Origin of the sequence: Inquilinus sp. 2KB_23 (assembly GCF_052115705.1) — a bacterium.
Taxonomy (GTDB): Bacteria; Pseudomonadota; Alphaproteobacteria; order DSM-16000; family Inquilinaceae; genus Inquilinus; species Inquilinus ginsengisoli_A.
The window spans coordinates 1-114451 of sequence record NZ_JBFRHF010000008.1 but is presented as its reverse complement, the minus strand read 5'-3'; the positions used below and the strand labels follow the sequence as shown (position 1 = coordinate 114451).

The following is a 114451-nucleotide window of genomic DNA, read 5'->3' as shown; positions in this document are numbered from 1 at the left end:
CCCCGAGCCGCCCCAGCGCCGCCTCGAACACCTGGCGGGTGCCCGAGCCGCGTTCGCGCAGCACCCAGGCGCTCTCGGCGAAGCGCGCCGGGGCGATCATCCGCTCCTGCGCCCAGGGATGGCCGGCGCCGACCACCAGTACCAGCCGGTCGCCTGGCACGCTGGAATGCTCGAAGCCCTCAAGGTCGAGGTCGAGGTCGCCCTCGGCAAAGCCGAGATCGGCCCGGCCCTCGGTCACCGCCTCCGCCACCTGGGTGGTGTTGCCGATGGTGAGGTCGAGCAGCACCCCGGGATGCTGCGTCCGGAATCGGTGCATCAACGGCGGCAGCCAGTAGTTGGCGATGGTCTGGCTGGCGTGCAGCGCCAGGGAGCCGCGGCGCAGCGCCGACAGGTCGTTCAGCGCCCGCTCGGCCAGGTCGGCCCGGGCCAGCACCGCCCGCGCCTCCGGCAGGAAGGCGGTGCCGGCATCGGTCAGGGCGATGCCGCGGCCGACCCTGTGGAACAGCTTGGTGGCGTGGCGCGCCTCCAGCGCCTGGATCGCGGCGCTGGCGGCGGATTGGGTCAGGTTCAGCGCCTGCGCCGCACGGGTGACGTGCATGTGCTCGGCCACCGCGACGAAGATGCGAAGCTGCTCCAGGGTCATGGCCCGACCCCGGGGCCGGCAGCCGGGCAGTCCCCGGCGGCGACCGGAGGCCTGGGGACCGGACCGGGCGGGAGAACGAATCGGTGGCCGAAGCCGGTCGTGAGGGCGAGAGCCATGGGCACCTCCGCCTACAACCTTCGGCGGATCCTGTCGATCGATCAAGCCACTGATAATTGGGCTATCGATCGATTTTCCCGATTTTGCGCGGAAATATGTGCCGCCCGGCCCGAGTCGGTCCAAAAGCCGCATCGCCTTTAGGGCGAAGCGGGCATACCCTGTTACGAGTGACGCGCGCGCATCGGCCTCAGGCAGGATGCGCCAAGACCTCGATTGGCGAGGCTTCGGGTCCAAATTATATTTAATCCAGTAGTATTATCCGCGTGCTTCGGTCCTATATTGATATCCAGAGCGAGCGGTGGAGAAGGGGCAGTGTCGACTACTGAACCTTGCCGAATTCCGGATTGCGCAGGCCCGATCGGGTCTACGGGCAAGGCTGCACCCGGCCAACCACCCGAATCTCGCCGCAAATGCCGGTGCACGATCGGCCATAAAAAGACGCCCAGACGCTGCACACGGTGAGTCCTGGTTCTCCAACCTAGGCGGGTGGCAATGGCATCGACCGACGATCTCTTCACCAGCTACACGAAATCCTACGAGGCCCGCCGCGCGGCGGAGATGACGCTCGAGGACTATCTCAAGGGCTGTCGCAGCGATCCGATGATGTACGCCAGCGCGGCCGAAAGGCTGCTCGCGGCCATCGGCGAGCCGGAGATCGTGGACACGGCCCGCGACGCGCGGCTGGGGCGGATCTTCATGAACCGCACCATCCGGACCTATCCGGCCTTCTCGGAATTCTACGGCATGGAGGAGACGATCGAGCGGATCGTCAGCTTCCTGCTGCACGCCGCCCAGGGGCTGGAGGAGCGCAAGCAGATCCTCTACCTCCTCGGCCCGGTCGGCGGCGGCAAGTCGTCGCTGGCCGAGCGGCTGAAGGCGCTGATGGAGGTCCACCCGATCTACGCGCTGAAGGCGGGCGAGGACATCAGCCCGATCTTCGAGAGCCCGCTGGGCCTGTTCAACCCCGAGCTGATGGGCGCCGAGATCGAGGAGCGCTACGGCATCCCGCGGCGGCGCCTGACCGGGCTGGTCAGCCCGTGGTGCCTGAAGCGGCTGGACGAGTTCGGCGGCGACATCTCGAAATTCAAGGTGGTGCGGCTGCAGCCGTCGCGGCTGCGCCAGATCGCCATCGCCAAGACCGAGCCGGGCGACGAGAACAACCAGGACATCTCGTCCCTGGTCGGCAAGGTCGATATCCGCAGCCTGGAGATGCTGGCCCAGCACGACCCCGACGCCTACAGCTACTCCGGCGGCCTGAACCGGGCCAACCAGGGCATGCTCGAATTCGTCGAGATGTTCAAGGCGCCGATCAAGATGCTGCACCCGCTGCTGACGGCGACGCAGGAGGGCAACTACGTCGGCACCGAGAACATCGGCGCCCTGCCCTTCACCGGCATCATCATGGCCCATTCCAACGAATCGGAGTGGCAGGGCTTCAAGAACAACAAGAACAACGAAGCCTTCATCGACCGGATCTACGTGATCAAGGTGCCCTACTGCTTGCGGGCGACCGAGGAGCAGAAGATCTACGACAAGCTGATCCGCGGGTCGAAGCTGGCCGACGCGCCCCGCGCGCCGGGCACGCTGGAGATGCTGGCGCGGTTCTCGGTGCTGTCGCGGCTGCATGAGCACGAGAACTCCAACCTGTTCTCCAAGATGCGGGTGTATGACGGCGAGAGCCTGCGCGAGGTCGACCCGCGGGCGCGCAGCCTGCAGGAGTACAAGGACGCCGCCGGGGTCGACGAGGGCATGGACGGGATCTCGACCCGCTTCGCCTTCAAGGCGCTGGCCGCCACCTACAACCACGACACCATCGAGGTCGCGGCCGACCCCGTGCACCTGATGTACGTGATCGAGCAGGCGGTGCGGCGCGAGCAGCTGCCGGCCGAGACCGAGAAGCGCTACCTCGAGGCCCTGAAGGCCGAGCTGGCGCCGCGCTACGCCGAATTCATCGGCCACGAGATCCAGAAGGCCTATCTGGAATCGTACCACGACTATGGCCAGAACCTGTTCGACCGCTATGTCGACTACGCCGACGCCTGGATCGAGGACCAGGACTTCAAGGACTCCGACACCGGCCAGCTGTTCAACCGCGACCTGCTGAACCAGGAGCTGACCAAGATCGAGAAGCCGGCCGGCATCGCCAACCCCAAGGACTTCCGCAACGAGGTGGTCAAGTTCGCCCTGCGCTCCCGCGCCGGCAACGAGGGCAAGAACCCGTCCTGGACCAGCTACGAGAAGATCCGCGACGTGATCGAGCGGCGGATGTTCAGCCAGGTCGAGGAGCTGCTGCCGGTGATCAGCTTCGGCTCGAAGAAGGACGGCGACACCGAGAAGAAGCACGAGGAGTTCGTCGAGCGCATGGCGTCCCGCGGCTACACCGAGCGGCAGGTCCGCCGCCTGGTCGAATGGTACATGAGGGTCAAGCAGGCAGGTTGAAGGAGGTCGGAAGCAACGCGCAATGCCCATGCACATCATCGACCGGCGGCTCAATCCGGGGGGAAAGAGCCTCGTCAACCGCCAGCGCTTCCTGCGCCGGGCCAAGGCCCTGGTCCAGCGCGCGGTCCGCGACAGTTCGCGGGAACGCAGCATCAAGGAGCTGGAGCAGGGCGGCGAGGTCGTGATCCCGGTCACCGGGGTGAACGAGCCGCGGCTGCACCGTTCCAACGCCGGCGGCACGCGGGACCACGTGCTGCCCGGCAACAAGGAGTTCGTCGAGGGCGACACCATCCCGCGGCCGAAGCGCGGCGGCGGCGGATCAGGCAGCGAGGGCGCCCCCGACGGCGACGGGCAGGACGAGTTCCGCTTCGTGCTGTCGCAGGAGGAGTATCTCGAGCTGTTCCTCGACGACCTCGAACTGCCCGACCTGGCCAAGCGCAAGCTGGTCGCCGCCGAAAGCGTGGGCTGGCGGCGCGCCGGCTATTCCACCACAGGCGGCCCGTCCAGCCTGGCGGTGACCCGCACCATGCAGCGCGCCATGTCCCGCCGGATCGCGCTGCGCCGCCCCAAATCGGGCGAGATCCGCGACGTCGAGGCCGAGATCGCGGCCCTGGAGGCCGAAGCCGAGGCCGACCCCGACAAGATCGAGCAGCTGCAGGAGCATCTCGACCTGCTGCTGCAGCGCAGCCGGCGCATCCCCTATATCGACCCGGTCGACCTGCGCTATCGCCGGCTGGAGGCGGTGCCGAGGCCGGTGGCGCAGGCGGTGATGTTCTGCCTGATGGACGTCTCCGGCTCGATGACCGAGCACATGAAGGATCTGGCGAAGCGCTTCTTCGCCCTGCTGCACCTGTTCCTCAAGCGCCGCTACAAGCACGTCGAGATCGTCTTCATCCGCCACACCCACCAGGCCGAGGAGGTCGACGAGGAGACGTTCTTCTACTCGACCGAAAGCGGCGGCACCGTGGTGTCGACGGCGCTGGAAGAGATGGCGACCATCGTCGCCCAGCGCTACCGGCCGGAGGATTGGAACATCTACGCCGCCCAGGCCTCGGACGGCGACAACCTGTCGAGCGACAGCGCCAAATCGGCGACGCTGCTGAGCGACGCGATCCTGCCGCTGTGCCAGTACTTCGCCTATCTCGAGGTCGGCCGCGACGAGGACCCGATGTCGTCGGGCGTCGTGCCGCGGCAGACCGACCTGTGGCAGACCTATGACCGTGTCCGCAAGGCGGACGCGCCCTTTGCCATGCGCAAGGTCTGGCACCGCCGCGACATCTACCCGGTGTTCCGCGAGCTGTTCCAGCGCCGCGACGTCAGCGCGGGAGCCGAATGATGAGCGACACGGCACTGCTGTACCCCGGCACCGACTGGGATTTCGGCACCATCCAGCGGATCTACGATCGGGTCGAGCGGGTGGCGAAGGAGCTGAAGCTCGACACCTATCCCAACCAGATCGAGGTCATCACCGCCGAGCAGATGCTCGACGCCTACTCCTCGATCGGCATGCCGCTGTTCTACAAGCACTGGTCCTTCGGCAAGCAGTTCGCCCAGAACGAGGTGATGTATCGCAAGGGGCTGCGCGGCCTGGCCTATGAGCTGGTGATCAATTCCAGCCCCTGCATCAGCTACATCATGGAGGAGAACACCGCGACGCTGCAGACGCTGGTGATCGCCCATGCCGCCTTCGGCCACAACACCTTCTTCAAGACCAACTACCTGTTCAAGCAGTGGACGGATGCCGAGGGCATCCTCGACTATCTCGACTTCGCCAAGACCTACATCGCCCAGTGCGAAGAGCGTTATGGCCAGCAGCAGGTCGAGCAGCTGCTGGACGCCGCCCATGCGCTGATGAGCCATGGCGTGCACCGCTATCCCCGGCCGCGCCGGCCGGACCTGAAGACCGAGGAGCGCCGGGCCCGGGACCGGCTGGAGCACCAGGAGCACAGCTACAACGACCTGTGGCGGACCTTGCCCACGGCGCCGGCCAAGATACAGGCCAGCCTGAGCGACGAGCGCCGCAAGGCCCTGCTGGAGCTGCCGCAGGAGAACTTGCTGTACTTCCTGGAGAAGTCGGCGCCGCGGCTGCAGCCCTGGCAGCGTGAGCTGCTGCGCATCGTCCGGCTGGTGGCCCAATACTTCTATCCGCAGTCGCAGACCAAGGTGATGAACGAGGGCTGCGCCTGCTGGGTGCACTACAAGATCATGAACACCCTGCACCAGCAGGGCGCGCTGAACGACGGCGCCTTCCTGGAGTTCCTGCAGTCGCACACCAACGTGGTGTACCAGCCGGAGTTCAACGACCCTCACTACAACGGCATCAACCCCTATGCGCTCGGCCTGGGCATGATGCAGGACATCGAGCGGATCGTGGTCGACCCGACCGACGAGGACCGCGAGTGGTTCCCCGACATCGCCGGCAAGGGCGACGCCACCGCGGTGCTGCAGGACATCTGGGCGAACTACCGCGATGAGAGCTTCGTCTCCCAGTTCCTCAGCCCACGGCTGATCCGGCAGTGGCGTATGTTCCACCTGTACGACGACGCCGGCGCCTCCGAGCTGAAGGTCGAGGCCATCCATGACGAGCACGGCTATCGCCGGATCCGCAAGGCGCTGTCCCGGCAGTACGACGTGGCCTGGCTGGACCCCGACATCCAGGTGGTCGATGTCGACCTGGCCGGCGACCGCCGCCTGATCGTGCACCACAGCGTGCTGAACGGCATCCTGCTGGCCGAGAACGACACCCGCCAGGTGCTGCAGCACCTCTCCGACCTGTGGGGCTACGACGTGCTGCTGAAGGAGATCGACCCGGCCACCGGCGCGGTCTTGAAGGAACACGCCGCCAGCGCCCGGGCGACGTTCTTCTGAGGCGGGGCTCTCCCCACCCGTCATTGCGAGAAGGCGAAGCCGACGAAGCAATCCATGGCGCCGCATGAACGGCCCGATGGATTGCTTCGCTGCGCTCGCAATGACGGTGTTGGGCGGCGCGGAGGCTGCCCCCTACCCCGGCGCCGGCGGCTTGGCCAAGTCCAGCGCATGCTGGGCCACCGCCGCCGTCGCCGTGCCGCCGCCGGCCACCGTCACGGTGGGGAAGGCGAAGGCGATGCCGTTGGCGTCGAACGCCTTCTTGATCATCGCCAGGGCCTTGCGCCGGATCACGAACTGCTCGCCCGGCTTGGTCATCATCTTCAGCCGGATCTGGATGGCGAAGTCGCCGAGCTGGTCGACGCCCTGCATCTTCAGCGTCTCCAGGATGTGCGGCGCGAACAGCGGGTCGGCCTGCAGGGCCTGGCCGATCTCCTTCACGATCGGCTTGATCTTGTCGAGATCGGTGTCGTAGGTGACGCTGATCGTCATCTTGTCGATCACCCAGTCGCGCGAATAGTTGGTGATCTTGTCCAGCGCGCCGAACGGGATGGTGTGCAGCGCGCCGCGCTGGTGGCGCAGCTTGAGCGAGCGCAGCGAGAACCCCTCCACCGTGCCGCGGATGCTGCCGCTTTCGATGTATTCGCCGATGCGGAAGGCGTCGTCGAACAGGAAGAACATGCCGGAGATGATGTCCTTGACCAGGGTCTGGGCGCCGAAGCCGACGGCGAGACCGACCACACCGGCGCCGGCGATCAGCGGCCCGATCTCGACCCCCAGCGCCGCCAGCGCGATCAGCCCGGCCATCACCGCCAGCACCACGAACAGCACGTTCTTCAGGATCGGCAGCAGCGTCCGCAGCCGGGCGTGGCGGCGGATCTGGTCGCTGCTGGTGGCATCGGTGCCGCCATGCCCTTCGACATTGGCCGTGGCGATGCGCTGGTCGATCCAGGCGCGCAGCAGGTGCCAGGCGAAATTCGCCACCAGGAACACGATGGCGGCGTTGATGGCGCCGCGCAGCAGCCGGGTCGACAGCGTGTCGCGCATGGTCAGCGAGGACAGGTCGACGCCGCTGACCGAGGCGATCAGCAGCGCCGCGCCGATCACCAGCAGCGCCCGGAATCCGCGCTCCAGCGTGACCGCCAGCAGCGAGGGCACCGGCTCCGCCGCCTCCGCCCCCGCCGGCCGCAGCACATGGGAGACGGCGAGGTGGACGCCGCGCAGCGCGATCGGCAGCAGCAGCAGGATGACGCCGACATAGAACGGCGCCACCGACCCGCTGAACAGCAGCAGCCAGACCACGACGAGGTACAGCGTCAGCAGCCAGGTGCCGACCCGGTGGCCATGGCCCACCCGGTCCCGGCCGTCGAAGGTCGGGGCGCGCCACACCGCGGCCAGGGTCAGGCCCAGCATCACCACGCTGCTGGCCAGGCCGACCAGGTACCAGGCCTCGCGCCGCAGCCCCAGCGTCTCCAGGTTGTCGAGCGTGGCCTGGATGAAGAAGAACCAGCCGACCAGCACCGCCGCCCACACGAACCAGTAATGCGCGGTCGGCGTCGCCATCGGCACCAGCCGGAAGCGCTCCGCCCCCGGCGCCAGGATGATGCGCCCCAGCACCAGCGTGACCCGGACGATCAGCACCAGCAGCAGGTAGGACAGCACGATCTGCTGCAGCAGCGGCGGCCATTCGAACAGCAGGAAGGCGCCGATGCTGCCGACGCCGAAGACGAAGACCAGGCCCAGGCCGTAGAGCGAGCGCAGCCACACCGCCTGCAGCCGGCCGTGCAGCGTTTCGAGATGGGTGTCGATCAGCCGGCGGCGGAAGCGGGCGGAGAGCCGCCAGTACAGCTTCTCGGCGCCGAAGCCGAGGCCGACGAACAGCAGCAGCGAGACCGCCGTCCAGATCAGCCCCTGCCCCTCCAGGTCCAGGACCAGGACATGCCAGGCCTGGCCCAGCTCCGCCGGCAGGGTCGGCGCGGCCGCGACCAGCGAGCGCAGGAAGGCCCGGGTGGTGTCGATGCCGATCGACATGCTCTGMTTCATGCTGCCGGCATCTGCTGGGGCCGGCGCGGCGGCGGCCGTCGCCTGGGCGGCCGGTCCGGCGGCGACCTGGCTCTGCAGCCAGCCGCGGACCTCCGGGTCCTGCAGCAGCTCAGCGAGGGTGCGCAGCTTGTCGGGCGCCGGCGCGGGGGCCGGCGCCTGGGCCGAGACCGGGCCGGCCACCGCCAGCCCGAGCAGCACGGCGAACAGAAGCAACAGGCGATGCATCGTGAACAGGCCCCTCAACCGATCTCGGCCGATGATAGGCCCGCCTCCTGCCCGCGCCGAAGCGACAACCGCTCCCACACCGCGACCAGGACCAGAATCAGCATCACGGCGACGCCGAGCAGTAGCGGCGACAGCACCACCGTCCCCGGCACCAGCCCGGCCAGCAGGATGAGGCCGGCGAGATGCGACAGCGGCACCCGCCCCGCGGTCGTCCATTTGAACAGGGTGTTGCCGATCAGGTACAGCGCCGGCCCGCCCAGCAGCGCCGCGGCAGTCCCGGCCTCGAGGTGGCCGTCGGGATGGGCCAGCACCAGCTCGTCCGCCACCGCGCCGACGATGATCCCGGCGACGATCAGCAGGTGGATGTAGGTGTAGGCGACGCGCGCCAGCCGCCCGGGATCGTCGGACCGGGCGATGGTGTGGCTGCCGCGTTCGGCGCCGATGTCGAAATAGATCCACCACATCGCCACGCTGCCGATGAAGGAGGTGACGAAGGCGGCGATGGTGCTGAGGCCGGGCTCCAGCTCGGCGAAGGTGGCGCCGGTGACCAGGATCGATTCGCCGAGCGCGATGATGACGAACAGGCCGCAGCGTTCCGCCATGTGCCCGCCCTCGACATCCCAATCCGCCGTGGTCGAACGGCCGAGGCCCGGCGTCCAGAAGCCGAGCGACGGCGAGACATACTCGATGGCGAGCGCTGCGGCCCATAGCGCCAGCCGGGCCTCCGCCTCGGCGAAGGCGCCGGCAATCCAGAACAGGGCGGAGAGGACCAGCCAGGCGGTGATGCGCTGGAAATTGCGGAAGTTGCCGGCGCTGTGCCGCCGCACCGCCACCGCCATGAACAGGCTGCGCCCGACCTGCATGAAGACATAGGCACCGGCGAAGGCCAGCCCCTTCTCGGCGAAGGCCTCCGGCAGCGAGGTCGACAGGATCAGCCCGGCCAGCATCAGAACCAGCAGCAGCAGGCGCACCGGCGTGCGTTCCGGGTCGAGCCAGTTGGTGACCCAGGACGTGTAGATCCACACCCACCAGACGGCCAGGAACAGCAGCCCGGTGTGCACCGCGCCGAGAAGGGTGAGGTCCTTCAGCAGGGCGTGGGACAGCTGGGTGATGGCGAAGACGAAGACCAGGTCGAAGAACAGTTCGACGAAGGTGACCTTGCCGTGTTCGTGCCCCTGGCGCTGACGGAGCAGGTTGCGATGTCCGGCGGCTTGGTTCATGAGCGGCGTCCCCCTAATCCCGACGATTCCGGGATCCTATGCCGAGGGGCCGGTCCGCGCGAGGTGGCGCGCGATCAGTGCGGACGCTCGAGCTCCATGATGTCGAAATGGGATTCGAAGCGCGGCGACGGATACTCCAGCCGCAGCCGGTCGCGCCCGACCCGGACGAGGTAGCCGACCTGGTCGCGCTCGGCATCGGCGCCGTAGCGCACCGGCTTGCCCTCATGGCCGTAGTACAGCGCACCGAGGAAGACCAGGCGCCCGGCATCCGCGTCATCGTAGAAGGCGCCGCTGGTGCGCTGCGACCCCGAGACCTTGTCCAGCCGAAGCCCGGCGCTGTCGTCGGTGATGCGGCAGCGGAACCAGTCATAGACCGTCAGCGGCAGGAGGCCGCCGAGCTTCGCCACCCGGCAGCGCCAGGTCCCGGCGAGGTCGGTGGCGCCGCGGATCGGCTGCGGCGTCCCGGCCAGCATCTGGTCCAGCACGGCGACCGCGGCCTTGTCGTCGCTCGCCCGCGCCTCGCCGATCGCCTGCGCCCGCACGGTGTCGAACGCCTCCAGCCGCGCCTTGTCGGCATCGGTCATCCGCGAGGCCAGCGTGCCGTCGGCAAACGCCGGAACGGCCGCGGCCACAAGCAGGACCAGCGAAAGCCAGAGATGTCGCATCATTCCCTCGATTTTGCCCGAAAGCCGGATCAGCCGGCGTCGATCCGCTCGATGAACCAGCGGCAGACCCGGCGCCACAGCTCGTCCTTGGCGACCAGGTCCTCGCAGCCATGGTCGAGATTGGGGTTGTCGTTGATCTCGATCACGAACACCCCCTTCTCGGTCTGCTTCAGGTCGACGCCGTACAGCCCGTCGCCGATCAGCCGCGCCGCCCGCACCGCGACATCCAGCACCTCGGGCGCCACCTCGTCGAGGGCGAAGGTCTTGAAGTTGCCCCAGCCGACCTTGCCGTCGGGGGAATGGCGGACGATCTGCCAGTGCTTCTTCGCCATCATGTACTGGCAGACGAACAGCGGCTCGCCATCCAGCACGCCGACCCGCCAGTCATGGTCGGTCGGCATGAACTCCTGGGCCAGGATGACGTCGGAATCGTCCAAGAGCTGCTCGGCCATCTGCTCCAGCTCGCGCCGGTCGTTGGCCTTGAACACGCCGCGGCTGAACGACCCGTCCGGGATCTTCAGCACGATCGGGTAGGCGAACTCCTCCTCCACCCGCTCGACATGCTTCAGGCTGTCGATCACCACCGTCTTCGGCGTCGGGATCTTGTTCGCGGTCAAGAGCTCGTAGAGATAGACCTTGTTGCCGCAGCGCAGGATCGAGGTCGAATCGTCGATCACCGGCATGCCCTCCTGCTCGGCCCTGCGGGCGAAGCGGAAGGTGTGGTTGTCGATCGCCGTGGTCTCGCGGATGAACAGGGCGTCGTATTCGGCCAGGCGCAGCAGGTCCTTCTTCTCGATGATCTCCACTTCCATATCCATGGTCTCGGCCACGCGGGCGAGCTTCAGGATCGAGCGGTGGGTCGAGGGCGCGAACTCCTCCTTCGGGTTGAACAGCACGGCGAGGGTGTATTTCGCCGGCTTGTTCTCCTTCGGGTTGCGCCAGCCCTGTCGGGTGTAGAGATCGAGCGTCTCGTAGAAGAAGGCGTCGGTCTCGCCTTCGATGTCGGAGATCGACAATTCGCCGACCGAGGCGATGCGGAATTTGTCGGTGAAGCGGACCTTGACCTCGAGGATCGGCGCCCGGAACCAATCGAAGACGCGGCGGCCGAAATCCTGGAACCGGTCGTCATCGGCGCGGCCGAAGCAGATGATCAGCTTGAACGGCCCCCCCGGTGGCACCGACAGCCGCTTGATCCGCCGGTTGAGGTCGTCCTCCAGATCCGGCAGCGCGATCTTGTAGAGCGTCTTCTGGCCGAGATCGAGAATGGTCTCGACCATCGGGATCACCCGGTGGGCGCGGGCCTCGGCGAGCAGGGAGACATAGTAGCCGCGCGTCATGTAGGCGGTGGAGCGGGTCAGGTTGATGACCTTCGCGTCCCCGCCCTTCAGCAGCTGCGGCCGGGAGATGTAGTCCCGGGCGGTGACGAGCTGGCGGCCATCCGGGTCGCCCTTGAAGTCGCCGATACGGTCGACGACGATGATCCAACCGCTCATGAGGCCTTCCTGCTGAGCACGACCGCGGCCCGGAGCTGGGTGCGGCCGTAACGGGCCATACGCTCGAATTCCTGCCGCGGGATCGGGAGATTGGCCTTGGCCGAAGCGCTCTCCATCTCCGTCTCCGCGACCCAGGGGTCGTGCACGTAGATGAAACGCTCGTCGAAGCCGTTCGCCACCACCCAATGCGGATTTTTTTCGCCGTAGCCCCGGAAGAGGCTGATCAACACGATCGGTATCGCCCCCTCCGCGATCAAGGCACTCATTTCGGGCAAAGTGAGGGCGCGGTGCACCACCTCGATGCGCCGGCGGGCACAGCGGGCGCGGAAATCCTCCTGCACCACCGTCATCACCGCCTTCTTGTCCGGGCTGCGCACCCCGTCGAGGAACAGGAGCGCGTCGTCGCTGACGAAGATCCGGGCCCGCACGCCGCGGTCATGCGCGGCCAGCGCCATGCCGTAGGGGTCGCAGCCGCCATGGCCGGAGGTCATGTAGATCGTCGTCGCCTCGCGCCACAGCCGCAGCTCGCGCGCCCGGCTCAGCTCGATCGACGGGTCCAGCGCCTTCAGCGCCATCAGCAGCGCCGCGGCGCCGCAGGTGAAGTTGGTGGTCTGGGCGTAGTACGGGACGTGCAGGTCGGTCTGCGGCTGGTCGTCGGCGCCGAGCCGCTTCTCGAAGCGCAGCGCGTCGGCATGGTCCTCGTAGAAGTCGAGGTAGCGGCCGAAATGGAGGTAGCCGCGCGACTGGTAGAGGGCGATCGCCGGCGCGTTGTCCGGCCGGACCTCGAGCCGCAGGAACAGCGCCGCCTCATCATGGGCCGCCCGCTCCGCCGCCTCGAGCAGCCGGGCGCCCAGCCCCCGGCCCCGCGCCTCCGGATCGACCGCCAGCGAGTACAGCCGCGCCAGCGCCGTGGTCCGGCGCAGCAGCACCAGGGCGTAGCCGAGCAGCCGGCCGCCCTCCTCCGCTACGACGCAGACCGCGTGGCCCCGGGTCAGGAGATGGAGGAAGCTGCGCCGGCTCAGCCGGTCATGGTCGAAGGCCCGCGACTCGATCTCCAGCAGCCTCGGCACGTCGTCGGACGTGGCGAGCCGCAGCGTCTCGGAGATCGGGGCGGCGTGTCGGTCGTCGGGCATCACTCTAATCAAATCCCGGGATGGTTATCGCGCCGAAGCCGCCCCCGCACCAGGGGGTAATCCGAGATGACGAGGATTTCATCCACGGCCCAGGGAAGTCGTGGCATGGTCCCGCCGCCATGCCCCCGACAGACCCCGCCCCGCCTCGATTCCGCACCAGGATGACGCCGATGTTCGGTGCCCTTCGCCTCGTCCTCGCACTGCTCTGGCTGGTGCTGCTGCTGGGCGTCCCGTCCGACCCCGACGGCTGGCAGTTCTACGGCCTGACTTCGGTGCCGGTCGAGCTGGCGATTCTGGTCGCCGCCCTGGCCGTGGCGCCGCCGCTGCGCCGGTCGCGCGCCTTCGCCGCCGCGCTGGGCTGCCTGGGCCTGTTGGTCGCGGCGATCAAACTGGCCAACCTGGCCACCGAGCTGTCCTTCGGCCGGCCGGTCAGCCTGTATGTCGACCGGCTGCTGCTGATCGACGGCATGCACCTGGCGAACGGCGTCATCGGCGCCCTCGGCCTGATCGCCACCACTTTGGGGGTGATCCTGGCCGCCTGGTGCATCTGGTGGGCCACCGCCCGGTCGGTGCGCGTGCTGCAGCGGGCCCTGTCCACGCCCCCGCGCCGCGGTGTCGCAGGCGCGCTGGGGCTGGTCGCCATCGTGGTCTTCGTCGTCGCCCAGACGGTGCCGGATGTCTACGGCCCGGCCCGGCCGGTGAACGACATCGCCAGCCACATGGTCGTGGACCAGGTCAACCGCCTGATCCCGGCGCTGGCGATGGAAGGCCGGTTCCGCGCCGAGGAGTCGGTCGACCCGCTGCGCGGCCTGCTGCCAGGCAAGCCGCTGGCCGGCCTGGACGGCGCCGATGTCACCATCGTCTTCCTCGAATCCTACGGCCGCAGCGCGCTGGAGGATCCCCGCTTCGACGCCGGGCCGAAGGCGGCGCTGGCCGAGATGGCGCCGAAGCTGACCGCCGCCGGCGTCTACACCGCGAGCGGCTGGCTCGCCTCCCCCACCCGCGGCGGCCAGTCCTGGCTGGCCCATGCGACCCTGACCAGCGGCCTGCAGATCGACGACCAGCTGCGCTACGACCTGCTGATGACCGGCAAGCGCCTGACCCTGACCCATCTGTTCAAGGAGGCCGGCTACCACACCGCGCTGATCGCCCCGGCGATCACCGGGGGCGAGCCGGAGGCGACCCATTTCTACGGCTTCGACCAGGCGATCTTCGCCGACGATCTGGGCTATGCCGGCCCGCCCTTCGGCTGGGTCACCATGCCGGACCAGTACACCCTGGCCGCCTATGAGCGCTGGCGGAAGGGCCAGCCGAAGCCGCTGTTCACCGAGGTCGTGCTGGTCTCCAGCCACGCGCCATGGACCCCGGTTCCGACCCTGGTCGAGGATTGGAGCCGGATCGGCGACGGCAGCCTGTACCGCACCCTGCCGGCCACGGGCGACACGCCGGAGGCGGTGTGGAGCGACCCCGACCGGGTGCGCGCCCAGTACGGCCAGTCGATGACCTATTCGCTGCGGTCGCTGCTGGACTACACCGCGAAATTCCTCGACGACCATTCGCTGATGGTGGTGCTGGGCGACCACCAGCCGGCGCCGATCGTGACCGGCCCGGGCACGCCCCGCGACGTCCCGGTGCATGTGTTCAGCCGCGACCGGGCGCTGGTCGACCGCTTCCTCGACTGGGGCTTCGTCGAGGGCCTCAACCCGCCGGCGACCACCGCCGTCCCGTCGATGTCGATCTTCCGCGACGCCTTTGCCCGGTCCTTCTCGCCGTAAAAGCGAGCTGATTTCCCCTGTCAATCTGTGAAAAGTGCAGCCCAGCACCTGCCGTCGCGCTTGGGTTCGCCGGCTTCTGCCGTGTTCGCGGACCGGGTAATTTGGCGTCGGAACAAATCTGGAAAGGTTGCGTTGATCGGTCGGTCCCGGCGCTGCGGCAACGAAATTATGGGGGTATGTCGCAGTGAATCGGGGCTGGCGGATGTGGGTTGACCGTGCGCGTCACAGCCCGGTGCCGCGCGCGGTTATGTTTGTCCAGGAACCGCCACAATCACGGTCGATGTTTCGTGTTATGTTGCATTGCACAAAATACTTGGTGGTGACGTGGGGCTGACCAGACGCCAGATCTTGATGGGGACCACCGCGCTGGCGGCGCTCCCTCTATTCGGCGCTGCCCGCCCTGCCCTGGCCGCGCCCAGCCTGGGCGACACCACGCCGTTCAGCATGACTTGGCTGGTCGACCGGGCGAAGACCGTGTCCCAGGCCCCGTTCGTGCCACCGGACGAAAGCCTGCCGGCCGAGATCACCCAGCTGACCTACGACCAGCAGCGGGCCATCCGCTTCTTGCCGGAACAGGCACTGTGGCGGCCGGAGAAGCTGCCGTTCCAGATGCAGTTCTTCCATCTCGGCGCCCTGTTCGACAAGCCGGTCCACATTTTCCAGGTCGACGGCTACCAGGCCAAGGAGATCCTGTACCGACAGGACCTGTTCGACCTCGGCGGCAACAAGTTCCCGGACAACCCATCGGACCATCTCGGCTTCGCCGGCTTCCGCCTGCACTACGCGATCAACCGGCCGGAGTTCCTGGACGAGATCGCGGTTTTCCTGGCCGCCAGCTATTTCCGCTGCCTCGGCCGCAAGAACATATATGGTTTGTCGGCGCGCGGCCTGGCGATCGACACCGGCTCGACCCGCGGCGAAGAGTTCCCGGTTTTCCGTCAGTTCTGGGTCGAGACCCCGGCCCCGGACGCGACCCAGATCAGGGTCTACGCCCTGCTCGACAGCCCGGGCGTCAGCGGAGCCTACAGCTTCCTGATCAAGCCGGGCGAGACCACCACGGTCGATATCGAGGCCACGCTCTACCCCCGCCACACCATCGACAAGTTCGGCATCGCGCCGCTGACCAGCATGTTCCTGTTCGGGCCGCAGGATCACCGGTCGTTCGACGACTTCCGGCCCGAGGTGCATGACAGCGACGGGCTGTCGATGTGGAGCGGCGCCGGCGAATGGCTGTGGCGGCCGCTGCGCAACCCCGCCCGCCTGCTGATCAGCTCGTTCATGGACGAGAACCCGCGCGGCTTCGGCCTGATGCAGCGGCAGCGGTCCTACAGCAGCTACCAGGACCTGGAGGCGCTGTACGAGCGCCGGCCGAGCCTGTGGGTGGAGCCGCTGAGCGGCTGGGGCCCGGGCGTGGTGCAGCTGGTCGAGATTCCGACCGACCGCGAGATCCACGACAACATCGTCGCCTTCTGGGTGCCGAAGACCCCGGTCGATGGCGGCCAGGAGTGGAAACTGTCCTACCGCCTGCATTGGGGCATGAATCCGCCGGTCACCGGCGACCGCGGTATTGTGGTTTCCACCCGCACCGGGGCCGGCGGCGTGTCCGGTAGCGACAGCAAGACCAGCGACACCCGCAAATTCGTGATCGATTTCAAGGGCGGCGCCCTTGACTCTCTGCCGGAAGACGCTTCACTGGAGGCAGTGGTCACGGCATCGGCGGGCGAGATCCAATTCCCTGTGGCGCAGCGGAATCCGGAGCTCGGCGGCTGGCGTGCTTTTTTCGATCTGAAGCCCGCCGGCGACGACCCCGCCGAGCTTCGCTGTTACCTCCGGCAGGGCGGCAACGCGCTGACCGAAACATGGAGTTTCCAATGGACGCCTTGACGACGCATCGGAATCGACCCATGTCCCAGATCGGGCTCCGCACCCCGGTCAACATCAACATGCCAGACTCCGTCCTCGGCTTCTTCCAGGCCCTCGGCTTCACCGACCCGGCCGCGCTGTCCGGCGCGATCGAGACGGCATTCTGCGACGTCGACCCGGCCGCGATGCCGGCGCCGGCGCTGCTGGACCATGCCCGCCGCCGCGCGGCCGACTGGTTCGCCGTGGTGCTGAACCGCAGTGAGCGCAACGACGACGCGATCCTGACCATCGGCCGGGCCGCCTACCTGCTGACCGACGCCGCCCGCCGCTGGCCCGAACACTTCCTGTCCGAGGACCCGCTGCCCCAGGCGATGGAGCAGGCGCTGCGCCGGGTGTCGCCGGTGCCGGTGCCGCGCGCCCAGCCGACCCCGATGGTCGACCAGCCGCTGGACCCGGTCTGGGCCGGCGAGCCGCTGAAGCGCATCTTCGGCCGCTGGTCGCCCGAGGCGGCTGAGCGGCGTCCGGCCTGACGGAAAGGCGCCCGACCTCACCAATGAGCGGACTCGAAGCGGCGTCCTACGCCTCCGCGGCCCGTTGGCGCCGCCTTGCCGTCTTCGGGGCGACGGCTTTGTCCACCCTGGCCGGGGCCTTCGCCCTGTATCGTTTCCTGTCGGTCGGCGGCGTCACCGGGCTCGAACTGGCCCTGGTGGTGATGTTCGCCATCAACTTCTCCTGGATCTCGCTGTCCTTCTGGACCGCCCTGCCCGGCTTCCTGACGCTGCTGCTGCGCTGGGGCCAGCCGGGGCTGCTGTGGCCGCAGGGCGCCGACACGGTGGCGCCGCTGCGCAGCCGCACCGCCGTGCTGATGCCGATCTACAACGAGGACACCACCGGCATCTACGCCAACCTCCAGGCGATCCATGACAGCCTGGCGCGGACCGGCCATCTCGGCGCCTTCGACATCTTCATCCTCAGCGACACCACCAACCCCGACGTCTGGGTGGCCGAGGAGATCGGCTGGAGCGCGCTGTGCCGCCGCACCGACGGCAGCGGGCGGATCTTCTACCGCAAGCGCCGCCACAACGTGGCGAAGAAGGCCGGCAACATCGCCGATTTCTGCACCCGCTGGGGCGCCCGCTACGACTTCATGGTGGTCTTGGACGCCGACAGCCTGATGGCCGGCGACACCCTGGTCACCATGGCCCGGCTGATGCAGGCCAACCCGCGCGCCGGCATCATCCAGGCGCCGCCGCTGGTGGTGAACCGCAACACCCTGTGGGCCCGGATGCAGCAGTTCGCCGGCAGCCTGTACGGCCCGATCGTCGGCGCCGGCCTGGCCTTCTGGCAGCTGGGCGACGGCAATTACTGGGGCCACAACGCGATCATCCGCACCCGCGCCTTCATCGAGAGCTGCGGCCTGCCGATCCTGTCGGGCCGGCCGCCCTTCGGCGGCCATATCCTGTCGCATGATTTCGTCGAGGCGGCGCTGATCCGGCGCAACGGCTGGACCGCCTGGCTGGTGCCGGAGCTCGGCGGCAGCTACGAGGAATGCCCGCCGACGATGATCGACCACGCCAAGCGCGACCGGCGCTGGTGCCAGGGCAACATGCAGCATCTGCGCATCATGGTGGCGCGCGGCCTGCACCCGCTGTCGCGCCAGCACATGGCGATGGGCGTGATGAGCTACGTCTCCTCGCCGCTATGGCTGATCTTCATCTGCGTCGGCATGATGACGGCGCTGGAGCACAAGCTCGAGATCCCGGTCTACTTCCCCCAGGGCGAGACGCTGTTCCCGGTCTGGCCGGTGCAGGACCAGACGCTGGCGGTGCGCCTGCTGGTGATCTCGTTCCTGATGCTGATGGCGCCGAAGATCTTCGGCTGGACCCTGCTGCTGTTCAACCCGCGGCTGGCCGCCGGCTATGGCGGCCCCTTCCGGGCCCTGCTGAGCCTGCTGTTCGAGACCTTCTTCTCGATCTTCCAGGCACCGGTGATGATGCTGTTCCACTCCAACTTCGTGCTGCAGACCTTCCTCGGCCGCGACAGCGGTTGGGGCACCCAGTCGCGCGACGACCGCGGCACGCCCTGGTCCGACGCGGTGCAGATGCATCGCGGCCACACCATCTTCGGCGTGGTGCTGGGCATCCTGGCGCTGTGGATCTCACCCTCGATGCTGGCCTGGCTGTCGCCGCTGGTGATCGGCCTGTTGCTGTCGATCCCGCTGTCGGTGATCACCTCGCGCCAGTCGACCGGCCTGTGGGCCCGTCGGCTGGGCCTGCTGGTAACGCCGGAGGAGACCAAGCGCCCGCAGATCGTGATCGAGGCGGCGGCGCTGGGCGAAAGGCTGAACGCCACCACCACGCCGGTCACCGACGGCCTGGCCCATGTGATCCGCGACCCGCTGGCCAACGCCATCCACATGACGCTGCTGACCGGCGCGCCCGAGGCCGGCCACGAGGACCCCCGCGTGGTCGACGCGGCGCGGCGCAAGCTGACCGCCGGCGGCCCGGGCACGATGAGCACCGGCGCGCTGAGCCGCGACGAGAAGGTGGCGCTGCTGTTCGACCCGCGCTCTCTGGGCGAGCTGCATTTGGCCGCCCTGGCCGGTGGCCGGCTGCAGGTCGCGCCGAGAGGCTGAGCCTCGTAGGTTGGGTTCGCCGCGGCGAACCCAACCTACCCCTCCCCGCGTCAGCCCCAGTCGGCGACCGGCCGCTGGCGGATCTCCAGCCCATCCGGGATCGCCAGCCAGCCCAGGACGGTGACGTCCCAGCCGGCGGCCTCCGCGATCGCCCGCACCGCCTCGGCCGAGGGCAGCGGCATCGACAGCTGGTCGAGGCCGTAGGACGGCCGCGCCGCCGTGACCAGCAGGGTCTCGCCGGCGCCGATGCGGCCGGCCAGGGCCGGCACCGAGGCCTGTGGGAACAGCAGATGGGTGTTCGGGGCGACATCCGCCTCGACCGCACGCCGCAGCCCGCCGAGATCGGCGAGGCTGGAGCCATGCCCGTCGGCCACCGCGATGGTCAGCCCCACCAGGCCAGGCCCCTTTGCATCGAGCGCCTGCAGCAGCTTGCCGCGCGTCCGGCTGTGCGCCGGCACCGCGTGGCCGGTCTCGATCACCGCCAGCGGCGTGTCGGCGGCGATGCGGTGCAGCCGCACCTCCCAATCCCCGGCGAAGGATTGCAACGTCGTCACCGTGACCCCGGCCAGCGGCTGCCATACGGTCTCGATCCAGCCCTCCCCGACCCGGGAGGCGGTCAGCGCCCCGCGGCTGCGGAACTCGCGGCCGTCACGGCTGACGGCCAGGATATTGTCGCCACAGAAGCCGACCGGCAGCCAGCGATCGCCCTCCACTGCCATCCCGAAGCGCGTGGAATAGGCCAGCTTGCCGTATTTGTCGGTCGATCCGCGCATCTCGGTGCGGACCGGCCCGGCCGGCAGCGCCACCACGTCGCCACGGCTGCGGCGGACCACCATCGAGGCGCCGCGCAGCGTCGATGTGCCGTCCGGCGCGTCCAGCGCCTCCTCCCGCGCCGTCCAGAACGGGTGGCTATCCGGCAAGGCCAGCGGCAGGAAGGCCTTGAACGCCCAGTAGGGCGAGCCGGGCGAGTTGTACTCCTCGCTCATCAGGTAGTTCGGCCAGCGGTAGCCGACCGGCAGGCGGCCCGCGGCGTCGAAGATCGGCTGCTGCATCCACCAGCGCAACTGGCGGGCCCACAGGCCGCGGATCTGGCCCCAGGGCAGCGCCTCGACCCCGGCATAGGCCAGGGCGCCCCAGAAGCCGGCCATGGCGAAGCGGTAGGTCAGCGACCGGCCGATCGCCAACGCCGCCCCGTCGGCCCCGAACCAGTGGCGGAAGCCCTGGGCGAAGGCGGTGGCGCGGTCGCGATAGGCCTGGGCCCGCGCCGGGTCGCGATCGCCGGCATGGGCGGCGTAGATCAGCCCGTAGAACTGCAGCGCGAAGCCGTTGTAGTGGTCGATCCAGCCGCCGTCGCCATCGCCATACCAGCCTTCGGCGCCGATGAAGTCGTCGATCCGGGCCAGATGGCGGTCGCGCGACGCGGTGTCGATGTCGACGCCCACCCGCTCCAGCCCCAGCCCGGCCATGACCGGGAAGAAATGCCAGTTGTTGTCGGCCATCTGCACCGACTGGATGCCGCCGAGCCAGGTCGCCGCGCGTTGCTTCGCCGCCTCGGGCAGCGGGTCCCACAGCCGGTCGGGCGCCAGCGCCAGGGCGAAGCCCAGCGCCGCCATCTCGACCGCGCGCTGGTCGGTGTCAGTCACCGCCTCCCAGTACTCCGGATGGTCCGGGTCGGTGCCGTTGGCCAGGCCTTCGCGGAACTTGTCCCAGAAGTCGAAGCCGGCGCCTCCGGCATGCAGCGGCGCCAGGCCCCACAGCGGCCTTGCATAGCCTTCGAACCACTGCGCCTTGCGGTTGAAATGCGCGGAATCGAGGCCGAGGCGGATCTGCGCCCGGCCCGGGCTGAAGCCGGATTCCAGCGGCGCGGAAAGGTCGCGCAGCAGGCGCTGCACGTCGGAGCGGGTCGCCAGCGGGTTGGTGCGGGCGCGATCGGCGGTGGTGTCGGTCATTTCGATGCCCAGAGCAGGCCCCGGCGCAGGATCTCGCGCATCTCAGGGTGTTCGAACTCACGCACCACATGGCCCAGCGCGGTGTAGAACACCCGCCCGGCGCCGTAGCGCTTCTTGTACACCACCGGCATGGTCACGCCGTCGATCCAGGCGGCGTGGTCGCCCGAGAAGGTGGTGGTGGCCAGCACCTCCACCGCCGGGTCGACATGCAGGTAGTACTGTTCCGACAGGTAGTCGAAATCCCCGATCCCGGCCATCACGGGGTCGTCCGGCCGGGTCACGTTCACCCGGAACGGGATGATGTTGCCGGGATGGGCCACCCATTGGCAGCCGGCCATGAAGTGGAAGGCCACCGCCTCGCGGAACGACCCGGCCAGGCAGCCGTGATAGCCGGCGATCCCGGCCCCGCCCTCGACCGCGGCCAGCAGGTTGTCCAGCGGCTCCTTGGTGATCGCGGAGCGGGTGAACATCGGCACGATCAGGTCCATCCCGCGCAGCGCCGGGTCGGCGAAGGCGTCGACGTCGCCCTCCACCCGGACGTCGAAGCCCTCCTGCCGCAGCATCGCGGCGACATAGGCGGCGCCCTGTTCCGGCTCATGGCCTTCCCAGCCGCCCCAGACGATCATCGCGCGTTTCATCATGGTCCTCTTCAGGCCCGGGAGACCCAGCCTTCGTAACGGGAATGGCCGGGGCCGATCGGCAGATCGATCACCGTGCCGGTTTCGGCGGCGTGGAACAGCGCCGTGATCAGCTCCAGCGAGCGCCGGGCGTCGTCCAGCGTCACCGGGAAGGGCGCGCCGGTGGCCAGCGCGTCGTGGAACAGCTCGAACTGCCGGGCGAAGTTGGCTTTCCCGGGCGGCAGCTCGGCCATGGCCTTGGCGATGCGCTCGCCCGCCTCGGGGCTGGCCGGGATCACGGTCCACTCCAGCTCCGCCGGCCGGCCGGCGTCGTCGCCGTCGCCCTGCACCTCGAAGGCGACATGCTCGAAGCAGAACCGCATCCGGGTGATCTGCTTGGCCGAGCCCAGCGTCGCGGTCAGCGAGGCCAGCGACCCGTCGGCCATGCGCAGGCTGCCAACCGCGCAATCCTCGACCTCGACCGGGTTGACCCGGGTGGTCTTGAAGCCGGCGACCGTGGCGGCCGGCCCCATCAGGAAGAACAGCAGGTCGTGCATGTGGATCGCCTGGGTCAGCAGCACGCCGCCCAGCTCCGACGCCAGCTTGCCGCGCCACGGCACTTGGTAGTAGTCCGGGCCGCGGCGCCACGCGGTCTCGACCGCCGAGACATAGGCCTTGCCGGCCAGGCCGCTGTCGACCACGTGCTTGACCCGCGCCAGCCCGTCGCCGAAGCGGTACTGGAAGATCGGCATCGCCCGGCGGCCGGACTCCGCCTCGGCCCGGCGCACCGCCTCCAGCTGCGCCAGCGACGCGACGAAGGGCTTCTCGCAGATCACATGCTTACCGGCGGCCAGCGCCGCGGTGACCCCGCCGAAATGCAGGTTCGGCGGAGTGCAGATCGACACCACGTCGACATCGGGCATGGCCAGCACGACGTCGAGGCTTGCAGCCATGCGCGGGATGCCGTGGCGGGCGGCGAAGGCCTCGGCCCGGGACGGGTCGAGATCCGCGGCCACCGCCACCTCGAACTGCTCCGGCAAGACCGCGAAGCCACGCTCGACCTGGGATCCGGCGACCCAGCCGCAGCCGATCATCGCCACCTTGAGACGGGTCATGCTGTCCTCAACGCTTCCGGATCAGGTCGGCCGGGTCACTTCGGCCAAGTCACTTCGGCTGGATCAGCGCATTGCCCTGTTCGACCAGCTGGTGCGCCGCCTGGTCGAGCGTGAGGTTTCCGAAGGCCAGCTCGTCGGAGGTGCGGCGCACGACGTTGCGGTCGAACTCCTGCGACCCCTTCGGCACCGGCGGCGGATAGGCGCTGACCTTGTCGGCCAGGAAGTTGACGTACTCCACCGACGCCCGCTCGGTCTCGTTCAACTGCGGCAGGATCGCCTCGCGCACCTTGGGCGACATCGGCACGCCGCGCTCGACCCCCAGGATCTTGCCGGCCTCGATATCGTTGACGAAGAAGTTGATGAAGGCCGCCGCCGCCTCGCCGTTCTTGCTGGTGGCGCCGATGCTCCAGATCAGCGCCGGCCGGTAGTAGTGCCCCGAGGGAGCGCCGCCGCCGGCAGAGGGCACCATGGTGATGCCGAGCTTGTTCGGCATCACCGCCTGATAGCCGACCAGCTGGTTCGAATAGGTGAAGCCCATCGCCGAGCTGCCGCGGCTGAGCGGGTTGGTCTCGATGATGTTCTGCTCCTGGGTCTGCACATCCGCCGTGACGGTGCCGTTGCGGCCGCGCAGATCCTCCCAGTAGGCGTACCATTCCTTGGCGTCCTCGACCCCGAAGCCGAGCGGCCCTTCCTCGGTGAACAGGGCCTTGCCGCGCTGGCGCAGCCAGACGTCCAGCACCGAGGCGTAGCGGGCGCCGTAGGGGGCGCCCCAGAACTGGTCCTTGCCCACCGCCTTGGTCAGCTCGACCGACAGGTCGGCGAACTGGGCCCAGGTGGTCTCCGGCGTCGGCGCCGGCAGGCCGGCCTTGGCGAAGACTGCGGTGTCGTAGAACATCGAGAACGAGTTGAGGCCTAGGCCGATGCCCTGGATCTTGCCGTCGACCTTGCACAGGTCCAGCACCTTGGTGCCGAAGGCCTCGACGTCCAGCGGCTTGGGGATGAACTGGTCCAGCGCCATGGTGGCGCCGCGGCGGGAATAGTCGGAGATGGTGCCCGGCTCGAGCTGGAAGATATCGGAGATGTTTCGCCCGGCCATCTGGGTCGACAGCTTGGTCCAGTAGGCGTCGCCGGTGACCGCCTCGCCGACGATGGCGACGTCGGGCATCTTCTGCTTGTACAGCTCGGCGACACCCAGGGTGCGCTTGGCCCTGTCCTGCGACCCCCACCACGCCATGCGCAGCCGGGCCTCCTCGGCCCGGGCGGCGCCGGTCCCGAGGGACAGCGCCGCGGTCGCGGCGATCGAGGTCTGCAGGAACGAACGGCGGTTCAAAGCCTTCATCGACTTGCCTCCCCTAGGCGCGGCAGACGCTTGAGCGCCGCCTCTGTTATAACCGTTTGGTTACTTATTATTGATCGCCCCGCCGCGATGTCAAATGCTGAATGACACCCCAGGCGCCGCTTGGTCCGGCAGTTGGATGTAACCAATTGGATATATCTGAGGAAAGCCCAGAGTCCGACTCAGCGGACCGACACGCCCTTGCCGAAGCGCTTCTCGATCCGGGCCTGCACCAGCTCGAACACCGCGGACATCGCCCAGTAGATCAGCGCCGCGACGATCAGCATCTCCATGTATTTGAACTCGGCGCGGCCATGGGTCCGGGCCAGGAACATGATCTCCCAGACCCCCATCACCGAGACCAGCGACGAATCCTTCAGCATGGCGATGAACTGGTTGCCGGTCGGCGGGATGATCAGCCGCATCGCCTGCGGCAGCACCACCAGCCAGGTCACCTCCCCCGACTTCAGGCCGAGCGACCGCGCCGCCTCCGACTGCCCGCGCGGGACCGACAGGATGCCGGCGCGGAAGATCTCGGCCATGTAGGCGCCGTAGCACAGCGACAGGGCGATGATGCCGGCCGGGATGGCGTCGATGACCAGGCCGAGCTGCGGCAGGCCGAGATAGATCAGCATGGTCTGAAGCAGCAGCGGCGTGCCGCGGAAGAACGAGGTGTAGAAGGTGGCGAGGCCGTAGGCCGGGCCGCTGTCGGACAGGCGCGCCAGGGCCGCCGCCAGGGCGATCACGGTCGAGAGCGTGATCGAGACCAGGCAGATGAACAGGGTCAGCGCCGCGCCTTGGATGAAGCCGTCATGCAGCTGCAGCCCGAGCAGGATCGGCGCCCGCTGGAGCATGAAGCCGTAGCTGAGCCGGAAGCTCCAGCAGAAGGCCAGGAACAGGCCCATCAGCTCGATCCAGACGATCACCGCCTGGAGGCGGAACGGCAGGTGGGACAGCAGCCAGAAATTCACCACCACCAGGGCGGCGAGCCCGGCGATGACGAGCCAGGGCCCCACCCCCTGCCCCGTAGGCGAGGCCAACGCCGGCACGATCTCGGCCAGCCGGGCGACGACGCCGCCATAGTCGAAGCCCGCCAGCAGCCCGGCGGCGACGAGGAACAGCAAGGCACGCAGCACCAGCGGCCGCGCCAGGGCCTCGAAGAGGCGGATCATCCGCCTGCGGTCAGGACGCCGGCTTGGTCAGGTCCACCCCGTACCATTTCATCGAGAGGCTGGTCAGGGTGCCGTCATCCTGCATCGCCTTGACGATCTCGGCGAGCTTGGCCTTCAGCTCCGGGTCGCCCTTCTCGATCGCGACCGCCAGCGGCTCGTAGTACAGCGGCGCACCGACCACCCTGAGGGGATAGCCGTTCTTGATCGCGGCCTGGATCGTCGGCAGCGCCGTCATCGCCGCGTCGAGCCGGGTGCCATCGCCCAGCTTGAGGTCGTCCAGCGCCGGGACGTCGGTGTCGTAGGACTGGATCTTGGCGTCCTTGATCACGAACTCGAATGGCGGGGCACCCTCGGCCTCGATCGCCAGGTCGCCATGCAGGTAGTTCTCATAGGTGGTGGCCGCGCCGACGCCGATGCGCTTGCCCGAGGCGTCGGCCGGGGTCTTGATCGTGGTGTTGGCCGTGTTCACCGCCAGGGCGGCCGGCGTGTAGTAGTAGATCGCCGGGAAGTCCAGCACCTCGGCCCGCGGCTTGGTCGGGGTCATCGACCCGACCGAGACGTCCCAGCGCCCTGCCCATTTGCCGGAGACGATGGTCTCCCAGCCCGGGGTGACGAATTCGATCGAGACGCCGAGGCGCTTGGCGATCTCGGTGCCGACATCGATGTCGAAGCCCTCGAACTGGTTGCTGGCGTTCAGCGAGGATTGCGGCGGGTATTCCGGATCCGTCGACATCACCAGCTTCTTGGCCTGCGTGATCCGGTCGAGCACGGCGCCGGCGAAGGCGGGGCCAGAGGACAGGAGGCCGATGGCGGCGGCGGCCAGAACGATGCTGCGCAGACGCATGTCACTCTATCTCCCTGATGCGGCTTCGACGACGCCTCTTCCCGGGCGCTCCCGTCTCCGCGAAGCCTAGTCCCGCGCAGCCACGCCCGACAATCGGGAACGCGCCCCGGCCAGGCGGCCCGGATCAGCGGGCGTCGAGCGGCACCGTGGTCGCAGCCGCAGGGCCGCGGCCGGGCACCGCCGACACCGCCGCCCGACGATGCGCCCCCAGCCGGGATTCGAGCCAGCCGAAGCCGCGGGCGATGATCCAGGTCAGCACCAGATACATCAGGGCCGCGGTCAGCAGCGGCTCGTAGGTGCGGAAGGTCTGGGCGCGGACAATGTTGGCCTCGCCCATCAGGTCGCGCACCGTGATGGTGAAGACGATGGCGCTGGCCTTGAGCAGCAGCACCGTCTCGTTGGCGAAGATCGGCAGGCTCTGGCGCAGCGCGATCGGCAGCACGATGCGGCGCATCATCAGGCCCTGCCGCATGCCGACCGAGCGCGCGGCCTCGACCTCGCCGCGCGGCACCGCCTGGATGGCGCCGCGCAGCACTTCGCCGGAATAGGCCGCGGTGTTGATGCTGAGCGAGATGAAGGCGCACCAGACGGGATCGCGCAGGATCGGCCACAGGACGCTGTGGCGCACCCCCGGGAACTGCGCCAGGCCGTAATAGATCATGTACATCTGCACGATCAGCGGCGTGCCGCGCATGAACAGGATGTAGAGGAAGGCCGGCGCCTTCAGCCACCAGTGCCGCGACACCCGGGCCAGCGCCACCGGCACCGCCAGGGCGTTGCCACAGATCATCGTGGTGACGACCAGGAAGATTGTCACCAGCACGCCGTTGAAGAGGTTGCCCAGGATGCGCTGGATGAAATCGAAATCCATGGCTCAGGACCGCCGGTAGCCGCGGCCGTAGACCCGTTCGGCGAGCTGAAACAGCCCGACCGAGACGATGGTCAGCGCCAGGAAGATCAGGGCCACCACGGCATAGAAGGTGAAGGGCTGGCGGGTGGTCGCCGCCGCGGTCGCGGCGATGCCCAGCAGGTCGCGCATCCCGACCACGCTGATCAGGGCGCTGTCCTTCAGCACCACCACCCACAGGTTGCCCAGCGCCGGCAGGGCGAAGCGGATGGCCTGGGGCAGCACCACCTTGAAGAACATCACCGCGGGCCGCAGGGCCAGCGACTTCGCCGCCTCGATCTGGCCCGGCGGCACCGCCAGGATGCTGCCGCGGAACAGTTCGGTGGCATAGGCGCCGGCGACGAAGCCGAGCGAGGCGACCGCCGCGACGAAGGCGTCGATCTCGACCTCGACCCCCGGCACCACCAGGCCGATCAGCGCCCGCAGGCCCGAGGTGCCGCCATAGTAGACGAACAGGATGATCAGGATGTCGGGCACGCCGCGGACGATGGTGGTGTAGGCGTTGCCGAGCGCCCGGACCGGCCGGGGCCCGGCCAGCTTGGCCCAGGCCCCGAGCAGGCCGAGCAGCAGCCCGACGACATAGGAGGCGACGGCGATCTCGACCGTGACCACCGTCCCGGCCAGCAGCTGGCCGCCCCACCCCTTCTCCCCGAAGCCCAGCAGGGCGGCGAGATCCTCCATCCCCCGGCCTCAGCCGTAGATGTCGAAGCTGAAGTACTTGTCGTTGATCTTCTTGTAGACGCCGTTGGCGCGGATCGCCTTGATCGCGGCGGAGAACTTGTCGCGCAGGGCCGTGTCCTCCTTGCGGACGGCGACGCCGACGCCGTCGCCCATGATCGGATCGATGAAGGGCTTGCCCTTGACGTCGAAATCCGCGCCATCGGCCGACTTCAGGAAGGAATCCAGCGCCACCCCATCGGCCAGCAGCAGGTCGACCCGGCCCGCGATCAGGTCGAGATTGGCGTTCTCCTGCGTGTCGTAGGTCTTGATCGTGACGATGTCCTTGTACTTCGCCTCGATGTAGGCGGCATGAACGGTCGAGATCTGGACGCCGACCGTCTTGCCCTTCAGGCCTTCCGGCGAGATGTCGACTTTCTCGCTCTTGGGGCCGATGAACTCGGCCGGGGAGTTATAGTATTTGTCGCTGAAGTCGACGACCTGCTTGCGCTCGGCGGTGACCGACATCGAGGCGATGATGGCGTCGAACTTCTTTTCCTGCAGCGCCGGGATGATGCCGTCCCAGCTCTGGATCACCCATTCGCACTTGACCTTCATCTCGACGCACAGCGCGTCGCCAAGCTCGATCTCGAAGCCGTTCAGCTTGCCCTGGGCGTCGACCCAGCTGTAGGGCGGGTAGGATTCCGGCGTGGTGCCGATGCGCACCACATCCTGCGCCATGGCCGGGCCGGCAAAGACGGCCGCGGCCATCACCAGGCAGGCGGAGAGGGTCAGACGGTTCATTCGATCAGCGCTCCCTGTTTCTTGATTGGACGAAGACCGGCCCCTCAGGCTTCGAGGGGTCCCGGCCGCGCGGTCGCACTGCGCGAACCGCAAACCAGCTTCATCATGTCCTCGCCCGGCTTGGCCCGGCCGTGGTCGCGGCGGCTCATCACCAGCCCGGCCTGGGGGGCGCGCACGGGCACCGCCCCGCCCTCCTCGCCCGGCCGCACCAGGATGGTGGCGAGCAGGTCCCCGGCCTCGACATGGTCGCCCGGAACGCGGACGAAGCAGACCGCGCCGCCGACCGGGGCACGGATCATCTCGATGTGATCGAGCTCGGCCACCGGACCGGACCAGCGCCGCTGCGGCGGGTCGCCGGCGATGACGCCGCGCCCGGCCAGGAAGCGGAACAGCCCCTCGGCGTCCCGCTCGGCCAGCTCGGCATCGATGTCGGCCCGGCCGCGCAATTCGACCGTCGACACCACCTTGCCGGAAAGGTCGGCCCCGCTGCGCAGCCAGGGCGTGAGGCAGGCCTCGTCGAAGGCGCTGCCGGCTTCGCCGCCCCAGGCCAGCACAGCACCCGGGTCCATCGCGTCGGCCAGGTCCTGCATCCCCGGCCACAACGCCGACGGGATGTAGAGATACAGCAGCGAGACCTCGTCGCAATGCAGGTCGAGGATGATCTCCGACGGCAGGGCCAGGGTCAGCAGCTTGATCTTCAGCCGGGCGCCGGCCGACATCACCGCGTCGGGTCCCGCCAGCAGCGCCGGGTCGGGGCGGTCGATCAGCGGGAAGTCGCGGTTGAAATTGACCCGGGTGTCGAGGTCGTAGCGCCCCTGCCAGGCGCCGTGCAGCTGCTGCTGCAGCCCGATCGGGTTGGCCCAGGGCACGATGGTGATGTCGCCCTTGATGTCGCCCGCCGCCTCGGCCCGGCGCAGCCGGGCGCACAGGGCGTCGATGGTGATCACGCCCGGCAGTTCGTCGGCGTGCAGCGCCGCCTGCAGATAGGCCGGCGGTCCGTCGGCATTGCCCTTGAAGCGCAGCACCGGAATCCGCCATTCCGCGCCCGGCATGTCGCCGGGAATCAGTTCCCAGGATCGGTCCATTGCCTGCCTGCTCCCGTTCCCTGCTTTGCCGGCATCATGCCGCGCGCTTCAGCCGACGTCGCTTGAAATCGGCCAGGATTTCCCGTGCGGCATTGTGGCCCGGCGCCCCGGTGACGCCGCCGCCGGGATGGGTTCCCGATCCGCACATGTAGAGCCCTGGCACCGGCGCGCGGTAGTCGCCATGCCCCAGCACCGGCCGGGCCGAGAACATCTGGTCCAGCGACAGCGCGCCATGGAAGATGTCGCCGCCGATCAGCCCGAAGGTGCGTTCGAGATCGAGCGGGCTGTTGATCTGCCGGCCCAGCACCGAGGCCTTGAAGTTCGGCGCCCAGGCATTGACCGTGTCGATGACCAGGTCGGCCGCGGTCTCGCGATGGTCGTCCCAGCTGGCGCCGTCCGGCAGCTTCGGGTCGAAATGCTGGCAGAACAGGCTGGCGACGTGCTGGCCCGGCGGCGCCAGCGTGTCGTCCAGCGTCGACGGGATCAGCATCTCGACGATCGGCGTCTTCGACCAGCCGCCGGCCTTGGCGTCGAGATAGGCCTTGTCCATGTAGTCCAGGCTGGGCCCGAAGATGATGCCGCTGGTGTGGTGGTCGGCCAGGGTCTTGCCCGGCAGGCAGGTGAAGTCCGGCAGCTCCGACAGCGCGACGTTCATGCGGAAGGTGGCGGAGCCGCATTTGAAGCGCTCCATCCGTTCGCGGAAATCCTGCGGCAGCGCCGCCGGGTCGACCAGCCTGCCGTAGAGCAGCTTGGGGTTGAGGTTGGAGACGATGCAGCCGGCGCGGACGATGTCGCCGGCCTCGGTCACCACGCCGACGGCGCGGCCGCCTTCGACGATCACCTCGCGCACCCCGGCATCGGTGCGGATCACCGCGCCACGCGACGCCGCCGACTTGGCCATCGCCTGGGTGATCGCGCCCATGCCGCCGATGGCATGGCCCCACACGCCCTTCTTGCCGTTCACCTCGCCGAACACATGATGCAGCAGGACATAGCCGGTGCCGGCATGGCTGGGGCTGGCGTAGTTGCCGACGATGCTGTCGAAGCCGAACAGCGCCTGCACCACCGGCGTCTCGAACCAGCCTTCCAGGATGTCGGTCGCCGATTTGGTGAAGAGGTCGAGCAGGTCGCGCCGCATCACCATGTCGAGCTTGCGCAGCCGGTTGCCGAGCGAGCCGGCCTTGATCAGCTCCGGCAGCGCGCCGGACCAGCCGCCGGAGGCGACGTTGGGCGGGGTGCGCAGCACGATGTCGCGCAGCACGTCGGCGATGACGTCGAGGCGGTCGCCATAGGCGTCGTAGCGCTCGGCATCGCGGGCCGAGAACCGGGCGATCTCGGCCTTGGTCCGGCCCGGGCCGGACAGCAGGTAGCGGCTCTCATCCACCGGCAGGAAATTGGCCAGGCGCCGTTCGACCACCTTGAGGCCATGGCCGGGCAGGTCGAGGTCGCGGATCACCTTCGGGTTCAGCAGGCTGACCGTGTAGGCGGCGACGGAGTTGCGGAAGCCGGGATGGAACTCCTCGGTCACCGCGGCGCCGCCGACCACCTTGCGGCGCTCCAGCACCGTCACCTTCAGCCCGGCGGCGGCGAGATAGGCGGCGCAGACCAGCCCGTTGTGGCCCCCGCCGATGATCGCGACGTCGAAAACCTGTGTGTTCGCCATGTAGTCCCGCCGCACCGTTCTTTCGTATCGTCATCCCCGCGAAAGCGGGGATCTCTTCGTGACCTTACCCGTCGAGATCCCCGCTTTCGCGGGGATGACGGCGAAGGGTCCTTGGGTCACTCCGCCGCGAAGGCGGGCGCCTCGGACGGGGTGCGGCGCAGGCTCCAGCCCGGCGGCGGCGGCCGGTGCAGCCGGCTTTCCGGGATCAGCCGGCGCATCGCCCGGGCGAAGCTGCGCAGGCAGACCTCGGTGGTGCCGAGCGGGCCGACGGTGTAGCTGGACGACCCCATGCCGGCCTGGACCCGGTCGATCAGCGTCTTGTCCTCGAGGCTGACCGAGCGGTTGATCCGCCAGTTGAGGTAGCGCGCGGCCTTCATCTCGGGCCGGTGGTCCGGATGGACATAGGCGATCTCGCGGATCATCGTCTCGGTCGGCGAGACCGGGATGAACTGCATGAAGTCGATCTGGTCGGGATAGATGTCGATCGCGACGTTGGGCCAGAGCTTGAAGTAGGTCCACAGCCGCTGCCGCTCCGGCGGCAGATGCGGCACCTCCGGCAGGAAGTGCTGATAGGCCCGCTCCGACAGCACGGCCGACGGCCGGTCCTGCAGCTGGCCCCACATCTTGTCGACCCAGGGCCGGGCCTCGACCCCATAGCCGCGGCCGAACAGCCGGGTCAGGCCGGGATGGGCGACGGTGATGTGCAGCCCGTCGGAATAGTTGTCGGCGACGTTCTTCCAGTTCACCGAGCGCGGCCGCATCGTGACCCGGCCCAGCGGTACCATGTCCTCGATCCGGTACGCCGCCAGTTCCTCGCCATAGGGGCCCATCATCTCGGCGACGCTGGGCGTGCCCGGGGCGAGGCGGATGAAGACGAAGCCGGCGAAGACCTCGTGGTCGACCGGGACCAGCCCGTGGCTGCCGAAGTCGAAATCGCCGTAGCTGCCGCGCTGCGGCATGCCGATCAGACGGCCGTCATGCTCATAGGTCCAGGCGTGGTAGGGGCAGACGATGCGGCTGCCGCAATTGCCCTTCGGCCCGTCCAGCAGGCGCGCGGCGCGGTGGCGGCAGACATTGTGGAAGGCCCGCACCTGCCCGTCCCGCCCACGGACCACCATGATGGTCTCGCCGAGGAACTCGAAGGTGTGGAAGTCGCCGGCCAGTGGGATGTCGTTGAGATGGCAGACGATCTGCCAGGACGAGCGGAAGATCGCCTCCTGCTCGACCGCGTAGAATTCGGGGTCGCGATAGATCCAGGCCGGCAGGCTGACATCGTCATCCGGCTGCGGAATATCCTGGGTCGGCGCATCCCCGCGCCGCGGCATCGCTTCGATCATCGCTGGCCTCCCTCGGCCTTGCCGGCCGCCTTGTTATACGACCGTATAATAGGTGCGGGAGGCGGTCAATCATCCCCGTGCAAAAATCGCGCGGCGGCCGATCGGGCCTGCCGGCCGAGGCTTACAGCTGTTTCATGCCGGCTGGGACGTCGGCACCAAGGATTGAGTGGCTGCCCTCAGCGCGACCGGGCCGCGCCCTCGGGCCGGCGGTCGATCAGCCGCTCGATCTCCGCCATCACCTCCTCCGGCAGCGGCCCCTTCTCCAGCGCGCCGGCATTCTCCCGCACCTGCGCCGCCGACCGGAAGCCGGGGATCGGCAGGGTGCGGGGCGACTTCGCCCACAGCCAGGCGATCGCCCCCTGGGCCAGGGTGCGGCCGTCGGCGGTCAGGAGATGGCGGATCCGGGCCAGCCGGTCGGCGAAGTCCGGCACCACGCGGCCGTCCTTGAAATAGTCCATCCATTCGAAGGTGTTGGCCCGCACGTCATTCTCAGGCAGCGCCTGGCCGGCCACGAACTTGCCGGTCAGCAGCCCCATGGCGAGCGGCGAGCGGTTGATCGACAGCAGGCCATTGGCCACGATCACCGGCAGCATCCGCGCGGCATCGAAGAACAGGTTCATACCGTGCTGGACCGCGACGAAGCCGTCCCGCCCGGCATGGGCAGCTGCCCGGTCCGGGAAATCCGTGCTCCAGCCATAGGCGCCGATGGTGCCGGCGGCGCGCAGCTCGTCCAGCGTATCGAACACCTCGCCCGCCCGCTCGATCGCCTGTTCGTTGAGGTGAAGCTGCACCAGGTCGAGGCGGTCGCGGCGCAGCCGACGGCGCGATGCATCCACGGCGCTGCGGGTCTCGCGCGCCAGGTCGCCGTCGTCGATGCTGCCGGTCATCTGCTTCGTCGCCGGGTCGAAGCGGTTGCCCAGCTTGGTCGCGACCACGACGTCGTCGCGGCCGGCAATGGCCTGCCCCAGCACTGCCTCGGAATGGCCGGCGCCATAGACGTCGGCGGTGTCGAAGAAGCGAATGCCGAGTTCGAGGGCGCAGTGGATCGCCGCGGTCGATTCCGCATCGTCGACGGTGCCGTAGCCCAATGGCGTGTCGCCGGCAAAGAACGGGCCGCCGATCGCCCAGCAACCCAGGCCGAGACGCGGGATCTCGCGCCCATCCCACAGACGGATCATGGCGGCCGGATGCGGCTTGGGCTGATGGGTCATGGCAATTCCTTTTCACGGACGAAAGGTTCAGAGATCGTGATAACGGAGGCTATCGGCTATGATCCAGCCGAGAAACCCGCAGCTCTGCAATGATCGTTGCAAGAATGAAAAGCGCGCTCGACTGGGAAGACATCCGCCTGTTCCTGGCCGTCGCCCGCGGCGAGGGGCTCAGCGGCGCGGCCCGCCAGGCGGGGCCGAGCCCGGCGACGTTGGGGCGCCGCATGACGGCGCTGGAGCAGGGCCTGGGCCAGCGCCTGTTCATCCGCGAGCGCCTGGGCTACCGCCTGACCGAGGAGGGGCGCCAGTTCCTGGCCCAGGCGGAGGAGATGGAGGCGGCGGCGACCGGCATCGAGCGCTGGCGCGACGGCCTGTCGCCACGCCGCACGGTGCGGATCTCGGCCGGCACCTGGACCTCCTGGTTCCTCGCCCGCCACATCGATGCCCTATGGTCGCCCGACGAGCCCTGGTCGATCGACTTCGTCGCGGCCAACGCCCGGCTCGACATCGCCCGCGGGCAGGCCGACATCGGCATCCGCAACCGCCGGCCGGAGGAACCCTGGCTGGCGGGGCGGCGGACCGGCGACGTCGCCTTCGCCGTCTATGGCCGGCGCGCCGCCGCGCTGGGCGACCGCTGGATCGGCGTGACCGGCGACGGCGCCGTCACCCCCTCGGCCCGCTGGGTGGCGGAGCGGCACGCCGCCGCCACGGTGATGCGCGGCAACGATCCGCGGCTGATCCTGGACCTGCTGCGCCGCGGCGTGGGCCGGGCGGTGCTGCCCTGCTTCGCCGGCGACAGCGAGCCGGAGCTGGAGCGGCTGCAGCAGGTCGAGGAGCTGCGCCACCAGCAATGGCTGGTGCTGCACAATGACGAGCGCCGCCACCCCGCGGTCCGCGCCGTGATCGAGCGCATCGTCCGCCTGATGCGGGAGAACCGGGCGCTGCTGCGGGGCGGCGATCCCGCCGGCTAGGATGCCATCTCCTGCAGGGCCGTGACCCGCGCGTCGCCGAGCACGCTGCGGATGTGCCGCTCGACCATGCCGATCGCCTCCTCCGCCTCCAGCTCGATTCCCGGCCCGGCCTTCCGCAGCCAGGCGCCGTCGATCAGCACGCCGACCCCGAGCACGAACCGGGTCAGCTCGGCCCCCTGCAGCAGGCCTTCGACGCAGCTGCCCAGGTTGGACACCATGCGGCGATGGAACAGCCGCTGCAGGCGTTCGAGCTGCGGGTCCTGGCCGGCGACGGAAGAGAAGGACAGCCAGGCGCGGGCGGTGTTGCGGTCGAACACATCGGCCGGGAAGTTGCCGTGGACGATCGCCATCAGCCGGTCCCAGCGATTGCCCGCCGCCTTCATGTTCCGCACCACCGCGTCCATCACCACGCGGTTGGCGTAGCGGACCATCCAGAACAGCACCTCGTCCTTGCTCTTGAAGTAATAGGCCAGGATGCCCGGCGACATCCCGGCCTCCTGGCAGATGCGGGCGGTGGTCAGGCCGCCGATGCCGTGCTGCAGGAAGGCGCGGTAGGCGCCCTCGATCAGCTCGCGACGGCGGATTTCCTCGATCGGCTTTCGCATGGCTCTCCCCGGCCCTCGTCGCCAGCTATATTAGCGTTCAGTTTTTTATATGAACGTACAAAAAACTGAATTGACAAAAAATCCCGCTGTGCTTGGCTAGGCCGGGGTCGAAACGGCCGCGCAGACGGCCAGCCCCGCAACCGATTCATCGGGAGGCTGTCATGAGAGGATTTGTCATCGCGGCCCTGGCCTGCATGGCCTGGTCGACCGCATCCGCGGAGGATTCGTCCTGCGCCCGGGTCCGCAGCGCCGACATGGGCTGGACCGACATCGCCCTGACCACCAACACCGCCGCCATCGTGCTCAAGGCCATGGGCTACGAGATGACCAACACGCTGCTGGGCCTCAACATCACCTATGAGAGCCTGAAGAACGGCCAGGTCGACGTCTTCCTCGGCAATTGGCGGCCGGCCCAGGACATCGAGTTCAAGCAGTATTACGACGAGGGCTGGGTCGAGGTGCTGGGCACCAACCTGACCGGCGCGAAGTTCACCCTCGCCGTCCCGGCCGCCCTGGCGGAGGCGGGGGTGCGCGGCTTCGACGACCTCGCCCGCTTCGCCGACAAATTCGACCGCAAGATCTACGGCATCGAACCCGGTAGCAATCAGCCGCTGCTCGACATGGTGGCGGCCGGCCGACACGGGCTGAAGGGCTGGGAGATCGTCGAATCCAGCGAGCAGGGCATGCTGGCCCAGCTGCAGCGGGCGATCGCCCGCGACCAGTGGATCGTCTTCCTCGGCTGGCAGCCGCACCCGATGAACCTGAACTTCAAGATCGCGTACCTCACCGGCGGCGACGCGGAGTACGGGCCGGATTTCGGCGGCTCGACGGTGCGGACCATAGCCCGGCCGGGCTATGCCGCCGCCTGCCCCAACCTGGCTCGCTTCTTCGCCAACCTCGCCTTCGACATCGACGCGGAGAACGCCGGGATGAAGCTGATGCTGGACGACGGCCAGGACGCCCCGACCGCCGCCGCGGCCCTGATCAAGGCGCATCCGGAGAAGCTGGCCGCCTGGCTCGATGGCGTCACGACCCGGGACGGCCGGCCGGCCCTGGCGGTCGTCCAGGCGGCTTTGGCGAAGTGACGGATATCGCCTTCGATCGGCCGGCGACGATGCTCGCGGCGGTGCTGGACGCGCCCGGCGAACCCCTGGCCGTGCGCCGCGTGCCGGTCCCGAGGCCCCGCCCCGGACAGTTGCTTGTGCGGCTGCGGGCTTGCGGCGTGTGCCACACCGACCTTCATATCTGGGGCAGCGGCGCCGCCTCCGGCAAGCCGCTGATCCTGGGGCATGAGGGCGTCGGCGAGGTCGTCGAGATCGGCGCAGGCGTGCCGGGCTGGCGCCGGGGCGACCGGGTCGGCGTGCCCTGGCTGCACGACACCTGCGGCCGGTGCGACGAATGCCGCGAGGGCGCGGAATCCTTCTGCCAGGCCCAGCGGGCCCATGGCTGCGACGTCGACGGCGCCTTCGCCGAATACGTCGCCGTCGACGCCGGCCATGCGGTGCGGCTGCCGGCCGGGGCCGACCCGGTCGCCACCGCCCCCCTGATGTGCGCCGGGGTGACCGCCTATGGCGCGATCCGACGGGCGGCGCTGCGGCCGGGGTCGCGCTGCGCCGTGTTCGGCTGCGGCGGCCTCGGCCTCTACGCCGTCCAGCTGGCCGCCCGGACCGGCGCGACGGTGGTCGCGCTGGATGTGTCCCCGGCGAAGCTGGAGCGCGCCCGGGCGCTGGGGGCCCACCACACCGTGATCGCCGACGAGGCCGCGGCGGCGCGCCTGCAGCAGCTCGGCGGCATGCATGCCTGCATCAACTTCGCGCCGACCGACGCGACCTGGGGGGCCATGATCGGCGGCATCCGGCCGCGCGGCACCATCGTCGCGGCCGCCCTGGTGGAGAAACCGGTGCCGGTCAGCCAGGCCTGGCTCACGGCGACCGGGGTCGTCCTCACCGGCACCAGCGTCGGCACCCGGCTGGAGATGGAGGAGCTGATCCGGCTGCATGCCGAGGCGCCGCTGCGCAGCATGACCCGCAGCATCGGGCTGGCGGAGATCAATGACGGGCTGCGCGACCTGCGCGAAGGCCGGGTCAACGGCCGGCTGGTGATCGATTTCGGCAAAGCCGGCCGCGCCTGACCCCGCGGGTGTCCGGTTGAGCTTTCTGCGTTGCAGATGCAGGCATAGAGCTCAACTTTCATTGTCATTGCCCGGCTTGACCGGGCAATACAGGGGCCACCAAGAGCCGCTCTGGCCGCCCCTGGATGCCACGGTCAAGCCGTGGCATGACAAAAGAGGGATGTGGCGTTGCGCTGAAATTCCACTGTCGTCTGTGTTTTCGCCTCAACCGGACAGCAGTGGCTGATTGCCGGTCAGCGGCGCGGCGCCGGCTCGTCCCGGGAGAGCCCCATCGCGTTGCCGGACAGCAGGCCGTCGACCCAGCCATTGGCGATGCGCACGGCATCATCCGGCGCGAACACGGTGGGGTCGAGGCAGAGTTCGAGCCACAGCCCGTCGAGCATGGCGGTGAAGGCCAGCGACGCCAGGGCCGCGTTCACCCCGCGCGCCCGGTCTTTGGCGGCGGCGGCGATCAGCTGTTCCAGGGTCTTGCGATAGGCGGCGTAGACGTCGCGATGGACCTGCCGGATCGCCTCGTCGCGGCGCACCAGCGCCCAGAAGGACAGCCAGATCGACAGCAGCTCGGGGTCCAGCACCGGCGGCCGGAAGCTGGCGTCGATGAAGGCGCGCAGCCGCGCTTCAGCCGTCGCGGCAGGGTCCTGCAGCGCGACCGCCAGGGCTTCGGCGACATGGCTGCCGATGAAGCGGTAGGTCTCGGCGATCAGGGTGTCGATGCCGCCGAAATAGTGGCGGACCAAGCCAGGGGACACGCCGGCGCGGGCGCACACCTCGCGCACCGAGGTGGCGGCATGGCCGCGTTCGGCCAGGCACCGGGCCGTGGCTTCGATCAGCGCCCGGCGTCGCACCGCCGGCAATTCGCGCGTGAATTTCGCGCGGGGCCCTGTTTTGTCGCCAGCGAGACGATCTGGGGGCACGCGATCAGAGGAGGCGGAGCGAGGCTCGGCCACAGGAAGCGACGGCCCGGAGTCTCCCCCGGGCCGTCCCTGGCATCACAGCAGCTGGACCGCTTCGGCCATCGGGCCCTTCTGGCCCATGCGGACCGTCAGGCGAACCCGCTGCTCGCTGTTCAGGCTCGGCAGGCCGGCCTTCTGCAGCGCGCGCGAAGCGACATAGACGTCCTTGCCGCCATCGTCCGGCGTCACGAAGCCGAAGCCCTTCTCGGCGTTGAAGAACTTCACAGTGCCCTCGACCTCGGTGGCCGGGCCGCTGAAGCCGCCACGGTCGCCGCCGAAGCCGCCACCACCGCCGCCGAAGTCGCGACCACCACCGCCGAAATCACGGCCGCCGCCGCCAGCGCCGAAGCCGCCCCGGTCACCACCGAAGCCGCCACCGCCGCCGAAGCCGCCGCGCTCGGGCCGGTCGCCGAAGCGATTGGGCCGGAAGCCGCCACCCGCGCCCGCGGCGGGCGGAGTGCCGAGTTCCTCGACACGATGGATCACCGCGACCTGCGGGCCCTTCTGACCTTCCGCGATGTCGCAGACGATCTTCGTGCCCTCATACATCTCGCGATGGCCGGACTGCTCCACGACCGAAGCGTGCAGGAACGCGTCCGGCGAACCGTCCGTCACCTGGACGAAGCCGAAACCCTTCGTCGCATTGAACCACTTGACCACTGCCGTCACGTCACGGCGATACTCACCGCCTCCGACGCGCGGCGGATGACGTCGGTTCATCATTGACCTGAAACTCCAAGAGAAAGTGCTGCACCATGACCAAGGGTGCGGCTTCCGCGAGCGGAAACCAAGATCTGCCCGCTCGCGACCGGCAACGCGCCGGTCCTGGACGGTCTGAACGTTTTTGTCGATAGGACCATTCGTTACGTGGAAACGACCTGCCCGCGCGTGGAGAGCCACCCGCGGGCGATGATCATCTCCTAACCCCTCAGCCGAGCCTACAGAAGACACCCGATTGGACTATAACTCGACGCCGCGCGGCTTGACCATAGTTGTCGCAAGGGTTCCGAGAGAATCTTTCTTAAGCCACAGTCAGCGCGAAAGCCGCACCGGAGCGCCGGTTTTCACCGACTCCCAGGCCGCGTCGGCGAGCAGCAGGGCGCGCCTGCCGTCCTCCCCTCCCGCCCGCGGCGGCCGGCCGTCCAGCACCGCGTCGATGAAGTCGTCGAGCTCACGCCGATAGGCATCCGCGTAGCGTTCCAGGAAGAAATGCAGCGGCTTGTCGCTCACCACCCCATCGGCCCCGGAGAATTCGACCGTGGTCGGGGTGCGGTTCTCGACCCGCAGCATGCCCTTGGCGCCGAAGGCCTCGACCCGCTGGTCATAGCCATAGGCGGCACGGCGGCTGTTGGAGATCTGCGCGATCGCGCCGCCCGCGGTCTTCAGGGTGACGACGGCGGTGTCGACGTCGCCCTCGGCGCCGATCGCCGGGTCGACCAGGTTGCTGGCGGTGGCGTAGAGCTCGACTGGCTCCTCGCCCAGCAGCCAGCGGGCCATGTCGAGGTCGTGGATCATCATGTCCCGGAACAGGCCGCCGGAGACCCTGATGTAGCTGGCCGGCGGCGGCGACGGGTCGCGGCTGGTGATCGACACCAGCTCGACCTTGCCGATGCGGCCTTCGGCGATGCCGGCCTGCGCGGCCTCGAAGCTGGGGTCGAAGCGGCGGTTGAAGCCCAGCGCCAGCGGCACGCCGGCCTGGGCCACGATGTCGAGGCAGCCCTGGACCCGGGCGCTGTCGAGGTCGATCGGCTTCTCGCAGAAGATCGCCTTGCCGGCCTTGGCCGTGGCCTCGATCAGGTCGGCATGGGTGTCGGTCGAACTGGCGATGACCACGGCGTCGACGCCGTCCAGCGCCGCCAGACCGTCGCCGACCACGGCGCCGTGCTGGGCCGCCAGCTCTTCGGCCGCGGCGCGGTGGACATCCACCACCGCCACCAGCTTGGTGCGGGGGTTCCGGGCGATGTTGTCGGCGTGGATCTTCCCGATCCGTCCGGCACCGAACTGGCAGATCTTGAGCATGCTTCTTCTCCCTAGCGACGCGCCCGGGATCATGGCCCGGCAGCGACGACCGGCGACAGAAAAATCAGAATTCTGAGGTTGCAGTCAAATGGAATATTTGTTCTATTTGGCTGAAATCGCCCTGGGGAGGACAGCCATGACCCGCCACCTGACCGGCCACCGCGGCGGCTTCGGCCCGGGGCTGACGCCGATCACCCGCTTCGACGAGCCCGAGGACGACACCGGCATCGCCGTCTCGGTCCTGAAGCTGGCGCCGGGCGAGAGCCGCGAGATCGAGGCTGCGAACGAGACCGCCTGGCTGCTGATGTCCGGCGCCGCCGAGGTCACGGTCGACAACCGGTCGACCCGGTTCGAGCGCGGGTCGCTGTTCGACGAATCGGCCAGCGCCGTGCATGTCGCCGCCGGCGCCCGGGTCCGGCTGCAGGCCGAGACCGAGGCCGAGTTCACGGTCTACGAGACGAAGAACACCAAGCCCTTCCCGTCCCGGGTGTTCGGGCCGGAGGATGTGCCGAACGAGCATCGCGGCAAGGGTCAGGTCGACGAGGCCTGCTACCGCTATGTCCGCACCATCTTCGACCTGCGCAACAGCGACCCCAACGCCGAGCTGGTGCTGGGCGAGGTCGTGACCTTCCCCGGCCGCTGGTCGAGCTACCCGCCGCACCACCACCCGCAGCCGGAGATCTACCACTACCGCTTCACCGATCCGCGCGGCTACGGCCATGCCGAGCTGGGCGAGACGGTGCTGAAGGTGCGGGCCAACGACACCATCAAGATCTTCGACGGCTTCGACCATGCACAATGCGCGGCCCCCGGCTACGGCATGTACTACGCCTGGGTGATCCGCCACCTCGCCGGCAACCCCTACACCGTGCCGGAGTTCACCGAGGAGCATCGCTGGACCATGGACCAGGACGCCGAATTCTGGCGCCCGGAAGGCGCGTCGCGTCATGGCTGAGCCCACACCCACACTCGACGTCATCTGCATCGGCCGGTCCTCGGTCGACCTCTATGGCGACCAGGTCGGCGGCCGGCTGGAGGACATGGCGTCCTTCGCCAAATACGTCGGCGGCTGCCCGACCAACATCTCGGTCGGCGCCGCCCGGCTCGGCCTGCGCTCCGCCCTCCTCACCCGGGTCGGCGACGAGCATATGGGCCGCTTCATCCGCGAGCAGCTGGCGGCGGAAGGCGTCGAGACCAGCCACATCATCAGCGACCCCGAGCGGCTGACCGCGCTGGTGATCCTGGGCATCCGCGACCGCCACACCTTCCCGCTGATCTTCTACCGCGAGAACTGCGCCGACATGGCGCTGTCCGAGGACGACATCGACGAGGCCTTCATCGCCTCGGCCCGCGCCGTGGTCGTCACCGGCACCCACTTCTCCACCCCCGGCGTCGCGGCGATGAGCCGGAAGGCGATGCGGCTGGCCCGCGCCCATGGCCGCAAGGTGGCGTTGGACATCGACTACCGTCCCGTCCTGTGGGCCCTGACCGGCCATGGGCTGGGCGAGGAGCGCTTCGTCGAGAACGCCGATGTCAGCGCCCATCTCCAGGGCATTCTGCCGGATTGCGACCTGATCGTCGGCACCGAGGAGGAGATCCACATCGCCGGCGGCGCCACCGACACGCTGGCGGCGCTGCGCCGGATCCGCGAGCTGAGCGCCGCCACCCTCGTGGTCAAGCGCGGGCCGATGGGCTGCGTCGTGTTCCCCGGCGCCATCCCCGACGACATCGAGCAGGGGGTCAAGGGCCCCGGCTTCCCGGTCGAGGTCTACAACGTGCTGGGCGCCGGCGACGGCTTCATGGCCGGCTTCCTGCGCGGCTGGCTGCGCGACGAGCCGATCGAGGCCGCCTGCCGCTACGCCAACGCCTGCGGCGCCTTCGCCGTGTCGCGCCATGGCTGCGCCCCGTCCTACCCGAGCTGGGCCGAGCTGTCGCAGTTCCTGGAGCAGGGCAGCGCCCATCACCGGCTGCGCGAGGACCCGGCGCTGAACCAGGTGCATTGGGCGACGACCCGGATCCGCGACTGGCCCGAAGTCCACGCCATGGCCTTCGACCACCGCTCGCAGTTGGAGGAGATGGCGGCGCGCAACGGCGTGGATCCCGACCGGATCGGCGCCTTCAAGCTGCTGGCCTGGCAGGCGGCGAAGCAGGCCCATGGCGACGCCCCCGGCTTCGGCGTGCTGATCGACGGCCGGCTGGGCAGCGACGCGCTGTTCGCCGCCGCCGGCACCGGCACCTGGATCGGCCGGCCGATCGAGCTGCCGGGATCGCGCCCGCTGCGCTTCGAGGGCGGGCCGGATGTCGGCGTCACCCTGCGGGAATGGCCGCTGGAGCACGTGGTGAAGTGCCTGGTGCAGTACCACCCGGACGACGGGCCGGAGATGCGGGCGGAGCAGGACCGCCAGCTGCTGGCCCTGTTCGACGCCAGCCGCGCCACCCGGCACGAGCTGCTGCTCGAGATCATCCCGCCCAGGACCATGCCGGCCGACGACCACACCGTGGCCCGGGCGCTGGACCATCTCTACAGCATCGGCATCCACCCCGACTGGTGGAAGCTGCCGCCGCCGTCGGAGACCGCCTGGATCGCGATCCAGGAGGTCATCGCCCGGCGCGACCCGAACTGCCGCGGCGTGGTGCTGCTGGGGCTGGAGGCGCCGGAGGAGGAGCTGATGGCCGCCTTCACCCTGGCCGCGCGCCAGCCCTGGTGCCGCGGCTTCGCGGTCGGCCGCACCATCTTCGGCCGCGCCGCCGAGGACTGGTTCGCCGGACGCATCGACGATGACGAAGCGGTGGGACGGATGGCCGCCAGCTATGGCAGCCTGATCGCCGCCTGGCAGGATGCCCGCGCCGCAGCGCAAGCCGCGGCCTAAAGGAGCGATAGGGATGGGAACCGTGCGTTTGACCATGGCGCAGGCCCTGGTGCGCCACCTCGCCGCGCAGTGGATCGAGGACGAGGACGGCACCCGCGAGCGCCTGTTCGCCAGCTGCTGGGCGATCTTCGGCCATGGCAATGTCGCCGGCATGGGCGAGGCGCTGTACGCGCATCGCGAGGAATTGCCGACGCTGCGGGCCCACAATGAGCAGGCGATGGCGCTGGCCGCGATCGCCTTCGCCAAGGCGAAGTTCCGCCGCCGCATGATGGCGGTCACCACCTCGATCGGGCCGGGCGCCACCAACCTAGTCACCGCCGCCGCCCTGGCCCATGTCGACCGGCTGCCGGTGCTGCTGCTGCCCGGCGACGTCTATGCCAGCCGCCGGCCGGACCCGGTGCTGCAGCAGGTCGAGAGCTTCGGCGACGGCACGGTCAGCGCCAATGACTGCTTCCGCCCGGTGTCGCGCTATTTCGACCGGATCACCCGGCCGGAGCAGATCCTGACCGCCCTGCCCCGCGCCCTGTCAGTCCTGACCGACCCGGTCGATTGCGGGCCGGTGACCCTGGCGCTGTGCCAGGACGTGCAGGCCGAGGCCTTCGACTACCCCGCCTGGTTCTTCGAGGAGCGGGTGCACCGCATCCGCCGCGCCGGCGCCGATGAGGGCGAGCTGGCCCGCGCCGTGGCGGCGCTGACGAAGGCCGAGCGGCCGCTGGTGATCGCCGGCGGCGGCGTGCTGTATTCCGGCGCGGCCAGGACCCTGGCCGGCTTCGCCGAGCGCCATGGCCTACCGGTGGCCGAGACCCAGGCCGGCAAGGGCAGCCTGGCCTGGGCCCATCCCAACAATGCCGGGTCGATCGGCGTCACCGGCAGCAGCGCCGCCAACGCCCTGGCCGCCGATGCCGATGTCGTGCTGGCGGTCGGCACCAGGCTGCAGGATTTCACCACCGGCTCCCGCGCCCTGTTCCGGCAGCCGGGCCGCACCCTGATCCAGCTGAACGCCGCGACCTTCGACGCCGACAAGCACGGCGCCCTGCCGCTGGTCGCCGATGCGAGGCGTGGCCTCGACGCGCTGTCCGGGGCCTTGGGCTCCTGGACGGCGCCGAAGCGCCAGGCCGACCGGGTCAAGGGCCTGGTCGCGGAATGGACCGCGTCGGTCGACCGCGCCACCGCGGCCAGCAACGCCCCCCTGCCCTCCGACGCCCAGGTGCTGGGCGCCGTCAACCGCGCGGCCGGTCGCGGCGCCATCGTGGTCTGCGCCTCCGGCGGCCTGCCGGGCGAGCTGCACAAGCTGTGGCGCACCGACGCGCCGGGCGGCTATCACCTGGAATATGGCTATTCCTGCATGGGCTACGAGATCGCCGGCGGTCTCGGGGTCAAGCTGGCCCGGCCGGACCGCGAGGTCTATGTCCTGGTCGGCGACGGCAGCTACATGATGATGAACTCCGAGATCGCGACCGCTGTCCAGCTGGGCGTGAAGCTCAACATCGTCGTGCTCGACAACCGCGGCTTCGGCTGCATCAACCGGCTGCAGAACGCCACCGGCGGCGCCTCCTTCAACAACCTGTTCCGCGACGTCGCCGGCGCCCAGCCGATCGACTTCGCCCTGCATGCCGCCAGCATGGGGGCGGTGTCGGAGAAGGTGTCGGGCATCGCCGAGCTGGAAGGGGCGCTGCTGCGCGCCAAGGCGACCGACCAGACCAACGTCATCGTCATCGACACCGACCCGGTGGTGACGACCGAGGCCGGCGGCGCCTGGTGGGACGTGGCCGTGCCCGAGGTCTCGGACCGCGAGCCGGTCCGCCAGGCCCGCGCCGGCTACGAGGCCCAGCTGGCCGGACATCCCGTCACCGGGCGCTCCGCCTGACCGAAACCAACCACGCAACGAGACCGCCGCGATGACTGTCTTCCTCGGCACCAACCCGATCGCCTGGAGCAACGACGACCTGCCGGAGCTGGGCGGCGAGACGCCGCTCGAGACCTGCCTGGCGGAAACCCGCGAGGCCGGCTTCACCGGCATCGAGCTGGGCAACAAGTTCCCGCGCCAGGCCGATACGCTGCGCCCGATCCTGGCGGCGCACGACCTGCAGCTGATCTCCGGTTGGTACAGCGCCAACCTGATTGACCGAACGATCGATCAGGAAATCGCGGCGATGGAGCCGCATCTCGCTTTGCTGGCCGCGATGGGCTGCAAGGTCATGGTGTTCTGCGATACCTCCGGCGCAGTGCATGGCAACCAGGGCACGCCGCTGTCGGCTCGCCCGACCCTGCCGGACGAGGACTGGCCGGAATTCGGCCGCAAGCTGACCGCGGTCGGTGACCACATGGCGAAACGCGGCGTGCGCCTGGCCTACCACCACCACATGGGCACGCTGGTGCAGAGCGAGGCCGAGGTCGACCTGCTGATGCACCACACCGGCCTGTCGGTCGGGCTGCTGCTGGATGCCGGGCACATGACCGTGGCCGGCGGCGACCCGGCGGCGCTGGCCAGCCGCTATGCCAGCCGGATCAACCATGTCCACGCCAAGGACGTCCGCCGCGACGTGCTGCAGAAGGTGCGCGACGAGGATTGGAGCTTCCTCGACGGCGTCGTTGGCGGGCTGTTCACCGTGCCGGGCGACGGCATGGTCGATTTCGCCAGGGTGTTCGACGCCCTGCCCAAGAGCTATGCCGGCTGGATGGTGGTGGAGGCCGAGCAGGACCCGGCCAAGGCCAACCCGCTGGCCTATGCCCGGCTGGGCCGCCGCAACCTGTGGAAGTTCGCCACCGGCGCCGGCTTCGACGTCAAGGGCTGAAGCCGGCCCGGTGGAAGAGCCGGCTATGAAGATTTCCCCAACGAGGCGAAGTGGTTGATGGCATATTGGCGGCCTCGAATCACTCGCCTCGGATGGTGAAAATGTCGGCTCAAAGCTCCTTCTTCGCGTTTTTCGCCCGCATCTTCCTCGCCGTCCTGTTCGTGGTCTCCGGTTACTTCAAGCTGACGGACTTCAACGGCTCCGTCCAATACGTCGCCTCGGCCAGCAGCCTGCCGGTGCCGCAGCTGTTCACCGCCCTGACCATCCTGGTCGAGCTGGGCGGCGGCATCCTGCTGATCCTGGGCCTGTTCTCCCGCACCGCCGCCTTCATCATGGCCGGCTTCACCCTGCTGACCATCCTGCTGGTCCACCACTTCTGGACCATGGCGGATGCCGAGGCGATGGCGAACCAGCTGATGGCCATGAAGAACCTGGCGATCGCCGGCGGCCTGCTGATGATCACCGGCTTCGGCCCCGGTGCCTGGGCGATCGGGCCGGGCGGCCGCCGCTGACGGTCACGGCACCGGACATGCTTTCGAAACGGCGGGCCTCGGGCCCGCCGTTTTCGTTTCGGGTCAGCGGTGCTTGAACGCGGGCGGGCGCTTCTCGGTGAAGGCGGCCATGCCCTCGCGGCGGTCCTCGGTTCCGAAGGTGGCGTGGAACAGCCGGCGCTCGAACAGCACGCCCTCGGCCAGGCTGGTCTCGTCGGCGCGGTGCACCGCCTCCTTCGCCAGCATCGTGATCGGCAGGGAATAGCCGGCGATGGTCTCCGCCGCCTTCAGCGTCTCGTCCAGCAACTGGTCCGCCGGCACCACCCGCGAGACCAGGCCGGACCGTTCCGCCTCCGCCGCATCCATCATCCGGCCGGTCAGCACCATGTCCATCGCCTTGGACCGGCCGATCAGCTTGGTCAGGCGCTGGGTGCCGCCGGAGCCCGGGATGGTGCCCAGCTTGATCTCCGGCTGGCCGAACTTGGCGGTGTCGGCGGCGATGATGAAGTCGCACATCATCGCGATCTCGCAGCCGCCGCCCAGGGCGTAGCCGGCCACCGCCGCGACGATCGGCTTGCGGAACCGGCTGATGCAGGTCCAGTTCTCGATCAGGTTGCCGGTGTAGGCGGCGATGAAGTCCTTCGACGCCATCTCCTTGATGTCGGCGCCGGCGGCGAAGGCCTTGGCCGAGCCGGTCAGGACCACCGCACCGATGCCGTCATCCGCCGCGAAGGCGTCGAGCGCCTGGGCGAGGTCCCGGAAGATCGCGTCGTTCAGCGCGTTCAGCGCCTGCGGCCGGTTCAGCGTGATCAGGCCGACCCGGCCCCGGGTCTCGACCAGGATGGTCTCGTAGCTCGCGGTCATGGAACACTCCTTCGCATCGACTCGTCGATTGATTGACCGAACGCCCGGTCAGCGTTTGCAGGCTCAACGCTGGCACACCGGGCAGAAGAAGGTGCTGCGGCCGGCCTGGACCACGCGCTGCACCGTGCCGCGGCACTTCGGCGTGCGGCACGGTTCGCCCTCGCGGCCATAGACCGACCAGGAATGCTGGAAATAGCCGAGCTCGCCATCGACCTGGACGTAGTCGCGCAAGGACGACCCGCCGGCCGTGATCGCCCGCTCCAGCACCGCCTTGATCTCCGGCACCAGCCGCGCGGCGCGGACCCCGGCGACCGAGGCCGCCAGCCGGCTCGGCGAGATATGCGCCGCCCACAGCGCCTCGCAGACATAGATGTTGCCGAGGCCGGCGACCACCCGCTGGTCCAGCAGCGCCGCCTTGATCGGGGTGATCTTGCGCGCCAGCACCCGGTCGAGATAGGCGGCGTCGAACTCGTCCGACAGCGGCTCCGGACCCAGCAGCTCCAGCGATTTGTGGGTGTGCAGCGCGTTCTGGCTGACCAGGTCCATCATGCCGAAGCGGCGGGTGTCGTTGAAGGTGACCACCGATCCCGATTCGGTCTCGAACACCACATGGTCGTGCGGGCTGTCGACCGCCGGCCGGCCCTGGCTGACCATCATCCGGCCGGACATGCCGAGATGGATCAGCAGCACCATGCCGTCGTCGAGATGAACCAGCAGGTATTTGGCGCGGCGGTCCAGCCGCACCACGCGGCGGCCGGTCAGCCGTTCGACCATGCGTTCGGGCAGGGGGGAACGCAGGTCGGGGCGGCGCTGTTCGACGCGGGTCAGGCGCTGGCCTTCCAGGACGGGCACCAGGCCGCGGCGAACGGTCTCGACTTCGGGAAGCTCGGGCATGGCCGGCACACTGGCACGAGCCGCCGCCGGACGCTATGGTCCGGCCATGAGCGACGCCCCTTCCCACCGCAATCCTGAGTCCCGCTGGTTCGGCGACACCGAAGTCGACCCGACGGAAAAGACCGAGCGCGTCCAGGGCGTGTTCAGCAGCGTCGCCCGCCGCTACGACCTGATGAACGACCTGATGAGCGGCGGCGTCCACCGGCTGTGGAAGGCCCAGCTGATCGCCGCGATCCGGCCGCATCCCGGCGAGACGCTGCTGGACGTGGCCGGCGGCACCGGCGACATCGCCTTCCGCTTCCTCGACCGCGCCGGGGTAGACAGCACAGGCCGGGGCGCCCGCGCCATCATCTGCGACCTGACCGAGGGCATGGTCGCGGTCGGCCGTGACCGGGCGATCGATCGCGGCCGGATCGGCCCGATCCTGCACATGGTCGGCAACGCCGAATCGCTGCCGGTCGCCGACCGGTCGGTCGACGTCTACACCATCTCCTTCGGCCTCAGGAACGTGACCCGGATCGACGACGCGCTGCGCGAGGCGCGGCGGGTGCTGAAGCCGGGCGGCCGGTTCTTCTGCCTGGAGTTCAGCAAGGTGGTGCTGCCAGGCTTCGACCGCGCCTACGACCTCTATTCCCGCACCGTGATCCCGCGCATGGGCAAGGTGGTGGCCAAGGACGAGGACAGCTACCGCTACCTGGTCGAGAGCATCCGCCGCTTCCCCGACCAGCCCAGCCTGGCCGAGCGGATCGAGGCGGCGGGGCTGGAGCGGGTGCGCTGGACCAACCTGTCGGCCGGCATCGCCGCGATCCACACCGGCTGGCGGATCTGAGGGCAGCGGACGACGGAGATCAGAATGCCCGACCGCGAAAAGGAAGAGGCTTCGAGCGATAGCCCCCCAGGAAGCGGAGCGCCGGCAGATTCAGGCGAAGGCCGATGCAATCGTGGCGTTCTGGAACGAACACGAGCGCCGCTTCGGGACGCCTGCCGACGAGTACAGCGAGATCTGATCGCGCAGACTCGGCGAAACACTTTAGCCGTCATTGCGAGTCCCGGAGGGGCGTGGCAATCCAGCGGCACCGCCCCCTGGATCGCCACGTCGCTTCGCTCCTCGCGATGACGACGAGTCCGTAGATCCCGCCTAAGACCCCATTTCACGGCCCCATCCGCGCATATCGTCGCAATCGACGATCGCGGGGCTTGCCGAAACCGTTCGGCCGCCCTAAAGAACATTCATGCGATGTAATTCGCCCTGCGCTGTCCCCGGGGACCTGCCGTGACGCTGACGCTTCGCGACCGACGCATCCTGCTGATCGTGGCCGGCGGCATCGCCGCCTACAAGTCGCTGGACCTGATCCGACGCCTGCGGGAACGCGGCGCCCGGGTGCGCTGCATCCTGACCCAGGCGGCGACCGAGTTCGTCACCCCGCTGGCCGTCGCCGCCCTGACCGAGGACAAGGTCTATGGCGCGCTGTTCTCGCTGACCGACGAATCGGAGATGGGCCACATCCAGCTGTCGCGCGACGCCGACCTGCTGGTGGTGGCACCGGCCACCGCCAACATCCTGGCGCGGATGGCGGGCGGGCTGGCCGACGACCTGGCCACCACCGCCATCCTGGCCACCGACAAGCCGGTGCTGGTGGCCCCGGCGATGAATGTGCGGATGTGGGACCACCCGGCGACGCGGGACAATCTGGCCCTGCTGCGGCGCCGCGGCGTGCTGACCGTCGGCCCGAACCAGGGCGACATGGCCTGCGGCGAATACGGCTTCGGCCGCATGGCCGAGCCGCTGGAGATCGTCGCCGCGGTCGAGGCCTATTTCGACGGGATCGGCCGCTTCGGCACCCAAGGCCCGCTGAAAGGCCGCCACGCCCTGGTGACCAGCGGCCCGACCCATGAGCCGATCGACCCGGTGCGCTACATCGCCAACCGGTCCTCGGGCAAGCAGGGCCATGCCATCGCCGCCGCCCTGCTGCAGGCTGGGGCCCGGGTGACGCTGGTGTCCGGCCCGACCCATGAGCCCGCCCCCGCCGGCGTCACATTGGTGCCGATCGAGACCGCGGCCGAGATGATGGCCGCCTGCCAGGCCGCGCTGCCGGCCGATGTCGCGGTCTGCGCCGCCGCGGTGGCCGACTGGCGTGTGGCCACGCCTTCGGGGCAGAAGATCAAGAAGGGCGCCGGCGGCCCGCCGGCCCTGGCGCTGGCCGAGAATCCCGACATCCTGGCGACGCTGAGCGCGGTGGGGCCCAACCGCCCGGCGCTGGTGGTCGGCTTCGCCGCCGAGACCGAGGATGTGGTGGCGCACGCCCAGGCCAAGCGCGCCCGCAAGGGCTGCGACTGGATTCTGGCCAACGACGTGTCGCCGGGCACCCAGGCCTTCGGCGGCGACAGCAACATCCTGCACTTGATCACCGCCGAGGCCGCCAGCACCTGGCCGCGGCTGAGCAAGCCCGACATCGGCACCCGCCTCGCCGGCGCCATCGCCGCCCATTTCAACAAGGACTGACCCCGGCCGATGACCGAAGCGATCCCCGTCGCCATCACCCGCCTGCCGCATGGCGCCGACCTGCCCTTGCCCGCCTATGCCACGCCGGGCTCGGCCGGGCTGGACCTGCTTGCCGCGGTGGCCGAGCCGGTGACGCTGGCGCCGGGCCGGCGGGTGCTGATCCCCACCGGCATCGCCATCGCCCTGCCCGCCGGCACCGAGGCGCAGGTGCGCCCGCGCTCCGGCCTTGCCCTGAAGCACGGCATCACCATCGCCAACGCGCCGGGCACCATCGATTCCGACTATCGCGGCGAGATCGGCGTGGTGCTGATCAACCATGGCGACGAACCGGTCGCCATCACCCGCGGCATGCGCATCGCCCAGATGATCGTCGCCCGCCACGCGACCGTGGCCTGGGACGAACGACCGACCCTAGACACCACCGCCCGCGGCGCGGGCGGCTATGGATCCACCGGAACGGGAGCCTGAAGCATGTTCCGACTGCCGAAGAAGATGCTGTTCGCCATCGAGGCGGTGCTCGACATCGCCTACAACGCGGTCGACACGCCGGTGCAGAGCGCCGAGATCACCAAGCGCCAGGGCATCCCGCGGCGCTATCTGGAGCAGGTGCTGCAGCAGCTGGTGCGGGTCGACATCCTGACCGGGGTGCGCGGGCCGCGCGGCGGCTACCGCCTGGCGCGCGAGCGCCGGCGCATCACCGTGGGCGAGATCGTGCGCGCCATCCGGTCGCTGGAGACCGCGGCGGATGAGGAGGACGCGCTGCCCCCGGGGTCGCGCCTGGGCCAGGAGATCGTCCGCCCGCTGTGGCTGGAGCTGCAGGAGGAGGCGGTGCGCCGGCTCGACGGGCTGAGCATCGAGGACCTGTGCAACCAGGCCCGCGACCAGGGCATCCCGCGTGAACGCGCCGCACCGGTCGACTTCTCGATCTGAACGGCTGGCCTTACCCAACCTCGCCGCGTATAAATGTGGTCAAATCTATTTAACGCCCTGGGAGAGTAGTTATGTCGTCCTCCACCGTCGGCAAGATCGATCTGCCTGCCCAGGCCGAGTTCCGGGGCAAGATCTACGACTCGATCCTCGACACCATCGGCGCGACCCCGCTGGTCCGCGTGAAGAAGCTGGCCGAGGCGCATGGCGCCAAGGCCGACATCCTGGCCAAGCTGGAGTTCTTCAACCCGCTGTCGAGCGTGAAGGACCGCATCGGCTTGGCCATGATCGAGGCGCTGGAGGCATCGGGCAAGATCAAGCCGGGCGTCAGCACCCTGATCGAGCCGACCTCGGGCAACACCGGCATCGCGCTGGCCTTCGTCGCCGCGGCCAAGGGCTACCGCCTGATCCTGACCATGCCCGAGACCATGTCGGTCGAGCGCCGCAAGATGCTGAAGTTCCTCGGTGCCGAGCTGCACCTGACCGAAGGCCCCAAGGGCATGAAGGGCGCGATCGCGAAGGCGGAGGAGCTGGTCCAGACCATCCCCAACGCGATCATCCCGCAGCAGTTCGAGAACGCGGCCAATCCGGCGATCCACCGCAAGACCACGGCCGAGGAGATCTGGAACGACACGCAGGGCGGCGTCGACATCCTGATCTCCGGCGTCGGCACCGGCGGCACCATCACCGGCGTGGCCGAGGTGCTGAAGCAGCGCAAGCCCAGCTTCAAGGCGATCGCGGTGGAGCCGGAGGACAGCCCGGTGCTGTCCGGCGGCAACCCCGGGCCGCACAAGATCCAGGGCATCGGCGCCGGCTTCGTGCCCGGCGTGCTGAACACCAAGATCATCGACGAGGTGGTGCGCATCTCGAACGAGCGCGCTTTCCAGACCGCCCGCCAGGTCGCCAAGTTGGAAGGCCTGCCGGCCGGCATCTCCTCCGGCGCCGCGCTCGCCGCGGCGCTCGAAGTGGGCCAGCGCCCGGAGAACGAGGGCAAGCAGATCGTCGTGATCATCCCCTCGATCGCCGAGCGTTACCTCTCGACCGCGCTGTTCGAAGGCCTGGACTAGCCTCCAGCTTCCATGGTGCGTGCGGGGAAGCGGGCCTTCGGGCCCGCTTTTTCGTTTCAGCGGCCCGGCAGCGCCAGGCGTCGGCCGATGCCGATGGCGTCGAGGAAGTCCGGGTCGTGGCTGGCGACCAGCAGCGCCCCATCATAGCCGGCCACCGCCTGCTCGATCGCCGCGATCGAGTCGAGGTCGAGATGGTTGGTCGGCTCGTCCAGGATCAGCAGCCGCGGCGGGGTCGGCCCACCCAGCACGCAGGCCAGCGCCGCCCGCAACGTCTCGCCGCCGCTCAACCCCGCCACCGGGCGCAGCGCCGCATCCGCCCGGAACAGGAACCGCGCCAGCACCGTCCGGCAGGCATTGTCGGTCGCGGCCGGATGCAGCGCCCGGAAGTTCTCCAGGATGGTGCGGTCGGGCCGCAGCCCGCCGGCGCGCTGGTCCAGCATGGCGATGCCGCCGTCGAAGCGCCGGACACGGCCGGCATCGGGCGCCAGCTCGCCGGCCGCGAGGCGCAGCAGCGTCGACTTGCCGGCGCCGTTCGGCCCGGTCACCGCCACCCGCTCCGGCCCGGTCAGGGTGAAGCTGAGGTTGTCCAGCACCGGCCGCTCCACGCCCGACGGGGTCCAGCGGACATGCTCGAACGCCAGCACCATGGTCCCGGAGGCCAGTCCGGTCGGCGCCACCGCGACGCTGAGCGACGCCACCCGCTCCACCGCCGCCCGGGCCTCGGCCAGCGCCGCCTCCGCCATCTCCTGGCGGCGCTCCCGCATGCCGCTCACGCGCCCCTGGCTCTGCCCCGCCTTCTCCTTAGCGAAATCCAGCATGATCTTGGGCTGGCCGGCATCGGCGCGGGATTTGCGGCCGCGGGAATCGCTGCGCGCCTTGCGCTCCAGCCCCGCCTGCGCCTCGCGCGCCAGCCGCGCGGTCTCCTGCTCGGCATGGGCGAGGCCCTGCCGCGCCGCCTCGGCCTCGGCCTCGCGCTGCGCCCGGTAGGCATCCCAGTTGCCGCCATAGACCCGGACGCCGAGGCCGGACAGCTCGACGATCCGGTCCATCCGGCGCAGCACCTCGCGGTCGTGGCTGACCACGATCGCGCCACCGCGCCAGCTGTCGAGCAACGCGCAGATCGCGTCGCGGCCGGCGGCGTCGAGGTTGTTGGTCGGCTCGTCCAGCACCAGCATCTCGGGCGGGTCGACCAGCAGCCCGGCCAGGGCCAGCCGCGTCGCCTCGCCGCCGCTCAAGGTTCCAAGCGGCCGGCGCAGGTCGAGACCCGCGGGCAGGCCGAGCCGGGGCAGCGCCAGCGCCGCCCGCTCCTCCACCGTCCAGTCGGCGGCAGCGAGGTCGTCCTCGGTCCCCTGCCCCGCCAGCAGCCGGTCGAGCCGGGCCAGCGCCGGCGCGATGCCGAGCGCATCGGCGGCGGTCATATCAGGCGCCACCCGTACGCTTTGCGGGAGGTGGCCGACGCCCCCCTGGCGGCGGATGCGGCCGCCCTGCGGCGCGATCTCGCCGAGCAGGAGGCGCAGCAGGGTGGACTTGCCCGCACCGTTGCGGCCGACGAGGCCGCTGCGCTCGGCCCCGAAGGCGAGCGTCAGGTCCTCGAAGAGCGGGCGGTGGTCAGGCGTGTGGTGGGAGAGGGATTCGGCGGCGAGAAGGGGCATGACGGCTCGACGGATGCAGCAGGACGGGGCGGGGGACGTGCCATTCCGTCTTGCGTTCCATCGGGGCCTCTCCTTCTCGGTGCGGCCGACAGCATAGCGGTAAAAAACATCCAAGCAAACCAGGGCGCGGCCGCCCATCCTTGCCGCGCGACATGAGGGGTGGTTGCGATGGCGGATGAAGAGACCGTGCGGCGGGCCGCGCTGGCCCTGCCCGAGGTGACCGAGCAGGACCATTGGGACCGCCCGTCCTTCCGGGTCGGCGGCAAGATCTTCGCGGTGCTGCGGCCGGCGGAGCGGCGGGCGGTGATGAAGCTGCCACACGACCGCCAGGAGATGCTGTTCGAGGTCCGGCCCGAGGCCTTCTCGCCGGCGCGCTGGGGCCGTCTGGTCTGGACCTTCGTCGACCTGCCCGCGGTCGATGCCGGGCAGCTGGAGGCGCTGGTGGCCGAAGCCTGGCGCGAGGTGGCGCCGAAGCGCCTGACCCGGCCGCCGCGCTGACGCCATGGACAGCCGGGCATGGACAGCCTGTCCTGGGCGCGCTAGCCCAGGGGACCGACCAGCGACAGCGGGACGACCATGACGCGCAAGCCGAGAGCCCGGGACCTGGGCATTCCGTTCGAGGGCACGCCCGGCCCGCTGAACGCCATCACCGACATCCCCGGACTCGAGGTCGGCACCGCCACCATCGTCACCGGCGACGGCCGGCTGGAGATCGGGCGCGGCCCGGCGCGCACCGGCGTCACCGCCATCCTGCCGCGCGGACGGGTGTTCGACCCGGTCTTCGCCGGCACCGCCGTGCTGAACGGCAACGGCGAGATGACCGGGACGATCTGGATCGAGGAATCCGGCTTCCTCGAAGGGCCGCTGATGATCACCAACAGCCACAGCGTCGGCACCGTGCGCGACGCGGTGGTCGGCTGGCAGGGCCGCAACGGGCTGGTGGCCCCGCTGGCCCAGGATATCTACTGGTGCCTGCCGGTGGTGGCCGAGACCTATGACGGGACCCTGAACGACATCAACGGCTTCCACGTCACGGCGGAGCATGCGGTCGAGGCGCTCGACGGCGCCCGGCCGGGCCCGGTGGCGGAGGGCAATGTCGGCGGCGGCACCGGCATGTCGCTGTTCGGATTCAAGGGCGGGACCGGCACAGCCTCGCGTCAGCTCTCACCCGAAGAGGGCGGCCACATGGTCGGCGTGCTGGTGCAGGGCAATTTCGGCCGCCGCAAGAACCTGCTGGTCGCCGGCGTCCCGGTCGGGCGCGAGATCCCGGACCTGCTGCCCGACCAGGCCCAGGACCGCGACACCGGGTCGATCATCGTCGTGATCGCCACCGACGCGCCGCTGCTGCCGCACCAGCTGAAGCGCCTGGCCCGGCGGGCGCCGGTCGGCATCGCCCGCACCGGCGGCTATGGCGCCAATGGCAGCGGCGACATCTTCCTGGCCTTCTCCACCGCCAATCCCGGTGCCTTCAGCCGCACGGACACCCGGTCGGTCGCGGTGCTGCCGAACGACGCCATGGACGGGCTGATCGAGGCCACGGCCCAGGCGACCGAGGAGGCGATCGTCAACGCCCTGGTCGCCGCCGAAACCATGACCGGCCGCGATGGCAACACCATGCATGCGATCCCGCATCAACGGCTGCGGGAAACCTTGAGGAAATATAACCGGTTGGCGGACTGAGCTGAGGTTGGCGTAGGTTGGGTTCGCAAGGGCGAACCCAACGCAGGATAGGGCCGCAAGATGTTGGGTTCGCGCCGCGAACCCAACCTACGGTTCAGTGAACCGCCATCTCGGCGCGGATCTTCTGGCGCAGCAGGTCGATCGGGGCCAGCCGGTTGCGCTGCGCCTCATAGTGCCAGAAGGTCCAGCCGTTGCAGGACGGCGCGCCCTGCAGCGCGGCGCCGACCCGGTGGATCGAGCCGGCATGGTCGCCCTGGTTGTTGCTGGCGATCAGCGTGCCGTCGGCCCGCACCTTGGCAACATAGCGGCGGTCGGTGTCGAACAGCCGGTCGCCCGGGCGCAGCATGCCGCGTTCGACCACCCAGCCGAACGGCACCCGCGGCGCCTGGCGCTTGGACAGGGTGTCCAGCAGCGACGGGTCGGCCGGCGCCTCGATCGCGGCGATGCGCTGGGTGGCGACGCGGGCATAGGCATCCTCGCGCTCGACCCCGATGAACTTGCGGCCCAGCCGCTTGGCCACGGCGCCGGTTGTGCCGCTGCCGAAGAACGGGTCGAGGATGGTCTCCCCCGCCCGGGTCGAGGACAGGATGACGCGCCACAGCAGCGCCTCGGGCTTCTGGGTCGGATGCGCCTTGCGCCCGTCGATCTTCAGCCGCTCGCCGCCGCTGCAGATCGGCAGGGTCCAGTCGCTACGCATCTGCAGCTCCTCGTTCAGCCCCTTCATCGCGTCGTAGTTGAAGGTGTAGCGGCTGTCTGGCGACTTCGCGGCCCAGATCAGGGTCTCATGCGCGTTGGTGAAGCGGGTGCCGCGGAAGTTCGGCATCGGGTTCGATTTGCGCCAGACGATGTCGTTCAGGATCCAGAAGCCGAGATCCTGCAGGATGGACCCGACCCGGAAGATGTTGTGGTAGGTGCCGATCACCCACAGCGTGCCGTCGTCCTTCAGCGCATGGCGCGCCGCGGACAGCCAGTCGCGGGTGAAGCGGTCATAGGTGGCGAGGTCGGCGAACTTGTCCCATTCCGCGTCGACGCCGTCGACCCGGCTTTCGTCCGGCCGGCGCAGTTCGCCCCCCAACTGCAAATTGTAGGGCGGGTCGGCGAACACGCAATCGACCGAGCCGGCCGGCAGCGCCCGCATGGCCGAGACGCAATCGTCCTGGACGATTCGGCAACCCGGCGGCAGCCGGCTGATGGTCTGGAGTGATTCGCTCATGACGCGACGATGATTCGCCGCGGAGTCGGCGTCAATCCCTCTTCGAATCAGACGGTTACGCTGAGTCGCTGAAACACCGGCGCAAACGACCGCCGATGGTGGTCGCAGACCCCGATCCGGTCGAGTCCGGCGATATGCTCCGGCGTGCCGTAGCCGGCGTTGCGTTCCCACCCATAGCCGGGATGGAGGGTGGAGAGACGCAACATCTCGTGGTCACGCACAACTTTTGCGATGATCGACGCCGCCGCGATCGACAGCGAAATCGCGTCGCCGCCGACCACCGCCCGCCCGTCGCAGGGCAAACCGTCGGGCACCTTGTTTCCGTCGATCAGGGCCATGCCGGGACGCTCCGGCAGGGCGTCGAGCGCCCGTCGCATCGCCAGCATGCTGGCCTGGAGGATGTTGATTCGGTCGATCTCCTCGACCGAGGCCCAGCCGAGACCGACCTGCGCCACCGCCCGGATGCGCGGCACCAGCTCTTCGCGCCGGCGCGCGGTCAGCACTTTGCTGTCGTCGATCAGGGCGGCGAGCTCGGGGTCGAGCGGGCGGACCAGCACCACGGCCGCGGCGAGCACCGGGCCGGCCAGGGGGCCGCGGCCGACCTCGTCCAGCCCCGCGACGCTGCGCTTCGGCGCGCCGCACGCGATCTCCAGGCTCCAATCCGGCATGCCGACCCTCCTGCCCCCGGCATAGCGCCGATCGCACGGGACGCCAAGCCGCGATGCGACCGAGGGAGGCTGGAATGCCTTTCGCGCCGCCCCTTCCCTTCATCGTCATTGCGAGGAGGCAAAGCCGACGAAGCAACCCATGGCGCCGGTACGGGCTGCCCGATGGATTGCTTCACTGCGCTCGCAATGACGGTGAAGGGAAAGGCGCAAACGCCTCCGACCTCTCCCGTGATCCCCGGGTCAAGCCCGGGGAGGAAAGGCAAAACCATCTTCGTAGGTTGGGTTCGCGGTTCGCGAACCCAGCAGATCATCGGGCGACACGAGGTTGGGTTCGCCCAAAACGAACCCAACCTACCCCGTGTCCGGCGGGTTGCGCCGGCCGGCGGCGCGGCGCCCCGGCGACGCTGCCGTCCGATCGACAGGCGCGGGCTCCTCCTCCTTCGCCAGCAGGTCGTCGGCCTCGTCGAGCCAGCGCTGGACCTCCAGCGGCAGCCCGTACATCCGGCACAGCTGCGCCACCGCGAGCCCCGCCGGCCAGCCATCGACCTTCTCCGCCAGCTCCGGCTCCTCCAGCCGCTCCAGCGTCTCGGCGCACCGGCGGTAGACCGCGCTCTCGGCCGTCTCGTGGATCGCCGAGGCGATGGCCAGGCTCACCCGCCGCCGGTGCCAGTCCTTGAGCGGCACCACCGCCCTCGGCCCCTCGCGCGGCCGGGACAGCTTGTCCTCCAGCAGCACCGTCAGCCGCACAGCGCGGGAGACGGTGGCGATCCGGGCGCAATAGTCGACGCCGGGCTGCGGTGTCTCCATCGCCTCCTTCTGCGTCGCCCGGGCCACCGCCATCTGAATCTCGGCCAATTCCGCCAGCACACGCAGATGCCGCTCGGCCCGTTCTCCTTGGGGAGCGGCCTCGGCCTTCGGTGTCTGAATGGTCTGCGCCTTGTCCATGGAACACATCGTGAACAAAAATCATAGTTAAGGCTATATGCACTTCGATCGAAACACCTCGGAATCGTCATCCCCGCGAAGGCGAGGATCTCAGCACGCCCTGATCGGAGAGAGATTCCCGCTTTCGCGGGAATGACGACCGGGAAGCGACGGCCAGCTCAGGACCGCTGGCCCTCAAAACAGGGACATCTGGTCGCCCGGCCGCGGCGGCACCGCGAACCGGCTGATGTCGAGCGCCCAGCGGCTGCGGTTGAGGCCGAGCCGGCGCACCGCGTGGTTGAAGCGGGCGCGGATCATCTCCGCCACCGGGCCCTCGCCGCGCATGCGCTCGCCGAAGCCGGATTTGTACAGCTTGCCGCCGCGGGTCTGGCGCACCAACGACATCACCCGCTTCGCCCGGTCCGGCGCATGTGCCTCGAGCCATTCCTGGAACAGGCCGGCGATCTCCAGCGGCAGCCGCAGCATGGTCCAGCCCGCCGCGGTCGCCCCGGCCGCGGCCGCCGCCTCCAGCACCTGCTCCAGCATGTGGTCGTTGAGGCCGGGGATCATCGGCGAGGTCAGCACCGAGACCGGGATGCCGGCATCGGCCAGGCGGCGGATCGTCTCCAGCCGCTTCGGCGGAGTCGCCGCCCGCGGCTCCAGCGACCGGGCGAGGTCGCGGTCGAGCATCGACAGCGAGATGCAGGCCCCCGCCAGCCCCTTCGCCGCCATCGGCGCCAGGAGGTCGATGTCGCGGGTGATCAGCGCCGATTTGGTGACGATGCCGAGCGGATGGTTGAAGCGCGACAGCACCTCGATCACCCGCCGCGTCAGCTGCAGCTCGCGCTCGACCGGCTGGTAGGGGTCGGTGTTGGTGCCCATCGCCATCATCGCCGGGCTGTAGCCGGGGCGCCGCAGCTCGGCCTCCAGCAGCGCCGGGGCGTCCGGCTTGTAGAACAGCTGGGTCTCGAAATCGAGGCCGGGCGACAGGCCGAGCCAGGCATGGGTCGGCCGGGCGAAGCAGTAGATGCAGCCATGCTCGCAGCCGCGATACGGATTGATCGAACGGTCGAACAGGATGTCCGGCGAGTCGTTGCGGCTGATGATGGTGCGCGCCGTGTCGACATGCAGCGTGGTGCGCAGCGGCGGCGCGTCCTCCTCCCCCGCCTCGGACAGCCAGCCGTCATCGACCTTGTGCCGGGTCTCGGCCTCGTAGCGGCCGGACTTGTTGCTGACGGCGCCGCGCCCCTTGCGCGGCCGGTCGGCCAGTTCTTCGATCTCGGGCGGCTTGAGCGGCATGAGAACAAAGATAGAACAAATTACCAGCCTTGCCAAGCCCGGCGCAAAAGCCGACATATCGCCCCGACACGGCGTGCGAGACCCGTCTTGACGCCCGGGCGCGAAAAGACTATCAAGCGCCCTCGATTTTCTTGGGGCCCACGTTGGCCCGAACCGGGACCGACAATGGCCAACCACAAGTCCGCCGAAAAGCGTATCCGTCAGACCGAGCGTCGCACGCTGGTCAACCGCAACCGCGTCAGCCGCATCCGCACCTTCGTCAAGAAGGTCGAGACGGCGATCGAGGCGGGCGACAAGGCCGCCGCAGCCGACGCCTTCAAGGCGGCGCAGCCGGAGATGCATCGCGGCATCACCAAGGGCGTGCTGCAGAAGAACACGGTCGCGCGCAAGCTGTCGCGCCTGTCGAGCCGCATCAAGGCCCTCTAAGCCTCGGACGATGACCGGGCCGTTTCGCGGCAGCTGCCGCGGAACGGCCCTTGTCTTGTCTGGCAGGCGCTTCTTCCGGCATGCCGCAACCGGCTGATCCGGGCACTATTCCAGACCGTTTTTTGCGTTTTGGGATGGTCCGGATTTGTTCCGTTGCCAGCACGTGCCCGCCCTGCATATGATCCTCTTTCGCCTGCCATCTGCAGGTTGAGGGCCGCTTCAGGAAACAACTTGTCGGCTACCAGCCTTCGTCACGAAGATTGGCAGAAGAACAGGATTGTGCCCTAACGCTGATCATTTCGTAGTTTTAAGGAATTTGACTCCAGCTTCGCAAGTAGCTGCGAGGAATTGTTCCTGTGCCGGCGGCGTGTTACTGTGATTATTACAGTTTGAATTCAGTCGGCATGGCAGCTGCGCACTCCGCGTCTGGTGTCGCTGCGGGTGGGAATCGGTAAGTTCGGGTCGACGCGGAACGGGACGGGGCGAAAGCCCATTCGGAGGGGATCGGAAGGCAGCATGTCGTCGATGGGGGGAGTCATCATCACATCGATCGAGCAGCAATGGGGCCGGGTCTGCGGCCGGTTGCGCGAGGAGGTGGGCGAAGGCGCCTTCAAGAGCTGGCTGCGGCCGGTCGTCCTCGTCGACCTCGAAGGCGGCGAGGCCCGCATCGCCGCCCCCACCAAGTTCATGCGCGACTGGGTCGCGGCCCACTACGCCGACCGCATCCGCAAGCTGTGGCATGCCGAGAATCCGGACGTCCAGAGCGTCGATGTGATCGTGGTGCCGGACCGGCTGGCCGCCAGGCCGGCGGCCGCGCCCCCTGCCCCGGCGGCGACCGCGCCGACCACGCGCACCGAGTCGGCAATGCCGGACCGGCCGCCCGAATCGGCCACTGATTTCGGCGCCATCCTCGACCAGCGCTTCACCTTCGACAATTTCGTGGTCGGCAAGCCGAACGAGCTGGCCCATGCCGCCGCACGCCGCGTGGCCGAGGCCAACAGCGTCACCTTCAACCCGCTGTTCCTCTATGGCGGGGTGGGCTTGGGCAAGACCCACCTGATGCACGGCATCGCCTGGCACATCCGCCAGAAGCATCCCGAGCGGCGCGTGCTGTACATGTCCGCCGAGAAGTTCATGTACCAGTTCATCCGTGCCCTGCGGTTCAAGGACACGATGACCTTCAAGGAGCTGTTCCGCTCGGTCGACGTGCTGATGATCGACGACGTGCAGTTCATCTCCGGCAAGGACTCCACCCAGGAGGAGTTCTTCCACACCTTCAACGCGCTGGTGGACCAGAACCGCCAGGTGGTGATCTCGGCCGACAAGTCGCCCTCCGACCTCGAAGGCATGGAGGAGCGGTTGCGCTCCCGCCTCGGCTGGGGCCTGGTCGCCGACATCCACCCCACCACCTACGAGCTGCGCCTGGGCATCCTGCAGGCCAAGGCGGAGACCGCGCGGGTCGAGATCCCGGCCAAGGTGATGGAGTTCCTGGCCCACAAGATCACCTCCAACGTGCGCGAGCTGGAAGGGGCGCTGAACCGCATCACCGCCCATGCCGAGCTGGTGCACCGCCCGGTGACCCTGGAATCGACCCAGGAGCTGCTGCACGACCTGCTGCGCGCCTCGGACCGCCGGGTGACGATCGACGAGATCCAGAAGCGGGTCGCCGAGCACTACAACATCAAGATCGCCGACATGCATTCGGCCCGCCGCGCCCGCACCGTGGCCCGGCCGCGCCAGGTGGCGATGTACCTGTCGAAGCAGCTGACCCCGCGGTCGCTGCCCGAGATCGGGCGCAAATTCGGCGGTCGCGACCACACCACGGTGATGCACGCCGTGAAGAAGGTCGAGGAGCTGTGCAGCGAGGACCGGTCCTTCGCCGAGGACGTCGAACTGCTGCGCCGGATGCTGCAGATCTAGGCACGGCGGTCCAGACTGTCAGCCGTCATTGCGAGCCCCGAAGGGGCGTGGCAATCCAGCAATCGAGCCGCTGGATCGCGCCCCTAAACTTAACGGGGCGCTTCGCTCCTCGCGATGACGACGCCTCGACAGACCCGGCATCCGATAATTCGTTCCGGATTGCGCCCGGGACCGCGCCTGCCCCTCGCCACCGCCGTCGGCTTTCGGTTATAGTGCGCGCCCGCCGCGTCGGCCGGGCGTGAGCCCGACCCGACGATTCGTCCGGCGGCCGGCATCGTCGAAGTGGAATCGGGATGAAGCTGATCATCGAACGGGCCGCCCTCCTGAAGGGCCTGAGCCATGTGCAGAGCGTCGTCGAGCGGCGCAACACCATCCCGATCCTGTCCAACATCCTGCTGCGCGCCGAATCCGGCGCGCTGCGCCTGACCGCCACCGACATGGATCTCGAGATCGTCGAATCCGTGCCGGCCGAGATCCTGGCCCCGGGCGGCACCACGGCGCCGGCGCACACCCTCTACGACATCGTGCGCAAGCTGCCCGACGGCAGCCAGGTCGAGATCGAGACCAATGCGGATGGCGGGTCGCTGTCGCTGCGCGCCGGCCGGTCGAACTTCCGGCTCGGCTGCCTGCCGGTCGAGGATTTCCCGAGCATGGCCGGCGGTGACCTGACGCACCGCTTCACCATCGCCACCGGCGATCTCCGGGTGATGATCGACCGGACCAAGTTCGCGATCTCGACCGAGGAGACGCGCTACTACCTGAACGGCATCTACCTGCACGCGGCCAAGGCCGACAACGTGCCGGTGCTGCGCGCCGTCGCCACCGACGGCCACCGCCTGGCCCGGATCGAGATGCCGCTGCCCGACGGTGCCGACGGCATCCCCGGCGTGATCGTGCCGCGCAAGACCGTGATGGAGCTGCGCAAGCTGCTGGACGAGAGCGGCGAGATGGTCGAAGTCCAGCTGTCCGAGACCAAGACCCGCTTCACCCTGGCGGGAACTGCGGGCGACGGCGTGGTCCTGACCTCGAAGCTGATCGACGGCACCTTCCCGGAATATGAGCGGGTGATCCCGAGCGGCAACGACAAGATCCTCGAGGTCGACGCCAAGGCCTTCGCCAAGGCGGTCGACCGCGTCTCCACCATCTCGACCGAGAAGAGCCGGGCGGTGAAGCTGACGATCGAGAACGGGTCGCTGACGCTGTCGGCCAATTCGGCCGAGCAGGGCAGCGCCACCGAGGAGATCGAGGTCAGCTACGAGGCGGCCAGGATCGAGATCGGCTTCAACAGCCGCTACCTCCTCGACATCACCCAGCAGATCGAAGGCGACGGCGCCCGCTTCGCCATGGCCGATGCCGGGTCGCCCACCATCGTCCGCGACACCGCCGATTCCAGCGCGCTCTACGTGCTGATGCCGATGCGGGTGTGACCGGGTTTGGACCGACCGTGCCGGCCCCGATCGTCATGGCCCCTTTCTCCATGACAGGGGCGAAGCATCCGCTTCGGATGCCTTGAGCCACATGTCCCAGGACCCCATGCCGGAGCAGGCCCCGCAGTCGGGGCCGGCGCCCTCCCCGTCCGGGCCGCCGGCCCGGATCGCGCTGACGCGGCTGACGCTGACCGAGTTCCGCTGCTACGGCCAGCTGCGGATCGAGCTGGATCCGCGGCCGGTGGTGCTGACCGGGCCGAACGGCGCCGGCAAGACCAACCTGCTGGAGGCGGTGTCGTTCCTGTCGCCGGGCCGCGGCCTGCGCCGCGCGCCGCTGCCGGAGGTGACCCGACGCCAGGCCGCCGAGGGCAAGGGCTGGGCGGTCGCGGCCCAGCTGCTGACCCCGACCGGCGAGATCGCGCTCGGCACCGAGCTGGAGCCCGGCGAGGGCCGCCGTGCCGTGAAGATCGACGGCCGGCCGGCGCCGAGCCAGACCGCGCTGGGCGCCCGCGCGCCGATGGTGTGGCTGACGCCGCAGATGGACCGGCTGTTCGGCGACGCCGCCAGCCAGCGCCGCCGCTTCCTCGACCGGCTGGTCTACGGCTTCCACCCCGACCATGCCGGCCAGCTCGCCGCCTATGAGCGGGCGATGCGCGACCGCAACCGGCTGCTGAAGGATTCGCCTCGCCCCGACGCGGCCTGGCTGACCGCGCTGGAGGACGCCATGGCGGCCGCCGGCGCCGCCGTCGCCGCCGCCCGGCGCGAGCTGGTGGCGCGGCTGCGCGGCGCCGAGTCGCTGATGGTGGACGGCCCGTTTCCGCGCGCCGACCTGGCCATCGACGGCCGGATCGAGGCGTGGCTTGACGATCGGCCGGCGGTCGACGCCGAAGAGGCATTCCGCCGCCTTTTGTGCGATAATCGACGGATCGACGCCGCGGCCGGCGCCGCGACGGAAGGACCGCATCGCAGCGACCTTTCCGTCCACCACCGGTCGAAGGCGATGCCGGCGGCGCAATGCTCCACCGGCGAGCAGAAGGCGCTGCTGATCGGCATCGTCCTCGCCAATGCCCGCCTGCTCGCCGGCGAACGCGGCGCCCCGCCTCTTCTCCTCCTCGACGAGGTGGCGGCGCATCTCGACGGCACGCGTCGTGCCGCCCTCTACGAGGAGATCCTGGCGCTCGGCGCCCAGGCTTGGATGACCGGCACCGACACGGCGCTGTTCGCGCCGCTCGGGGACCGGGCACGCCACTTCGGCGTCGACGACGCCAGGGTGACGGAACAAAACGGATGAAGAAGAATGTCGGATTCTGAGATCGCGAACGACGGCGGCGCCTACGATGCCAGCTCCATCACCGTGCTGCGTGGCCTGGAAGCGGTGCGCAAACGGCCGGGCATGTATATCGGCGACACCGATGACGGGTCGGGCCTGCACCACATGGTGTACGAGGTCGTCGACAACGCGATCGACGAGTCGCTGGCCGGGTACTGCGACACCATCACGGTGACGCTGAACGCCGAAGGCTCGGTCACCGTGACCGACAACGGCCGCGGCATCCCGGTGGCGATCCATGAGGAAGAGGGCATCAGCGCCGCCGAGGTGGTGATGACCCAGCTGCATGCCGGCGGCAAGTTCAACCAGAACTCCTACAAGGTCTCGGGCGGCCTGCACGGCGTCGGCGTCTCGGTGGTCAACGCGCTGTCGGACACGCTGGACCTGACCATCTTCCGCGACGGCCACCAGTGGTTCGCCCGGTTCCACGACGGCGACGTCGAGGCGCCGCTGAAGGCGGTCGGGCCGCAGGGCGAGAACCGCGGCACCCACATCACCTTCCTGCCCTCGACCAAGACCTTCACCAAGACCGAGTTCGACTTCGGCACGCTGGAGCACCGGCTGCGCGAACTCGCCTTCCTGAACTCCGGCGTCAAGCTGACCCTGACCGACGCCAGGGGGCCGGAGCCGAAGGTGGTCGAGCTGCATTACGAGGGCGGGCTGAAGGCCTTCGTGGCCTATCTCGACAAGGCCAAGCAGCCGCTGCACCCCGAGCCGATCACGGTGACCGCCGAGCGCGACGGCATGACCGTCGAGGTGGCGATGCAGTGGAACGACAGCTACCACGAGACCATGCTGTGCTTCACCAACAACATCCCGCAGCGTGACGGCGGCGCCCATCTGGCCGGGTTCCGCGGCGCGCTGACGCGGCAGGTGAACAACTACGCCACCGAGAGCGGCATCCTGAAGAAGGAAAAGGTGGCGCTGACCGGCGACGACGCCCGCGAGGGGTTGAGCTGCGTCCTGTCGGTGAAGGTGCCGGATCCGAAATTCTCCAGCCAGACCAAGGACAAGCTGGTCTCCTCCGAGGTCCGTCCGGCGGTCGAGGCGGTGGTCAACGAGATGCTGGCGACCTGGTTCGAGGAGCATCCCAACGACGCCAAGCGGGTGATCCAGAAGGCAGTCGAGGCGGCCTCGGCCCGCGAGGCGGCGCGCAAGGCGCGCGACCTGACCCGGCGCAAGGGCGCGCTCGACTTCGCCTCCCTGCCCGGCAAGCTGGCCGACTGCCAGAACCGCGACCCCGCCGAATCCGAACTGTTCCTGGTCGAGGGCGACAGCGCCGGCGGCTCCGCCAAGCAGGGCCGCGACCGCAAGTTCCAGGCCATCCTGCCGCTGCGCGGCAAGATCCTGAACGTCGAGCGGGCGCGGGTCGACAAGATGCTGGGGTCGGCCGAGATCGGCACCCTGATCACGGCGCTGGGCACCAGCATCCGCGACGAGTTCAACGCCGACAAGGCGCGGTACCATCGCATCATCATCATGACCGACGCCGATGTCGACGGCAGCCACATCCGCACCCTGCTGCTGACCTTCTTCTACCGCCAGATGCCGGAGCTGATCGAGCGCGGCTACCTCTATATCGCCCAGCCGCCGCTGTACCGCGCCGCCCGGGGCAAGGAGGCGGTGTATCTGAAGAACGACGACGCGCTCGAGGCCTATCTGATCGACAGCGGCATGCGCGACCTGGTGTTCACGCCGTTCGACGGCAACCAGATCGGAGGCCTCGACCTGCGCTCCCGCCTGGAGCAGGCGCTGGAGGCCAAGCACCTGCTCACCCCGCTGATCCGCAAGGTCGGCCAGCGCAATGTGGTGGAGCAGGTGGCGATCGCCGGCGCGATGTCGCCGCGCATCGTCCATGACGCCGCCCTGGCGACCGAGACCGCGACCTATGTGGCGCAACGGCTGGACGCGTTGACGCCGGAGTTCGAGCGCGGCTGGCAGGGCTCGGCCCTGCCGCCGGAGGGCAACCAGCCGGGCGGCCTGGTGTTCCGCCGCGTCCTGCGCGGGGTCACCGAGGGCCGGATCATCGATTCCGACATCATCCGGTCGGTCGAGGCGCACAAGCTCGACCGCCTGGCCGCGGATTTCCAGGCGCTGTACAAGCGGCCGGGCGTGCTGACCTGGATGAACCCGAAGGGCGCCGCCCAGGAGTGGCCGATCACCGGCCCGATCGACCTGATCGACCGGGTGCTGGAGCAGGGCCGCAAGGGACTGGCGGTGCAGCGCTACAAGGGCCTGGGCGAGATGAACCCGGATCAGCTGTGGGAGACCACGCTGGACCCCAACGCCCGGGTGCTGCTGCGGGTCGAGGTCAAGCATGCCGACGACGCCGAAGAGGTGTTCTCGACCCTGATGGGCGACATCGTCGAACCGCGCCGCGACTTCATCCAGGAGAACGCGCTGAAGGTGGTGAACCTGGACGTCTGATCGTGAGACTCGGACGGCGCGGGAGACTCCGCAGCATGGGTGACCGAAGCAGCGTGGGTGACCGAAAGGGCCACTGACCGCAGTCGACCGGCCGTCCGATGATCCCTACAGGCCGTGCTCGCGGAAATACTGCCGGATCCAGGAGAGCAGCTGGCCGGGAGGCACGGCGTGCGCTCCCACGCTGGCCGCCACGCTGCGGTCGACCAGGGCCTGGCCGTGGCGGGCCGAGGCTTCCAACTCCCTCATCAGTTCGGGCTGTGCCGCCAGCAGGGGCGCCAGATGCTCCTTCGTGACCTCGAGCACGAGCGCATGGGTGAGCGCCTTGACCGTGCCGGCATGCGGCGCGCCGGTCAGCAGGCCGATCTCGCCGATATAGTCGCCGGATCCGATGCGGCCGATGGTGGTGGTCGAGCCGCCATTCGCCCGCGACACCTCCAGCACCCCGGATACGACGACGAACAGCGATGCTTCCGTCCCGCCCTGGGCGAACAGCAGGTCGCCCGGATCGAGCGTCCGCATCGAGGCCTGGCGTTCGAGTTCGGCGCGCTGGTCGTCGGTCAGGGCCTGGAACAGGGGGATGGCCAGGGGCTGCTTCCCTCCCCCTCCGTCTCCGATCGCACCGCGGCCGCCCCGGGCATCGCCCAGGCCGGCGGCGCGGAACTGGCGCATCACCTGGGTCAGCAGGGTGCTCTTGGTCTCGCCCAGAACGCTGCTATGCGAGACGGAAAACGAGATGCTGTAGACGTTCCAGCGCTTGCCGACGCTGGCAAGGGAGACGCCGGCCGCCGGTGTCGCGAGAATGGTGGGGCACAGCAGAATGGCCTGCCTGACCAGCTCCACCACCCGTTCCGGAGGCACATCGATAGAACAGGGCACGTGGACGGAATCGTTCCGCTGTTCCGACGGGACGCTGCGGTTGATGACCCGCGACCGGGTGGCGATGCTGTTCGGCACCGAGGCGATGTCGTTGCCGTCGGTCCAGACCCGGACCGACCGCCAGGTGATCTGCACCACCACGCCTTCGATCCCGCCCTCGATCCAGACCCTGTCGCCGACAGAGTAAGGGCGCTCGATGCCGATCGCGATGCCCGCGAACACGTCCGCCAGGGTGTTCTGGAGCGCGAGGCCGAGGACGATCGCGATCACCCCCGATGTCGCCACCAGGGCCCGGACCGGGAATCCGAAGACGGTGCTGACCACGGTGAGGGTCGCGGCGAGATAGATCACGCCCGCCAGCAGGTCGGACAGCAATCCGCCCTCGTGGCGGAAGGCCCCGTGCGGGAGCGCAGCCCGCACGGTGTTGACCAGGAGCCGCGCCGCGAACAGCCACCACATGGCGGCCAGGACCTGCTGCCAGATGACCTCCTCGAAGGTCGATCCGGCGAAGGCCGGCTGCAGCAGGGAACCGACGACCCTGACCACCATGATCGTCAGCCCGCCGAACAGGATCCCGCACGTCGCAAGCCTCGACCAGACCGGCCGGTTGCGCATGAGCCGCCAATCGAGGAAGCAGAGAACCACCAGAAGGCTGGCGACGATCTGACTGGTCATGTTCGCCCACTGTTCCGAGAGGAGGGCTCCCTACTTGTCGAGGGCATAGGCGATGACGTAATCGCCGATCTTCGTGCCGAAGGACCCATGCCCGCCGGCCGCCGTGACGACATATTGGCGGCCGTCGACGGCGTAGGTCATCGGGGTCGACTGCCCGCCTGCCGGCAAGCGGTCTTCCCACAGCTGGTCGCCATTCGTGACGTCATAGGCGCGGATATAATAATCCGTCGTCGAGGTCAGGAAGGCCACGCCGCCGCCGGTGGTCATCGGCCCGCCCAGGCTGGGCACGCCCATCTTGATCGGGATCGGCACCGGCGCGCTGTCACGGATGGTGCCGTTGCGGTGCATCCAGGCGATCTTCATGGTCTTGAGGTCGATCGCGGCCATGTAGCCCCAGGGCGGCCGCATGCAGGGCAGCCCGACCGGCGACAGGAACGGGTGGAGCACCACGCCGTAGGGCGTGCCGTACATCGGCTGGACCCCGATCTCGCTGCCCGACGGGTGCGCGTCGTTCGGCGCCGCCGGGTTGTCCGGGCCGCGCGGCAGCAGCTTGGAGACGAAGGGGATGGCGATCGGGTTGGCGATGGCGATCTGCCTGACCGGGTCGACGGCGATGCCGCCCCATTCGAACATGCCGAGATTGCCTGGGAACACCAGGGTGCCCTGCAGCGAAGGCGGCGTGAACGTGCCCTCGTAGCGCATCTGGTGGAACAGGATGCGGCAGGCGAGCTGGTCGAAGATGGTCGCGCCCCACATGTCGGCACCGGTCAGCAGCTTCTCGGGGCGGAAGGTGAGTTCGGAGAAGGGCTGGGTCGGCGACAGGCGGTCGCCCGGGGCGGGGCCCTGCGGCACCGGCCGCTCCGGCGCCGGCACGATCAGCTCGCCGGTTCGCCGGTCCAGCACGAAGAGGTTGCCGGTCTTGGCCGGCTGCAGGATGGCCGGGCGCGTGCCCTCCGGCGTGGCCAGGTCGACCAGGCTGGGCTGGGACGGCAAATCCATGTCCCAGAGATCGTGATGCACCGTCTGGTAGGACCAGACGCGCTTGCCGGTGTTGATGTCCAGCGCCACCAGCGCGCTCGAATACCGTTCCGATTCCGGGGTGCGGTTGCCGCCCCAGATGTCGGGCGACTGCACGCCCATCGGCATGTAGGCCAGGCCCAGCTTGGGGTCGTAGGACGCGGTCATCCACGAATTGGGCGAATTGTTCGTGTAGGTGTGCGTCGCGGACGCCAGGGCGTTCTCGTCGACTGCCCCGGCATCCCAGGCCCAGACCAGCTTTCCGGTGTGGATGTCGAAGCCGCGGATGACGCCCGATGGCTCCTGGGTCGAGTAGTTGTCGATCACCGAGCCGGCGATGACGATGATCTTGTCGCTGACGATCGGCGGCGAGGTCGGCTCGTAGAAGCCCGCCGTCTGCACGCCCATCCCCTCCTGCAGGTTCAGCGTGCCGTGGTCGCCGAAGCTCTCGCACAGCGCACCGGTCTCGGCGTTGAGCGCGATCATGCGGCCGTCATTGACCGGCAGGAAGATGGTGCGCGGGCAATCGGCCGGCGCCGGCGCCCCTGTGGTGTCGACCGCCCCGGCCGCTGTCTCGTGGTAGGAGACGCCGCGGCAGGTCAGGTGCTGGAAGGTCGGGTTGTTCTGCACCTTGGGATCGTAGGACCAGCGCAGCGCGCCGGTCTTGGCATCCAGGGCGAACAGGCGCTGGTGCTGGGAACAGAGATAGAGCGTGTCCCGCACCTTGATCGGGGTGACCTCGAAGGTGGTTTCGCCGGGATCGTTCGCCCCGGGCAGGTCGCCGGTGCGGAAGGTCCAGGCGACCTTGAGGCCCTTGACGTTGGCCGGCGTGATCTCGGCCAGCGGCGAATAGCGCTGCCCGGACTCGGTCCGGCCGTAGGCGCGCCAATCTTCGTCCGGCTGACCGGCCGGTGGCTGTGGCGGCGGAGATGCCACCGCGGCGATCGTGCCATGGATATCGTGATAGGAGGAGAGCAGGCCGACCGCCAGCACCGCCACGCTCGCCACCACCCCGACCCAGAGCGGCAGGGTCATGGTCATGCGGGATGCCCCGGCGCGATGGCTGAGCGCACGCGTGATCCACGGCGTCAGCAGCCACAGGCCCAGCAGGAAGATGACGTCGCCGCGGGCCGCGAGCGGCCACCAGTCGAAGCCGATCTCGGCGACCGCCCAGGCCAGCGTTCCGATCAGCACGGCGGCATAAACCCACAGGGCCCCGGGCCGCCCCGCCATCAGCAGCCCGCCGGTGACCAGGATCCCGACACCGGCGATGACGTAGTAGAGCGACCCGCCGAGCAGACCGAGCCACACGCCGCCGGCCGCCAGGGCCAGGCCGATCAGGCCATAGACCAGCCCCGACACCAGCAGGATCGGTCGCGATTTCGAAGGGAGTGGCATCTGCGGGGTCCTTCGCTCTGAACGGTCAGTCGCCGGCACACCGACGATGGGCCGGATGCATCTCCAGAACGGCCTCCCAGCCTTGGTTGCCGCGATTGTCCACCGATCATGCGGCACGGTCGAGCAACAAACGCCCCGGCACCGCGTTAGAGACCGCTTCGAAACCGGTTGGCGCGAGTCGGCTGGTGGTGGTGTCGAGAACCGGCGCGCGGCGGACATGGTCGTCCGTGAGCACCGGAAGCGGAGACACCGCCATCAGACGGCCGCGCCGGCCCGTTTCCAAGCGGTCTCTCAGAAGTCGATGGAGGTCTTCAGGCCAAGCACCAGGACGTCGTCGTTGTGGCTCGTGCCGCCGGGAAGCCGGATGTACTGGATGTTGGGGCGCGCCATCAGCCAGTCGGTCGCCTGCAGGCCATAGTAGAGCTCGAAGGCGTATTCGGAATCCTGCACGGCCACGGGGCCGAGCCCGGCATTGTTCAGCAGCCTTTGGCCCTTGGCCACGCGGTCGTTGACATGGGTCCGCCCGAAGGCGAAGCCGATCTCGTCCTTCGGCCGGGCATCGAAGGGGCCGGTGTAGATCAGGCCGACGGCGATCTGGTTGTCGATCGTCGAGGTCCGCTGGTCGGCGACGGTGGCGTTGAGGAACAGGCTCAGACCCCGGTCGGGATTGTCGGGATCGGGGCGCGTGACCTGCTGCAGGAAGTTGATGTAGGCCCCGTACCGGCCATGCCGGTCCTCGAACGGCCGGCCGGTGAGGACCTCGGGGTTGCCGTCGTCATCGGTGAACACGTCGTTCGCGGTCGAGGTGTCGTACCAGGCGCCGAATTTGTAGCTGCCGGGAAGCTGGGCCGGGCCGAGCGTCGGGGTCCAGCCGACCTCGACCGGGACCATGACGCCCGTGGTGCCGGACGGGTTGTTCGGCAGCACCGCCTGGTCGACGTTCAGGAAGCCCGGGTTCATCTGGTAGGCGCCGGACTGGACATAGCCGAAGCCGGGGATGTTGACCTTCACGCGGGTGGCCCACTGGCTGACCGGCCAGTTGTACCAGTAGTTGCCGACCAGGTTGCCCGGCTGAGAACCGCAGAAGGTCAGGTTCTGGAACTTGCAGCTGAAGCTGGCGAAATCCTCGCCGACGGTCAGCCGGCCGATCTTCCAGTCCAGCGCGCCGGAGAAGTACTTCTGATTGTACCAGAACTGGGTGAGGCGCCAGGTCTGGCCGCGGCCGAACACCTCCTGGACCTGCTGCAGCGTGCCGAGCTGGGCGTCGTCGCTCAGGTTCCGGCCGTTGCGGTCGGTGATGGTCAGCTGGATCTTCGCGTCATGGGCCCCCAGCAGGCGGTCGAGGTCGAAGGTGGCGCCGAACGACAGCTGGTCGTCGTAGCTCAGCTGGTTCTTGGTGCCGCCCGCCGCGTTGTAGCCGAGCTCGGAGGTGTAGCCGAACTGGAAGTCGATTCCGGCCTGCTGGAGATCCGTGCGAACGCCGCCCCAATCCCCGGTGAGCTTTCCCTTTCCGGCATCGTCGGCGAACGCGGCACCGCTGGGCGCGAGACTCGCGAACAGCAGCACGCTGATTGCCATGCGCAACTTCAAGCTGGGGTCTCCCTGGTCGGCTTGGCGGCATATTGCGCCCCTTCGGCCGCAAACGTCATCAGGCCGCCCCTCGGACCGGTTGCCGCACCATCGGGCATCGGACTGCCGGTCACGGCGCCGGCTTGCGGCCGATCAGCCAGATCAGGTACGGCGCGCCGATCAGCGACGCGAACGGGCCGATCAACCGCCCTGCGGCGGCCGGTTCAGCCGGCCGGTGCCGCCCACGCCCGGACCCCGGCGACGATGTCGAAGGACCGGCGCCGTGCCTCCTGGTCATGGACGAAGGACAGGATGGCCAGCTCGTCGGCGTCGGTCCTGGCGATCAGGGCCTCGATCCCGTCGCGCACCGTCTCGCGCGACCCGACGATGGCGTAGGGCATCATCCGTTGCAGCAGGGCCTGATCATCAGGGTCCGCGAAGGCCATCGGGTCGTCCGTCGGCGGCGGCAGCCAGCTGGGCCGGCCGCGCAGCAGGGCGATCGCGGCCTGCTGAATCGAGGTCATCAGGCGCCGCGCCGCCCGGTCGGTCTCGGCGGCGACGATCAGGGCGCTGACCATCAGATGCGGCCGGGCCAGCGCCGCCGACGGCCGGAAGCCCGACCGGTAGATCCTGACCGCGGCATCCAGCGCGGCCGGCGCGATATGGGCGGCGAAGGCGAAGGGCAGCCCCAGTGCCGCCGCCTCCCCCGCCGAAAAGCCGGAGGAGCCGAGCAGCCAGACCGGCACGTCCACATCGGCGCCCGGCGCGGCCCGGACGCCCTGCGCCGACCCGGCCTCGCCGAAATAGGATTGCAGTTCGCGCACATCGGCGGGGAAGCGGTCGCGGGCGTCCGGCCGCTGGCGCAGGGCGCGCAGGGTGGCCTCGTCGCCCGGGGCGGTGCCGGAAGCGCGGCCCAGCCCGAGATCGATCCGGCCGGGGTAGAGTGCCGCCAGCGTGCCGAACTGTTCGGCGACCATCAGCGGCGGGTGGTTCGGCAGCATGATGCCGCCGGAGCCGACGCGGAGGGTCGAGGTCTGCCCGGCGATATGGCCGATGACCACCGAGGTCGCAGCGCTGGCGACGATCGCCGCGCCATGGTGTTCGGCCAGCCAGAACCGCTTGAAGCCGAGCGTCTCGACATGGCGGGCGAGGTCCACGGCCTGTTGCAGCGCCTCCCGCGGCGTCTCCCCGGCGCGCACCGGCGCCCAGTCGAGCACCGAGATCGGGATGGATCGGTCGCCTGCCATGCCGGAGCCTCTCAATTGCGCGACCCGTTTCCAGGGACGGTCGCCACACCGCCGCGCGTCGGTCCGCGTCGCCGACCGGATTGCATGCACGGCGTTACCGGCTGATGTCCGCGCTGCGGAAAGGCGTTACTGCCGTAACAAGCCGCTCGTGCCGAGAGCTTCCGATCGGCCGCGCGATCAATCGGCTTCGTGCACCAACAGCGACGCCAGTTCCGGCGGGAAGAACAGGCCCTGCGGCGTGCCCTGATCGATCACCAGGCCACGACGAAAGCAGCGAGCACGACGCCGCCGGCGATCGCGGCGATCCAGGCCAGCGCGTGGGGGTTGACCGCCAGCCAGTCGCGCCAGCCGTCCAGGAACCGGCGCTCGGGTTGCGGCGTTGCCGTCGGCCCGGACGGCACCTGCGGGCGAGGCTCGGCCGACGCCCCCTCCCCGGCCGGGATCGCCGTGGACGAACCCGGCGAAGGAGGGTTGGCGACGGCACCGGCGGCATCCCGGACCAGGGCGGCGGCAAGCTCGTCCGGGTCCACGGCCACGACCTGGACCGTCTCTCCGGTCCCCGGCCGTCCGGCCAGGCGGATCATCGTCGCGATCCGCCGGTAGGCCGGCGGCGACGTGCCGTCGATCCACTCCTCGTCGGTCTCAACCTCGTAGCTGCCCGGCGGCTGCACGCCGTCGATGCCGCTCAGCACGAAGGGATGCGCGAAGACTGCGGTGGTGGTGATGGTGCGCATGGTCATCGCGAATCCCTCGGTCTCGCCGCCATCCCGGCGTGCTAGGTGGCGGCGCGCATCACGGCGTAGAGGGCGATCAGCACGATCAGGCCGAGCGGGATGATCACGGGGGGAACGAACCAGGCTTTCATGATGCAATCCTCCCGAGGCCCGGCAACGGCGCCGCCGGCGCGGCGACTGTCTCCACCTTCGGCTTCCAGGTCGCGGCCCGGCGCTGTGCCCGCGCGATCTCCAGCACGGTCAGATGCGCAGCGGCCCGCTCATATCCCGCCTGGGCGCTCTGCTGCTGGGCGCCGGACAGCCCCTTGGCCGCGATCACGAACCACATGCAGGCCTTCACCGCGTCTTTCGAGACCTCGGGGTCTTCACCGTAGATCTCGGCCAGCCGGCCCTGGGCCCGGTGCAGCCCCTGCGACGCCGCGCGGGTCAGCCATTTGATCGCCTCCGCCCGCCTGTCCTCCAGGGCGTAGCCGTTGTCGTCCTCGCGGTTGCCGTAGAGGACACCGAGGTTGAACTGGGCAGCGGCGTCCCCCTGCTCGGCATCGCGCTGCAGGCGCTTCATGCTGTCGATCCTCATGGAGGTCACCTCTGTGCTGGCGCATGGCACCCACGCCCGGACCAGCCGGGCGGTGCGACGCGCAATGTGCGGAAACCGCAAAACCGATCCCGCCGAGCCGCGGGGCCTTCTGGGTCAAGCAAGAGTCCGTCGACGCAATCGAACGCGGACGGCCTCGACGATCCCAGCGGCGAGCGCGCGCCGCTGTCCTGCAAACCACCTGTCAAACATGGTGTCGACCCGGCCCGATTACGATGGGAAGCCATGCCGCGCCCCTTCGGTCCGGCCGTATTTGCAGCGCTTCCTCACTGGATCGCATAAAAAATCCCATCCTCCTGCTACATAATCTGCCGTACAATCCAGTACACCATTTGATATTATTGGAATCTCTTGAATTTTCTTCGAAAGAGTACCATTTCAATTAAATCCGAAATCGATCCCTCAATTTGTCTTTACATAGACAAAATTTGGCGCGAAGCTGGGATCTTCTTATCCGGACATGCGATTTCGGCGGCCGTGAATTTCGCGGGCCCGCAAAACCTATGTTTGCAAAATGAGGTCTCATGACCACAGGAACCGTGAAGTGGTTCGATGCCCGGAAGGGGTTCGGCTTCATTGCCTTGGATGAAGGCGGCAGCGACGCCTTCGCCCATGTCAGCGCCGTGGAGCGCTCCGGCCTCGGCCACCTCCGCGACGGCCAGAAGCTGGATTTCGACCTGGTCGCCGACCGCAAGACCGGCAAGTCATCCGCCGACAATCTCAAGGCCCTGGACTGATCGCGCCGCCGGCGCCCATCGCCCCGCAAAACGCGGTCGCTTCACGCCTCACCCACCGCCCCCGATCGATCGGGTGCACAGGAGATCTCATGGCCAAGAGCCAGAAACGCAGCAATCGGGAAATCCGCAAGCCGAAGGCACCAAAGCCAATCGCCGCAGTTACCACAGGGTCGCTGTTGACCAAGGCGGCGCCGCCCCCGGCGCCCTTGCCCAAAAAGAAGAAGGGCTGAGGCGCGGGGGCATCGAGCCCGCCCAGTCCCCGATCCGGCATGGGCCGAGATCGCCCCTTTCTCACCGGGGCAGCGGCGGTTTCGCCAGCCTGCCCGATGGAGGCCCGCCGTGACCCAGCTGACCCGCCTGGCCTTCATCGGCAACTCGCTGCCGCGCCGCTGCGGCATCGCTACCTTCACCACCGACCTGCAGCAGGCAGTGTCGGCGTCGAGCGCGGAGGTCGAGGCCTCGATCGTGGCGATGAGCGACCACGGCCACAGCTACGACTATCCCGCCGCCGTCCGCCTGCAGGTCGGCGACGAGAAGATCGAAGACTATGTCCGCGCCGCCGATTTCCTGAACGCCGGCCAGTTCGACGTGGTCTCGCTGCAGCATGAGTTCGGCATCTTCGGCGGCGAGGCCGGCGGCCACATCCTGGCGCTGCTGTCGCGGCTGACCATGCCGATCGTCACCACGCTGCACACGGTGCTGGCGGAACCGACCCCGGTGCAGCGCCGCGTCCTGAACCGGATCATCGACCTGTCGTCCAGGGTCGTGGTCATGGCCGAGAAGGGCCGCGAGCTGCTGCGCACCGTCTATGCCGTGCCGGCGGACAAGATCGAGGTCATCGCCCACGGCATCCCCGACGTCGCCTTCGTCGAGCCCGACAAGGCCAAGGCCAAGTTCGGCTTCAGCGACCGATCGGTAATCCTGACCTTCGGCCTGTTGTCCCCCAACAAGGGCATCGAAGTCATGATCGACGCCATGCCGACGATCCTGGAGAGCCGGGCCGACGCGGTCTATGTCGTGCTCGGCGCGACCCATCCCAACCTGGTCCGCGACCAGGGCGAGGCCTATCGCGAGAGCCTGGTGGCGCGGGTGCGGGACCGCGGCGTCGAGGACAATGTCGTGCTGCTCGACCAGTTCGTCGACCGCACCACGCTGCTCGACTACATCGCCATGTCCGACGTCTACGTCACGCCCTATCTCAGCGAGGCGCAGATGACCTCGGGCACCCTGGCCTACAGCTTCGGGCTGGGCAAGGCAGTGGTGTCGACGCCCTACTGGCACGCCCAGGAGCTGCTGGCCGACGGCCGCGGCCTCCTGGTGCCGTTCGGCGATGCCGAGACCATCGGCCGCGAGATCGCGGAGCTGCTGACCGACGACGACCGGCGGCAGGCGATGCGCAAGCGCGCCTATGCCAGCAGCCGGTCGATGACCTGGGCGCGGACCGCGGAGCGCTACCTCGCCACCTTCGAACGCGCCCGGCGCGGACAGCGCCTGCGGGTGATCGAGCGGCCCGACCAGTTCGTGCCCTCGACCGACGGCGTCGCCACGCCGGAGATGCAGATCGGCCATTTCCTGTCGATGTGCGACGACACCGGGCTGTTCCAGCATGCGGTCCATTCGGTGCCCGACCGGTCCCATGGCTACTGCGTCGACGACAATGCCCGCGCGCTGCTGGTGGCCTGCGCGCTGAACAACCCCCGCGACCCGCGCCTGCCCGAGCCGCTGATCGCCCGGCTGGCCGGCTTCGTCCAGCATGCCTGGAACCCCGACACCCGGCGGTTCCGGAACTTCATGAGCTTCGACCGGCGCTGGCTCGAGGACACCGGTTCGGAGGACAGCCACGGGCGGACGCTGTGGGCCCTGGGCGAATGCGCCCGCAGCGACACCAGCACCTCGCGGCGACGCTGGGCCATCGCCCTGTTCGCCGAGGCGCTGCCGACGGTCGAGGGCTTCCGGTCGCCCCGGGCCTGGGCCTTCACGCTGCTGGGGCTGGACGCCTATTGCGCGGTGGTCGCCGAGGACACCCTGGCCGAGCGGGTTCGCCACGACCTCGCCGACCGGCTGATGGCCCTCCTGGCGGCGGTCGAGGCCCCGGATTGGGTGTGGTTCGAGGACGGGCTGGCCTATGACAATGCCCGCCTGCCCCAGGCCCTGATCGCCACCGGCATGTCGACCCATGCGCCCGCCTATGTCGATGCCGGCCTGCGGTCCCTGCGCTGGCTGATGGGGCTGCAGACCACGCCCGCCGGCCTGTTCCGGCCGGTCGGTTCGGCCAGCTTCGGCACCGGGCGGGCAGCGCCGCAAGCCTTCGACCAGCAGCCGCTGGAGGCCACCGCGACGATCTCGGCCTGCCTGGCGGCGTGGCGCGCCGATGGCGATGCGGCGTGGAAGGCCGATGCGGCCCGCGCCTTCGCCTGGTTCCTCGGCGGCAACGACCTGTCCCTGTCGCTGGTCGACCTGGAGACCGGCAGCTGCCGCGACGGCCTGCATCCCGACCGCCTGAATGAAAATCGCGGTGGCGAGTCCGTTGTGTCCTATCTTCTCGGTCTTTCGGAGATTCGCCAGATCGCGCGTCTCAGCGACGGCCGCACCAAATTCGTGCCGCGGCTGGCGTAGCATCGTGAACGCCCCGGGGGTTCCCCCCATGAAAGCCGAGGTTGCCTTGTCGCAAGCCACGTTCCTGAACCGGCAGGCCCTCTATCTGCGTCCGGACCCGGCCCGGGTGGTGGTGCGCCCGTTCGGGCCGACGGCCCAGCCGCGGGACCTGAACCCCACCGAAAAGACCCGGGCGAACCATGTCGTCGACCGGGTCCTGTCGCTCGCCCCCGAGACGGCGGCCAGCCTGATGGCTGAGGTTCTGGAGAACTTCCAGGGCCGCCACCGCCACCTGCTGGAGACCTTCGAGGCGCGCGCCGACGACATGGAGGACGCGTTCGCCAGCCATTCGCTGTTCACCCGGGTGCAGCGCCAGCTGGTCGGCGCCTTTTTCATGCACGAGTACTCCTTCGAGGCGGCGGCGCTGTTCAACCCCAGCATCGTCGCCCACCCCGACCAGACCGGCGCGCCGGAAGGCGGGCGGCGCTTCATCCTGAGCCTTCGCGCCGTCGGCGAGGGCCATGTCTCGTCCCTGACCTTCCGCTCGGGGACGATCGCCGCCGACGGCAGCGTGGCGGTCGACCCGTCGGCCCGTCTGGCATCGATCCCCAAGGTCCGCAGCCGGACGCCCGGCCCCGATGGCGACGTCGTCGAACTGGTCTTCCCGCCGGACGAGGACATCAGCGAACGGGTGATCTTTCCCGTCACCGAGTCCCAGTCGAACGGCATCGAGGATGCCCGTTTCGTCGAGTTCGACGAGGGCGGGCGCCGGGTGTTCTACGCCACCTACACCGCCTATAGCGGCCGGGCGATCCGGTCCGAATTGATCGAGACCACCGACTTCGTCTCGTTCAGGATGACGCCGCTGCGGGGCTCCGCCTCGCACAACAAGGGCATGGCCCTGTTCCCGCGCCGGATCGACGGCCGCTATGCCATGATCAGCCGGCAGGACAACGAGAACCTGTATCTGATCACCTCGGACGACCTCCACACCTGGGACGGCGGCGTGCCGGTGCTGAAGCCGCAATTCCCCTGGGAGTTCATGCAGATGGGCAATTGCGGGGCGCCGATCGAGCTGGACGAGGGCTGGCTGCTGCTGACCCACGGCGTCGGCCCGGTGCGGAAATACTCGATCGGGGCGGCCCTGCTGGACAAGGCGGACCCGTCCAAGGTCCTGGCCCGGTCGCGCGAGCCGCTGGTCCGGCCGGAACCGTCGGAGCGCGAAGGCTACGTCCCCAACGTCGTCTACACCTGCGGCGCGATGCGGCTGCACGACCGGATCATCCTGCCCTACGCCGTCTCGGACACCTTCTCCAACTTCGCGACGATCAAGATCGCCGCCCTGCTGGGCACCATGGAGGGCTGACCGCCAGCCTCCCCTTCCCCGGTCCGGCCCTGATATAGGTTGGGCGACGGCATAGGATCGGGGAGGCAGGGATGGACGGACGGGATTTCGCGGGGCGGCGGGTGCTGGTGACCGGCGCCGGCAAGGGCATCGGCCGGGCCACGGCGGTGATGCTGCACCGGCGCGGCGCCGAGGTGATCGCCGCCACCCGCAGCGCCGAGGACCTCAAGGAACTGGCGGCGGAGATCGGCTGCCGCACCATCGCGGTCGACCTCGGCGACCCCGAGGCCACCCGTCGGGCGGCGATCGCGGCGCTGCCCGTCGACGCCCTGGTCAACTGCGCCGGAACCACCACGCTGGAATCCTTCCTCGACACCTCGGTCGACAGCTTCGACGCGATCATGGCGGTGAACGCCCGGGCGCCGATGATCGTGGCGCAGGAGGTCGCGCGGGATATGATCCGCCGCGGCCGCCCCGGCGCCATCGTCAACGTCTCCAGCGTGTCCTCGGCGATCGGCCTGCCCGACCACACCGCTTATTGCGCCTCGAAGGGCGCGCTCGACGCCATCACCCGGGTGATGGCGGTGGAGCTGGGGCCGCACGGCATCCGCACCAACAGCGTCAATCCGGTGGTGACCCTGACGCCGATGGCGGTGAAGGCCTGGAGCGATCCGGCCAAATCCGGCCCGATGCTGGGCCGCATCCCGCTCGGCCGCTTCGCCCAGCCGGACGACGTGGCCGAGGTCATCCTCTACCTGCTGGGCGACGCCGCGGCGATGATGAACGGCGCCATCGTCCCGGTCGATGGCGGCTTCCTGGCGACCTGAATCGGATCTAGGAGATCACGCCTTCGATCGCCGGCGCCACTTGTCCGGCCTCCCGCCGCGGGAAGTCGATCGGGGCGCGCAGCTGGAGCAGCAGCCGTCGCAAAGATGAAGGCCGCCATCWGGGTGTGATGGCGGCCTTCCGGGTCGCGCGATGGGCCTCCCGTCCGGGCCTTACGCCGCCGGGCTGTCCCAGTCGGTCGAGACGGCGAGGTCGCGCCATTCCGCCAGCTCGGCGGCCACCTTGGCGTTCTTCTGCGCGATCACCGCCACCGTGTCGGTGCCGAAGGGCATGCGCAGCGGCGGGTTCGGCGCGTTCACCAGCGCGATCATCGCCTTGGCCAGCTTGTGCGGATCGCCCGGCTGGGCGTGGTTGGCGCCGGCGGCGAAGCTGCGCATGGCGCCGACCGTCTCGGCATAGTCCTCGATCTCCAGCTCGGTCTTCACCAGCGACTGGTCGTCCAGGAAGTCGGTGCGGAAGAAGCCCGGCTCGACCACCGTGGCCCGGATGCCCAGCGGCGCCAGCTCGGTCGCCAGGGCCTCGGTCAGCCCCTCGACCGCGAATTTGGTGGCGCAGTAGACGCCCCAGCCGGGATAGGAGCCGTAGCCGCCGATCGACGAGATGTTGATGACATGGCCGGAGCGCTGGCGCCGCATGTGCGGCAGCACGGCACGGGTGACGGCCAGCAGGCCGAAGACATTGGTGCCGAACAGCCGCTCGACCTCCTGCGCCCCCGATTCCTCGACCGCGCCCAGCAGGCCGTAGCCGGCATTGTTGAGCAGGATGTCGATCCGGCCGAAGCGCTTCACCGCCTGTTCGACCGCGGCGTGGGCCTGGTCTTCCTGGGTGACGTCCAGCTTGACCGGCAACAGGTTGGGCTGGTCGCCGAAGCGGGCCGCCACCGTCGCCGGGTCCCGCGCCGTGGCCACGACCGCATCGCCGGCGGCCAGGGCCTGTTCCGTGATCAGGGCGCCGAAGCCGCGCGACGCACCGGTGATGAACCAGACACGCATGATGTTTCTCCTCGTCTGCCCGGTCGCGGGATGCGGCGTCGTGGGCCTGATGAAGAAACGCTACCGCCTCGCAGCTCATGAAATAATCGTGTAAATCTGCATCGAGATCATGAGATGATCTCATCAATGAAGCGGATCGATCCGGCCGACCTGTCGGTCTTCCTGGCCATCGCCACCCATCGCAGCTTTCGCCGCGCCGCCGTGGAGCTGGGCGTCACGCCCTCGGCGCTGAGCCACGCCCTGCGCGCAATCGAGGAGCGGTTGGACCTTCGCTTGGTCAACCGCACCACCCGCAGCGTCGCGCTGACCGAGGCGGGCGAGCGGCTGTTCGCCCGGATCCGGCCCGCCTTCCGCGACATCGACGATGCGATCGAGGATCTGAACCTGTTCCGCGGCGCCCCGGCGGGCACGCTGCGGCTGAACGCGTCGCGCGCCGCCACCCGGCTGGTGCTGCTGCCGATCGTCACCCGCTTCCAGCGCGCCTACCCCGATGTGCGGGTCGAGGTGGTGGCGGACGATGCGCTGAGCGATGTGGTGTCGGCCGGCTTCGACGCCGGGGTGCGCTTAGGCGAGGTCATCGCCGCCGACATGATCGCCACCGCGATCGGCCCGCGGCACCGCTTCGCCATCGTCGGATCGCCCGAGCATTTCGGGCGTCATCCGGTGCCGGCCACGCCGCACGACCTGCGCGGGCAGCCCTGCATCCGCTACCGCTTCCACAGCGGCGCGCTCTATGCCTGGGAGTTCGAGCGCGGCGGCATCGAGCTGGAGGTCGAGGTCGATGGCCCCCTGACCCTGAGCGACCAGGACCTGATGATCGACGCGGCGCTGGCCGGCGCCGGCCTGGCCTATCTGTTCGAGCAGCAGGTCGAAGGGCTGCTGTCCGAAGGCCGGCTGGTCCGTGTGCTGCAGGATTGGTGCCCGGCCTATCCGGGCTTCTTCCTGTACTATCCCGGGCGGCGGCAGCTGCCGGCCGCGCTGCGCGCCTTCATCGACTTCGCCCGCAAGCCGTCGCCGGCCACGGCGCCATTTTGAAGTTTGGCTTCAGGGCCTATTGAGGATTGCACCGGTTACCACGGCAGTGCGGTGAGCCCAGATATGTCCTGCATGACAGGAGAGTCACCATGAGCGCCCCGAAGACCTTCTTCATCACCGGTGTCAGTTCGGGCTTCGGCCGGGCGCTGGCGACCGAGGCTCTGGCCGCCGGCCACCGTGTCGCCGGCACGCTGCGCAACGAGGCCGCGCGCGCCGAATTCGACGCGCTGAGCCCCGGCCGGTCCGTCGGCGTGCTGCTTGACGTCACCGACACCGCAGCCATCGCACCGGCGGTCGAAAAGGTCGAGGCCGCAATCGGGCCGATCGACGTGTTGGTCAACAATGCCGGCTACGGCCATGAGGGCACGGTCGAGGAATCGCCCCTCGACGACCTGCGCCGCCAGTTCGACGTCAACGTCTTCGGCGCCGTTGCCGTGATCCAGGCCGTGCTGCCCTTCATGCGCACGCGCCGCAGCGGCCACATCGTCAACATCACCTCGATGGGCGGCATCATCACCTTTCCCGGCATTGCCTTCTATCACGGCAGCAAATTCGCCCTCGAGGGCATCTCCGAATCCCTGGGCAAGGAGGTGAAGGGCTTCGGCATCGCCGTCACCGCGGTCGAGCCGGGCGGGTTCCGCACCGACTGGGCCGGCCGGTCGATGGTGCGGGCGGCGCACACCATCACCGATTATGACGAGGTGTTCGGAACCCAGCGCGCCGCCCGCCAAGCCCGCAACGGCAAGCAGTCGGGCGACCCGGCCAAGGCCGCGCGGGCCATCCTGCAGCTGGTCGAGGCCAAGGATCCGCCGGCCCATCTGCTGCTGGGCCCCGACGCGGTCAAGCTGGTGGGTGAAAAGCTGACGGCGCTGCAGGCGGAGCTGAAGGCCTGGGAACAGGTCTCGCTTTCGACCGATTTCGACTGAACGAGTCTGAGATCAAAGACATCCCCGCCGCCGCCGGGATCGCGCTGTCGGACGAGGAGTTCGCGGCGCTCGACCGCGAAGGCCGCAAGGCGCTCCGGCAGGCCTGAGGCCCGACGCCGTCACGGCGCCTCGTGGCAGACCGCCTCGATGTTGTGGCCGTCGGGGTCGAGGACAAAGGCGCCGTAATAGTCGGGATGGTAATGCGGCCGCAGCCCCGGCCCCCCATTGTCGCAGCCGCCGGCGGCCAGCGCCGCCTGGTGGAAGCGGTCGACGGCGGGCCGGTCCGGCACCACGAAGGCGACATGGGTGCCGGTGATGGCGGCGTCCTTCAGCCCGATCCAGAAGAACGCCTTGCGGCCGACGCCGTAGCCGGCGAAGGCCTCGCCCTCGGCATACAGCCTGACGATGCCGATCGCCGCCAGCGCCTGGTCGTAGAAGGCCTTCGACCGCTCGATGTCGCCGACCCCGATGGTCACGTGATCCAGCATCCTGCCCTCCTCGTCGATCCTACAATCCCCACAGCCCGGCCTCGAAGCGCCAGGCCGAAACCTCGAGATCGCCGCCCGGCACCGCCAGCGCCCCGGCCGCGCCGTCGATCGGCGGCAGGTCGACCAGGTGCCAGCCGGCCGCCGCCTCCAGCTTCGGCGGCAGCAGCGGCCGGCTGATCCCCAGCGACGGTTCGGGGCTGACGCCGAAGCTGGCGAAGTCGATGGAGAAGCCGAGGCCGAGGCCCTTCGACAGCGCTTCCTTGCGGGTCCAGATCGCGTAGAAGGCGGCGGTCAGCGCGGGGCCGGACAGGGCAGCCAGCGCCGCCCGCTCCGCCGCCGAATAGACCATGCTGGCCACCTCGATCGGCGGCGGATCCGAGACCAGCTCGACATCGACGCCGACATCGATGCCGCGCGCCATCGCGACCAGCGCCCAGTCGCCGCTGTGCGAGAGATTGAATCGCAGGTCGCCGCCGCCGGAGTCAGGGCCGACCAGCTCCGGCTTGCCCCAGGCGTTCTGGCCGAAGCGCAGCTGGTCGCCCGGCACCCCGAGGGCGCGGCCGAGCAGCAGCCGCACCGCGGCATGGGCAGCGACATGGCGGGCGCGCATCAGTTCGGTGCGGAAGCCCTCGGCGCGCCGGCGCTCGGCCGGCGACAGCAAGGCAAGGCCGGCGCGCGGGTCGCGGTCAGTGCGCAGCCGCCAGACCTGGACCTGGCCCGGCGCCAGTTCGGGGAACCCCGACGGCATCGCCCAGATATCGGGGATCATTCCCCCTCCTCGAGTGCCGCCCGGTCACAGACCAATTCGGAACGCCTCCCCGCCCCTAAGCTGTCATGCCACGGCTTGACCGTGGCATCCAGGGCGGCCAGAGCCGCTCTCGACGGCCCCTGGATTGCCCGGTCAAGCCGGGCAATGACAGAAAGGAGGATCCGACAAAGCGATATCAGCGCCCCGCCGCCTCCCTCACTCCCCGTAGGGCAACCAGATGTTCTTGACCTGGGTGGCCCGCCGCAGATAGTCGCGGCCCTGCCCTTCGGCATCCGACAGCCAGTCGCGCCGGCGGCCCTGGTTGGTCCAGGTAGCCTTAAGGTTGCCGGCGCTGGCCTTCTCGACCGCCGCCCCGCCATCGGCCGGGCCGGCATACCAGAGGGCGGCGATATCGTCATGCTCGGCCAGGGTCTTGGCCAGGACGTCGCGCTCACCGGTGACGATGTTGACCACGCCGTCCGGCACGTCGGAGGTGTCGAGCACCTGGTACAGATCGGTCGCCACCAGCGGGTGGCGCGGCGACGGCACCGCCACCACCCGGTTGCCCATGGCGATCGCCGGCACCACCAGCGACACGAAGCCGAGCAGCGGCGCCTCGTCCGGGCACAGGATGCCCATCACGCCCCAGGGCTCGTTCATCGCCAGCGTCACCTGCCGGGCGCGGGCGTCATGCACCTGGCCGTCATATTTGTCGGCGAAGCCGGCGTAGAAGAAGACCCGCCGCACCGCGGCCTCGACCTCGGCCGAAGCGGCCTTCGCCGTGGCGCCGGTCATGGCGGTCAGGCGATGCGCGAACTCCTCGGACCGCGCGGCCAGGTTCTCGGCCAGGAAGTACAGCACCTGGGCCCGGTTGTGCCCGGCCAGGCCGCCCCAGCCGGTGGCCTTGTGCGCCGCCTCGACCGCGTTGCGGATGTCCTTGCGGTTGCCGAGGCCGACCTGGCCCAGCACACGCCCCTTCGGGTCGGTGACGCCATAGCTGTAGCCGCCATCCGGCCGCGCCTGCTTGCCGCCGACATACAACTTGGCGGTGCGGTCGATGCTGGGCAGGTCGTGGTCACCGCCCAGCGGCACCGCCGCCAGCGGGGCCGCGGCCACCGGCTTCAGCGCCGGCGCATCCTTCTCCCAGCCCGCCACCAGGTATTCGTACAAGCCCTCGCGCCCGCCCTCGCGGCCGAAGCCGCTCTCGCGATAACCGCCGAAGCCGACCGCGGCGTCGAACATGTTGGCGCAGTTGATCCAGACGACGCCGGCCTTCAGCCGCGCCGCGACATGCAGCGCCTGGTTCACCGTCTCCGACCACACCGAGGCGGCGAGGCCGTAGCGGGAGTTGTTGGCCAGCGACACCGCCTCATCCGGCGTGCGGAAGGTCGAGGCCGTCAGCACCGGGCCGAAGATCTCGTCCTGGGCGATGGTCGAGGCCGGCTCGGCCCCGGTGAACAGGGTCGGCGGGAAGTACAGGCCTCCCTTGGGCAGCGTCGCGGAATCCTGCCAACAGGCGGCGCCCTCCGTCTTGCCCAGCTCGACATAGTGCTTGATCCGGTCGAGCTGCACCTGGGCGACGATCGGGCCCATATCGGTCGACTTGTCCAGGGGATCGCCGACCCGCAGCGTCGCCATGCGGCGCTTCAGCTTGTCGTACATCCGGTCGGCCACGCTTTCCTGCACCAGCAGGCGCGACCCGGCGCAGCAGACCTGGCCCTGGTTGAACCAGATCGAATCCACCACGCCTTCGACCGCGGCATCCAGGTCGGCGTCGTCGAACACGATGAAGGGCGACTTGCCGCCCAGCTCCAGCGACAGCTTCTTGCCCGTGCCGGCGGTGGCCTCGCGGATGCGGCGCCCGACCTCGGTCGAACCGGTGAAGGCGATCTTGTCGACATCCGGATGGTCGACGATCAGGGCACCGGTGGCGCCGTCGCCGGTGACGATGTTCAGCACGCCCGGCGGCAGCCCGGCCTCCTGCGCGATCTCGGCGAACAGGAGCGCGGTCAGCGGCGTGAACTCGGCCGGCTTCAGCACCACCGTGTTCCCCGCGGCCAGGGCCGGCGCCACCTTCCACGCCAGCATCAAGAGCGGGAAGTTCCACGGGATGATCTGGCCGCAGACCCCGACCGGGCGGTAGCCGGGGAATTCGGTCTCGACCAGCGAGGCCCAGCCGGCATGGTGGTAGAAATGGCGGGCGACCAGCGGGATGTCGATGTCCCGGCTCTCGCGGATCGGCTTGCCATTGTCCATGGTCTCGATCACGGACAGCAGCCGCTCGCGGCGCTGGACATGGCGGGCCAGGGCGTAGAGGTGGCGGGCGCGCTCGGACCCCGGCAGCGCCGCCCAGCCCTTCTGGGCCCGGCGCGCGGCCTTGACCGCGGCGTCGACATCCTTGGCGGTGCCCTGGGCCACCTGGGCCAGCGGCTTGCTGGTGGCCGGGTTCAGCACCTCGAACCGCCCGCCCTCGGCCGGGGCGACGAACTTGCCGTCGATGAAATGGCCGAAGCCGGCCTCATGCCGCGCCAGCCAGTCGCGGGCGATGCCGCTGTCCTCGGGCGACGGGCCGTAGTCCATGGTGTCGAGAATCTCCGCGATCCGGGGCATGGTCTGGGTCCTCAGGCGGCGGCGTGGCGGTGGCCGGCCGAATAGCGGCCGGTGACGAAATGCTCGAGCTGGCGCTCGACATCGGCGAGCAGCGAGGAGGCGCCGATGCGGAACAGCTCCGGCTCCAGCCAGGGCCGACCCAGCTCCTCCTTCATCAGGATCAGCCAGGCGATGGCATCCTTGGCGGTGCGCAGGCCGCCGGCCGGCTTGAAGCCGACGCCCTCGCCGGTGCGGGCCTGGTAGTCGCGGATGGCGCGCACCATCACCAAGCTGACCGGCAGAGTGGCGTTGACGTCCTCCTTGCCGGTCGAGGTCTTGATGAAGTCGGCGCCGGCCATCATGCAGACCAGGCTGGCGGCCTCGACATTGCGCAGGGTCTTCAGGTCGCCGGTGGCCAGGATGGTCTTCAGATGCGCCTCGCCGCAGGCCTCGCGCATCACCTTGACCTCGTCATAGAGGGCGGCCCAGTCGCGGTTCAGCACCTGGGCCCGGTTGATGACGATGTCGATCTCGGCCGCGCCCTCGCCCACGGCGTAGCGGATCTCGGCCAGGCGCTGCGGCAGCGGCGTCAGCCCGGCCGGAAAGCCGGTGGCGACCGAGGCGACCGGGATGCCGCTGCCGGCCAGCGCCTTGACCGCCGGCGCGACCATGGTCGGGTAGACGCAGACGGCGCCGGTGGTCGGCGGCCGGTCGGCCAGATCAAGCGCCTCGACCAGGTCGTCGCGCAGCGGGCGGCGCGCCTTGGCGCAGAGGCGCTGCACCCGGCCCGGCGTGTCGTCGCCGGCCAGGGTGGTCAGGTCCATGCAGGTGATCGACTTCACCAGCCAGGCGGCCTGGTATTCCTTCTTCACCGAGCGCCGGGTGGTCAGGGTCGCGGCCCGGCGCTCGGCGGCGCTGAGATTGACGCGCGCCGCCTCGACCCAATCCAGCTCCAGCGCCATGCCGGGGTTGCGGTGAGTGTTCCTGACGGCCGTGTCGGCGTCGGCGCGTTGATCAGGCATGGGCGTCTCCACCTAGAAGCTGCGCGGCGGTGGCCGCGTCGGTGACCAGGACATTGATGTAGCGCGCCGCCAGGCAGGCGCGGGCGATCCCGGCCTTGTGGGCGCCGGCGGCGACGCCGATGGCATAGGCCTTGTCGCGCAGCGCCTCGGGCCGCAGCCCGATGGTGCGGGCGTCGAGCTCGGGCGACACGATCCGGCCCTGGGCATCGAGGAAGCGGCCGAGCACGTCGCCGACCGCGCCGGCGCGCTGCAGCGCCGCGATCTCACCGGCATCGAGATAGCCGGAATCGACCAGCACGGAGCGGGTGGTCATCGGCCCCATGCCGAAGCAGGCGACCGGCGCCTTGCGGGCGATGTCGAGGATGCCGGCGATGACGGGGTCTTCTTCCAGCACCGTGCGGGTGGCCGGATTGCCGACGATCGCCGGGACCGGCAGCAGCGTCGCCGAGCCGTTGCCGGCCTCGGCGAAGCCTTCGGCCACGGCGTTGGTGCGGAAGGCGGTGCCGCGGATGTTGGTGGCGCCGTTCATCAGCACCACCTGGACGCCGTCGTTCCAGCGCGGCGGCAGGCGCCGGGCCACGGCGGTCATGGTGCGGCCCCAGGACACGCCGACCAGCGCCGGCCGGGGTGTCAGCGCGGCGAGGTACTGGCCGGCCGCCTGGGCCACCGCGTCGATGGCGATGCCTTCATCGGCGATGCTGTCGCCGGAGGCCGGGCCGGGCACCACGATCGCCTCGCGCAGGCCCCAGCGCGCCTGCAACCGGCTTTCCAGATCCGGCCGGCGCTGGGCCCGCGGAACGATCTCGATCCGGACGATGCCGGTCTCGCGCGCCTCCTGCAGCAGGCGGCCGACCTGCCAGCGGGTCAGGCCGAGTTCCTGCGCGATCTCGCTCTGGTTCCGGTCGAGGTCGTAATAGAGCTTGGCCGCCTGGACCATGAACTGTTCGCGCTGGGCGTCGGAGGTGACGCGATGCCCGAGATCGGCCTGAAGGGTCACGGCGGCGTGTCCGACAACATTTGAGCACTAATTGCTCGAATGAGCGGACGCTACCGCCGCCGGCGGCGGACTGTCAAGCGGCCGGGCGCACCAGCGCCGCCAGGGCTTCGGCCAGGGACGTGGTGCCGCGGCGGATGTCGCCGCCCTCGACCTCGATCCGGCCGGCATTGTGGGCGTCGTAGAGGTCGGTGATCAGCCGGACATAGTCCTCGCTCAGGTAGGCGGCCGCCATCACCTGGTCCCATTGCCCACGCGGCAGGGCCACCGCCTCGACCGGCCGACCGAGCGGCCCGGCCAGCGCCGCCGCGACCTCATATGCGGTGGTGCGCTCCGGTCCCTCGGCGTGGAGGATGCGTGGCGGCGGCCCGGCCGCGTCCAGCAGGTCCGCCGCGATCACCCCGACATCGGCGGCCGAGACGGTGGGGAAGCGCTTGTCCAGCGGGTGATGCAGGCTGGCCAGCACGCCGGTGGCCGTCACGGCGCGCAGCGACCGCGCCCAGTTCTGCATGTGTTCGGCCGAACGCAGGAAGGCGATGCCGGGGATGGCGGCGAGCCGCTGCTCCAGATGATGGAAGATCAGGGTGACGCCGGTGCCGGTGGCGTGCTGGGCGCCGTAGTCCGAGATGGCGACGGTCCGCGGCGGCCGCGCCGCCTCCAACGCCCGGGCCAGGCTGTCGATCGAGACCCGGGCCTCGGCCGCCGCATCGCCGCGCGAGGGGTTGAGCGGGCAGATCGCCAGCACGCCCTCGACGCCCCCCAGCGCAGCGGTCAGCGCCGCCGTGTCACCGATATCGGCCACGGCGATCTCGCAGCCCGCTTCGGCCAGGGCGGCGGCCTTGGCCGGATCGCGGACGATCGCGCGCACCGCTCTGCCCCGCCGCCGCAGTTCCAGGGCCGCGGCCCCGCCGATCCGCCCCGTGGCGCCCATCATAGCGAACATGCTTCGTCTCCCGCTCGGCCCCGGATCGGGGCTCAGATCGGGAAAGACCTTGCCGCGACTCGCACCGAAGGGTCGCGCCGGAACGGACGGCGCAGCGCCGGAACGGACGGCGGCGGCGCGCCTGCCGCGGTCAGGCCGACGACGGTCGCTTCGTCGTCGCCGCTGTAGTCGCCCTGCCACGGGTCCTGGGGGGTTGCGTCGGCCTGACCCTGATCCGCAGGGCCTTGCCCTCCGGCTGGTCGATGTCGAACGCCCCGGTCTTCCGCACGAGATCGCTGAGCTTGCGGTAGCCATAGGTGCGCGGATCGAAGTCGGAGGCGATGTTCGCGAGGCGCTGCCCCACCGCGCCCAATCCGGCCCAGCCATCCTCCGTCTCTGTCTGCGCGATGGCCTTGTTCAGGATGGGAATGGCCGCGGCTGGGGGCTGGAGAGCCTTGGCGGAAGGGCCCTCGTCGAGGGTCGAAACCTCGGCCTCGGGCAGCAGGTTCTCGGTGTAGATGAACCTGCGGCATGCCTGCCGGAAGCTCTCGGGCGTCTTCTGCTCGCCGAACCCGTAGACGTCGGCGCCCTGCTCGCGGAGACGCGACGCCAGGCGCGTGAAATCGCTGTCCGAGGAGACGAGACAGAAACCGTCGAACCGGCCGCTGTGCAACAGGTCCATCGCGTCGATCACCAGGGCGATGTCGGACGCGTTCTTGCCGGTCGTGTAGGCGAATTGCTGGTACGGGTCGATCGCGTATTTCTGCAGGATATCCGCCCATGACTTCAGGCGCGGGCTCGAGAAATCCCCGTAGATCCGCCGGACGCTCGCCTCGCCGAACCTGGCGACTTCCTCGAACAGCCCGGCCGCGATGCGCGGCGACGTGTTGTCGGCATCGATGAGAACGGCAAAGCGGGGCAAGCGGTTTTCGTCTGCCATGTCGGGCACCTCGATGGGGCGGGTTGTGGCCGATCCTGCGCCGTCTTTGCGATGCTGGCGACGACTCAGCGCCGCTCGCGCCGCAATGCGCCCGGCGTGGTGCCGAGGAGGCGACGCATCGCCCGGGCCATGTGGCTCTGATGTGCGAAGCCGGCGTCGAGCGCCACCTGGGCCATCGGCAGCCGGCCGTCCAGCAGCAGGACCCGCGCCCGCTCGACCCGGCGGCGGATGACGTATTGATGCGGGGCGAGGCCGGTCGACGCCTTGAACAGCGGCTTGAAATGCGACGGGCTGAGCCCGGCCGCCGCCGCCAGTTCGGCCAGCGTCAGCCGCTGGTCTAGCCGCGCCTCGATCAGCTCCAGCACCCGGCCGAGCTGCCGCCGCGACAACGCCTGGCCGATGACGGGCTCCCTGGTCGGCGCCCCGTAGCGGCGCAGCAGATGCGCGGCGAGCGCCAGCCCCAGGCTGTCGGCATAGAGCGGGTCGGAGTCCGCACCGGCCTCCAGCTCGGCCTTCAAGGCCCACCCGACATGTTCGATCCGCGGATCGCGCAGCTGCAGCCGCGGCGCGATCTCCAGCCGGCCCGAGGCCAGGCCCAACCCTTCCGCCGCGGTCGCCAGCAACGCCGGGGTCAGGCGCAGCAGCAGGAACCGGGCCGGCCCCTCATCCTCCCACACCCCCGACGCGCCGGCCGGCAGCAGGTCGATGTCGCCCTGGCTCTGCATCCGGCTCTGGACGATGCCTTCGGCGCGGCAATGGGCGCGGACCGGCGGCCCGACATGGAGGCTGAGGCGCAGATCGGGCGACGGTGGCGCCTCGACCGCATGCGCCGCGGCGGCGAACAGCCCGGCCTCGAACCCGGACCAGCGGCGGGCCCGTTCGGGGACCAGCGCTCCCGACCGGATCACCGGTTCATGTGTATCCATTCCGCCACACCCTTTCGCCACCGCGCAGGAGGCCATGCGTATTGTAGGCCCAGCCGCTTGAGCCGACGAGGCCCCGTCGCTATATGGGGCGCCACCAGGCCGGGCCCCTCTGGCAGATCCCCCGGGATCTGCGATGTCGGACTGGAGACTCCCAATGGAGTGGCCCGCCTGCTGATCCCTGACGTTCAGCACCGGACCGTGGTTGGAGGCGCCCCCCGGGGGCGCCGCCGGGCTCGGGATGGCATGCAGGCCCCTCCGCACGACGAAGAGGACGGTTTCGCATGGAGCATTTACTGACCGGCGAGGCGCTGACGGCCCTGCTGCAGGTCATCATGATCGACCTGGTTCTGGCGGGCGACAACGCCATCGTCATCGGCCTCGCCGCCGCCGGCCTGCCCAAGGAGCAGCGGGGCAAGGCCATCCTGATCGGCATCGCCGCCGCCACGGTGCTGCGCATCGTCTTCGCCCTGGCGACGACCCAGCTGCTGGCCATCGTCGGCCTGCTGCTGGCCGGCGGCGTGCTGCTGCTGTGGGTGTGCTGGAAGATGTGGCGCGAGCTGCGCCACACCGCCAAGGAAGACCACGACGCCGAGCTGGCCCTGGCCGGTGCGGACGAGAATGGGAACGGCGCGCCGCGCAAGACCTTCGCCCAGGCCGCCTGGCAGATCGTGATCGCCGACGTGTCGATGTCGCTGGACAACGTGCTGGCGGTGGCCGGCGCGGCACGCGAGCACCCGGTCATCCTGATCTTCGGCCTGGCGCTGTCGATCGCGCTGATGGGCTTCGCCGCCTCGTTCATCGCCCGGCTGCTGAACCGCCACCGCTGGATCGCCTATGTCGGCCTGGCGATCATCCTCTATGTCGCCATCGACATGATCTGGCGCGGCGCGCACGAGGTGTGGCCGCATCTCCAGGGCGTCATGTAAGGCACAAGGGCCGGGCAAATTGCCCGGCCCTTTTCGTTTCAACCCTCCGCCAGCAGGTCCCTGACGGCCAGGGCGATCACCTCGGTTGCCTTGTAGAGGTCCTCCAGCTTCAGGCGCTCGTCGGCGCGGTGGGCGTTGGCGTCCTCGATGGTGCGGGGGCCGGCGCCGTAGAGCGCGATCGGCACCCCGGCCGCGGCGTAGTGCCGGGCGTCGGTGTAGAGCGGCACGCCCTTCACCGGGATCTCCTCGCCCAGCACCGGCCCGGCGCGGCGGCGGATCGCCTGGGCCAGCCGGTCGGTGCCCGGCAGCGGCGACAGCGGCTCGGCCAAGAGGATGCGGCGGACCGAGACCGTCGCCTTGGGGAAGGCCTTGGCCGCGTCCTCGATCTCGGCCCGCAGCTCCGCCTCCACCGTCGCACCGTTCTCCTCCGGGATCAGCCGGCGGTCGAGCCGGAAGGCCACCCGGTCGGGCACGACATTGGTGTTGATGCCGCCCTCGATCAGCCCGATGGTCAGCTGCGGCGAACCGATGCCGGTCACCTTCGACACCGTGGTCGGATACAGCCTGCGGTGCTCGTACAGCCGCACCAGGATCGGCGTCGCCGCCTCCAGCGCGTCGATGCCGGTGGAGGGCAGCGCCGCATGGGCCGACCGGCCGCGCACCTCGACCTCGAGATGCAGGCAGCCATTGTGGCCCGTCACCACGGCATAGCTGAAGGCGGCGGCGATGGCGAAGTCGGGCTTCGACAGCCCCTGTTCCAGGATCAGCTTCGGCCCGATCTCGCCGCCGGATTCCTCGTCATAGGTGATGTGCAGCTCGACCGTGCCGCGGGTCAGCTGCCCCGCCTCCTCCAGCGCCTTCAGGGCGAAGGCGTAGCTGGCAATGTCGGATTTCGAGACGGCGGCGCCGCGGCCATACATCCAGCCGTCGACCACCTCGGCGCCATAGGGGTCGTGGGTCCAGCCCTCGCCCGGCGCCACCACGTCGCCATGGGCGTTCAGCGCGATCACCGGCCCGTCGCCGAAGCGGCGGCGGACGATCAGGTTGCTGGCGCTGATCATGCCATGCGCCTTCGCCAGCTCGGCCGGCACCGGATGGACCTCGACCTCAAAGCCGAGCTCCTGCAGCAGTTCCGTGGTCCGTTTCACATGCGGGTCGCAGTCGCCCGGTGGGTTGTCGGACGGGACCTTGACCAGCTCGGCCAGGAACCGGGCCTGCTGCTCGCGCGCGCCCTTGAGGTAATCGTGGATGGCGGTGTCGATGCTGTCGGTCATCCCGGGTGCTTTCGTGTCAGGCATGGTCGTACTGGCGGAGGAGGTCGAGCAGGACGCGGACGGCAAGGTCCGCATCCTCGACGGTGATGGATTCGGCCGGGTTGTGGCTGATGCCGCCGCGGCAGCGCAGGAACAGCATGGCGACCTGGGTCAGCGACGCCATCGCCATGGCGTCGTGGCCGGCGCCGCTGGGCAGGCGCCGCGCCGGCAGGCCATGGCGGCGGATCGCCGTCTCCAGCCGCGCCATCAGCGCCTCGTCGCAGCGCACGGCGCCGGCGTCGTGGTAGCGGTCGAGCGTCAGTTCCACACCGCGGCCGCGGGCGATGGCTTCGAGTGCCGCGACCATCTCCTCCATCGCGGCCAGGCGGTCGGCATCGTCGGGCGCGCGGATGTCGATGGTGAAGCGCACCGCGCCGGGGATGACGTTGACCGCGCCGGGCTGCACGTCGAGCTGCCCGACCGTCGCCACCACCTCGCGCCGGCCCTGGGCGCAGCGCTCGACCGCCAGGATCATCGAGGCGGCGGCCGCCAGCGCATCCTGCCGCAGATCCATCGGCACGGTGCCGGCATGGCCGGCCATGCCGCGGACCGTGGCGTTGTAGCGGGCGGCGCCGTTGATCGCGGTGACCACGCCGAGCGGCAGGCCCTCGGCCTCCAGGACCGGCCCCTGCTCGATGTGCAGCTCGACATAGCCGAGCACGCCCTCGGGTCGCCGGGCCTCGGCCTGCAGCCCGTCCGGGTCGCCGCCGAAATCCCGCAGCAGGTCGCCCAGGCGCATTCCGTTGTCGTCCACCGCGTCCATCGCCGCCGGGTCGACGATGCCGGCAATGGTGTTGCTGCCGGTCAGGGTGACCGGGAAGCGCACCCCCTCCTCGTCGCCGAAGGCCAGCACCTCGACGGCGAAGGGCAGCCGTTCGCCGCGCCGGTGCAACTCGCCGACCACGGCGATGGCGGCGAGCACGCCGAGATTGCCGTCGTATTTCCCGGCGTCGCGGACGGTGTCGATGTGGGAGCCGAGCAGCAGCGCCGGCAGCCCTGGCCGCTCGCCCTCATAGCGGCCGACGACATTGCCGGCGGCGTCGGTCCGCGCCGCCATCCCGGCCTCGTGCATCCAGGCCAGCACCTGGTCGGCCGCCTGGCGGTGCGCCGGCGACAGGAAGGTGCGGGTCAGCCGGTCCGGGTCCTCGCTGAAGCGGGCCAGGGCATCCAGCCGCTGCATCAGCGCGGGGCCGTGGACGAGGGTGTTCTGCATCGGTGCTTTGGTCCCGAGGCTCACGGCAGCAGATCCTTCAGACGCAACAGGGCGATTTTCTCCACCTCGGCCAGGGCCGTGGCGAATTCGGTGTCGGTGGGGTTGTCGATGCGGCGGCCGAAGGCGTCCAGGATCTCGGCCCGGCCACGGCCCTTCACCGCCATGATGAAGGGGAAGCCGAAGCGCGCGACATAGCGGGTGTTGAGATCCTGGAACCGGGCGAATTCCTGCGGCGTGCAGCGGTCGAGCCCGGCGCCGGCCTGCTCGGCGCTGGAGCTGGCGGTGAGTTCGCCGGCCACGGCCAGCCGGCCGGCCAGGTCGGGGTGGGCGCGCAGCACGGCGAGCTGCCGGTCGTGATCGGCGGCGCGGAACACGGTGCACAGCGCGGCGTGCAGGCCCTCGGCGCTGTCCTGGCCGTGACCCAGCCCGGCCTCCCAGGCCGCCTCGGCGATCCAGGGCGAATGCTCGAACACCCCGCCGAAGCGGATGGTGAATAGGTCGCGGTCCATGGTGCTGGGATGCGGGAGGCTCATCGGATGGGTCCCCACAGCCCAGAAAAACCTAGTCCCCCCTCCCCCTGCGGGAGGGGGGTAGGGGGAGGGGGTTCACGCCGCAAGAACCGGCGGATGGCGATATCGCTGTGTGGGCTCTCGCTTGCACAAAGGGCGGGCCGGCTCTGGCTGAGGCAACCCCCTCCCCCTACCCCCCTCCCGCAGGGGGAGGGGGGACTCACTTTGATTGCTGCGCTCGTGATCATCTCAGCCGCCATAGGGGTGCTTCTCCCGCCAATGCCGGGCGATCTCGACCCGGCGGCAGAACCACACGCCCTCATGCTGCTTCGCGTAATCCAGGAACCGTTCCAGCGCCATGATCCGGCCGGGACGGCCGACGATGCGGCAGTGCAGCCCGACCGACATCATCCGCGGCGTCTCCGCCCCTTCCCGGTACAGCGCGTCGAAGCTGTCCTTGAGATAGGCGTAGAACTGGTCGCCGGAGTTGAAGCCCTGCACCGCGGCGAAGCGCATGTCGTTGGCGTCGAGCGTGTAGGGCACGATCAGCTGGGGCTTGCCCTCGACCACCTCCCAATAGGGCAGGTCGTCGTCATAGGCGTCGGCGTCGTAGAGGAAGCCGCCATGTTCGGCCACCAGGCGCCGCGTGTTCGGGCTGGTGCGGCCGGTGTACCAGCCCAGCGGCCGCTGGCCCGACACCTGCTCCAGGATCTCGACCGCCTGGCGCAGATGCTCGCGCTCCACCGCCTCGTCGACATACTGGTAGTTGATCCAGCGATAGCCGTGGCTGGCGATCTCGTGCCCGGCATCGACCATGGCGCGGATCACCTGCGGGTGCCGCTCCGCCGCCATGGCGACGGCATAGACCGTCAGCGGGATCTGCTTGCGCTCGAACAGCTTCAGGATCCGCCACACCCCGACCCGGGCGCCGTAATCATAGAGCGATTCCATCGAGATGTGGCGCACGCCGGGCAGCGGCTGGGCGCTGACGATCTCGGACAGGAAGCTTTCGGACGCCGCGTCGCCGTGGAGGATGCTGTTCTCGGCGCCCTCCTCGTAGTTGAGGACAAACTGCAGCGCCAGCCGCGCCCCGCCCGGCCAGTCGGCCTGGGGCGGATTCGGGCCGTAGCCGACGAGATCTCTCGGATAGACGGACACCTGGCCTCCCCTCGCACGCGTGATCCCGGACAGTAGGATACCCGCCCGGCGGGCATCCACTTTTGCGATTGCGTTGAAAGTCTTTCCGCCGATGACCCGTTGAGTGGCGGGGCCGACGGCGTGAAACATTGCAGACGAAATAAGAGAACAAGCGCGTCACAGCCGGAACAGGGCGATAATGCCCGGTGGCGCGACGGATCGCCAGGGACCGGCAACACGGAGAGGCAGGATGGCCGAACAGCAGGCATCCCACCAGGGGCGGCTGACCACCCATGTGCTCGACACGGCGCATGGCCGGCCGGGCATGGGCATCGCCGTGACCCTGTATCGCCTCGACGGCGACCGCCGCAGCATCGTGGCCGAGACCCGCACCAACGCCGACGGCCGCTGCGACGCGCCGCTGCTGGCCGGCGATGAGTTCCGCCCCGGCACCTACGAGCTGGTGTTCGCGGCCGGCGCCTATTTCCGCACGGCCGGCGTCGATCTTCCCGACCCGCCCTTCCTGGACCAGGTGCCGATCCGCTTCGGCATCGCCCATGCCGATCAGCACTACCATGTGCCGCTGCTGATCTCGCCCTGGTCCTACTCCACCTATCGCGGCAGCTGAGGCCACCATGCGGGACACCGTCCGTTTCCTCCTGGGCGACGAGCTGCGCGAGATCCGCACGATCGACCCGACCCAGACGGTCCTCGACTGGCTGCGGATCGAGCAGCGGCTGACCGGCACCAAGGAAGGCTGCGCCGAGGGCGATTGCGGCGCCTGCACCGTGGTGGTCGGACAACGCGACGGCGACCGCATGCGCTACGAGCCGGTCAATGCCTGCATCCGCTTCACCGCGACGCTGGACGGCTGCCAGCTGCTGACGGTCGAGCACCTGAAGGCGGCGGACGGCGCGCTGCACCCGGTGCAGCAGGCGATGGTCGACTGCCATGGCTCGCAATGTGGCTTCTGCACCCCCGGCTTCGTCATGTCGCTGTTCGCGCTGTACCGCAACGACGACGCCCCTGATGAAGGCCGCATCGACGACGCGCTGGCCGGCAACCTGTGCCGCTGCACCGGCTACGCCCCGATCGTCGCCGCCGGGCAGCGCATGTACGCGCTGGGCACCCCCGCCGCCGACCGCTTCGCCGTGGCCGAGGCGGAGACGGCGAAGCGGCTCGCCGCCCTGGAGGATGAGGAAACCGTCGAGGTCGGCGCGGGCGGGCGCCGCTTCACCGCCCCGGCCTCGACGGCGGCGATGGCCGCGCTGCTGCTGGAGCATCCGGAGGCCTGCATCGTGTCGGGCGCGACCGATGTCGGCCTCTGGGTCACCAAGCAGCAGCGCGTCCTGCCGCACATCCTCTACACCGGCCGGGTGCGCGACCTGCGCGGCATCCACGAGACCGGGGACGGCTTCGAGATCGGTGCCGCCGCGACCTATGCCGAGCTGATCGGCCCGATCGGCCGCGCCTATCCCGATTTCGGCGAGCTGATCCGCCGCATCGGGGCCGAGCAGGTGCGCGCCATGGGCACCATCGGCGGCAACATCGCCAACGGCTCGCCGATCGGCGACACGCCGCCGGCCCTGATCGCCGCCGGCGCCACCCTGACCCTGCGCCGCGGCCACGCGCGCCGGACGCTGCCGCTGGAGGATTTCTTCATCGCCTACGGCAAGCAGGACCGGCAGCCCGGCGAGTTCGTCGAGAGCGTCTTCCTGCCGAAGCTGCGGCCCGGCGACCGCTTCCGCGCCTACAAGATCACCAAGCGCTTCGACCAGGACATCTCCGCCCTGTGCGGCGCCTTCCGGCTGCGGCTGAAGGATGGCAAGGTGGCCGACATCCGCATCGCCTATGGCGGCCTGGCCGGCACGCCGAAGCGGGCGGCCGAGACCGAGGCGGCGCTGATCGGCCAGCCCTGGACCGAGGCCGTCGTCCGCGCCGCCCTGCCGGCGCTGGCCCGGGACTTCACGCCGCTGACCGACTGGCGCGCCAGCGCCGGCTACCGCGCCAAGGTCGCCGCCAACCTGCTGCTGAAGCTGCATGCCGAGACCGCCGGCCCCGCCGCCGAGACGCGGCTGGTCGGAGAGCGGAGCCTGGCCCATGCCTGACACCACCCTCGACTCCCGCAAGGCCGGCCCGGCCGACCGCATCGACGGCGCGGTGCATGATTCCCGCCGGCACGACAGCGCCCACAAGCATGTCAGCGGCGAGGCGGTCTATATCGACGACATCGCCGAGCCGGCCGGCCTGCTGCATGTCTGCCTCGGCCTCAGCGACAAGGCCCATGCCCGGATCCGGTCGATCGACCTGGCCAAGGTCCGCGCCGCCCCCGGCGTGGTCCGTGTCTTCGCCGCCGCCGACGTGCCCGGCCACAACGATGTCGGCTGCAACCATCTGGGCGACGAGCCGCTGTTCGCCACCGACCTGGTGCAGCATGTCGGCCAGCCGGTCTTCGCCGTGGCCGCGGAGACCCGCGACCAGGCCCGCCGCGCCGCCCGCCTGGCCGTGATCGACTATGAGGAGCTGGCGCCGGTCCTGGACTACGACACGGCCAAGGCCGGCGGCACGCTGGTGACCACGCCGATGACGCTGAAGCGCGGCGATGCCAGGGCGGCGATCGCGGCGGCAACGCACCGGGTCGATGCCCGGATGCATATCGGCGGGCAGGAGCATTTCTACCTGGAAAGCCAGATCGCCCTGGCCTTGCCGGGCGAGGATGGCGACGTCACCGTCCATTCCTCGACCCAGCACCCGAGCGAGGTGCAGCACATCGTCGCCAGCGTGCTGGACGTGCCGGACGGCGCGGTGACGGTCGAGATCCGGCGCATGGGCGGCGGCTTCGGCGGCAAGGAGACCCAGGCCAACCTGTTCGCCGCCACCGTCGCCCTGGTGGCCAAGGCCACCGGCCGCGCCGCCAAGCTGCGCCCGGACCGCGACGACGACATGATGATCACCGGCAAGCGCCATGATTTCGAGGTCGACTACAGCGTCGGCTTCGACGCGGACGGCCGGATCGAGGGCGTCGAGATGCTGCTGGCAGCGCGCTGCGGCTGGTCCGCCGACCTGTCCGGGCCGGTCACCGACCGTGCCCTGTTCCACGCCGACAACGCCTATTTCTACCCGGCGGTGCAACTGACCTCGATGCCGCTGAAGACCAACACCCAGTCGAACACCGCCTTCCGCGGCTTCGGCGGGCCGCAGGGCGTGGTGGCCGGGGAAAGGCTGATCGAGGAGGTCGCCTTCGCCGTGGGCAAGGATCCGCTCGAGATCCGCAAGCTGAATTTCTACGGCACCGACGACCGCAATGTGACGCCGTACCACCAGACGGTCGAAGACAACATCGTCCACGGCCTGGTGGCGGAGCTGGAGCACGACAGCGACTACTGGGCCCGGCGCGCCGAGATCCGCGCCTGGAACAAGGCCAGCCGCTTCCTCAAGCGCGGCCTGGCGCTGACGCCGGTGAAGTTCGGCATCTCCTTCACCTTCTCGGCCTACAACCAGGCCGGGGCGCTGGTGCATGTCTACAAGGACGGGTCGATCCACCTGAACCATGGCGGCACCGAGATGGGCCAGGGCCTGTACATCAAGGTCGCCCAGGTCGTGGCCGAGGAGTTCCAGGTCGATATCGGCCGCGTCCACATCACCGGCACCACCACCGGCAAAGTGCCCAACACCTCTGCCACCGCCGCCTCCTCCGGCGCCGATCTCAACGGCATGGCGGCCCAGTCTGCGGCGCGGATGATCAAGGAGCGGCTGGTCGCCTTCGCCGCCGAACGCTGGCAGGTGGCGCCCGACCGGGTGGTGTTCCGCCGCAACGTCGTGCAGATCGGCGACCAGGAGGTGCCGTTCGCGGAGCTGGTGCGCGCCGCCTATTTCGGCCGGGTCCAGCTGTCCGCCGCCGGCTTCTACAAGACGCCGAAGATCCATTGGGACCGCGCCGCCGGCCGCGGCCGCCCCTTCTACTACTTCGCCTATGGCGCGGCGGTCAGCGAGGTCACGGTCGACACCCTGACCGGCGAGTACCGGCTGGACCGGGTCGACATCCTGCACGACGCCGGAAAATCGCTGAACCCGGCGATCGACAAGGGGCAGGTCGAGGGCGGCTTCGTCCAGGGCGCCGGCTGGCTGACCATGGAGGAGCTGTGGTGGGACGCGAAGGGCCGGTTGCGCACCCACGCGCCCAGCACCTACAAGATCCCGGTGGCGAGCGACCGGCCGAAGATCTTCAACGTCAGGCTGGCCGACACGCAGAACCGCGAGGACACGATCTACCGGTCCAAGGCGGTGGGCGAGCCGCCGCTGATGCTCGGCACCTCGGTGCTGCACGCCCTGTCCGACGCCGTCGCCAGCGTCGCCGACCATACCATCTGCCCGCGCCTGGACCCGCCGGCGACGCCGGAAAAGGTGCTGGACGCGATCGACCGGCTGCGTGCGGCGGCGGAGGTCACCCCATGACCCCCCTCGCCCCGACGCTGCGGCTGTGGCTCGGCGATGGCGAGCCGACGGTGCTGGTGACGCTGACCGAGGCCCGCGGGTCCACCCCGCGCGAGGCCGGGGTGCACATGCTGGTCACCGCCACCGCCGCCCGCGGCACCATCGGCGGCGGGCGGATGGAATGGGACGCGATCGCCGCTGCCCGCAGCCTGATCGCCGGCAAGGAGCGGACCCAGCGGGTCGAGATCCCGCTCGGCCCCGCCATCGGCCAGTGCTGCGGCGGCTTCGTGGTGATCAACCTGGAGCTGGCCGACGGCGCCACCCTGGCGCGGATCGACGGCGAGGAGGCCGAAGAGGTCGCGGCCCGGCCGACCGTGCTGGTGTTCGGCGCCGGCCATGTCGGCAAGGCCCTGGCGCGCGCCCTGTCGCCGCTGCCGCTGAAGATCGAGTGGGTCGACAACCGGGCCGAGGAGTTCCCGGCCGAGATTCCGGACACCGTCACCCGGCGGCTGACACCGACCCCGACCGACGTCGTCGCCGAGGCCCCGCCCGGCGCCGCCTATCTGGTGATGACCCACAGCCACGCCATGGATTTCGACGTGGCCGAGGCGGCGCTCAAGCGCGGCGACGCCGCCTATGTCGGGCTGATCGGATCCAACACCAAACGCGAGCGCTTCGAGCGCTGGTTCCGGGCCCGCGGCAACGACCCGCGGCGCACGGAATCGCTGACCTGCCCGATCGGCGCAGGCCTCGGGCGGGACAAGCGCCCGCCGATCATCGCCGCCATGGTCGCGGCGGAATTGCTCATCGCCTTCGCCAAGGCTAAGGACGTGTCCGCCCCCGCCGACAAACCGGCGTCGGGGGCGGCTCCAGAACAGGAGGCTGCATGGACCGCAACACGGGGGCCGGCCCCGCGCGCATCGAGCTGCGCGGCATCACCAAGAGGTTCGCGAGCCTCGTCGCGAACGACGGCGTAAGCTTTTCCGTCCAGCCCGGCGAGATCCATGCGCTGCTGGGCGAGAACGGCGCCGGCAAGAGCACGCTGGTGAAATCGATCTACGGCCTGCTGCAGCCCGATTCCGGGGAGATGCTGTGGAACGGCCGGCCGGTCCGCCCCACCAACCCGCAGGAGGCCCGGCGCCTCGGCATCGGCATGGTGTTCCAGCACTTCTCGCTGTTCGAGGCACTGACCGTGGCCGAGAACATCGCGCTGGGGCTGGAGAACCCACCCGAGCGGCGCGTCCTGGCGAAGAAGATCCGCGAGGTGTCCGAGGCCTACGGTCTGCCGCTGGACCCGCATCGCGAGATCCATTCCCTGTCGGTCGGCGAGCGCCAGCGGGTCGAGATCGTGCGCTGCCTGCTGCAGGACCCCAAGCTGCTGATCATGGACGAGCCGACCTCGGTGCTGACGCCTCAGGAGGTGGAGCGGCTGTTCGAGACGCTGCGGCGCCTGGCCGCCGAAGGCTGCTCGATCCTGTACATCAGTCACAAGCTGCATGAGATCAAGGCGCTGTGCGGCGCCGCCACCATCATGCGCGGCGGCAAGGTGGTCGGCACCTGCGACCCCGCGGTCGAGACCGCCCGCAGCATGGCGCAGATGATGATCGGGGCCGAGTTGCGCACCCTGTCGCGGCGCGGCGAGCGTGGTGCCGCCGAGGCGAAGCTGGCGGTCGAGGGCTTGAGCCTGCCGGCCGACGGCCCCTTCGGCACCGCGCTGCGGGAGATCAGCTTCACCGTCGGCGCCGGCGAGATCTTCGGCATCGCCGGCATCGCCGGCAACGGCCAGACCGAGCTGTCGCAGGCGCTGGCCGGCGAACACCGCAGCCGCCCGTCGACCGCGATCCGTATCTCCGGCCAACCGGTCGGGCACCTGAACGCGGAGCGGCGCCGGGGCCTGGGCCTGTGCAGCGTGCCGGAAGAGCGCAACGGCCATGCCGCGGTGGCGGAGATGAGCCTGGCCGCCAACACGCTGCTGAGCGCCCGCAACCGCATGAAGCTGGCGCCGGGCGGGCTGATCCGCGCCGGCTTGGCCCGCGACTACGCGGCCAAGGTGATCCACGATTTCGGGGTCAAGGCGCGCGGCACCGAGGCGCTGGCCGGCAGCCTGTCCGGCGGCAACCTGCAGAAATACGTGGTCGGCCGCGAGATGCTGCAGACGCCGGAGGTCTTCATCGTGTCGCAGCCGACCTGGGGCGTCGATGCCGGGGCCGCCACCGCGATCCACCAGGCGCTGATGACCCTGGCGCAGAACGGCACCGCCGTCGTGGTGATCTCGCAGGATCTCGACGAGCTGCTGCAGATCACCGACCGGCTGGCGGTGATCAATCTGGGCCGCTTGTCCGAGGCGCGGCCCACGGCCGGGATCTCGGTCGCCGAGATCGGCCTGCTGATGGGCGGGCTGCATGGGGCGGAGCCGGCCGCCGCCGAAGACGAGAAGGGGCACGCCGTCCATGTCGCTTAGAATAGAGCCGAGGCGGGAACCGTCCCGCGCCATGGTGTGGCTGACCCCGCTGATCGCCATCGCCCTGACCGTCGCCAGCGGCTACCTGCTGTTCCTGGCCCTCGGGCTGGACCCGGCCGAGACGCTGTACCAGTTCCTGATCGCGCCGATCGAGAGCTTCTACGGCTGGACCGAGCTGGGGGTGAAGGCGGCACCCTTGATCCTGATCGCCACCGGCCTGGCCATCGGCTTCCGCGCCAATGTCTGGAACATCGGCGCCGAGGGCCAGCTGACCATGGGGGCGATCGCCGCCGGCGCCGTCGCCCTGGCCTTCTGGGGCCAGGACGGCTGGTGGATCCTGCCGGCGATGTGCGTCGCCGGCGCCCTGGGCGGCCTGGCCTATGCCGCGATCCCGGCCTTCCTGAAGACCCGCTTCGACGTCAGCGAGATCCTGACCAGCCTGATGCTGACCTATGTCGCGGCGCTAGTCTTGAGCATCCTGGTGTTTGGCCCGTGGAAGGACCCGGACGGCTACAACTTCCCGCAGACCCGGATGTTCACCGACGCGGCGGTGCTGCCGATCCTGGTCGAGGGCACCCGCCTGCATCTCGGCGTGCCGATCGCGCTGCTGGTCGCGGTCGGCGCCTGGTTCCTGATGGGCCGCACCGTGATCGGCTTCCAGATCCGGGTGGTCGGCCAGGCCCCGGCGGCGGCCCGCTTCGCCGGCTTCAGCCGCAAGCGCGTGACCTGGTTCAGCCTGCTGCTGTCCGGCGCGCTGGCCGGGTTGGCCGGAACCTTCGAGGCGGCGGGGCCGATCGGCCAGCTGATCCCCCAGCTGACGCCGGGCTACGGCTTCACCGCCATCATCGTCGCCTTCCTCGGCCGGCTGCACCCGATCGGCATCATCGCCGCCGGGCTGGTCATGGCCCTGTCCTATATCGGCGGCGAGAACGCCCAGGTCTCGGCCGGGCTGCCGCAGGCGGCGACCGGCGTGTTCCAGGGCATGCTGCTGTTCTACCTGCTGGCCGCCGACGTGCTGGTCCGCTACCGCCTGCGCCTGACAGCCGGCCAGCCCAAACCCTCGCCCAAGCCTGTGACGGTGTCGTGATGGATATGTTCGTCCTGATCGCCGCGACGGTGATCACCGCGGCCACCCCCCTCCTCCTCGCCGCCCTCGGCGAGCTGGTGGTCGAACGCTCCGGCGTGCTCAACCTCGGCATCGAAGGCATGATGCTGATCGGCGCGGTCACCGGCTTCGCCGTCACCTTCACCACCGGTCAGCCGGCGCTGGGCATCCTGGCCGCCGCCCTGGCCGGGACGGCGCTGGCGCTGATCTTCGCGGTGCTGACCCTGACCCTGATGGCCAACCAGGTGGCGACCGGCCTGGCCCTGACCATCTTCGGCGTGGGCCTGAGCGCGCTGCTGGGCGCCGGCTTCGTCGGCCACCCGATCGCGCCGCTGCCCAAGCTGTCGCTGCCGGTGCTGACCGGGCTGCCGGTGGTGGGCCCGCTGGTGTTCGGCCAGGACGCGCTGGTCTATTTCTCGATCGCCATGACCTTCGGCGTCGCCTGGTTCCTCAAGCGCAGCCGCGCCGGGCTGATCCTGCGCGCGGTCGGCGAATCCGCGGAATCGGCCCATTCGATCGGCCATCCGGTGCAACTGGTGCGGTACCTCGCCTGCCTGTTCGGCGGCGCCATGGCCGGGCTGGCCGGCGCCTTCCTGTCGCTGTCCTACACCCCGCTGTGGATCGAGGGCATGACCGCGGGCCGCGGCTGGATCGCGCTGGCGCTGGTGGTGTTCGGGTCGTGGCGGCCGTGGCGGGTGCTGCTGGGCGCCTATCTGTTCGGCGGCGTCACCATCCTGCAGCTGCACGCCCAGGGCATCGCCGGCATCGACATCCCGTCGCAGGTCTTCACCATGCTGCCCTACCTCGCCACCATCGCGGTGCTGGTGATCATCGCCGCCGGCCCGTGGCGCGGCCGGCTGCAGGCCCCCGCGGCGCTGGGCAAGCCGTTCCGCCCTTCCGTCTGACGCCGGGTTCGCTATCATCCAAGGAATCACAAAACGGAGGTCTTCATGTCGATGCGCTTTTCCCGCCGGGCCGTGCTGGCGGGCTCCGGGGCCACCCTGGCCGCCTCGATCCTGCCCGGCCGGGTGTGGGCGGCCGAGCCGCTGAAGGTCGCGTTCATCTATATCGGCCCGATCGGCGACTACGGCTGGACCCACGGCCACGACGTGGCCCGCCGCGAGATCGATGCGCATTTCGGCGACAAGGTGAAGACCAGCTATGTCGAGAGCGTGCCGGAGGGCCCGGACGCCGAGCGCGTGCTGCGCCAGCTGGCCCAGGCCGGCAACGAGCTGATCTTCACCACCAGCTTCGGCTACATGAACCCGACCATCCGGGTGGCCAAGACCCTGCCGAAGGTGAAGTTCGAGCACGCCACCGGCTACCAGACCGCGGCCAATGTCAGCACCTACAACGCCCGCTTCCATGAGGGGCGCGCGGTGTGCGGCACCATCGCCGGCCACATGACCAAGACCGGCGTCACCGGCTATATCGGCTCGGTCCCGATCCCCGAGGTGGTGATGGGCATCAACGCCTACACCCTGGCGGCGCAGAAGATCCGGCCGGACATGAAGGTGAAGGTGATCTGGGTCAACAGCTGGTACGACCCGGGCAAGGAGAGCGACGGCGCCAAGGCGCTGATCGATGGCGGCGCCGACATCCTGTGCCAGCACACCGACAGCCCGGCCGCGATCCAGGTGGCCGAGGCCCGCGGCATTCACGGCTTCGGCCAGGCGTCGGACATGAGCAGCTTCGCGCCCAAGGCGCAGCTGACCTCGATCGTCGACAACTGGGGCCCGTACTATGTCGAGCGGGTCCAGGCGGTGCTGGACGGCAGCTGGAAGACCTCCAGCATCTGGTGGGGCTTCAAGCACGGCATGGTCACCCTGGCCCCGTACAACGCGGCCATCCCGGCCGATGTCGTGGCCGCGGCGGAGAAGACCAAGGCCGACATCATCGCCGGCACCCTCGACCCCTTCGCAGGCCCAATCAAGAACCAGAAGGGCGAGCTGGTGGTGCCCGAGGGCAAGGCCCTCGGCGACGACGAGATCGCCAAGATGGATTGGTATGTCGAGGGTGTGGAAGCTTAGAGCCCGCTGAGAATGCTACTGGCGCGGCCGTCTGACGGCGGACTCGAAGCTTCCGGTGCTCACGGACGAGATGTCCGCTGCGCTCCGGTTCTCGAAACCACCGCCACCCGACTCACGCCAGCGCATTCTCAATCGGGTTCTGGGGCGGAGGCTGGATGCTGACGGTCGCCATCGATCTCCCCGATATCCTCCCCCTCCCCTTGCGGGAGGGGGCAGGGGGAGGGGGTTGTCGATGGCAGGCGCCGACGTCATGACCGCCCCGCTCTATCTCGACCACCTCGCCTCTACGCCGCTGGACCCCGAGGTGCTGGCGGCGATCCTGCCGTGGCTGGCCCCCGCCGCGGTCGGCAACCCGCATGCGGCGCGGCACCAGCCGGGCTGGCGCGCGGCGGAGGCGATCGACGCGGCGCGGGCCGAGGTGGCGGCGCTGGTCGGCGCGCGGCCCGGCGAGATCCTGTTCACCGGCGGCGCCACCGAGGCCAACAACCTGGCACTCCTGGGCGGCGCGCCCGCGGGCTGGCCGGTGATCGCCTCGGCGATCGAGCACCCCAGCGTGCTGGCCTGCCTGCCGGAGCTCGCCGCGCAGGGACATCCCACCGAAATCCTGCCGGTCGGGCGGGACGGCACCGCCGATCTCGACGCGCTGAAGCGCCTGCTGGCCGGCCGCCCGGCGCTGGTCTCGCTGATGGCCGCGAACAATGAGATCGGCACGATCCAGCCGCTCGAAGCCGCGGCCCGGATCTGCCGCGACGCCGGCGCCCTGCTGCACAGCGACGCGGTGCAGACGCTGTCGACCGGCATGCTCGACGTCCGTGCCCTCGACCTCGCCTTCCTCAGCCTGTCCGGGCACAAGCTGTACGGCCCGATGGGCATCGGCGCCCTGTTCGTGCGCGAGGGCACCGCCCTGCGGCCCCGGCTGCTCGGCGGCGGCCAGCAGGAGGACCGGCGTGCCGGCACCCTGCCGACGGCGCTGTGCGTCGGCCTCGGCGCCGCCTGCCGCATCGCCCGGCAGCGCCGCACCGCCGATGCGACCCGGCTGCAGGCCCTGCGTGAGCGGCTGTTCCAGGCATTGCGGCAGGGCCTGCCCGACCTTCGCCGCAACGGGTCGGCCGCGCACGGCCTGCCCGGGTGCCTGAACGTCACCGTGCCCGGGCTAGATGCCGCCGACCTGCTGCTCGACCTGCCCGATTTGGCGCTGTCCACCGGCTCGGCCTGTTCGACCGGCAGCCCGGAGCCGTCGCATGTGCTGCGCGCCATCGGCCTGTCGCCGCAGGACTCCTATGGCAGCCTGCGCCTCGGCCTCGGCCGCGGCACCACCGAGGCGGATGTCGACCGGGCGGCGGCCCGGCTGGTCGCGGCGATCACAGCGCGAGGTCGGCGCTGAGCAGCGACCGCGTGTGCTCGACCAGGTAATCCGAGAACACCCTCACCTTGGCCGGCAGGAAGCTGCGATGCGGGTACAGCACCGCCAGCATCACCGGCTCCGGCGGATGGTCGGGCAGGACCGGCTGCAGCGCGCCGCTGCGCAGCTCGGCCGCCACCTCCCACACCGGCTTCATGACGATGCCGCGGCCGTCGACCGCCCATTGCGTCAGCACGTCGCCGTCATCGGCGTCGAAGCTGCTGCGCACCGGCACCTTGACCGGACCGTCCGGCCCCTCCAGCGCCCATTGGTACTGCCGTGAGCCGGGGAAGCGCAGCAGCAGGCAGTTGTGGCCCATCAGGTCCTCCGGCGCCCGCGGCACGCCCCGGGCCTCGAGATAGGCCGGCGACGCGCACAGCACCCGGCGGCAATCGGCGATCTTGCGCAGCACGAAGCTGGAATCCCGCATCTCGGCCATCCGGATGGCGACGTCGACCGCCTCCCCCAGCAGGTCCAGCAGGTGGTCGGACAGGCGCAGCCGGATGTCGACCCGCGGATACAGCTCGTGGAACTGCGGCACCAGCGGCGCCAGGATGCGGCGGCCGAAGCCGAGCGGTGCCGTCACCCTCAGGCTGCCGGACGGCACGCCGCTGGTGGTGGCCACGCTGGTCTCGGCCCGCTCGACCGTGTCGAGCACCACCAGGCAGTGGCGGTAGAAGGTCTGCCCGTGTTCGGTGGTGTGCACCTGCCGGGTGGTGCGGTTGAGCAGGCGGACGCCGAGATGCTGCTCCAGCTGCTGGATGCGGTGGCTGACCACGGCCGGCGACATGCGCACCTGGCGCCCGGCGGCCGACAGGCTGCCGAGTTCGACCACGCGCACGAACACCCGCATGTTCTCCAGCAGCGCCAATCCGCAGCGACCCCCTGTTTATTGTCATTCCCGCGAAAGCGGGAATCTCTTCGGACTTTGCCTTATACCGCAAAGAGATCCCCGCTTTCGCGGGGATGACGCCCGAGGCGAGTTTCGGCGCATTCGCCCGGGGCCATTATAGCGTTTCTTTTGAAAGTGCTGTGCTACCCCATCGCTTCCCCAGCCCGCCCGGTGTTCACTAGGCTGGCCAGGATAGGGACAGCCCCCGGGAACCGGGCGCGGCCAGCAGGACGGCGGAGACGGGTCGATGGAACTGATCATCTGGGAATGGATCAATTTCGTGGCCCGCTGGGTGCACGCGATCACCGCCATCGCCTGGATCGGGTCGTCCTTCTACTTCGTCCATCTCGACCTCAGCCTAAAGAAGCGCGAGGACCTGCCGCCCGGCGCCGGTGGCGAGGCGTGGCAGATCCACGGCGGCGGCTTCTACAACATGGTCAAGTACATGGTGGCCCCGGACCGGCTGCCGAAGGAGCTGACCTGGTTCAAATGGGAGGCCTATTCCACCTGGATCAGCGGCTTCTTCCTGCTCTGCGTCCTCTACTACCGCGGCGCCGACCTGTTCCTGGTCGACCCGCAGGTGATGGGCCTGTCGGCGAAGGAGGCGATCGTGATCAGCGTCGCCAGCCTGGCCGTGGGCTGGCTGGTCTACGACCTGTTGTGCAAGTCGCCGCTGGGCGACAGCGACATCAGGCTGGCCGGGGCCGGCTTCGTCGTGCTGGTGGCCGCATCCTGGGGCTTTTCCCAGGTGTTCAGCGGCCGCGGCGCCATGCTGCAGATGGGCGCGCTGATCGGCACCATGATGGTGGCGAACGTCTTCCTGCTCATCATCCCCAACCAGCGTAAGGTGGTCGACGCCCTGCTGGCGGGACAGACGCCCGACCCCAAGCTGGGCCGCCAGGCCAAGCAGCGGTCGCTGCACAACAACTACCTGACCCTACCGGTCCTGTTCCTGATGCTCAGCAACCACTACCCGCTGGCCTTCGGCGCGCATTACGCCTGGGTGATGGTGGCGATCGTGCTGGTGATGGGCGGGGTGATCCGCCACTTCTTCAACGCGCGCCACGCCGGCAAGCCGACGCCGTGGTGGACCTGGGGCGTCGCGGCGATCGGCATGGTCGCGATCGTCTGGCTGTCGACCGTGGCGCCGCCGCGCGAGCATGAGGTGTCCACCGCGACCAAGCCCTGGATCGGCCAGGAAGCGCCCGCGCCGGTGCAGATGGCCGCCGCCGACCTGAAGCCGGTGTCCTTCGCCCAGGTCGCGGATGTCGTGATCTCCCGCTGCAGCATGTGCCACTCCACCGTGCCGGGCTGGGAGGGCATCCACGAGGCGCCCCGCGGGGTGCTGCTGGATTCGCCCGAGGAGATCCGGCGCCACGCCAGCCTGATCCGCCTGCAGGCGGTGCTGACCCACAGCATGCCGCCGGCCAATGTCAGCCAGATCACGCCGGAGGAGCGCGACCTGCTCGGGCGCTGGACGGCCGACCCCGACACGGCCGTGCAGTAAGAGGACCGATGAGATGATCCCACCCGCCCTCGCCGTCCTGCGCGGCCGCATCCTCAGCTTCCTCAGCCCCCCGAAGGGCGCCGGCGACGCCGCCAGCTATCGCTACATCCCGGACGGGGTTGTGGTCAGCGAGGCCGGCCGGATCACCCGGGTCGGCCCGGCCGCTGAGATCCTGCCGACCCTGCCGGCCGGCACCGCGGTCGACCACTACCCTGATGATCTGATCCTGCCCGGCTTCATCGACGCGCATCTGCACTTCCCGCAGACCCAGGTGATCGCCTCCTACGGCGCGCAGCTGCTGGAATGGCTGCAGAAATACACCTTCGTCGCCGAGCAGCGTTACGGCGACCCGGCCTATGCCGAGCGCCAGGCGGCCTGGTTCCTGCGCGAGCTGCTGGCCAACGGCACCACCACCGCCGCGGTCTACGGCTCGGTCCACCCGCAATCGGCCGAGGCGTTCTTCGCCGAATCCGAGCGGCTGGGCACCGCCATGATCGCCGGCAAGGTGATGATGGACCGCAACGCCCCGCCCGGCCTGCTGGACACCGCCCGATCCTCCTACGACGACAGCAAGCGGCTGCTGCAGCGCTGGCACGGCAACGGCCGCCAGCGCTATGCGATCACGCCGCGCTTCGCCATCACCTCGACCGAGGCGCAGCTGGAGGCGGCCGGCGCCCTGGCCCGGGAATTCCCCGACGCCTATGTCCAGACCCACATCGCCGAGAACCTGCAGGAGGTCGAGGCGGTTAGGGCGCTGTTCCCGGACAGCCGCGATTATCTCGACGTCTACGACAAATACGGGCTCCTCGGCCCGAAGACCCTGTTCGGCCACTGCATCCATCTGGAGGAGCGCGAGCGGCAGCGCATGGCCGAGACCGGGTCGGTCGCGGTGTTCTGCCCGACCTCGAACCTGTTCATCGGCAGCGGCCTGTTTCCGATGAAGGACCTGGCGCGGCGCGACCCGCCGGTGCGGATCGCGGTCGCCACCGATGTCGGCGGCGGCACCAGCTATTCGATGCTGCGCACCCTGGGCGAGGGCTACAAGGTGCAGCAGCTGCAGGGGGCCAATGTCTCGGCGCTGGAGGCCTTCCACCTGCTGACTGCGGGCAATGCCGAGGTGCTGGGCCTGGCGGACGAGATCGGCACCATCGCCCCGGGCCGCCATGCCGACCTGGTGGTGCTGGACGCCCGTGCCACCAGCGCCATGGCGCACCGGATGGAGGCGGTCGACGCCGATCTGGAGGAGGAGCTGTTCATTCTCATGACTTTGGGCGATGATCGCTCCATCAAGGCGACCTATATACAAGGGCGCCGTATGCACGAACGGGAGGGTACGCGAAGCCGGTCACCGGCCTGAGCGTCCAGTCAGGAGCGCCATGGCCGAGATCGATCGTGACGACGATATCCGTTCGGACCAGCCGAAGGCCGGCCAGGTCCGCTCCCTTCTCCGGGCTCTTCGCCTGCTCGACACCGTCGCCGCCCGCGCCGACGGCATGAGTCTGACCGAGCTGGCCCGCGCCACCGACCTGTCGGCCCCCACCGTCCACCGCCTGCTGACCACGCTGGAGGAGGCGCATTACGTGCGCTTCGAGCCGGCGTCGCGGCGCTGGATGGTCGGGTTGCAGGCCTTCCTCTCCGGCCTCGCCTATGCCGACGGCATGGGGCTGCGCCGCCTGGCCGACCCGCCGATGCGCACCCTGTTCGGCCTGTGCCACGAGACCGTGAACCTGGCGGTGGAGGAGCGCGGCACCATCCTCTATCTGCACCAGCTCGGCGAACCCGGCGCCAGCCTGCCGGGGTCGACTCCGCTGCCGGTGCACGGCTCCGGCGTCGGCAAGGCGCTGCTGTCGGCCAAGACCGACCCGGTGCTGTCGCGCACCCTGCCCGCCCTGGCCCTGACCCGGCTGACCGTGAACACGGTGCCGGACCTGCCGAGCCTGCGCGACCAGATCAGCCGTGCCCGCCGCTCCGGCTACGCCATCGACGACGAGGAGCATGTGACGGGGATGCGCTGCGTCGCCGCGCCGATCCTCGACCGCGGCGGCCGCCCGGTGGCGGCGCTGTCGATCTCCGCCCCCTGCCAGCGCATGGGCGAGGAGCGCATCAACCAGATCGGCATCCTGGTGCGCCAGGCCGCCGAAAAGGTCACCGCCCAGCTCGGCGGCCGGGTGCACTGACCCCTTCTTCTGTCATCCTCGGGTCAAGCCCACAGCTGTCCGGTTTAGTTTCAGGCCCATAGGAGCATCAATTGGTCTGGATTGGAGACGAGGATAGGGTCGGGTTGGAGCAGGAGGTCGATGCGCCTGCGCTGCATGAGGTTGACGCGGACCAGACGGGCGAAGGCGAGCGGTGATTTGACCAAGCTTTGCGCCGCCTGGGCGAGCCGCAGCAGCAGGAAGGCGATCAGGGCGACGGCGATGTGGATGCGCACGGCATTCTC

The 114451-nt window shown here is 69.5% G+C and carries 97 protein-coding genes and 1 pseudogene (1 of these 98 cut by a window edge); 47 read left to right on the top strand and 51 right to left on the bottom strand.

Features of this window, described 5'->3' with window-relative positions; translation table 11 throughout:
* Nucleotides 1–643, bottom strand: partial view of a LysR substrate-binding domain-containing protein gene (locus AB4112_RS12355; RefSeq protein WP_309793797.1) — the 5' portion only. The gene continues 245 nt to the left of window position 1, outside the view; the window shows 643 of its 888 coding nt (coding positions 1–643); it begins with the start codon at nt 641–643; the stop codon falls past the left edge of the window.
* 609 nt (nt 644–1252) lie between these two features.
* On the opposite strand from AB4112_RS12355, the gene AB4112_RS12350 reads away from it, so the two are divergent.
* From AB4112_RS12350 to AB4112_RS12340, 3 genes are read left to right on the top strand one after another with little or no spacing between them, the layout of a single operon-like run.
* Nucleotides 1253–3199, top strand: a complete 1947-nt coding sequence (locus AB4112_RS12350; protein ID WP_309793796.1) for a PrkA family serine protein kinase — start codon at nt 1253–1255, stop codon at nt 3197–3199.
* Nucleotides 3200–3221: 22 nt separating this feature from the next.
* Nucleotides 3222–4535 carry a YeaH/YhbH family protein gene (locus AB4112_RS12345; RefSeq protein WP_441719954.1) on the top strand — a complete coding sequence of 438 codons (1314 nt, stop codon included), beginning with the start codon at nt 3222–3224 and terminating at the stop codon, nt 4533–4535.
* A complete protein-coding gene (locus tag AB4112_RS12340; protein WP_441719951.1) occupies nt 4535–6067 on the top strand; it encodes a SpoVR family protein in 1533 nt (510 codons plus the stop codon). Before AB4112_RS12345 ends, AB4112_RS12340 begins: the two co-directional genes overlap by 1 nt.
* A 132-nt stretch (nt 6068–6199) precedes the next feature.
* Here the strand turns inward: AB4112_RS12340 and AB4112_RS12335 are convergent, their stop codons facing one another.
* From AB4112_RS12335 to AB4112_RS12315, 5 genes are all read right to left on the bottom strand, one after another.
* A complete protein-coding gene (locus AB4112_RS12335) occupies nt 6200–8332 on the bottom strand; it encodes a mechanosensitive ion channel family protein (RefSeq protein ID WP_441719948.1) in 2133 nt (710 codons plus the stop codon).
* 14 nt (nt 8333–8346) lie between these two features.
* Nucleotides 8347–9552, bottom strand: a complete 1206-nt coding sequence (locus AB4112_RS12330; RefSeq protein WP_441719946.1) for a low temperature requirement protein A — start codon at nt 9550–9552, stop codon at nt 8347–8349.
* Between the two features lie 74 nt (nt 9553–9626).
* Entirely contained in the window at nt 9627–10220 is a 594-nt protein-coding gene (locus AB4112_RS12325) for a DUF4893 domain-containing protein (protein ID WP_441719944.1), read from the bottom strand.
* A 26-nt stretch (nt 10221–10246) separates the two neighbouring features.
* Nucleotides 10247–11710, bottom strand: coding sequence for a RimK family protein (locus AB4112_RS12320; protein WP_309793788.1), 1464 nt, complete (start codon nt 11708–11710; stop codon nt 10247–10249).
* The gene (locus AB4112_RS12315; RefSeq protein WP_309793787.1) at nt 11707–12843 is read right to left on the bottom strand and encodes a GNAT family N-acetyltransferase/peptidase C39 family protein; all 1137 of its coding nucleotides are present in this window, start codon (nt 12841–12843) and stop codon (nt 11707–11709) included. The genes AB4112_RS12320 and AB4112_RS12315 overlap by 4 nt, the downstream gene beginning before the upstream one ends.
* Nucleotides 12844–13013: 170 nt before the next feature.
* Between AB4112_RS12315 and AB4112_RS12310 the strand changes: the two genes are divergently transcribed.
* The 4 genes from AB4112_RS12310 to mdoH all read left to right on the top strand — a co-directional run bounded on the left by AB4112_RS12310 (nt 13014) and on the right by mdoH (nt 19116).
* Nucleotides 13014–14618, top strand: a complete 1605-nt coding sequence (locus AB4112_RS12310) for a sulfatase-like hydrolase/transferase (protein ID WP_441719940.1) — start codon at nt 13014–13016, stop codon at nt 14616–14618.
* 351 nt (nt 14619–14969) lie between these two features.
* Entirely contained in the window at nt 14970–16502 is a 1533-nt protein-coding gene (locus AB4112_RS12305; RefSeq protein WP_309794092.1) for a glucan biosynthesis protein, read from the top strand.
* A 20-nt stretch (nt 16503–16522) separates the two neighbouring features.
* A complete protein-coding gene (locus AB4112_RS12300; RefSeq protein ID WP_309793785.1) occupies nt 16523–17011 on the top strand; it encodes a hypothetical protein in 489 nt (162 codons plus the stop codon).
* A 23-nt stretch (nt 17012–17034) separates the two neighbouring features.
* Nucleotides 17035–19116 carry a glucans biosynthesis glucosyltransferase MdoH gene (mdoH, locus tag AB4112_RS12295; protein WP_441719938.1) on the top strand — a complete coding sequence of 694 codons (2082 nt, stop codon included), beginning with the start codon at nt 17035–17037 and terminating at the stop codon, nt 19114–19116.
* A 50-nt stretch (nt 19117–19166) separates the two neighbouring features.
* Here the strand turns inward: mdoH and AB4112_RS12290 are convergent, their stop codons facing one another.
* From AB4112_RS12290 to AB4112_RS12230, 13 genes are all read right to left on the bottom strand, one after another.
* Entirely contained in the window at nt 19167–21065 is a 1899-nt protein-coding gene (locus AB4112_RS12290) for a DUF2264 domain-containing protein (protein ID WP_441719935.1), read from the bottom strand.
* A complete protein-coding gene (locus tag AB4112_RS12285) occupies nt 21062–21706 on the bottom strand; it encodes a ThuA domain-containing protein (RefSeq protein WP_441719933.1) in 645 nt (214 codons plus the stop codon). Before AB4112_RS12285 ends, AB4112_RS12290 begins: the two co-directional genes overlap by 4 nt.
* Before the next feature lie 8 nt (nt 21707–21714).
* Complete coding sequence (locus tag AB4112_RS12280; RefSeq protein ID WP_441719930.1) at nt 21715–22797, bottom strand: Gfo/Idh/MocA family protein; 1083 nt, start codon at nt 22795–22797, stop codon at nt 21715–21717.
* Nucleotides 22798–22846: 49 nt separating this feature from the next.
* On the bottom strand, nt 22847–24136 hold the full coding sequence (locus AB4112_RS12275) for an ABC transporter substrate-binding protein (RefSeq protein ID WP_441719927.1): 1290 nt from the start codon (nt 24134–24136) through the stop codon (nt 22847–22849).
* A gap of 179 nt (nt 24137–24315) precedes the next feature.
* Complete coding sequence (locus AB4112_RS12270) at nt 24316–25305, bottom strand: amino acid ABC transporter permease (RefSeq protein ID WP_441719924.1); 990 nt, start codon at nt 25303–25305, stop codon at nt 24316–24318.
* 10 nt (nt 25306–25315) lie between these two features.
* Nucleotides 25316–26149 carry a transporter substrate-binding domain-containing protein gene (locus tag AB4112_RS12265; RefSeq protein WP_309793778.1) on the bottom strand — a complete coding sequence of 278 codons (834 nt, stop codon included), beginning with the start codon at nt 26147–26149 and terminating at the stop codon, nt 25316–25318.
* 124 nt (nt 26150–26273) lie between these two features.
* The gene (locus tag AB4112_RS12260; RefSeq protein ID WP_309793777.1) at nt 26274–27020 is read right to left on the bottom strand and encodes an ABC transporter permease; all 747 of its coding nucleotides are present in this window, start codon (nt 27018–27020) and stop codon (nt 26274–26276) included.
* A 3-nt stretch (nt 27021–27023) separates the two neighbouring features.
* Nucleotides 27024–27737, bottom strand: a complete 714-nt coding sequence (locus tag AB4112_RS12255) for an ABC transporter permease (protein ID WP_309793776.1) — start codon at nt 27735–27737, stop codon at nt 27024–27026.
* 9 nt (nt 27738–27746) lie between these two features.
* Entirely contained in the window at nt 27747–28517 is a 771-nt protein-coding gene (locus AB4112_RS12250) for a transporter substrate-binding domain-containing protein (RefSeq protein WP_309793775.1), read from the bottom strand.
* A 44-nt stretch (nt 28518–28561) separates the two neighbouring features.
* The gene (locus AB4112_RS12245; RefSeq protein ID WP_309793774.1) at nt 28562–29602 is read right to left on the bottom strand and encodes a succinylglutamate desuccinylase/aspartoacylase domain-containing protein; all 1041 of its coding nucleotides are present in this window, start codon (nt 29600–29602) and stop codon (nt 28562–28564) included.
* A gap of 34 nt (nt 29603–29636) precedes the next feature.
* Nucleotides 29637–31265, bottom strand: coding sequence for a phytoene desaturase family protein (locus AB4112_RS12240; RefSeq protein WP_309793773.1), 1629 nt, complete (start codon nt 31263–31265; stop codon nt 29637–29639).
* 116 nt (nt 31266–31381) lie between these two features.
* On the bottom strand, nt 31382–32602 hold the full coding sequence (locus tag AB4112_RS12235; protein ID WP_309793772.1) for an aromatic ring-hydroxylating oxygenase subunit alpha: 1221 nt from the start codon (nt 32600–32602) through the stop codon (nt 31382–31384).
* Between the two features lie 176 nt (nt 32603–32778).
* Nucleotides 32779–33813, bottom strand: coding sequence for an aldo/keto reductase (locus tag AB4112_RS12230; protein WP_309793771.1), 1035 nt, complete (start codon nt 33811–33813; stop codon nt 32779–32781).
* A gap of 104 nt (nt 33814–33917) precedes the next feature.
* On the opposite strand from AB4112_RS12230, the gene AB4112_RS12225 reads away from it, so the two are divergent.
* Nucleotides 33918–34781, top strand: coding sequence for a LysR family transcriptional regulator (locus AB4112_RS12225; protein WP_441719917.1), 864 nt, complete (start codon nt 33918–33920; stop codon nt 34779–34781).
* On the opposite strand, the gene betI is transcribed toward AB4112_RS12225, so the two are convergent.
* Entirely contained in the window at nt 34778–35386 is a 609-nt protein-coding gene (gene betI, locus AB4112_RS12220) for a transcriptional regulator BetI (RefSeq protein ID WP_309793769.1), read from the bottom strand. The two genes, AB4112_RS12225 and betI, sit on opposite strands and share 4 nt — an antisense overlap.
* A 161-nt stretch (nt 35387–35547) precedes the next feature.
* Between betI and choX the strand changes: the two genes are divergently transcribed.
* Together choX and AB4112_RS12210 are read left to right on the top strand one after the other, a co-directional pair.
* Entirely contained in the window at nt 35548–36471 is a 924-nt protein-coding gene (choX, locus tag AB4112_RS12215; RefSeq protein ID WP_441719914.1) for a choline ABC transporter substrate-binding protein, read from the top strand.
* Nucleotides 36468–37517 carry an alcohol dehydrogenase catalytic domain-containing protein gene (locus tag AB4112_RS12210; protein WP_441719911.1) on the top strand — a complete coding sequence of 350 codons (1050 nt, stop codon included), beginning with the start codon at nt 36468–36470 and terminating at the stop codon, nt 37515–37517. The genes choX and AB4112_RS12210 overlap by 4 nt, the downstream gene beginning before the upstream one ends.
* A gap of 233 nt (nt 37518–37750) precedes the next feature.
* Here AB4112_RS12210 and AB4112_RS12205 read toward each other — a convergent pair whose 3' ends face one another.
* From AB4112_RS12205 to iolG, 3 genes are all read right to left on the bottom strand, one after another.
* Nucleotides 37751–38362 (bottom strand): TetR family transcriptional regulator C-terminal domain-containing protein, encoded by a 612-nt coding sequence (locus AB4112_RS12205; RefSeq protein ID WP_441719909.1) that lies wholly within the window; start codon nt 38360–38362, stop codon nt 37751–37753.
* Between the two features lie 144 nt (nt 38363–38506).
* Nucleotides 38507–39139, bottom strand: a complete 633-nt coding sequence (locus AB4112_RS12200) for a cold-shock protein (RefSeq protein ID WP_309793766.1) — start codon at nt 39137–39139, stop codon at nt 38507–38509.
* Between the two features lie 363 nt (nt 39140–39502).
* On the bottom strand, nt 39503–40489 hold the full coding sequence (gene iolG, locus AB4112_RS12195) for an inositol 2-dehydrogenase (RefSeq protein WP_309793765.1): 987 nt from the start codon (nt 40487–40489) through the stop codon (nt 39503–39505).
* A 136-nt stretch (nt 40490–40625) separates the two neighbouring features.
* On the opposite strand from iolG, the gene AB4112_RS12190 reads away from it, so the two are divergent.
* From AB4112_RS12190 to AB4112_RS12170, 5 genes are all read left to right on the top strand, one after another.
* The gene (locus tag AB4112_RS12190) at nt 40626–41444 is read left to right on the top strand and encodes a 5-deoxy-glucuronate isomerase (protein ID WP_309793764.1); all 819 of its coding nucleotides are present in this window, start codon (nt 40626–40628) and stop codon (nt 41442–41444) included.
* Nucleotides 41437–43359, top strand: a complete 1923-nt coding sequence (locus AB4112_RS12185) for a bifunctional 5-dehydro-2-deoxygluconokinase/5-dehydro-2-deoxyphosphogluconate aldolase (RefSeq protein WP_309793763.1) — start codon at nt 41437–41439, stop codon at nt 43357–43359. The genes AB4112_RS12190 and AB4112_RS12185 overlap by 8 nt, the downstream gene beginning before the upstream one ends.
* A 13-nt stretch (nt 43360–43372) precedes the next feature.
* Complete coding sequence (gene iolD / locus AB4112_RS12180; RefSeq protein ID WP_309793762.1) at nt 43373–45226, top strand: 3D-(3,5/4)-trihydroxycyclohexane-1,2-dione acylhydrolase (decyclizing); 1854 nt, start codon at nt 43373–43375, stop codon at nt 45224–45226.
* 31 nt (nt 45227–45257) lie between these two features.
* Nucleotides 45258–46154: a myo-inosose-2 dehydratase gene (gene iolE / locus AB4112_RS12175; RefSeq protein ID WP_309793761.1), complete on the top strand. Its 897-nt coding sequence runs from the start codon at nt 45258–45260 to the stop codon at nt 46152–46154.
* 101 nt (nt 46155–46255) lie between these two features.
* Entirely contained in the window at nt 46256–46666 is a 411-nt protein-coding gene (locus AB4112_RS12170) for a DoxX family protein (protein WP_309793760.1), read from the top strand.
* Between the two features lie 63 nt (nt 46667–46729).
* Here the strand turns inward: AB4112_RS12170 and AB4112_RS12165 are convergent, their stop codons facing one another.
* Nucleotides 46730–47509 (bottom strand): enoyl-CoA hydratase, encoded by a 780-nt coding sequence (locus AB4112_RS12165; protein ID WP_309793759.1) that lies wholly within the window; start codon nt 47507–47509, stop codon nt 46730–46732.
* A gap of 63 nt (nt 47510–47572) precedes the next feature.
* Entirely contained in the window at nt 47573–48403 is an 831-nt protein-coding gene (gene mutM, locus AB4112_RS12160) for a bifunctional DNA-formamidopyrimidine glycosylase/DNA-(apurinic or apyrimidinic site) lyase (protein WP_309793758.1), read from the bottom strand.
* A gap of 46 nt (nt 48404–48449) precedes the next feature.
* On the opposite strand from mutM, the gene AB4112_RS12155 reads away from it, so the two are divergent.
* From AB4112_RS12155 to cysK, 5 genes are all read left to right on the top strand, one after another.
* On the top strand, nt 48450–49232 hold the full coding sequence (locus AB4112_RS12155; RefSeq protein ID WP_309794090.1) for a class I SAM-dependent methyltransferase: 783 nt from the start codon (nt 48450–48452) through the stop codon (nt 49230–49232).
* A 444-nt stretch (nt 49233–49676) separates the two neighbouring features.
* Nucleotides 49677–50906: a bifunctional phosphopantothenoylcysteine decarboxylase/phosphopantothenate--cysteine ligase CoaBC gene (gene coaBC, locus AB4112_RS12150; protein WP_309793757.1), complete on the top strand. Its 1230-nt coding sequence runs from the start codon at nt 49677–49679 to the stop codon at nt 50904–50906.
* 9 nt (nt 50907–50915) lie between these two features.
* Nucleotides 50916–51374: a dUTP diphosphatase gene (gene dut, locus AB4112_RS12145; RefSeq protein ID WP_309793756.1), complete on the top strand. Its 459-nt coding sequence runs from the start codon at nt 50916–50918 to the stop codon at nt 51372–51374.
* Nucleotides 51375–51377: 3 nt separating this feature from the next.
* Nucleotides 51378–51836, top strand: coding sequence for an RrF2 family transcriptional regulator (locus AB4112_RS12140; RefSeq protein ID WP_309793755.1), 459 nt, complete (start codon nt 51378–51380; stop codon nt 51834–51836).
* Nucleotides 51837–51907: 71 nt separating this feature from the next.
* On the top strand, nt 51908–52900 hold the full coding sequence (cysK, locus tag AB4112_RS12135; protein ID WP_309793754.1) for a cysteine synthase A: 993 nt from the start codon (nt 51908–51910) through the stop codon (nt 52898–52900).
* Between the two features lie 56 nt (nt 52901–52956).
* Here the strand turns inward: cysK and AB4112_RS12130 are convergent, their stop codons facing one another.
* Nucleotides 52957–54552 carry an ABC-F family ATP-binding cassette domain-containing protein gene (locus AB4112_RS12130; protein ID WP_309793753.1) on the bottom strand — a complete coding sequence of 532 codons (1596 nt, stop codon included), beginning with the start codon at nt 54550–54552 and terminating at the stop codon, nt 52957–52959.
* 168 nt (nt 54553–54720) lie between these two features.
* Between AB4112_RS12130 and AB4112_RS12125 the strand changes: the two genes are divergently transcribed.
* Nucleotides 54721–55050 carry an MmcQ/YjbR family DNA-binding protein gene (locus AB4112_RS12125; RefSeq protein ID WP_441719898.1) on the top strand — a complete coding sequence of 110 codons (330 nt, stop codon included), beginning with the start codon at nt 54721–54723 and terminating at the stop codon, nt 55048–55050.
* Nucleotides 55051–55128: 78 nt separating this feature from the next.
* Entirely contained in the window at nt 55129–56232 is a 1104-nt protein-coding gene (locus AB4112_RS12120; protein WP_441719895.1) for a DmpA family aminopeptidase, read from the top strand.
* Between the two features lie 94 nt (nt 56233–56326).
* On the opposite strand, the gene AB4112_RS12115 is transcribed toward AB4112_RS12120, so the two are convergent.
* The 4 genes from AB4112_RS12115 to AB4112_RS12100 all read right to left on the bottom strand — a co-directional run bounded on the left by AB4112_RS12115 (nt 56327) and on the right by AB4112_RS12100 (nt 60336).
* Nucleotides 56327–57445, bottom strand: a complete 1119-nt coding sequence (locus tag AB4112_RS12115) for a site-specific DNA-methyltransferase (protein ID WP_441719892.1) — start codon at nt 57443–57445, stop codon at nt 56327–56329.
* A gap of 47 nt (nt 57446–57492) precedes the next feature.
* A complete protein-coding gene (locus AB4112_RS12110) occupies nt 57493–58113 on the bottom strand; it encodes a ribonuclease HII (RefSeq protein WP_309793749.1) in 621 nt (206 codons plus the stop codon).
* Nucleotides 58114–58464: 351 nt separating this feature from the next.
* On the bottom strand, nt 58465–59058 hold the full coding sequence (locus AB4112_RS12105) for a hypothetical protein (RefSeq protein ID WP_441719889.1): 594 nt from the start codon (nt 59056–59058) through the stop codon (nt 58465–58467).
* A 174-nt stretch (nt 59059–59232) separates the two neighbouring features.
* Entirely contained in the window at nt 59233–60336 is a 1104-nt protein-coding gene (locus tag AB4112_RS12100) for a PA0069 family radical SAM protein (protein ID WP_441719886.1), read from the bottom strand.
* 165 nt (nt 60337–60501) lie between these two features.
* Between AB4112_RS12100 and rpsT the strand changes: the two genes are divergently transcribed.
* From rpsT to gyrB, 5 genes are all read left to right on the top strand, one after another.
* Nucleotides 60502–60762: a 30S ribosomal protein S20 gene (gene rpsT / locus AB4112_RS12095; RefSeq protein ID WP_309793747.1), complete on the top strand. Its 261-nt coding sequence runs from the start codon at nt 60502–60504 to the stop codon at nt 60760–60762.
* Between the two features lie 516 nt (nt 60763–61278).
* Nucleotides 61279–62682: a chromosomal replication initiator protein DnaA gene (gene dnaA, locus AB4112_RS12090; RefSeq protein WP_441719883.1), complete on the top strand. Its 1404-nt coding sequence runs from the start codon at nt 61279–61281 to the stop codon at nt 62680–62682.
* Between the two features lie 293 nt (nt 62683–62975).
* Nucleotides 62976–64109, top strand: a complete 1134-nt coding sequence (gene dnaN / locus AB4112_RS12085) for a DNA polymerase III subunit beta (protein ID WP_309793745.1) — start codon at nt 62976–62978, stop codon at nt 64107–64109.
* A 91-nt stretch (nt 64110–64200) separates the two neighbouring features.
* Entirely contained in the window at nt 64201–65400 is a 1200-nt protein-coding gene (recF, locus tag AB4112_RS12080) for a DNA replication/repair protein RecF (RefSeq protein WP_441719880.1), read from the top strand.
* Between the two features lie 6 nt (nt 65401–65406).
* Nucleotides 65407–67866, top strand: a complete 2460-nt coding sequence (gyrB, locus tag AB4112_RS12075; protein ID WP_309793743.1) for a DNA topoisomerase (ATP-hydrolyzing) subunit B — start codon at nt 65407–65409, stop codon at nt 67864–67866.
* A gap of 105 nt (nt 67867–67971) precedes the next feature.
* Here the strand turns inward: gyrB and AB4112_RS12070 are convergent, their stop codons facing one another.
* From AB4112_RS12070 to AB4112_RS12045, 6 genes are all read right to left on the bottom strand, one after another.
* Nucleotides 67972–69417, bottom strand: a complete 1446-nt coding sequence (locus AB4112_RS12070) for a mechanosensitive ion channel family protein (protein WP_309793742.1) — start codon at nt 69415–69417, stop codon at nt 67972–67974.
* 30 nt (nt 69418–69447) lie between these two features.
* The gene (locus AB4112_RS12065; RefSeq protein ID WP_441719876.1) at nt 69448–71832 is read right to left on the bottom strand and encodes a glucose/quinate/shikimate family membrane-bound PQQ-dependent dehydrogenase; all 2385 of its coding nucleotides are present in this window, start codon (nt 71830–71832) and stop codon (nt 69448–69450) included.
* Between the two features lie 291 nt (nt 71833–72123).
* Nucleotides 72124–73422, bottom strand: a complete 1299-nt coding sequence (locus AB4112_RS12060; protein WP_441719873.1) for a carbohydrate porin — start codon at nt 73420–73422, stop codon at nt 72124–72126.
* 203 nt (nt 73423–73625) lie between these two features.
* Nucleotides 73626–74648, bottom strand: a complete 1023-nt coding sequence (locus tag AB4112_RS12055) for an LLM class flavin-dependent oxidoreductase (protein WP_309793739.1) — start codon at nt 74646–74648, stop codon at nt 73626–73628.
* 251 nt (nt 74649–74899) lie between these two features.
* On the bottom strand, nt 74900–75388 hold the full coding sequence (locus AB4112_RS12050; RefSeq protein ID WP_309793738.1) for a hypothetical protein: 489 nt from the start codon (nt 75386–75388) through the stop codon (nt 74900–74902).
* Between the two features lie 121 nt (nt 75389–75509).
* Nucleotides 75510–75959: a tetratricopeptide repeat protein gene (locus AB4112_RS12045; RefSeq protein WP_309793737.1), complete on the bottom strand. Its 450-nt coding sequence runs from the start codon at nt 75957–75959 to the stop codon at nt 75510–75512.
* Between the two features lie 542 nt (nt 75960–76501).
* Here AB4112_RS12045 and AB4112_RS12040 point away from each other — a divergent pair.
* The 5 genes from AB4112_RS12040 (at nt 76502) to AB4112_RS12020 (ending at nt 81481) form a co-directional block, all read left to right on the top strand.
* A complete protein-coding gene (locus AB4112_RS12040) occupies nt 76502–76714 on the top strand; it encodes a cold-shock protein (RefSeq protein ID WP_441719868.1) in 213 nt (70 codons plus the stop codon).
* A gap of 89 nt (nt 76715–76803) precedes the next feature.
* Nucleotides 76804–76944 (top strand): hypothetical protein, encoded by a 141-nt coding sequence (locus AB4112_RS12035; RefSeq protein WP_309793735.1) that lies wholly within the window; start codon nt 76804–76806, stop codon nt 76942–76944.
* Nucleotides 76945–77053: 109 nt separating this feature from the next.
* Nucleotides 77054–79330: a glycosyltransferase family 4 protein gene (locus AB4112_RS12030; protein ID WP_309793734.1), complete on the top strand. Its 2277-nt coding sequence runs from the start codon at nt 77054–77056 to the stop codon at nt 79328–79330.
* 46 nt (nt 79331–79376) lie between these two features.
* Complete coding sequence (locus AB4112_RS12025) at nt 79377–80675, top strand: glycoside hydrolase family 130 protein (RefSeq protein WP_441719865.1); 1299 nt, start codon at nt 79377–79379, stop codon at nt 80673–80675.
* Between the two features lie 71 nt (nt 80676–80746).
* A complete protein-coding gene (locus AB4112_RS12020; protein WP_309793732.1) occupies nt 80747–81481 on the top strand; it encodes an SDR family oxidoreductase in 735 nt (244 codons plus the stop codon).
* A 171-nt stretch (nt 81482–81652) separates the two neighbouring features.
* Here AB4112_RS12020 and AB4112_RS12015 read toward each other — a convergent pair whose 3' ends face one another.
* The gene (locus tag AB4112_RS12015; RefSeq protein WP_309793731.1) at nt 81653–82492 is read right to left on the bottom strand and encodes an oxidoreductase; all 840 of its coding nucleotides are present in this window, start codon (nt 82490–82492) and stop codon (nt 81653–81655) included.
* 126 nt (nt 82493–82618) lie between these two features.
* On the opposite strand from AB4112_RS12015, the gene AB4112_RS12010 reads away from it, so the two are divergent.
* Both AB4112_RS12010 and AB4112_RS12005 read left to right on the top strand, forming a co-directional pair.
* Nucleotides 82619–83527, top strand: coding sequence for a LysR family transcriptional regulator (locus AB4112_RS12010; protein ID WP_441719861.1), 909 nt, complete (start codon nt 82619–82621; stop codon nt 83525–83527).
* Between the two features lie 89 nt (nt 83528–83616).
* On the top strand, nt 83617–84453 hold the full coding sequence (locus tag AB4112_RS12005; RefSeq protein WP_441719858.1) for an oxidoreductase: 837 nt from the start codon (nt 83617–83619) through the stop codon (nt 84451–84453).
* Nucleotides 84454–84572: 119 nt separating this feature from the next.
* Here the strand turns inward: AB4112_RS12005 and AB4112_RS12000 are convergent, their stop codons facing one another.
* From AB4112_RS12000 to AB4112_RS11965, 8 genes are all read right to left on the bottom strand, one after another.
* Nucleotides 84573–84941, bottom strand: a complete 369-nt coding sequence (locus AB4112_RS12000) for a VOC family protein (protein ID WP_309793728.1) — start codon at nt 84939–84941, stop codon at nt 84573–84575.
* Nucleotides 84942–84960: 19 nt separating this feature from the next.
* Nucleotides 84961–85710, bottom strand: a complete 750-nt coding sequence (locus AB4112_RS11995) for a 4'-phosphopantetheinyl transferase family protein (RefSeq protein WP_309793727.1) — start codon at nt 85708–85710, stop codon at nt 84961–84963.
* A 195-nt stretch (nt 85711–85905) separates the two neighbouring features.
* A complete protein-coding gene (locus AB4112_RS11990) occupies nt 85906–88299 on the bottom strand; it encodes an aldehyde dehydrogenase family protein (RefSeq protein WP_441719855.1) in 2394 nt (797 codons plus the stop codon).
* Between the two features lie 11 nt (nt 88300–88310).
* On the bottom strand, nt 88311–89300 hold the full coding sequence (gene deoC, locus AB4112_RS11985) for a deoxyribose-phosphate aldolase (protein ID WP_441719853.1): 990 nt from the start codon (nt 89298–89300) through the stop codon (nt 88311–88313).
* A complete protein-coding gene (locus AB4112_RS11980) occupies nt 89293–90297 on the bottom strand; it encodes a sugar-binding transcriptional regulator (RefSeq protein ID WP_441719850.1) in 1005 nt (334 codons plus the stop codon). The genes deoC and AB4112_RS11980 overlap by 8 nt, the downstream gene beginning before the upstream one ends.
* A gap of 73 nt (nt 90298–90370) precedes the next feature.
* Complete coding sequence (locus tag AB4112_RS11975; RefSeq protein ID WP_441719847.1) at nt 90371–91237, bottom strand: NAD(P)H-binding protein; 867 nt, start codon at nt 91235–91237, stop codon at nt 90371–90373.
* Nucleotides 91238–91367: 130 nt separating this feature from the next.
* The gene (locus tag AB4112_RS11970) at nt 91368–92156 is read right to left on the bottom strand and encodes an NYN domain-containing protein (RefSeq protein WP_309793722.1); all 789 of its coding nucleotides are present in this window, start codon (nt 92154–92156) and stop codon (nt 91368–91370) included.
* A 65-nt stretch (nt 92157–92221) separates the two neighbouring features.
* Nucleotides 92222–93082 (bottom strand): helix-turn-helix transcriptional regulator, encoded by an 861-nt coding sequence (locus AB4112_RS11965; protein WP_441719844.1) that lies wholly within the window; start codon nt 93080–93082, stop codon nt 92222–92224.
* A gap of 281 nt (nt 93083–93363) precedes the next feature.
* On the opposite strand from AB4112_RS11965, the gene AB4112_RS11960 reads away from it, so the two are divergent.
* Entirely contained in the window at nt 93364–94008 is a 645-nt protein-coding gene (locus AB4112_RS11960) for a TerC family protein (RefSeq protein ID WP_309793720.1), read from the top strand.
* 38 nt (nt 94009–94046) lie between these two features.
* Here the strand turns inward: AB4112_RS11960 and AB4112_RS11955 are convergent, their stop codons facing one another.
* From AB4112_RS11955 to puuE, 4 genes are all read right to left on the bottom strand, one after another.
* Nucleotides 94047–95282, bottom strand: coding sequence for an ArgE/DapE family deacylase (locus AB4112_RS11955; protein ID WP_441719841.1), 1236 nt, complete (start codon nt 95280–95282; stop codon nt 94047–94049).
* 16 nt (nt 95283–95298) lie between these two features.
* Complete coding sequence (locus AB4112_RS11950; RefSeq protein ID WP_441719838.1) at nt 95299–96534, bottom strand: allantoate amidohydrolase; 1236 nt, start codon at nt 96532–96534, stop codon at nt 95299–95301.
* Between the two features lie 20 nt (nt 96535–96554).
* Entirely contained in the window at nt 96555–97067 is a 513-nt protein-coding gene (uraD, locus tag AB4112_RS11945) for a 2-oxo-4-hydroxy-4-carboxy-5-ureidoimidazoline decarboxylase (protein WP_441719836.1), read from the bottom strand.
* Between the two features lie 225 nt (nt 97068–97292).
* On the bottom strand, nt 97293–98201 hold the full coding sequence (gene puuE / locus AB4112_RS11940; RefSeq protein WP_441719833.1) for an allantoinase PuuE: 909 nt from the start codon (nt 98199–98201) through the stop codon (nt 97293–97295).
* A 229-nt stretch (nt 98202–98430) separates the two neighbouring features.
* Between puuE and uraH the strand changes: the two genes are divergently transcribed.
* The 9 genes from uraH (at nt 98431) to AB4112_RS11895 (ending at nt 109594) form a co-directional block, all read left to right on the top strand.
* Nucleotides 98431–98808 (top strand): hydroxyisourate hydrolase, encoded by a 378-nt coding sequence (gene uraH, locus AB4112_RS11935; protein WP_309793715.1) that lies wholly within the window; start codon nt 98431–98433, stop codon nt 98806–98808.
* Between the two features lie 7 nt (nt 98809–98815).
* Nucleotides 98816–100288, top strand: a complete 1473-nt coding sequence (gene xdhA, locus AB4112_RS11930) for a xanthine dehydrogenase small subunit (RefSeq protein WP_441719830.1) — start codon at nt 98816–98818, stop codon at nt 100286–100288.
* Nucleotides 100281–102635: a xanthine dehydrogenase molybdopterin binding subunit gene (gene xdhB, locus AB4112_RS11925; protein WP_441719827.1), complete on the top strand. Its 2355-nt coding sequence runs from the start codon at nt 100281–100283 to the stop codon at nt 102633–102635. The genes xdhA and xdhB overlap by 8 nt, the downstream gene beginning before the upstream one ends.
* Nucleotides 102632–103591: a xanthine dehydrogenase accessory protein XdhC gene (xdhC, locus tag AB4112_RS11920; protein WP_441719824.1), complete on the top strand. Its 960-nt coding sequence runs from the start codon at nt 102632–102634 to the stop codon at nt 103589–103591. Before xdhB ends, xdhC begins: the two co-directional genes overlap by 4 nt.
* Complete coding sequence (locus AB4112_RS11915) at nt 103501–105075, top strand: ABC transporter ATP-binding protein (RefSeq protein WP_441719821.1); 1575 nt, start codon at nt 103501–103503, stop codon at nt 105073–105075. The genes xdhC and AB4112_RS11915 overlap by 91 nt, the downstream gene beginning before the upstream one ends.
* A gap of 31 nt (nt 105076–105106) precedes the next feature.
* Complete coding sequence (locus tag AB4112_RS11910; protein WP_441719818.1) at nt 105107–106162, top strand: ABC transporter permease; 1056 nt, start codon at nt 105107–105109, stop codon at nt 106160–106162.
* A complete protein-coding gene (locus tag AB4112_RS11905; RefSeq protein WP_441719815.1) occupies nt 106162–107085 on the top strand; it encodes an ABC transporter permease in 924 nt (307 codons plus the stop codon). The genes AB4112_RS11910 and AB4112_RS11905 overlap by 1 nt, the downstream gene beginning before the upstream one ends.
* A gap of 45 nt (nt 107086–107130) precedes the next feature.
* Nucleotides 107131–108210, top strand: coding sequence for a BMP family ABC transporter substrate-binding protein (locus tag AB4112_RS11900; RefSeq protein ID WP_441719812.1), 1080 nt, complete (start codon nt 107131–107133; stop codon nt 108208–108210).
* A gap of 232 nt (nt 108211–108442) precedes the next feature.
* Nucleotides 108443–109594: a cysteine desulfurase family protein gene (locus AB4112_RS11895; RefSeq protein WP_441719809.1), complete on the top strand. Its 1152-nt coding sequence runs from the start codon at nt 108443–108445 to the stop codon at nt 109592–109594.
* Here AB4112_RS11895 and AB4112_RS11890 read toward each other — a convergent pair.
* On the bottom strand, nt 109572–110483 hold the full coding sequence (locus AB4112_RS11890; RefSeq protein ID WP_441719807.1) for a LysR family transcriptional regulator: 912 nt from the start codon (nt 110481–110483) through the stop codon (nt 109572–109574). The genes AB4112_RS11895 and AB4112_RS11890 overlap by 23 nt on opposite strands.
* A 268-nt stretch (nt 110484–110751) precedes the next feature.
* Between AB4112_RS11890 and AB4112_RS11885 the strand changes: the two genes are divergently transcribed.
* Genes AB4112_RS11885 through AB4112_RS11875 form a run of 3 tightly spaced genes read left to right on the top strand, consistent with a single transcriptional unit; the run spans nt 110752 to nt 114188 of the window.
* Entirely contained in the window at nt 110752–112011 is a 1260-nt protein-coding gene (locus AB4112_RS11885) for a urate hydroxylase PuuD (RefSeq protein ID WP_441719804.1), read from the top strand.
* Between the two features lie 13 nt (nt 112012–112024).
* A complete protein-coding gene (gene guaD, locus AB4112_RS11880; RefSeq protein ID WP_441719802.1) occupies nt 112025–113368 on the top strand; it encodes a guanine deaminase in 1344 nt (447 codons plus the stop codon).
* Between the two features lie 19 nt (nt 113369–113387).
* Complete coding sequence (locus AB4112_RS11875) at nt 113388–114188, top strand: IclR family transcriptional regulator (protein WP_441719799.1); 801 nt, start codon at nt 113388–113390, stop codon at nt 114186–114188.
* A gap of 50 nt (nt 114189–114238) precedes the next feature.
* Here AB4112_RS11875 and AB4112_RS11870 read toward each other — a convergent pair.
* Nucleotides 114239–114451: pseudogene (locus AB4112_RS11870) on the bottom strand (IS4 family transposase); the annotation flags it as partial.

What these genes read in the sequence shown, in the direction of transcription:
- AB4112_RS12130 (WP_309793753.1), bottom strand. Translation starts at nt 54,552, where the DNA reads ATGCCCCTTCTCGCCGCCGAATCCCTCTCCCACCACACGCCTGACCAC.
- AB4112_RS12330 (WP_441719946.1), bottom strand. Translation starts at nt 9,552, where the DNA reads ATGAACCAAGCCGCCGGACATCGCAACCTGCTCCGTCAGCGCCAGGGG.
- guaD (WP_441719802.1), top strand. Translation starts at nt 112,025, where the DNA reads ATGATCCCACCCGCCCTCGCCGTCCTGCGCGGCCGCATCCTCAGCTTC.
- AB4112_RS11995 (WP_309793727.1), bottom strand. Translation starts at nt 85,710, where the DNA reads ATGATCCCCGATATCTGGGCGATGCCGTCGGGGTTCCCCGAACTGGCG.
- AB4112_RS12120 (WP_441719895.1), top strand. Translation starts at nt 55,129, where the DNA reads ATGACGCGCAAGCCGAGAGCCCGGGACCTGGGCATTCCGTTCGAGGGC.
- AB4112_RS12045 (WP_309793737.1), bottom strand. Translation starts at nt 75,959, where the DNA reads ATGAGGATCGACAGCATGAAGCGCCTGCAGCGCGATGCCGAGCAGGGG.
- AB4112_RS12190 (WP_309793764.1), top strand. Translation starts at nt 40,626, where the DNA reads ATGACCCGCCACCTGACCGGCCACCGCGGCGGCTTCGGCCCGGGGCTG.
- AB4112_RS12165 (WP_309793759.1), bottom strand. Translation starts at nt 47,509, where the DNA reads ATGACCGCGAGCTACGAGACCATCCTGGTCGAGACCCGGGGCCGGGTC.
- AB4112_RS11895 (WP_441719809.1), top strand. Translation starts at nt 108,443, where the DNA reads ATGGCAGGCGCCGACGTCATGACCGCCCCGCTCTATCTCGACCACCTC.
- AB4112_RS12105 (WP_441719889.1), bottom strand. Translation starts at nt 59,058, where the DNA reads ATGGACAAGGCGCAGACCATTCAGACACCGAAGGCCGAGGCCGCTCCC.
- choX (WP_441719914.1), top strand. Translation starts at nt 35,548, where the DNA reads ATGAGAGGATTTGTCATCGCGGCCCTGGCCTGCATGGCCTGGTCGACC.
- AB4112_RS12300 (WP_309793785.1), top strand. Translation starts at nt 16,523, where the DNA reads ATGTCCCAGATCGGGCTCCGCACCCCGGTCAACATCAACATGCCAGAC.
- AB4112_RS12320 (WP_309793788.1), bottom strand. Translation starts at nt 11,710, where the DNA reads ATGAGCGGTTGGATCATCGTCGTCGACCGTATCGGCGACTTCAAGGGC.
- AB4112_RS12315 (WP_309793787.1), bottom strand. Translation starts at nt 12,843, where the DNA reads ATGCCCGACGACCGACACGCCGCCCCGATCTCCGAGACGCTGCGGCTC.
- xdhB (WP_441719827.1), top strand. Translation starts at nt 100,281, where the DNA reads ATGCCTGACACCACCCTCGACTCCCGCAAGGCCGGCCCGGCCGACCGC.
- AB4112_RS12340 (WP_441719951.1), top strand. Translation starts at nt 4,535, where the DNA reads ATGAGCGACACGGCACTGCTGTACCCCGGCACCGACTGGGATTTCGGC.
- AB4112_RS12290 (WP_441719935.1), bottom strand. Translation starts at nt 21,065, where the DNA reads ATGACCGACACCACCGCCGATCGCGCCCGCACCAACCCGCTGGCGACC.
- AB4112_RS12115 (WP_441719892.1), bottom strand. Translation starts at nt 57,445, where the DNA reads ATGAGCGAATCACTCCAGACCATCAGCCGGCTGCCGCCGGGTTGCCGA.
- AB4112_RS12270 (WP_441719924.1), bottom strand. Translation starts at nt 25,305, where the DNA reads ATGATCCGCCTCTTCGAGGCCCTGGCGCGGCCGCTGGTGCTGCGTGCC.
- AB4112_RS12285 (WP_441719933.1), bottom strand. Translation starts at nt 21,706, where the DNA reads ATGATGAAACGCGCGATGATCGTCTGGGGCGGCTGGGAAGGCCATGAG.
- AB4112_RS12245 (WP_309793774.1), bottom strand. Translation starts at nt 29,602, where the DNA reads ATGGACCGATCCTGGGAACTGATTCCCGGCGACATGCCGGGCGCGGAA.
- AB4112_RS12230 (WP_309793771.1), bottom strand. Translation starts at nt 33,813, where the DNA reads ATGACCCATCAGCCCAAGCCGCATCCGGCCGCCATGATCCGTCTGTGG.
- AB4112_RS12050 (WP_309793738.1), bottom strand. Translation starts at nt 75,388, where the DNA reads ATGACCATGCGCACCATCACCACCACCGCAGTCTTCGCGCATCCCTTC.
- AB4112_RS11900 (WP_441719812.1), top strand. Translation starts at nt 107,131, where the DNA reads ATGTCGATGCGCTTTTCCCGCCGGGCCGTGCTGGCGGGCTCCGGGGCC.
- AB4112_RS12250 (WP_309793775.1), bottom strand. Translation starts at nt 28,517, where the DNA reads ATGAACCGTCTGACCCTCTCCGCCTGCCTGGTGATGGCCGCGGCCGTC.
- betI (WP_309793769.1), bottom strand. Translation starts at nt 35,386, where the DNA reads ATGCGAAAGCCGATCGAGGAAATCCGCCGTCGCGAGCTGATCGAGGGC.
- AB4112_RS12310 (WP_441719940.1), top strand. Translation starts at nt 13,014, where the DNA reads ATGTTCGGTGCCCTTCGCCTCGTCCTCGCACTGCTCTGGCTGGTGCTG.
- AB4112_RS12235 (WP_309793772.1), bottom strand. Translation starts at nt 32,602, where the DNA reads ATGATCGAAGCGATGCCGCGGCGCGGGGATGCGCCGACCCAGGATATT.
- AB4112_RS11950 (WP_441719838.1), bottom strand. Translation starts at nt 96,534, where the DNA reads ATGCAGAACACCCTCGTCCACGGCCCCGCGCTGATGCAGCGGCTGGAT.
- AB4112_RS12055 (WP_309793739.1), bottom strand. Translation starts at nt 74,648, where the DNA reads ATGGCAGGCGACCGATCCATCCCGATCTCGGTGCTCGACTGGGCGCCG.
- AB4112_RS12265 (WP_309793778.1), bottom strand. Translation starts at nt 26,149, where the DNA reads ATGCGTCTGCGCAGCATCGTTCTGGCCGCCGCCGCCATCGGCCTCCTG.
- AB4112_RS11875 (WP_441719799.1), top strand. Translation starts at nt 113,388, where the DNA reads ATGGCCGAGATCGATCGTGACGACGATATCCGTTCGGACCAGCCGAAG.
- AB4112_RS12010 (WP_441719861.1), top strand. Translation starts at nt 82,619, where the DNA reads ATGAAGCGGATCGATCCGGCCGACCTGTCGGTCTTCCTGGCCATCGCC.
- AB4112_RS12225 (WP_441719917.1), top strand. Translation starts at nt 33,918, where the DNA reads ATGAAAAGCGCGCTCGACTGGGAAGACATCCGCCTGTTCCTGGCCGTC.
- dnaN (WP_309793745.1), top strand. Translation starts at nt 62,976, where the DNA reads ATGAAGCTGATCATCGAACGGGCCGCCCTCCTGAAGGGCCTGAGCCAT.
- mdoH (WP_441719938.1), top strand. Translation starts at nt 17,035, where the DNA reads ATGAGCGGACTCGAAGCGGCGTCCTACGCCTCCGCGGCCCGTTGGCGC.
- AB4112_RS12280 (WP_441719930.1), bottom strand. Translation starts at nt 22,797, where the DNA reads ATGACCCGTCTCAAGGTGGCGATGATCGGCTGCGGCTGGGTCGCCGGA.
- AB4112_RS12020 (WP_309793732.1), top strand. Translation starts at nt 80,747, where the DNA reads ATGGACGGACGGGATTTCGCGGGGCGGCGGGTGCTGGTGACCGGCGCC.
- dut (WP_309793756.1), top strand. Translation starts at nt 50,916, where the DNA reads ATGACCGAAGCGATCCCCGTCGCCATCACCCGCCTGCCGCATGGCGCC.
- xdhA (WP_441719830.1), top strand. Translation starts at nt 98,816, where the DNA reads ATGCGGGACACCGTCCGTTTCCTCCTGGGCGACGAGCTGCGCGAGATC.
- iolG (WP_309793765.1), bottom strand. Translation starts at nt 40,489, where the DNA reads ATGCTCAAGATCTGCCAGTTCGGTGCCGGACGGATCGGGAAGATCCAC.
- iolE (WP_309793761.1), top strand. Translation starts at nt 45,258, where the DNA reads ATGACTGTCTTCCTCGGCACCAACCCGATCGCCTGGAGCAACGACGAC.
- rpsT (WP_309793747.1), top strand. Translation starts at nt 60,502, where the DNA reads ATGGCCAACCACAAGTCCGCCGAAAAGCGTATCCGTCAGACCGAGCGT.
- AB4112_RS12260 (WP_309793777.1), bottom strand. Translation starts at nt 27,020, where the DNA reads ATGGATTTCGATTTCATCCAGCGCATCCTGGGCAACCTCTTCAACGGC.
- AB4112_RS12100 (WP_441719886.1), bottom strand. Translation starts at nt 60,336, where the DNA reads ATGCCGCTCAAGCCGCCCGAGATCGAAGAACTGGCCGACCGGCCGCGC.
- iolD (WP_309793762.1), top strand. Translation starts at nt 43,373, where the DNA reads ATGGGAACCGTGCGTTTGACCATGGCGCAGGCCCTGGTGCGCCACCTC.
- AB4112_RS12035 (WP_309793735.1), top strand. Translation starts at nt 76,804, where the DNA reads ATGGCCAAGAGCCAGAAACGCAGCAATCGGGAAATCCGCAAGCCGAAG.
- AB4112_RS12345 (WP_441719954.1), top strand. Translation starts at nt 3,222, where the DNA reads ATGCCCATGCACATCATCGACCGGCGGCTCAATCCGGGGGGAAAGAGC.
- AB4112_RS11970 (WP_309793722.1), bottom strand. Translation starts at nt 92,156, where the DNA reads ATGGCAGACGAAAACCGCTTGCCCCGCTTTGCCGTTCTCATCGATGCC.
- AB4112_RS12040 (WP_441719868.1), top strand. Translation starts at nt 76,502, where the DNA reads ATGACCACAGGAACCGTGAAGTGGTTCGATGCCCGGAAGGGGTTCGGC.
- uraD (WP_441719836.1), bottom strand. Translation starts at nt 97,067, where the DNA reads ATGAGCCTCCCGCATCCCAGCACCATGGACCGCGACCTATTCACCATC.
- dnaA (WP_441719883.1), top strand. Translation starts at nt 61,279, where the DNA reads ATGTCGTCGATGGGGGGAGTCATCATCACATCGATCGAGCAGCAATGG.
- AB4112_RS12275 (WP_441719927.1), bottom strand. Translation starts at nt 24,136, where the DNA reads ATGAAGGCTTTGAACCGCCGTTCGTTCCTGCAGACCTCGATCGCCGCG.
- AB4112_RS11905 (WP_441719815.1), top strand. Translation starts at nt 106,162, where the DNA reads ATGGATATGTTCGTCCTGATCGCCGCGACGGTGATCACCGCGGCCACC.
- AB4112_RS12070 (WP_309793742.1), bottom strand. Translation starts at nt 69,417, where the DNA reads ATGACCAGTCAGATCGTCGCCAGCCTTCTGGTGGTTCTCTGCTTCCTC.
- AB4112_RS11885 (WP_441719804.1), top strand. Translation starts at nt 110,752, where the DNA reads ATGGAACTGATCATCTGGGAATGGATCAATTTCGTGGCCCGCTGGGTG.
- AB4112_RS11915 (WP_441719821.1), top strand. Translation starts at nt 103,501, where the DNA reads ATGGACCGCAACACGGGGGCCGGCCCCGCGCGCATCGAGCTGCGCGGC.
- AB4112_RS12005 (WP_441719858.1), top strand. Translation starts at nt 83,617, where the DNA reads ATGAGCGCCCCGAAGACCTTCTTCATCACCGGTGTCAGTTCGGGCTTC.
- AB4112_RS12140 (WP_309793755.1), top strand. Translation starts at nt 51,378, where the DNA reads ATGTTCCGACTGCCGAAGAAGATGCTGTTCGCCATCGAGGCGGTGCTC.
- AB4112_RS12125 (WP_441719898.1), top strand. Translation starts at nt 54,721, where the DNA reads ATGGCGGATGAAGAGACCGTGCGGCGGGCCGCGCTGGCCCTGCCCGAG.
- AB4112_RS12240 (WP_309793773.1), bottom strand. Translation starts at nt 31,265, where the DNA reads ATGGCGAACACACAGGTTTTCGACGTCGCGATCATCGGCGGGGGCCAC.
- AB4112_RS12065 (WP_441719876.1), bottom strand. Translation starts at nt 71,832, where the DNA reads ATGCCACTCCCTTCGAAATCGCGACCGATCCTGCTGGTGTCGGGGCTG.
- AB4112_RS12325 (WP_441719944.1), bottom strand. Translation starts at nt 10,220, where the DNA reads ATGATGCGACATCTCTGGCTTTCGCTGGTCCTGCTTGTGGCCGCGGCC.
- AB4112_RS12000 (WP_309793728.1), bottom strand. Translation starts at nt 84,941, where the DNA reads ATGCTGGATCACGTGACCATCGGGGTCGGCGACATCGAGCGGTCGAAG.
- recF (WP_441719880.1), top strand. Translation starts at nt 64,201, where the DNA reads ATGTCCCAGGACCCCATGCCGGAGCAGGCCCCGCAGTCGGGGCCGGCG.
- AB4112_RS11960 (WP_309793720.1), top strand. Translation starts at nt 93,364, where the DNA reads ATGGAGCATTTACTGACCGGCGAGGCGCTGACGGCCCTGCTGCAGGTC.
- AB4112_RS11990 (WP_441719855.1), bottom strand. Translation starts at nt 88,299, where the DNA reads ATGCCCCGGATCGCGGAGATTCTCGACACCATGGACTACGGCCCGTCG.
- AB4112_RS12015 (WP_309793731.1), bottom strand. Translation starts at nt 82,492, where the DNA reads ATGCGTGTCTGGTTCATCACCGGTGCGTCGCGCGGCTTCGGCGCCCTG.
- mutM (WP_309793758.1), bottom strand. Translation starts at nt 48,403, where the DNA reads ATGCCCGAGCTTCCCGAAGTCGAGACCGTTCGCCGCGGCCTGGTGCCC.
- AB4112_RS11975 (WP_441719847.1), bottom strand. Translation starts at nt 91,237, where the DNA reads ATGTTCGCTATGATGGGCGCCACGGGGCGGATCGGCGGGGCCGCGGCC.
- AB4112_RS12155 (WP_309794090.1), top strand. Translation starts at nt 48,450, where the DNA reads ATGAGCGACGCCCCTTCCCACCGCAATCCTGAGTCCCGCTGGTTCGGC.
- AB4112_RS11955 (WP_441719841.1), bottom strand. Translation starts at nt 95,282, where the DNA reads ATGACCGACAGCATCGACACCGCCATCCACGATTACCTCAAGGGCGCG.
- AB4112_RS12255 (WP_309793776.1), bottom strand. Translation starts at nt 27,737, where the DNA reads ATGGAGGATCTCGCCGCCCTGCTGGGCTTCGGGGAGAAGGGGTGGGGC.
- cysK (WP_309793754.1), top strand. Translation starts at nt 51,908, where the DNA reads ATGTCGTCCTCCACCGTCGGCAAGATCGATCTGCCTGCCCAGGCCGAG.
- AB4112_RS12305 (WP_309794092.1), top strand. Translation starts at nt 14,970, where the DNA reads ATGGGGACCACCGCGCTGGCGGCGCTCCCTCTATTCGGCGCTGCCCGC.
- AB4112_RS12185 (WP_309793763.1), top strand. Translation starts at nt 41,437, where the DNA reads ATGGCTGAGCCCACACCCACACTCGACGTCATCTGCATCGGCCGGTCC.
- AB4112_RS12350 (WP_309793796.1), top strand. Translation starts at nt 1,253, where the DNA reads ATGGCATCGACCGACGATCTCTTCACCAGCTACACGAAATCCTACGAG.
- uraH (WP_309793715.1), top strand. Translation starts at nt 98,431, where the DNA reads ATGGCCGAACAGCAGGCATCCCACCAGGGGCGGCTGACCACCCATGTG.
- deoC (WP_441719853.1), bottom strand. Translation starts at nt 89,300, where the DNA reads ATGCCTGATCAACGCGCCGACGCCGACACGGCCGTCAGGAACACTCAC.
- AB4112_RS11965 (WP_441719844.1), bottom strand. Translation starts at nt 93,082, where the DNA reads ATGGATACACATGAACCGGTGATCCGGTCGGGAGCGCTGGTCCCCGAA.
- gyrB (WP_309793743.1), top strand. Translation starts at nt 65,407, where the DNA reads ATGTCGGATTCTGAGATCGCGAACGACGGCGGCGCCTACGATGCCAGC.
- AB4112_RS12110 (WP_309793749.1), bottom strand. Translation starts at nt 58,113, where the DNA reads ATGCCGGATTGGAGCCTGGAGATCGCGTGCGGCGCGCCGAAGCGCAGC.
- xdhC (WP_441719824.1), top strand. Translation starts at nt 102,632, where the DNA reads ATGACCCCCCTCGCCCCGACGCTGCGGCTGTGGCTCGGCGATGGCGAG.
- AB4112_RS12170 (WP_309793760.1), top strand. Translation starts at nt 46,256, where the DNA reads ATGTCGGCTCAAAGCTCCTTCTTCGCGTTTTTCGCCCGCATCTTCCTC.
- AB4112_RS11910 (WP_441719818.1), top strand. Translation starts at nt 105,107, where the DNA reads ATGGTGTGGCTGACCCCGCTGATCGCCATCGCCCTGACCGTCGCCAGC.